Consider the following 112823-nt stretch of genomic DNA (forward strand, 5'->3'; position numbering starts at 1 on the left):
CCCGCCCGCTGGCCGACCTCTGGACGTTGTCCCAGCACATCGACGGGCACTTCCTGCCGTACTACGTGTTCATGCACTTCTGGATGAAGCTCGGGGTGGCCGAGTGGTGGATGCGACTGCCGTCCGCGTTCGCCGTCGCGGTGGCCGCCGGCTTCCTGTGCGATCTGGGCAGGAGGCTGCACGGTCTGCGGACGGGTGTCACGGCCGCGGCGTTGCTGGCCGTACTGCCGGTGGTGTCGTATCACGGGGCCAATGCCCGGTCTTATGCGTTTGCCGCGACTGCGGTGGTGTTGTCGTTCTGGGCGCTGCGGCGGCTCGTCGAGCGGAGGGGCACAGGGGTGCCCTCCGGCAGGCGGTTGCTGGTGTACGGGGTGTCGGTGGCGCTGCTCGGGTGCACGCATCTGTTCTCCGTCCTGGTGCTGCCCGCGCATCTGCTCGCCGTCGCCAGGCTGCCTCGCCGTACCGTGTTGACCAGGGTGTTGCCGGTGATGGCGGCGGGGTTCGTGCCGGCGGCGGCGCTGGGGCTGCTCGGGTTCGGGGAGCGGCACGCGATCAGCTGGATTCCGCAGCGCGGGGTCGAGGTGCTGGCGAAGTTCCCGAAGATGGCCGCGGGGGACGCGGCCACGGGGGCGCTGCTGTTCGTGGTGGCGCTGGGCGGTGCGGCGGCGTTGCTGGCGCTGCGGCGGCGGCCGGTCTCGCGGGTGTGGGTGGCGACCTTGCTGGCCTGGCTGGTGTTCCCGCCGTTGTTGCTGCTGGTGGTCTCGCACACGGTGACACCGGTGTATGTCGACCGCTATCTGTTCGTCACCGCTCCGGCGCTCGCGCTGCTGGCCGCGCTCGCGGTGTCGGCCCCGCTCCCCCGCCTCGGCGCGCTGCCCGGGCTCGTCCTGATCCCGCAGACGACGCTGGTGGTGGCCGCCGGTGTGCTCGCCGTTCCACAACATGCCGAGGTACGCGACTACAACGGGCGTTTCGAGGACTTCCCCGGCGCGGCCCGGCGCATCCTCAACCGGGCGCACCCGAACGACGCGATCATGTACGGCCAGAGCCAGCTGCGCAGAGGGTTCGACTACTACGCGCCCAAGGGCATGCCCGCCGACGTCCTCAGGCTGAAGGCGACACCCGAGCCCCACGGGTTCCGCTTCCTCGAACGCACCGACATCGACGCGGCCCTGCGTACGCGGAGCCGCGTGTGGGTGGTGTGGCGCGGCACCAAGCCGGACGGCCTGGAGGGTAAACGATTCCCGCAGGTGGAGGCGGCCAGGCGCAACGGGTTCATGCTCAGCTGGTCCTGGCATTCGGCCGAGCTGCCCGGCCTGTCGGTCGCCCTGTTCGCCCGCTGACACCCGGCACGCGAACACGGCGAAGGGCGGGCCTCGCCCCGAGGCCCGCCCCGAACGGATGTGTCACGCCGAGGCGCCGACCTCCACCCCGCCGATCGACTTCTTGCCACGGCGCAGCACCAGGAAGCGCCCCTGCAGCAGATCGTCACCGCCGGGCACGTAAGCCTCATCGGTGATCTTCACATTGTTGAGGTAGGCGCCGCCCTCCTTGACCGCACGCCTGGCCTCCGACTTCGACTGCACGATGCCGCTCTCGGCCAGCAGGTCGACGAAGGAGGCGCCGAGCGCGGGCACGTTCGCCCGGGGTACCTCGGCCAGCGCGGCGGCCAGCGTCGAGACGGGCAGCGCCTCCAGCTCGCCCTGGCCGAACAGCGCCTTGGACGCGGCGACCACGGCGGCGAGCTCGTCGGCGCCGTGCACCATCGTGGTGAGGTCGTCGGCCAGCGCGTGCTGCGCCTGCCTGGCGAACGGCCGCTCGGCCACGGCCTTCTCCAGCTCGTCGATCTCCTCACGCCCGCGGAAGGTGAAGACCTTCAGGAAACGCACCACGTCACGGTCGTCGGCATTGAGGAAGTACTGGTAGAAGGCGTAGGGCGAGGTGAGCGCCGGGTCGAGCCAGATCGATCCGCCCGCCGTCTTGCCGAACTTGGTGCCGTCGGCCTTGGTGATCAGCTTGCCGGTCAGCGCGTGCGTGTGGCCGCCCTCGACCCTGCGGATGAGGTCGACCCCGGCGACGATGTTGCCCCACTGGTCGCTGCCGCCGACCTGCAGCGTGCAGCCGTTGCGCCGGTAGAGCTCCAGGTAGTCGTTGGCCTGCAGGATCTGGTAGCTGAACTCGGTGTAGCTGAGCCCGTCGCCGCCGAGCCTGGCCGCGACGGACTCGCGGGCCAGCATGCGGTTGACCGGGAAGTGCTTGCCGACGTCGCGCAGGAAGTCGATGGCCGACATCGGCGCGGTCCAGTCCAGGTTGCTGACCAGTTCGGCCGATGTGGCCGAGTCGTCGAAGGACAGGTAGCGCTCGACCTGTCCCCTGATCCTCGCCACCCATTCGGCGACGACCTCGGCGGAGTTCAGCGAGCGCTCGGTGCTGCGCCCGCTCGGGTCGCCGATCAGGCCGGTGGCCCCGCCGACCAGGCCGATCGGCTTGTGTCCCGCCCGCTGGAACCTGCTCAGGATGAGCAGGGTGGCCAGGTTGCCCATGTGGATGGAGGGTGCAGTCGGGTCGAAGCCGGCATAGACCGTGATCGGACCTTCCGACAGCGCCTTGCGCAGGGCGTCGATGTCGGTGGTCTGCGCGAGGATGTCGCGCCATTCGAGCTCATCGAGGATGTCGGTCACGATTCCGGCTTTCCTAAGTAGACGATGACAGTGGTTACAGCCTGCCCGAACGGCGGACACGGGCGCCACTTGGATAGTGTCGCGGGCATGTGGAAGGTCCGTCGTGAGCTGGTCGTTCTCAAGATCCTAGGGGCTGTGCTGAGCGCCGGTCTCGGGACGTACTGGTGGTCGCAGGGCGACACCCGGGGGCTGATCCTCGCCGTGCCGTCGACGCTGCTGCTCACCGCGATGGCCGTGCGCGACCTGCTGGTCCCCGTACGGCTGGCGGTCGACGAGAGCGGCATCACCGTCGTGCACGGCTACGCGGGCAGGCGGCACGTGCCGTGGGAGGCGATCGAGGACGTCAAGGTCGACGTCCGCACCAGGTGGGGGCTGCGCAGCGAGATGCTGGAGATCGACACCGGCGACCACCTGCACATCTTCAGCCGCAACGACCTCGGCGCCTCCTGCACGGAGGTCGCCGCCGCCCTGCGCGACCGGGGCCGCACCGCCTGAGCCCGGCCTCACCGGCGCCTCGGCACATGCGCACGGTACGGCGAGACGGCCGGGTCGCCGTCGATCCAGAACCGCCACGGGGTGTCGGCGGCGCTGGAGACGCCGGTGCGCGGGCCGCTGCTCACCCGCTCCGGCGGCGGCGGTGAGCCCACCAGGACACGGCCGACGTAGTCCAGGCCGTTGTCGGCACGGCCCAGGCCCATGGCGACCGTGAGTCTGGCGGGGCCTCTGGCCAGGTCGCGGGCCTTGACGGCTGCTCCCCTGCGGGCCGAGGCGTGCTCGGCGCCTTCGATCACCTCTCCGGCGCGCAGCAGCACGCCGTTGCCGTGGCCCTCGGGCATGCAGACGAGGTTGGCGCAGTAGTGCATGCCGTAGGTGAAGTACACGTAGAGGTGTCCCGGTGGGCCGAACATGACGGCGTTGCGCGGGGTGCGGCCCCGGAAGGTGTGCGAGGCGGGGTCCTCGCCCGGCAGGCCGTACGCCTCGACCTCGGTCAGTCTGAGGGCGACGCCTCCGGCGAGCAGGACGCGGCCGAGCAGGTCGGGGGCGACCTCGTGGGAGGGCCGTTCGAAGAACGAGCGCGGCAACGCCTCGGTCCCGGTGAGCGGGTGCCCACCGGGACCTGGTCGTGCGTGGGTCAGGAGCCCGCCGCCCAGGCGGCCTGGGCGTCGACGCTCGCGCGCAGTGCGGCGAGCTGGTCGCGCACGCGGTCGGGTGCGGTGCCGCCGTGTGCCTTGCGCGCGGCGAGCGCGCCGGGCACGTTGAGCACGTCGCGTACGTCGGGCGTCAGGTGCGGCGAGACCTTGGCCATCTCCTCGTCGGTCAGCTCGCCGAGGTCCTTGTCGTTGACCTGGCACCACACGACCAGGTGACCGACGGCCTCGTGGGCGTCGCGGAAGGCCACGCCCTTGCGGACGAGCAGCTCGGCCAGGTCGGTGGCCAGGGCGAAGCCGTCGGGGGCCGACGACTCCAGGCGTGCGGTGTTGACCCGCATGGTGGCCACCAGACCGGCGACGGCGGGCAGGACCAGCAGCAGGGTGTCGACGCTGTCGAACACCGGCTCCTTGTCCTCCTGCAGGTCGCGGTTGTAGGTGAGCGGCAGGCCCTTGAGCGTGGTGAGCAGCGTCATGAGGTTGCCGATGAGCCGCCCGGACTTGCCGCGAGCGAGCTCGGCGACGTCGGGGTTCTTCTTCTGCGGCATGATCGACGAGCCGGTGGAGTAGGCGTCGTCCATCTCGATCCAGCGGAACTCCTGCGAGGCCCACAGCACGATCTCCTCGCCGAGGCGGGAGAGGTGCACGCCGATCAGCGCGGCGTCGAAGAGGAACTCGGCGGCGAAGTCACGGTCGGACACCGCGTCCATCGAGTTGGGCGCGGCGCTGTCGAAGCCGAGCTCGGCGGCCACGGCCTCCGGGTCGAGCGGCAGCGAGGACCCGGCGAGCGCGCCCGAGCCGAGCGGGGAGACGGCGGCGCGCCTGTCCCAGTCGCGCAGCCTGTCGATGTCGCGGGTGAAGGCGTGGACGTGCGCGAGGAGCTGGTGGCCGAACGAGACCGGCTGGGCGTGCTGCAGGTGCGTCATGCCGGGCGCTGCGGTGTCGGCGTGCTCGGCCGCCTGGCTCATCAGCGCGGTCTCCAGCTCCACCAGCCTGGAGACGATCGTGCGCACGTGGTCGCGCAGGTACAGGCGCAGGTCGGTGGCGATCTGGTCGTTGCGCGAGCGTCCGGCGCGCAGCTTGCCGCCGAGGGAGCCGAGCCGTTCCAGCAGACCGCGTTCGAGCGCCGTGTGCACGTCCTCGTCGGCGACCGTGGGACGGAACTCGCCCGACTTGCAGGCCGCCTCCAGGTCGTCGACCGCGTGCAGCATGCGCTCGAGCTCGTCGTCGGTCAGCAGCCCCGCCCTGTGCAGCACCCGGGCGTGCGCCCTGGAGGCCAGCAGGTCGTAGGGCACCAGACGCCAGTCGAAGTGCACGCTCACCGACAGCCGGGTCAGCGCGTCGGCGGGACCTCCTTCGAAGCGTCCGCCCCAGAGCCGCATCGGCTTGCCATCACTCACCGTAGTTTCCCTCCCATTACCCTGCATCCTTGGCCCAGCGACCCTAGCCCACTCAGCCCTGACGGGCGTCCCTCGCCGACGCGATCTTGGACGGCAGACTCCACAACTGCACGAACCCCTTGGCCAGCGACTGGTCGAAGGTGTCGCCGCTGTCGTAGGTGGCCAGCGAGAAGTCGTAGAGCGACTGCTGCGACCTGCGTCCGGTGACGACCGCGCGACCGGCGTGCAGCGTCATCCGCACCTCGCCCGAGACGTGCCGCTGCGCGTCGTCGATGAAGGCGTCGAGGGAGTTCTTCAGCGGCGAGAACCACAGGCCGTCGTAGACGAGCTCGCCCCACCGCTGGTCCACGCCGCGCTTGAACCTGGCCAGGTCGCGCTCGACGGTGACGTTCTCCAGTTCCATGTGCGCCGCGACGAGGGCGACGGCACCCGGCGCCTCGTAGATCTCGCGCGACTTGATGCCGACGAGCCTGTCCTCGACCATGTCGATCCTGCCCACGCCCTGGGCTCCGGCCCGCCGGTTCAGCTCGGCGATGACCTGGTACGGCGTGAGCGGCCTGCCGTCGAGCGCCACGGGGACGCCGCCGGCGAAGGTGATGACGACCTCGTCCGGCTCGCGCGGCACGGCCGGGTCGTCGGTGTAGGAGTAGACGTCTTCGCCGGGGCCGTTCCAGATGTCCTCCAGGTAGCCGGTCTCGACGGCTCTGCCCCAGAGGTTCTGGTCGATGGAGTAGGGGTTCTTGGTGGTGGTCTCGATCGGCAGGCCCTTGTCCTCGGCGAAGGCGATGGCCTTGTCCCTGGTCCAGGCGTAGTCGCGGGCGGGGGCGACGACCTTGAGGTCGGGGGCGAGTGCGGCAAGGCCGGCCTCGAAGCGGACCTGGTCGTTGCCCTTGCCGGTGCAGCCGTGCGAGACCGTGGTGCCGCCGTACTTCTTGGCCGCGGCGACCAGGTGCTTGACGATCAGCGGCCTGGACAGCGCCGAGACCAGCGGGTAGCGGTCCATGTAGAGGGCGTTGGCACGCAGGGCCGGCATGCAGAAGTCGGCGGCGAACTCCTCCTTGGCGTCGACCACGACCGACTCGGCCGCGCCGCAGTCCAGGGCGCGCTTCTGGATGACCTCCATGTCCTCGCCGCCCTGGCCGAGGTCGACGGCGACCGCGATGACCTCGGCGTTCATGCGCTCGGCGAGGAAGGGAATGGCCACGGAGGTGTCCAGGCCGCCGGAGAAGGCGAGAACGACTCTTTCTGACATTGCTTCAGGATCCTTTGGTGCGTGCGTGTGAAGGGCGAACGGGCGGCCCGCGCGGTGGCGGGCTACGTACGTCGGTCCGCGGCCTTCAGCAGGGCCTCGGCGACCGCGGTTCCGCCCTGCGGATCGCGGCTGATGACGAGGATGGTGTCGTCGCCCGCGACGGTGCCGAGAATGGACTCCCAGTCGGCGTGGTCGATGGCGGAGGCGAGGAACTGCGCGGCGCCTGGCGGCGTCCTGACGATCACCAGGTTGGCCGAGGCGTCGGCGGCGACCAGGAGCTCCTCGGCCAGGCGGTGCAGCCGTGCGGCCGGGCTCTCGCCGGTGCCGAGCCTGGCCAGCGGGATGCGTCCGCCGCCTTCGCCGGGCAGGGCGTAGACGAGCGAGCCGTCCTCCGCCCTGAGCTTGAGCGCGCCGAGTTCGTCCAGGTCGCGGGAGAGTGTGGCCTGGGTGACCTCGACGCCGTTCTCGGCCAGCAGCCTGGCCAGGTCCGGCTGGGAGCGCACGGCCTGGCGCTGCAGCAGGTCGGCGATCTTGGCCTGCCGTGCCACCTTGGTCATCGGGATCGTCACGAGGCGCTCACCAGCCAGTGCAGCAGCGCCTTCTGGGCGTGCAACCGGTTCTCGGCCTGGTCCCACACCGCGCTCTGCGGGCCGTCGAGCACCTCCGCGGTGATCTCCAGCTCCCGGTAGGCGGGCAGGCAGTGCAGCACGATCGCGTCGGGCGAGGCGTGCGCCATCAGCGCGGCGTTGACCTGGTACGGCATGAGCGCGGCGATCCGCTCGTCCTTGCCGTCCTGGCCCATCGACACCCAGGTGTCGGTGGTGACGACGTCGGCGCCGTCGGCCGCGGCGACCGGGTCGGCCCCGACGTGGACCGAGCCGCCGGTGGTCGCGGCGATCGCTTCGGCGGCGGCCACGACGGCCGGGTCCGGCGTGTAGCCGCCGGGCGCGCCGATCCTGACGTGCATTCCGGCGGTGGCGCCGCCGAGCAGGTAGGAGTGCGCCATGTTGTTGGCGCCGTCGCCGAGGTAGGTCAGCGTCAGCCCCTCGGTGTAGCCGAACTTCTCGTGCACGGTCTGCAGATCGGCCAGGATCTGGCAGGGGTGGAACTCGTCGGTGAGCGCGTTGACGACCGGCACGCGGGACGCGGCCGCCATGGCCTCGATGCGTTCCTGGCCGGAGGTGCGCCACACGATGGCCGCGACCTGGCGCTCCAGCACCTTGGCGGTGTCCTCGATCGACTCGCCTCTGCCCATCTGCGAGGTGCCGCCGTCCAGCACCAGCGGCAGGCCGCCGAGTTCGCCGATGCCGACGAAGAAGGAGACCCTGGTCCTGGTGGAGGGCTTGTCGAAGAGCACGGCGACGGTCTGCGGCCCGGCGAAGGTGCGGTAGCCGTACCTGTCGCTCTTCATGGCGGCGGCCAGGTCGAGCACCTCGCGCTGCTGGGCGGGGGTGAGGTCGTCGTCGCGCAGGAAGTGCTCAGCCATGGGAGGCCGCCGTGAGGATGCCGGGCAGCGCGTCGACGAACGCCTGGACCTCCTGCGCCGTGATGACCAGCGGCGGCGCGATGCGCAGCGCGTCCGGCTGCAGGGCGTTGAGCAGGAAACCGGCCTGCTGGGCCGCGGCCTGGACCTTGGCCGACGCGTCCTCGGTGAGCACGATGCCCACCCACAGGCCCCTGCCGCGCACGCCCTTGAGCAGCGGGTGCTCGATCGCGCCGAGCCCCTCCCACAGCTGCGCCGCGACCTGCTGGACGTGGTCGAGGTCGACGGTGTCGAGCACGGCGAGCGCGGCGGCGCAGGAGACGGGGTTGCCGCCGAACGTGGAGCCGTGGTCGCCCTTGGCGAACAGCGTTCCCGCCTGGCCGAAGCCGACGCACGCGCCGATCGGCAGGCCGCCGCCCAGGCCCTTGGCCAGGGTGAGGATGTCGGGAAGCACGCCTTCGGCCTGGTGGGCGAACCAGTGACCGGTCCTGCCGATGGCCGACTGGATCTCGTCGGCGACCAGGAGCGCGCCCGCGGCCGTGCAGATGTCGCGTGCGGCGGCGAAGTAGCCGTCCGGCGGTGGCACCACGCCCGCCTCGCCCTGGGTGGGTTCGAGGAAGACGGCGGCGCACTCGTCGGTGACGGCGTTCTTGAGCGCGTCGGCGTCGCCGTAGGGCACGAAGCGCACCTCGACGGGGAAGGGCCCGAACTGCTCGCGGATCGACGGCTTGCCGGTCAGCGAGAGCGAGCCGATCGTGCGGCCGTGGAAGCCGTTCTCGGTGGCGACGAAGTACGGGCGGCCGTTGGCCTTGCCGTACTTGACGGCGAGCTTGTAGGCGGCCTCGTTGGCCTCGGTGCCCGAGTTGCACAGGAAGACCTTGGCGGGCTCGCCCAGCAGGTTCAGCAGCTTCTCGGCGAGCAGCACCTCGGGCTCGTGCAGGTAGAGGTTGGAGGTGTGGGCCAGCGTCGAGACCTGGGTGGTGACGGCCTGGACCAGGGCGGGGTGCGCGTGGCCGAGTGAGGAGACGGCGATGCCGCCGATCATGTCGAGGTAGGCGTTGCCCTCGACGTCCCACACGCGGGCGCCCTCACCGCGGGCCAGGGCCAGGGCGGGCACGCCGTAGTTCGGCATGAAGGCCTTTTCGAACCGCTCGTACAGCGACATCAGGGCATCACCATGGTTCCGATTCCGTGGTCGGTGAAGATCTCCAGCAGAAGGGCGTGCGGCACGCGCCCGTCGAGCACGTGGGCGTGCGGCACACCGCCCTTGACCGCCGACAGGCAGGCCTCCATCTTGGGGACCATGCCGCTGGCCAGGCCGGGCAGCAGCTCTTCGAGCGCTGCGGCGTCGAGCTTGTCGATGACGTCGCTGTCGTGCGGCCAGTTGGCGTACAGGCCTTCGACGTCGGTGAGCACGATGAGTTTCTGGGCGCCGAGCGCCACGGCGAGCGCCGCGGCGGCGGTGTCGGCGTTGACGTTGTACACGGTGCCGTCCTCGGCGCGTGCGACGCTGGAGACGACGGGGATGCGCCCGTCGTCGAGCAGGGCCCTGACCGCGCCCGGCTCGACCTTGACGATCTCGCCGACCTGGCCGATGTCGACGCGTTCGCCGTCGACGAGGGCGTGCTTGCGCTCGGCCGTGAACAGATGGGCGTCCTCGCCGGACATGCCGACGGCGAAGGGCCCGTGCCTGTTGATCAGGCCGACGACGTCGCGGTTGACCTGGCCGGTGAGCACCATCCTGACGACCTGCATGGCTTCGGGCGTGGTGACCCTGAGCCCGGCGGTGAAGGTCGACTCGATGCCGAGCCTGTCGAGGTGGGCGTTGATCTGCGGGCCGCCTCCGTGCACGACGACCGGCTTGAGCCCGGCGTAGCGCAGGAAGACCACGTCCTCGGCGAAACGTTCGCGCAGGGACTCCTCGGTCATGGCGTTGCCGCCGTACTTGACGACGACGGTGGCGCCGTGGAAGCGGGCCAGCCAGGGCAGCGCCTCGATGAGGGTGGCGGCCTTGGCGAGGGCTCCGTTGGCCCTCATGAGCTGTAGGCCGAGTTCTCGTGCACGTAGGCGGCGGTCAGGTCGGTGGTGTGGATGGTGGCCGAGTGCGGGCCCGCCGACAGGTCGACGGTGATGGTGACGTCGCGCGGGCGCATGTCGACCTTGTCGCGGTCGTCGCCGACGGCGCCGCCCCTGCAGATCCAGATGCCGTTGATGGCGACGTTGATGCGGTCGGGCTCGAAGACGGCGTCGGTGGTGCCGACGGCCGACAGCACGCGGCCCCAGTTGGGGTCCTCGCCGTGGATGGCGCACTTGAGCAGGTTCGAGCGGGAGACGGTACGGCCGACGGTGACGGCGTCGGCCTCGCTGGCGGCGCCGACGACCTCGATCGCGATGGCCTTGCTCGCGCCCTCGGCGTCGACGAGCAGTTGCCTGGCCAGGTCGGCGCAGACCTCGGTGATCTTCTTCTCGAACTCCGCGAGGTCGGGCGTCACGCCGCTGGCCGCGCTGGCCAGCAGCAGCACGGTGTCGTTCGTCGACATGCAGCCGTCGGCGTCGAGGCGGTCGAACGTCCTGGCCGTGGCCTTGCGCAGGACGGTGTCGAGCTGCTCGGAGGTGAGGTCGGCGTCGGTGGTGATGACGCACAGCATGGTGGCGAGCGCGGGGGCGAGCATTCCGGCTCCCTTGGCCATGCCGCCGACCATGTAGCCGCCGTCGCCGCGCCTGAAGGAGATCTTGGAGACCGAGTCGGTGGTCCTGATGGCGTCGGCGGCGGCCAGGCCGCCGTCCCTCGACAGCTGTGCGGCGGCCGTCTCGGCGCCGCCGAGCAGGGCGTCCATGGGCAGGCGCTCGCCGATCAGGCCGGTCGAGCACACCGCGATCTCGCCTGCCGAGTCCTGCAGGAGCTCGGCGACCTTCTCGGCGGTGGCGTGGGTGTCCTGGAACCCGGCGGGGCCGGTGCAGGCGTTGGCGCCGCCGGAGTTGAGGATGACCGCGCGCACCCTGCCGCCCGTCAGGACCTGCTGCGACCACACGACGGGGGCCGCCTTCACGCGGTTGGCCGTGAAGACGCCCGCGGCGGCGCGCGAGGGGCCGTCGTTGACGACGAGGGCCAGGTCGCGGGCGCCGCCGGCCTTGATGCCTGCTGCGATGCCCGTGGCCGAGAAGCCGAGGGGGGCGGTAACACTCACGGAGCGACTCCTGTCAGGGGAAGGCCGAGCTCTTCTGGCAGGCCGAGTGCGAGGTTCGCGCTCTGGATCGCGCCTCCGGCCGTGCCCTTGGTGAGGTTGTCGATGGCGATGACGGCGACCACGCGTCCGGCGCGTTCGTCGAGCGTCACCTGCAGGGCGGCGGTGTTGGCGCCGTAGGTCATGGCGGTGGCCGGCCACTGGCCCTGCGGCAGCAGCGTGACGAACGGCTCGTCCTTGAGTGCGGCGTGGTAGGCCTCGCGCAGGCCCTGGGCGGTGAGGCCGGGCTTGGCGGGTGCGGTGCAGGTGGCCAGGATGCCGCGGCTCATGGGGGCGAGCGTCGGGGTGAAGGAGACGGTGACGGCCGTTCCGGCGACGGCCGAGAGGTTCTGCTCCATCTCGGGGGTGTGGCGGTGCACGCCGCCGACGCCGTAGGCGCTGACCGAGCCCATGACCTCGCTGCCCAGCAGGCTGGCCTTGGCGGCCTTGCCCGCTCCGCTGGTGCCGCTCGCGGCGACCACGACGACGTCGGGCTCGGCCAGGCCCGCGGCGAAGGCGGGCAGCAGGGCGAGCGTGACGGCGGTCGGGTAGCAGCCGGGCACGGCGATCCGCCTGGCCCGGCGCAGCACCTCGCGCTGGCCGGGCAGCTCGGGCAGGCCGTAGGGCCAGGTGCCTGCGTGCTCGCCGCCGTAGAACTCCTGCCACGCGGCCGGGTCGGTCAGGCGGTAGTCTGCGCCGCAGTCGACGATGAGGGACTGCTCGCCGAGCTGCTCGGCGATGGCGGCCGACTGGCCGTGCGGCAGGGCGAGGAAGACGACGTCGTGCCCGGCCAGGGTCTGCTCGGTGGTGGGCTCGATGACGCGGCTCGCGAGCTGGGGCAGGTGTGGCTGGTGTGCGCCGAGCGGGTCGCCCGCGCTCGACGCGGCGGTCAGTGCGCCGATCTCCAGGGCCGGGTGGGCCAGGAGCAGGCGCAGCAGCTCGCCTCCCGCGTAGCCGCTCGCTCCGGCAATGGCCGCTTTCATCCCGCCCCCTGCATGTTTATGCACTACATCTCATGTTCTTGCTGAGTGAATGATGCACTCGATCGCAAGAACATGCAAGCCGAATCCAGGCCGTGAGATCGGACAAAACGCCTATCGAATGCATAATCACTCACAGAACATAGATCTAGCGATACCTACCTACCGCTCGGTACTGTGAGGTGGCATGAGTCTCAGTCACGCCCAGGTACAGGCCCAGCTCACGGCGGAAGGCCAGCTCTTCGAGATGGAGGAGCTCGGCTCGGGGACCCGGACCTGGAAACACGCGCCCGGCCACTTCCGGTCGATGCTGGAGATCAGCGGGTTCCACGGTGACAAGGTCTTCATCACCTACGAGGACGAGCAGCTCACCTACACCGAGCACTTCAGGCGGGCGGCCACCCTGGCCAGGCGGCTGATCGACGACTACGGCGTGACCAAGGGCGACCGGGTCGCCATCGCCATGCGCAACTACCCCGAATGGGTGGTGTCCTTCTCCGCGGTGCTGGCCGCCGGCGCCGTCGCCGTACCCCTGAACGCGTGGTGGACCGAGCAGGAGCTGGCCTTCGGGGTGCGTGACTCGGGGGCGACCGTGCTCGTCGCCGACGGCGAGCGGGCCGGGAGGCTGGCGGCGACGGGCGTGCCGATGATCGTGGCCAGGGCGGGCGCCGGCGAGGTGCCGCCGGGGGCGCGGGCGTTCGACGAGGTCATGGGCGAGGTCGAGGACGGGGTGACGCTGCCGCCGGTCGAGCTGTCGCCAGACGACCCGGCGACCATCTTCTACACCTCCGGCACCACCGGCGTGCCGAAGGGCGCGCTCGGCAGCCATCGCAACCTCGGCCAGTCACCGATGACGATCGCCTACGCGCTCATGCGGGCCACCTTGCGCGCGGGCAAGGACCTGGCCGAGTCGGCGGGGCAGCGCAGGGTGACGTTGCTGACCGTGCCGCTGTTCCACGTGACGGGCTGTTTCGCGGTGCTGACCACGACGATGTTCAGCGGCGGCGGGCTGGTGCTGATGTACAAGTGGGACGCGGGCCGCGCGCTTCGACTGATCGAGCGCGAACGGGTCAACACCTTCAACGGCGTGCCGACCAACGCCTGGCAGCTGCTCTCGCACCCCGACTTCGGCTCCTACGACCTGTCCAGCCTCGCCACCGTCAGCTACGGCGGCGCGCCCGCACCGCCCAGACTGCTGGAGCGCATCACCGAACTCCTGCCCGAACGCTCCCCCTCCAACGGGTACGGCATGACCGAGACGACCGCGCTGGCCGTGCTCAACAGCGGCGCCGACTACCTGGCCAGACCGGAGAGCATCGGCCTGCCCGTCGCCGTGGTGGACGTGAAGGTCGTGGGCCCGGCGGGAGACGACCTGGCCACCGGCGAGGTCGGCGAGCTGTGCGTGCGCGGGCCCAACGTCATCCTCGGCTACTGGCAGCGCCCCGAGGCCACCGCCCAGACGTTCGTGAACGGCTGGCTGCACACCGGCGACCTGGCCCGCGTCGACGACGACGGCTTCGTCACCATCGTCGACCGGGCCAAGGACATGGTCATCAGGGGCGGCGAGAACGTCTACTGCGCCGAGGTCGAGGCCGCCCTGTTCGAGCACCCGGACGTGGACGACGCCGCCGTCATCGGGGTGCCGCACGACGAGCTCGGCGAGGAGGTCGGCGCGGTCGTCAGGCTCAGGCCGGGCGCGCGGACGAGCGGTGAGGAGCTGCGCGCCTTCCTCGGTGAGCGGATCGCCAGATTCAAGATCCCGGCGCATGTGTGGTTCCGCGAGACGGAACTCCCCCGCAATCCCGGCGGGAAGATCCTCAAGACACACCTGCGCCGCGAGGTGCTCGACTCCTAGACGGGGACCGGATCCAGGCCGAGGTGTTCGGCGATCACCGCGGTCACCGGGGTGATCGCCGGGAGCCGGTCGGCGGCGAACCAGCCGGGCTTGTGGGTGCGCAGCAGCAGCTCGCCGCTGCGTTCCCACTGGAAGCCCTTGCGGTTGAGCAGCCGGGCGAACACCTGCCCGGCCTTGGCCTCGTCGCGTGCGGCGAGCCTGCGCAGCGGCACCGGTGAGACCGCGTCGCCGCGCAGGTAGGCGGTGAGCACGTCGCGGTAGCGCCTGCGCAGCATCAGCGAGGGATCGGCGAAGGCCGCCTCCAGCAGGGCGAAGTCGGCGTAGTAGCCGAGCCCCTCGTGCTCGTCGAAGATCAGGGCGACCGACTCGGCCGCCGCCACGTGCTCGGGCAGATGGAAGTCGGCGCCCGGCCCGAGGTAGGCGCGCATGCTCTCGGCCACGCGCTCGCCCGGCATGACGACCAGGTCGGCGCCGAAGTGCGCGACGAAGCGCAGCCGCTCCTCCTCCTGACGCCTCCTGGCCCTGGCCAGCGCCTCGGGATTGCGGAAGACGTGGGCCGGGTGGGTGAGCGCGACATGCGCCGCCTCGGCGACCAGGCGCTGCCTGAGCGAGGCGTCGTGCACGGCCGGAGTGCCGCTGATCAGCCAGCTCCCCTCACCGAGCGGCACCAGCCTGCCCACCACGAACATCCCGGGCGAGAGCGGCTCGAAGGCGTCGACGCCCAGGTCGGAGTACGTCGTGTAGGTCAGCTCGTCGATCAGGTTGACCAGCCGCACACCCGCGCCCTCGCGCGCGCCGACCTCGAAGACGCCCTCGACGACGTCCTTCCAGCCCAGCACGAGCCGCCTGTCGTCGTCGCCGAGCCCGGGATGCGCCGCCACGAACCTGTCGACGACCGTGTCGCCGCCCGGCAGCCGGTGCTGCAGGGTGAACTGGTCGACGACCAGCACGGCCGCCGCCTCGTCCGCCGCGGGCCCGTCGGCGTAGTAGCGGGCCAGCACCGCGCGCAGCTCCGTCGCGAACGCGCCCGAGGTGGCGTGGTGCACCAGGGCGGCCTTCAGCTCGCGGGCCCGCTCCAGCAGCGCTTCCATGTCCGACACCTCTCCGTAGTCACCCGAACGCAGACAGACACTAACGGCGCGGGCGTGCCGCCGCGAGCGGTTCGGCGTACTCCACCCGGTCCGGAAGGTGTGCCCGCGCATGACCTGACAGGTAATCGCGCAGGTAAGGGCGCCGATGGCACGGTTGAGCCATCGCAAGGCAAGCACAGCCCGAGGAGCAGAGATGACCGCCATGACCGCCACCGCCGACCGCACGCGATTCCTTCGCCTGGTCCTTCTCGCCGACGCCGTCGTCACCGGTGGCAACGGCCTGGTCTACCTCGTGGCCGCTGGCCCCGTCTCCGGCCTGCTCGGCCCCGACGCCGGCCTGCTGCGCGGCATCGGCGTCTTCCTGATCGTGTACGGCCTGGCCGTCGGCGTGCTGTCCACCAGGCCCGCCCGGACCGCGACCATGGTCGTCGTCGGGCTGAACGTCGTCTGGACCCTGGCCAGCGTCGCCGCGGTCGTGACCGGGGCGCTGGACTTCACCACGGTCGGCGTGGTCTGGGCGCTCATGCAGGCCGTCGTCGTCGGCGCCTTCGCCGAACTGCAGATCGTCGGCCTGCGCAAGTCCGCACGCTGACCTCCCCTCCCCCACGACTCCCTCCCCCATGACTCCCGAAAGGAATCACCCCATGACTCTCATCGACCGCTATCTCGCCGCCTGGAACGAGAAGGACGCCGCCGCCAGGGCCAAGGCCGTGGCCGAGGTGTGGACCGAGGACGCCACCTACACCGACCCGATGGCCGACGTCGCCGGGCACGAGGGCATCGCGGCGGTGATCGAAGGGGCGCAGGGCATGTTCCCGGGGCTCGTCTTCACCGCGGGAGAGGTCTACGACGCCCACGGCGACCTGGTCAGGTTCACCTGGCACCTGGGGCCGGAAGGCGGGGAGCCGCTCGCGGTCGGGTTCGACGTGGCGGTGCTGGCTCCCGACGGGCGCATCCGCCAGGTGCTGGGCTTCCTGGACAAGGTGCCCGGCTGAGGCACCGGCCGCCCGCCACCCCCGGACCGATTCGGTCCGGGGGTAATTAGGTTGCCCTAACTAGATGGCGTGCGCACAATAGGATCTCGTGTCCGGAAAATCGCGCCGATCATGGTTGTCCCTGCTGAGCATGGACCTGCGTCCTCTGCGCGACTCGCGCGACTTCAGGCTGCTGTTCGGCTCCGGCGTGATCGGGATGTTCGGCTCGTTCCTTTCCATGATCACACTGCCGCTGCAGATGAAGGAGCTCACCGGCTCCTATGTCGCGGTCGGTCTGATGAGCCTGGCCGAGTTCGTGCCGATGCTGGTGTGCGGGCTGTGGGGCGGCGCCATCGCCGACGCGCTCGACCGCCGCAAGATCGTGCTCTACACCGAGATCGGCCTGTGCCTGTCGATCGCCGCCCTGCTCGTCAACGCCATGCTGCCGAACCCGCAGATCTGGGTCCTGTACGTCATGGGCGCGCTCACCGCCGGGCTCGGCAGCCTGCAGCGTCCCAGCCTCGAAGCGCTGATGCCGCGCGTGGTCAAGCACGACCAGCTCACCGCCGCCGCCGCACTGAGCAGCTTCCGCTGGAACCTGGGCGCCATCGTCGCACCCGCCCTTTCCGGCGTCATCTTCGCCGTGTACGGCGCCGCCGCGGCCTACGGCATCAATATCGTCACCTACGCGCTGTCGCTGGTGCTGCTGTGGCTCATCCGCTCGGCCCCTCCCTCGGAGGACGCCGAGCCCGCCTCGATCCGCTCCATGATCGAGGGAGTGCGCTACGCGATCGGCAGGCGTGACCTCATGGGCACGTACCTGGTCGACATCGCGGCCATGGTGTTCGCGTTCTCGACCGCGTTGTATCCCTTCATCGCCGACCACTTCGGCGGCGCCGAGGCGGCGGGCCTGCTGTTCTCGGCCAGTGCGGTCGGCTCGCTCATCGCCTCGCTGACCTCGGGCTGGACCACCAGGGTGCACCGGCACGGCATGGGCGTGATCGTCGCCGCCGCCCTGTGGGGGCTCGCCGTGGTGGCCGCCGCGTTCATGCCGACGCTCTGGGGCATCCTGGTCTGCCTGGCGATCGCGGGCGCGGCCGACATGATCAGCGGCATCTTCCGCTCGACGATCTGGAACCAGACCATCCCCGACGAACTACGCGGACGTCTGGCCGGGATCGAGCTGCTGTCGTACATGACGGGGCCGATGCTGGGCAACGCCAGGGCCGGACTGATGGCGCAGATCGGCGGGTTCCGCTTCTCGCTCGGCGCGGGCGGCGTGCTGTGCGTGCTGGCCGTGGCCGGACTGGCGGCCAGGCTGCCCGCCTTCAGGCGTTACGACGCGCGCACCGACGAGCACGCCCTGCGCGAGAAGGCCCGCCGCGAGGCGGCAGCGGCGGCCGCCGCAGGCTGAGAACGCCGAGGGGCGCTCAGGCGGGCTCGCGCCAGCCGTCGTAGCCGTCGAGGAGGGCGTCGATCCTCGGCAGGTCGGCCTCGTCGAGCCTGTCCATCACGACGAGCCACTGGGCGTCCTCCAGGTCGTCCTCGCCCGCGAGCGTCTCACGGACGACGGGCGGCGCCGCGTCGGCGGGATACCACCCGGCGAGCGTCTCGGCCGCCTCCTCGGCGTCCTCGCGGTCGGCGAACACCAGCAGGTGTCTCATCAGGGGCTCTCCATGGTCGTGGGCTCGTGCGGGCTTCGAGACTATCTTCTTGATCATCGATTGCGGTCCCTGCGGATGCCGTGGCCCCGGATCGGCCCGGCCGGTCCGCATGACCGGCACTTCCCCTTCTAACAGGCGCTTTGCCGACGAAAGGCCATTTGACCGGCAGTTGACCGCGTCCGGCGTGTCGCACGCAAGGCGAAGGCCCCGGCGGGAGTGCGCCCGCCGGGGCCTTCGCGATCACCTGAGGACTACGCGCCGCGCAACTGGGCGCCCACGCGGTCGGCGGCCAGCGCCACGGCCGCCTCGCGGGCCGCCGTCGTCTCCTCCGCCGTCAGCGTCCGGTCCGGCGCTCGGAAGCGCAGCGTGTAGGCCAGCGACTTGTTGCCCTCGCCCACCTGCGCACCCGCGTAGACGTCGAACAGCCGCACCGACTCCAGCAGCTCGCCAGCCCCGTCACGCAGCGCCGCCTCGACGTCGGCGACGGACGTCCAGTCGGGCACGATGAGCGCGACGTCCTGCGTGGCGACCGGGTAGGACGACACGGGAGGTGTCTGCACGGGGCCGGGCAGTGTGGCTTCGAGGCGCGACAGCTCCAGCTCCATCGCACACGTGCGCGGGGGCAGGCCGTACGCCTCGATCACCCGGGGGTGCAGCTCGCCCGCGTGGCCGACGAGGGTGTCGGCGACGTACAGGGCGGCCGAGCGGCCGGGGTGCCATGGCTCGTGCGGGTCGGCGCTGATGGCCAGCTCCACCCGCGCCTCCTGGGCGATGAGCCTGGCGGCCTGCACGGCGTCCGACCACGACGCCTGCCTGCCCGGCCCCCACCAGCCGGAACGCTCGAACTCCCCGGCCAGCACCACCGCGACGCGCAGCGGCTGGTCGGGCAGCGCGGCGGCGATCGTGGCCAGCTCGTCGAGCGTCGGCACACGCTCGACGCCGAGCACGGGAGCCGTGGCGGGCGCGCCCTCGCGAGGGCGGTACACCAGGCCCGTCTCGAACAGCGCCACGTCGCCGAAGCCCCTGCCGACATTGCGGACCACGGTCTTGAGCAGACCGGGCAGCAACGTCGTGCGCATGAGCGGCTCGTCCTCCGACAGCGGGTTGGCCAGCCTGGCCGCCCTGCGGCGCTCGTCGTCGGCGGGCAGCTGCAGCTGGTCGAAGTCGCGCTCGCCGATGAACGGATAGGCCAGCACCTCGGTGTAGCCCGCCGCGGCCAGCGCCCTGCCGACCCGCCTGCGCAGCCGCTGCGCCTCGGTCAGCCCGGCGCCCGCGGGGGCCTTGGGCAGCACCGAGGGCAGGTTGGCATAGCCTTCGAGCCTGATGACCTCTTCGGCCAGGTCGTTGGGGTCGGTCAGGTCGGGCCGCCAGGTCGGCGGGACCACGGTGATCATGTCGTCGCCGGTCACGGCCAGCCGTGCGGCCAGCTCCGGCGAGGTCGGCGTCGAGACGCCTCCCGAAGGCTGCGCCGGGTCGTCGCCCGCCCGCACCTCGCACCCGACCTGCTCCAGCCGCGTGACCACGACCTCACGGGAGTAGGGCACGCCCGCGACCTTGGCCGGATGGCCGGTCGGCATCGCGATCCTGGGCCGCGTGACCTCGACCTCGGCATGCGTCACGCCGGGCGCCGCCGTGGCGCCGCCCAGCTCGACCAGCAGCCGCACCGCACGCGCCGATGCCACCAGCGGCAGCTCCCGGTCGACGCCGCGCTCGAACCGCTTGGACGCCTCGGAGACCAGGTTGTGCCGCCTGGACTCGCGGGCGATGCCGGTCGCGGAGAAGTGCGCCGCCTCGATCACGATGTCGGTCGAGGCCGGCGTGATCTCGGTGGCCAGGCCGCCCATCGTGCCCGCCATCGAGATCGGGCCCGAGGCGTCGGTGATGAGGATGTCCTCGGCGTCGAGCTCGCGCACGGCGTGGTCGAGCGTCTCCAGGCGCTCGCCCGGCCGCGCCCTGCGTACGACGATCTCACCCTGCAGCGTGCTCCTGTCGAAGGCGTGCAGCGGCTGGCCGAGCTCCAGCATCACGTAGTTGGTGACGTCGACGGCCAGCGAGACCGGGCGCATGCCCGCCCTGGTCAGCCGGGTGCGCATCCACAGCGGCGAGGTCGCCTCCGGGTCGAACCCGGTGACCTCGCGCAGCACGAACCTGTCGCAGGCGCCCTCGTCGGCGATCGAGGCGGGCCAGGCCTGCCCTTCGGCCTTCGGAAGCGGCGCCAGGGCCGGGTCGTCGAACGGCACGCCGAACGCGGTCGCCGCCTCGCGGGCCACACCGCGCACCGACAGCGCGTAGCCGATGTCGGGGGTGATCTCCATCTCGATCACGTCGTCGCGCAGGCCGAGCAGCTCGACCACGTCGGTGCCGATCGGCGTGCCCTTGGGCAGCACCATGATGCCGTCGTGGTCGTCGCCGAGGCCGAGCTCGCGCTCGGAGCAGATCATGCCCTCCGACAGCCTGCCGTAGGTCTTGCGCGCGCCCACCTCGAACCCGCCGGGCAGCACGCCGCCCGGCAGCACGACCGGCACGCGGTCTCCGGCGGCGAAGTTCGTCGCGCCGCACACGATCTGGCGCGGCTCGGCCTCGCCGACCTCGACCATGCAGTGCCTGATCGGCTTCTTGAAGCCTTCGAGCTCCTCCACCGACAGCACCTCGCCGACGACGACGTTCTTCACGTCGTGGCCGTGCGAGGTGATGCCTTCGAGCTTGAGCCCGGCGGCGGTGAGCTTGTCCGCGACCTCGTGCGCGGTGACCGGCGGGAGGTCGACGAGCTCCCGCAGCCAGGAGAGCGGGACCTTCATCAGATCTCCATTCCGAACGGGAGCGTGAAGCGCACGTCTCCCTCGACCATGTCACGCATGTTCTCGACGCTGTGCCTGAACATCAGCGTGCGCTCGATGCCCATGCCGAAGGCGAAGCCGGAGTAGCGGCTCGGGTCGACGCCGCAGGCCACCAGCACGCGCGGGTTGACCATGCCGCAGCCGCCCCACTCGATCCAGCCCTCGGACCTGCACGTGCGGCACGGCGGGTTGCCGGGCACGGCCGACGCGCCCCTGCACACGAAGCACTTGAGGTCGAGCTCGGCCGACGGCTCGGTGAAGGGGAAGTAGTTGGGCCTGAACCTCGTCGTGATGCCCTCGCCGAACATCACCTCGGCGAAGCGGTCCAGCGTGCCCTTCAGATGCGCCATCGTCAGGCCCTCGTCGACCGCCAGGCCCTCCACCTGGTGGAAGACGGGCGTGTGGGTGGCGTCGAGCTCGTCGGTGCGGAACACCTTGCCCGGCGAGATCACATAGACCGGCAGCCTGCGGGTCAGCAGCGCGCGGATCTGCACCGGCGAGGTCTGCGTGCGCAGCACCTTGCCCGAGTCGGTCGACTCGACGAAGAAGGTGTCGTGGTCGGAGCGCGCCGGGTGGTCGGTGGCGATGTTGAGCGCGTCGAAGTTGAACCACTCGCCTTCGAGCTCGGGTCCCTCGGCCACCTCGTAACCCATGGCCACGAAGGAGTCGGCGACACGCTCCTGCATGGTGGTCAGCGGGTGCCTGGCCCCCTTGGGCAGCCGGTCCCACGGCAGCGTGACGTCGACGGCCTCCTCGACGAGCACACGCGCGTCCCGTTCGGCCTCCAGCTCCGCCTGCCGTACGGCAAGCGCTTCGTTGATCGCCTTGCGGGCCGCGCCCACGCGCTTTCCGGCCTCGGCCTTGGCCGCGGGCGGCAGGGCGCCGATCTCGCGGTTGGCCAGGGCGATCGGCGAGCGGTCGCCCGCGTGGGCGAGGCGGACCTGCTTCAGTGCGTCGAGGCCGTCGGCGGTCTTGATCGCGGCGACGGCTTCCGCCTCCATGCGCGCCAGCTCGTCGGCGTGCAGAGGCGTGACCTCGACGGGGTCGTAGTCAGACAAGAGTGAGCTCCGTATCCAGGGCTTGAGCGGACCCGAGTCTAGTCGGATCGGCATGCGGGCTCGTGCGCTGTGCGCAGCCCACCGGGCGTCAGGCGAAGTCTGGCGTGCCGGTGGGCACGGTAAATCGGAACTCCGCGCCGCCTTCGGGCGCACGCTGCACGGCGATCGCGCCGCCGTGCGCCTCGATCAGGCCCTTGACGATGAACAGGCCGAGACCGGTGCCGCCGCGCCTGCGGCTGTTGCCGCGCCAGAACTGCCGGAAGACGCGCGGAGCCAGCTCGGGCGCGATGCCCTCACCCTGGTCTCGCACGGACACGGCCACTCCCCAGCCTACGGATTCGATGCCTATCGTCACCGTACCCCGTCCGTGGCGCAATGCGTTTTCCACCAGGTTGGCCAGGACCTGGTCCATCTTGTCCTGGTCGAGCCACATCTCGGGGAGGTCGTCGGCCACCTCGACGCGGAAGCGCTCCTCGGCCTCGCCCGCCGCCACCCGGCCCGCGACCACCCGGCGGGTCCTGGCCTCCAGGTCGACGACCTGGCGGTGCACCTCGAGGCGGCCGGACTCGATGCGGGAGACGTCGAGCAGTTCGGTGATCAGCCTGGTCACGCGGTCGGCGTCGTTGTTGACGGTCTCCAGCATGACGCGCTTCTGCTCGTCGGTGAAGCGGCTCCACTTGGCCAGCAGGGTGGCGGTGAAGCCCTTGACACTGGTCAGCGGCGAGCGCAGCTCGTGGGCGACGGTGGAGACCAGATCGGCCCTGCTGCGCTCCAGCCGGGCGCGTGCCCCGCCGTCGCGCAGCGTGATCGTCACCCGCTTGACGTCGCCGCAGCGCTCCGGCTCGCGTACCAGCCTGGCCGCGACGTAGAGCTCCTGGCCGCCGGGCAGGTGCAGCGGCCTTTCCGGTGTCCTGATGCGGGTGCGCAGGCCGGTCTCCAGGTCCAGGCACTTCCACCACTCACGTCCGTCGTGGTCGCGGAAGGGGAAGACGTCGTGCATGTCGCGGCCCAGCGCCTGCCGCTTGGGCACTCCCGTCAGACGCACCGCGGCCTGGTTGACGGCCAGCACGACCCCCAGGTGATCGGCCACGATGAGACCGTCGGGCAGCTCGTCGACGGCCAGCACGGAGGACTGATCGGCATCCCGCTCGTCGCTATCCTCGCCCTGCACGACCCCGCCTCCTCGCGACCTACAAGGCCGACAATAGCGGGTTTCCAGCATCCAAGGGCACCCTCGCCGAGCCGCCCGGCGAGCGGCTCGCACGGCGTTTTCCGAGGGGTTCACAGGGGTTTTCGCAGGCGCGCGACGATGTTCGCGCAGACGGGGCTGAGGGCGGCGCGTGCGGTGGCGTGCGCGAAAGGGACGCCGGGATGCTGGAAACGTAGGGGGCCATAGGGGCGGGTGTGACCGTGAGGGCGCTCGCCCGTGCGAGCGCCCCTCCCTCAGACTCCCCGTTGCGCCCTGGCCGAGGCGTACAGGCACACGGCGGCGGCCGTGGCGAGGTTCAGGCTTTCGGCCTGGCCGTAGATGGGGACGCGGACGACGTCGTCGCACAGGTCGAGGATCTCGGCGGGCAGCCCCCACGCCTCGTTGCCGAACACCCATGCCGTGGGTCCGGCCAGCTCGACGTCGTCCAGCGTGTGCTTGCCCGCGCCGTCGGCGGCCAGCACGCGCAGGCCGCGCTCCTTGAGATGGGCCACCGCCTGGGCGACGGGCACGCCGGTGGTGATCGGCGTGTGGAACAGGCTGCCCGCGCTGGCCCTGACGCACTTGCCGTTGTACGGGTCGACGGAGGCGTCGGTGAAGACCACGGCGTCGGCCCCGGCGGCGTCGGCCGTACGCAGGACCGTTCCCGCGTTGCCGGGATCGCGCACGTGGGCGAGCACGGCGACCAGCACGGCGCCTTCGGGCACCGCCCGGTCGATCGGCACATGGACGAACCTGCACACGGCCACCAGGCCCTGCGGCGTCACGGTCTGGGCCAGTTCGGTCATGACCTCGCCGCTGGCCCGGTGCACGGGCACACCCTGCGCGGTGGCGGCGGTGATGAGCTCGGCATGCCTGAGCTCGGCCTCGGCCGTGCTGTAGAGCTCCGTCGTGACGCCGTCGAGCTTCAACGCCTCGCGTACGGCCTGCGGGCCCTCGGCGAGGAAGGCCTTGTCGCGATCCCTGAAGGCGCGTTTGGTCAGCCGCTTGGCCGCTTTCACCCTCGGCGACCTCACGTTGGTCAGCTCCATGCCCGTCCCCCTGTCGCGAGAAAGCGCCGACCGTACGGCCGGGCCGTACAGGTCGGTGCGTGCCAATGAGCAAGGGGCCCACCGGTGGGTGGACCCCTTGCGTGACGAGCTGGTGCCTCAGCCGGCGACCGGCGCGTTCACGTTCGCGGGCAGCGCCTTCTTGGCGGCCTCGACGAGCGTGGCGAAGGTCTGGGCGTCGTTGACCGCGAGGTCGGCGAGGATCTTGCGGTCGACCTCGATGCTGGCCAGACGCAGACCCTGGATCAGGCGGTTGTACGTGATGCCGTTCTGGCGGGCAGCGGCGTTGATGCGCTGGATCCAGAGGCGGCGGAAAGCGCCCTTGCGGTCCTTGCGGTCGCGGTAGGCGTAGGTCATCGAGTGGAGCATCTGCTCCTTGGCCTTGCGGTACAGACGCGAGCGCTGGCCGCGGTAACCGCTGGCGCGCTCGAGTACGACCTTGCGCTTCTTCTTGGCGTTGAGCGCCCGCTTCACGCGTGCCATGTCAATCTCCCCGGGGGTTCGCGCTACTTAGCGAGCAGCTTCTTGATCTTCTTGGTGTCGGCGTCGGACATGACCACGTCCGGGGCGAGCCGGCGCGTGCGGGTGGACGGCTTGTGCTCAAGCAGGTGCTTGCGGTTCGCCCTGCGGCGAACGACCTTGCCGGTGCCGGTGACCCGGAACCGCTTCTTCGCACCGCTGTGCGTCTTCATCTTCGGCATGTCGCCGTCTCTCCCTATTCGTCCGTGCCGATATCCCGGGCCGGTTCACCCGAGTCAAGGGCATGCCTGACTGCGGAACCGGACCCGGTTCCGGCTTCTTCATCGCGCGGTGGCTGGGGCGCGCCTGTAAGGCTAACCCGAACCGCGAGTCACTCCTGCGCCGCGGCCTCTTCGACCACCTCGGCCGGCGACTCGTCGTCGTCGCGGTGCGCCTTGGCGGCGGCCTTCTCGGCCTTCGCCTCGGCCTTCTTCTTGTGCGGGCCGATCACCATGATCATGTTCCGGCCGTCCTGCTTCGGCTGGGACTCGACGAACCCGAGGTCCGTCACATCCTCTGCGAGCCGCTGCAGGAGCCGGAAGCCAAGCTCGGGCCGCGACTGCTCGCGACCGCGGAACATGATCGTCACCTTGACCTTGTCACCGGCCTTGAGGAACCGCACCACGTGACCCTTTTTGGTCTCGTAGTCGTGCGGGTCGATCTTCGGACGGAGCTTGATCTCCTTGATGATCGTGTGCGCCTGGTTGCGGCGCGCCTCGCGCGCCTTCATCGCGGACTCGTACTTGAACTTGCCGTAGTCCATGAGCTTGCAAACGGGCGGACGTGCCGTGGCCGCGACCTCCACGAGGTCGAGATCGGACTCCTGGGCCAGCTTCAGGGCGTCGTGTATGGACACGATGCCGACCTGCTCGCCGTTGGGGCCGACGAGGCGAACCTCGGGCACACGGATGCGCTCGTTGATGCGGGGCTCAGTGCTGATGGGGCCTCCTAGGTAGCAAATTCCCACTGCGGTCGTCGTGGCCGGAAGCTCTCGCGACAGACGCGAAAAGCCCCGCACGTCGCGCATGCGGGGCCACTGAGCTCGACCGGCCCGATGACCGTAAGCTCCCCGGAGAAGTCCGGCGTGATCCTGGACCCGACCGCCTCGCAGCGAACCAGGTGGGAGGGAGACCTCCGCTTGCGCGTCCAGCAAGCATGCCGGACCGATCAGGGAGTTACGTTACCACAAGCAAAGCAGAGCTCCGAATCATTCCCGCGCCGGGGCGTGGTCGCGCTACCATCTAGACAGACTAGACGGTAAGCCCTGAGTGTGGAGGTGGCGTCATGGCCATGTGGCAGCTGCAGGAAGCCAAACAGCGTTTCAGCGAGGTGGTCCGCCGAGCCCACGACGAGGGCCCGCAGATCGTCACCCGGCACGGCAAGGAGATCGCCGTCATCCTCGACATGTCTGAGTATCTCCATCTGCGCGGCGACGCACCGGACTTCAAGGAATTTCTGCTGTCCGGACCCGATCTCAGCGAGCTCGACCTGACCCGCTCGGACGACATGGGTCGCGAGGTGGACCTCGGATGAGCCACCTGCTCGACACCAATGTCGTCTCCGAGGTCACCCGCCCGACGCCGGACCCGAGCGTGGCCGACTGGCTCGACACCGTGCACGGCCCCAACCTCTACATCAGCACGCTGACGGTCGGCGAGATCCGCAAGGGCGTGGAGCTGATGCGCCGCCGCGACACCCGGCGCGCGCATTCCTTCGACGCCTGGCTGGAGCGGCTGCTGGCGGAGTTCGGCACCCGGGTGGTGCCGGTCAGCACCGAGATCGCCCAGGAGTGGGGCCGGATCCAGGCCCGCAGACCCACGGCCATCACCGACGGCCTGATCGCCGCCACGGCCATCACCCACAACTGGACCCTCGTCACCCGCAACGTCAAGGACATCGAGGCCACGGGCGTGCGCTACGTCAACCCCTTCGAGCCGACCCCCTGACCACCTGACCACCTGACCGTGAGCGCCTGACCGCCCGCCGGGCCGTCAGGCGCTCGCGCGCCGGGCCAGTTCGGCCGCACCCGCGGCCCGCATGACCTCGACGGGCACGTCCAGGCGACCGGTCATCAGCTGGACCTGGCGCACGGCCTGGTGCAACAGCATCGGGAACCCGCCGATGACCGTGCCACCACGCTCCTGTACGGCATGCGCGACCCGAGTGGGCCACGGCGAGTACACCACGTCGAACAGGGCCGGCACCCGGCTCAGCCGATCGGCGAAACGGTCGGCGGCGCCGGAGGGCAGGGTGGAGATGACGAGTTCGACGTCCAGCACGTCGTCCAGCCCGGCGAACGTCGCCAGCGTCAGGTTCACCCGCAGCCGGTCGGCCACCTCGGCCGTCTCCCCCGCCCTGGCCGGATCGCGAACCACCAGGGTGGCCTCGGTCAGGCCGAGATTGCGCAGTGCCGCGAGCGCCGAGGCCGCGGTCGCGCCGCCGCCGAGGATCACGGCCGAGCCCGGCTTGGGCACACCGGCCTCGGCCAGCGCCCGCTCGACGCCGTAGACGTCGGTGTTGTCGCCGTGCCTGGCGCCGACCGAGTCGAAGATCACGGTATTGGCGCCGCCCACCTCGACGGCCAGGTCGGACACCGAGTCGAGCAGCGGCAGCACGGCCCGCTTGAGCGGCATCGTCAGGCTGAGCCCCGACCACGTCTGGGCCACGAAGGCCGGCAGCGAGGCCTCGTCGCACTCGTGCTGCTCGTAGCTCCAGCCGGTCAGGCCCATGGCCTCGTAGGCGGCCCGGTGCAGGAAGGGTGAGAGGGAGTGGGCGATCGGCGAGCCGAGCACGGCGGCCCTTCCCCGAGAACCGCCATCATTGCGCACCACTGCAGCTTCCCTTCCGTCCTGCCGACCACCTCCGGCCGACCGTTCCACGTACACGAGCACTCCCCTGCCGGGAGGGCGCGTCAGGCTTCATGAGGTGAGAGCGGCGCATCGCACATCGCCGTCACCCGGGAATGCCGCAGCACAGCTCGGCGGCACACCCGATGACCGGGAAGCCTAGGCCGCGGCACCCGCATCCCGATAGCCCCCAGCCCGCCCGAGCACCGCCGACTCCCCCGCGGGTCCCCGGGAACGCGCCATCGCCCGGCACACCGCGCGAGAGGCGTCCCGGGCGACGGAGGTGAGCCCCCGGCTCAGCTCCTGTTGCGTTCGAACTCCTGCTTCAGCAGGGCGAACTGGTCCTCGGTCGTGGCGAACTTGGTGATGCGGTTCTTCGGGTCGGTGGTGACGAAGAACAGCCAGTCCCCCTTGGCCGGGTTCAGCGCGGCCTCGATCGCATGGTCGCCCGGGTTGCTGATCGGGCCGGGCGGCAGGCCGAGATAGCGGTAGGTGTTGTACTTGGAGGGCGTCTCCAGGTCCTTGTGCGTGGCCGCGATGCCGTACTTCTTCAGGGCGTAGAAGACCGTGCTGTCCATGGACAGCTTCATCTCCGGGTCGCGGGTCAGGCGGTTGTAGATGACCCTGGCGACCTTCGGCATGTCTTCCGGCTTGCCGGACTCGGCCTGGACGATGCTGGCGATGGTGACGATCTCGTGCGGGGTGCGTCCGAGGTCGCGGGCGGCCGACTCCAGCTTGGCCTCGTCGGCGGCGCGGTTGAAACGCTCCACCATCGCGGTGAGGATGTCGCCGGGCGTCTGCTTCGGGGTGAAGGTGTAGGTCGCCGGGAAGGCGTAGCCCTCCAGCCTGCCCTTGGCGTAGTCCGGCAGGCCGAGCGCGGCGCCGTCCTTGGCCGCCGCCTGGAACTCCTTCAGCGGCTTGCCCGTCGCCTTGGCCAGTACGGCCAGCGTGTCCGACAGGCGCAGCCCCTCCTTGACCAGCACCCGGTCCTGCAGCTTGGCCGCGGGGTCGAGCAGGAGGGTGACGGCGTCGGCGGCCGACATCTGCTTGCGCAGGGAGTACTCGCCCGGGTGCAGGTCGGAGCTCTTGCCCGCCGCCGCGATGGCGTTGGCGAAGGCGCGCGAGCTCTTGACCACGCCCTGCTTCTCCAGGGTCTCGGCCACCTGTGAGGCGGTCTGACCCGCCTTGATCTCGACGATCACCTCGCCGGTTCCGGCGCCGGTGTAGTCGTCGGGGACCATGACGTCGCTGAGCCAGAGGTAGCCGTAGTAGCCGCCGCCGCCGATGATGCCGAGGAGCACGATCAATGCCAGCATCGGGGCCAGGAAGCCGCCCCTGTTGCGGCGTCTGCGTCTGCGCCTGCTGCGGCCGCCGCCGCTGGAGCGCGACCGGCGCCGTGGCTGACCCTCGTCATCCTCGGCGCCGAGCAGAAAGTCCATGTCGAGATCGTTCATAGATGCGCTGGCCAATCTCCCGGTAGGAACGGCCTGGCGTCAAGGGGATGGGCCAAACCGACGGGGGTTACCGAGCCGAACGGGGGAATCCGCCGGTCATGCATCGATGACCAGCGGATATAACTCTGGGTAGCCATGCTAGGGGACGGTCGGAGCGCGAGTGCCCCTTGCCTGATCAGGGGCCTCGGACTCCGCGTCGGGATCGGGTGGATCCCGGGCGGGACGGGGGGTGTCCCGACGAGCATCAATGCGTCCCGAGGTACTCGTTCAACTCTTCCCGGTATCTCACGAACTCGCTCTCTTTGTCGGTGAATTTCGTGATTCTATGCTCCGGATCTGTAGTGACAAACCAGTGCCAGTTTCCCTTGGCAGGGTGGAGAGCAGCCATCAGCGCCTTCTCCCCCGGGTTGCAGATCGGCCCTGGCGGCAGACCCTTGTTGGTATAGGTGTTGTACGGCGAACCGACCCTCGTGTCCTTGTCCGACACCTTCAGCGTCCTGCGCCCCTGGGCGTAGAGCACGGTGGTGTCGAGCTGCAGTGGAGTGCCGGTCCTGAGCCTGTTGTAGATCACTCGGGCGATCTTTGGATAGTCCTCGTCCCTGCCGCCTTCGGCCTGGACGATGCTGGCCACCGTGACCGCTTCGAGCGGCGTCAGATGGACCTGTTCGGCGCGCCCGGCCAGGTCGACCTTCGCCGCCGCGTCGCCGAAGCGCGCCACCATGCTCGCCAGCAGGTCGTGTGGTCCCTGGCCCGGCTCGAGTTCGTAGGTGGCCGGGAACAGGAAGCCCTCCGGGCCCTTCGCATAGCCGGGCAGGCCGAGCTTCTCCTTCGCCGCGGCCTCGAACTGCGCCACCGGGAGTCGCAGGTCCTTGGCCAGGCGGTCGAAGGCCTCGCTCATCCTCATGCCTTCCGGCAGGGTCACCCGCCTGACGACCTTGGCCTCGGGGGCGAGCAGCAGGTCGAGCGCGGCGTCGGCGGCCATGCCCTTGCGCAGGCGGTAGTGGCCCGGCTGCAGGCTGCCCGACTTGTCGCGCTCTTTCGCCACATTCACGAACGAACGCGCACTCGCCACGACCCCCGCATCGGCCAGCACCGCCGCGACGTCACCCGCCGTGCTCCCCTGCGCGATCTTGATCGTCACCGTCCCGTTGCCCGCTCCGTCATAGTCGTCCGGACTGAAGTACGGCTTCGCCACGACATATCCGGCGACCCCGAGCGCAACAACAGAGGCCGCGGCCCCACCCAGCAACACCAGCGCTTTCCGCGCAGCAGGCCGCCGCCCACCATCCTCGGCACCACGGGGATGACCGGAGTCCGCCCCGTCGGCACCGCGGCCGGCCTGGGCCCCGGAGCCGGGCCTCTGGCCGGGGTCGGAGTCGAAGTCCCGGCCGGGGTCGGCCCCCTGGCCCGGGTCGAAGTGCGCTGCGTCCCCCAGGTGCGACTGCGTCTCCGGCCCGGAGGGCGAAGTCGCAACGGGGCCGGAATCCGACCCCTGGGCCTGGCCGGAATCCTGGCCCGCGCTCTCGCCGGAGTCTTCCCCGGACATTCGCCCGCCCGAGGAGTCGCCCGCCGAGGCGAACCGCCCGCCGTCGCCCCCGGGCGAACCGTCCGCCGTCGACGCCCCGGCGCCGAGCGGATCGGCGGCAGACTCCGGCGCGCCGTGCGAGCCCTCAGCCTCCCGAGCACCCTGCGCGTCAGCGGGAGAGCCGGCCTCTCCCCCTTGGAACGTTCCCGCCGCACCCTCGTCCGGCTCCTGGGAGAAGGGGATGATGTCGTCGTCCCGCTCGTCGGCGGGCCCTTCGGTCGGGCCGGTCATCGGGCAGGCCCGTCGTCCGCCGCGGTGGGCGGATCGACGGGTCTGCCTGGTGGCCGATCGGTGGCGCGTTCGGCGTCGAGCGCGGCCTGCAGCAGCACGACGGCCGCCGCCTGGTCGACGATGTTCTTCTGCTTCTTGGCCCGTACGCCGGAGGCGCGCAGCCCCTGCTGTGCGGTGACCGTCGTCAGCCGTTCGTCCCACAGCCGCACGGGCGTGGGCGCGAGCCGTACGGCGAGGTCGAGGGCGAAGGCTCGGGCCAGGCCCGCGGCGGGGCCCTCGCGGCCGGACAGCGAGGTCGGCAGGCCGACGATCACCTCGACCGCCTCGTGCTCGGCGGCCACGGCCGCGATGCGGTCGAGGTCGCCGGGACCTCTGCGCACGGTCTCCACCGGCGTGGCCAGCAGTCCCGAAGGATCACTGCGTGCCACGCCGATGCGTACGGACCCGACGTCGACGCCGAGTCGTGAGCCGAATCTCATGATGTCAGGCGAGCTGCCCGGCGATGGTCTCCTCGACCAGTCGCAGTGCCTCGCCGATCGCCTCTGGACGGGCTCCGCCGCCCTGAGCGACATCGTCCTTGCCGCCACCGCCACCCCCAAGCGCCTTGGCGGCGACGCCGACCAGTTGCCCGGCCTTGAGCCCCCGCTCGCGCCCCGCCTCGTTGACCGCGGCGACCACGACCGGTCGATCGGAGGGGGCACCGGCGATCACGATCACCGCCGCTCGGTCGGTCGGGAATCTGCCGCGCACGTCAAGGGCGAGCTTACGCAGGTCGTCGGCCCCGGTGCCATCAGGCGCGCGGTGCGTCACCACGGAGACTCCGTGCAGGTCACGGGCCTGCGAGGCGAGCTCGCCCGCGATGGCGAGCACCTGGGCCGAGCGCAGCCGCTCAAGATCCTTCTCGGCGGTGCGCAGCTTGGTGACGATCGACTCGACCCGCTCGGGCAGCTCCTCGCGCCGTGCCTTGAGCTGCTCCGACAGCTGCGCGACCAGCAGGCTCTCCTTGGCCAGGAAGCGGAAGGCGTCCATGCCCACGAGCGCCTCCACACGGCGCACACCGGCGCCGACGGAGTTCTCGCCGAGGATCTTGACCAGGCCGAGCTGGCCGGAGCTGTGCACGTGGGTGCCGCCGCAGAGCTCGCGCGAGTAGTCGCCGATCTCCACGACGCGGACCTCGTCGCCGTACTTCTCGCCGAACATCGCCAGCGCCCCCATCGCCCTGGCCTCGGCCTGGCTGGTGTAGAAGGCGTTGACCTGCAGGTCGTTGATGAGGACCGCGTTGACTTCGTCCTCGACGTCGCGCAGCACCGAGGGCGAGACCGCACCGGCCGAGGTGAAGTCGAAGCGGAAGCGGCCGGGAGAGTTCTCCGAGCCCGCCTGGCCCGCCGACTCGCCGAGGAAGTTCTTGAAGCCGCGGTGCACCAGGTGGGTGGCGCTGTGCGAGCGCGAGATGGCCTTGCGGCGCTCCAGGTCGATCTCGGCCTGGGCCTCGTCGCCGACGCGCAGCTCGCCCGAACGCACCTTGCCCCGGTGCACGACGAGCCCGGTGACCGGCGACTGCACGTCGACGATCTCCACCTCGGCGCTCTGGGTCCGGATCAGTCCCTGGTCGGCGAGCTGACCGCCGCCCTCGGCATAGAACGGGGTACGGCCGAGCACGACCTCGACGGTGCTGCCCGCGCCCGCCGAAGGGACCGAGCCGCCGTCGACGATGATGCCGATGATCGTGGACTCGGCGACGGTCTCGTCGTAACCGAGGAACTCGACCTTGCCCGCCTTCTCCAGCAGCGTGCCGAAGACGGAGACGTCGGCATTGCCGGTCTTCTTCGCCTTGGCGTCGGCCTTGGCCCGGTCGCGCTGCTCGTTCATGAGGCGGCGGAAGCCCTCCTCGTCGACCTTCAGGCCCTGCTCGGCCGCCATCTCCAGCGTGAGGTCGATCGGGAAGCCGTAGGTGTCGTGCAGCTGGAAGGCCTGCTCGCCGCCCAGGGCCGCCTTGCCCTTGCGCTTGCTCTCCTCGACGGCCACGTCGAAGATCGCGGTGCCGGTGCGCAGCGTGCCGAGGAAGGAGGCCTCCTCGGCGTCGATGACCGCGTGGATCTGCGGCGCGTCGGCCTTGAGCTCGGGGTACTGCTCGCCCATGACGTCGATGGCGACCGAGGTCAGTTCGTGCATGTAGCGGTCCTCGCCCGAGCCGAGCAGGCGCAGGTTGCGCACCGAGCGGCGCAGGATGCGGCGAAGGACGTAGCCCCTGCCCTCGTTGCCTGGCATGACGCCGTCGGCGACCAGCATGGTGCCGGTGCGGACGTGGTCGGCGACGACGCGCAGGCTGACGTCGTTGCGGGCGTCGCGGCCGTAGCGCGTGCGGGTCAGCTCGGCGGCCCTGTCGAGGATCTTGTAGGTGGTGTCGATCTCGTAGATGTTGTCGACGCCCTGCAGGATCGCCGCCATGCGCTCCAGGCCCATGCCGGTGTCGATGTTCTTGCTCGGCAGTTCGCCGAGGATGGGGAAGCCGTCCTTGTCGCCGCCCGCACCGCGCTCGAACTGCATGAAGACGTTGTTCCACACTTCGAGGTAGCGGTTCTCGTCGGCGATGGGGCCGCCGTCGACGCCGTACTCGGGACCGCGGTCGTAGTAGATCTCCGAGCAGGGACCGCACGGCCCCGGCACGCCCATCGACCAGAAGTTGTCGGCCATGCCGCGGCGCTGGATGCGGTCGAGCGGGACGCCGACCTGCTTGTGCCAGATGTCGGCGGCCTCGTCGTCGTCGTGGTAGACGGTGACCCAGAGCTTGTCCTCGGGGAAGCCGAACCCGCCTTCGGCCTCGGGCTTGGTCAGCAGGTCCCAGGCGAAGGGGATGGCCTGGTCCTTGAAGTAGTCGCCGAAGGAGAAGTTGCCGAGCATCTGGAAGAAGGTGGCATGCCTGGTGGTCTTGCCGACCTCGTCGATGTCGGGGGTGCGCACGCACTTCTGCGCGCTGGCGAGCCGGCTGGCCGGAGGCTTGCGCTGGCCCAGGAAGTAGGGCTTGAACGGCACCATGCCAGCGGGCACCAGCAGCAGAGTGGGGTCCTCTGCGATCAGGCTGGCCGAGGGCACGACCTTGTGCCCACGCTCCTCGAAGAAGCGCAGGAAGCGGCGGGCGATCTCTGCCGAATCCATGTCAGCGGCCGTCCTTTACGTAGTAGGTGTCGTCGGAGGCGACGGGTCAGTCAACGGTGTCGAGCCCGTAACGGGCCCGCAACTCGTTTTCGCGGTCGGCGGCCTCGTCGAGTGCCTCCGACGTAAAGTCTCTCACCTGCGTGAGCATGCCCGCGGCCGAGCCCACGGCCCTGCGGGCAACGTGATCGGGACGAAGTGCCGCAAGCCTGCGCATCGCCCACACCGCGATGAGGGCGCCGAGCGAGATGTAGAACAGCCTGCGGATCATCAGCGCCGCCGTCCCTGCAGTGCGCGTGCCCTGCGCGGGCCCCTGCGGGCCTCGACGGCCCTGCGCACGCCGGTGCCCAGCGCCGACAGCTTGATCAGCGGGCCGGTGACGAGCGTCTGGGTGACGTCGCTGAACTTGGCGGCGTTGCCGCTGACCTGCTTGACGTCCCTGGTGATGGCCTCGACGGCGACGAGTTGCCTGTTGGTCTCGCTCACAGTCATGCTCACGTCGTCGAGCAGGGGCACGACACGCTCGCTGAGGTCGGCGACCATCTTGGTCGTCTGGCCGAGCAGCTTGGCGAGTTTGACGAGGACCACGACGAGAAAGCAGACCAGGATCGCCCAGAACATGGCGACGATCAGGCCGGCGACCTCTCCAGCGGTAAGCATCTGCGGATCCGATCCCCTCGGCGCGTGAATGGAGAAGACCCTATCGTGCCGGATACGGGCGCCTGACGCGGCGAGGTGGCCGTGCCGCCACGCGGTGAAGATCGGCGGAAGTTCAGCCGCCGCCGCGCAGGAACTCGCGGATCCTGGCCCACCGCTCGGCCACGGGCGCCTCGGCCCCGTGCCTGGTCGGCTCGTAGTAGCGCCGCTCGCGCACCTCCTGCGGCGCGTAGTCCTGGCGGACCAGGCCGTGCTCGAAGTCGTGCGGATAGCGGTAGCCGTCGCCGTGGCCGAGCTTCTTGGCCCCCGGGTAGTGACCGTCGCGCAGATGGCCGGGCACCTGGCCGATCAGCCCCTTGCGCACGTCGGCTGCGGCGGCCTGGATGGCCTTGGTCGCGGAGTTGGACTTGGGGGCCAGGGCGCAGTGGATGACGGCCTGCGAGAGGTTGAGGGCGGCCTCGGGCAGCCCGATGAGCTGCACGGCCTGCGCGGCGGCGACGGCGACCTGCAGACAGGTGGGATCGGCCATGCCGACGTCCTCGGAGGCGAAGATGACGATCCTGCGTGCGATGAAGCGGGGATCCTCACCGGCCTCGATCATGCGGGCCAGGTAGTGCAGGGCGGCGTCGGCGTCGGAGCCGCGCATGCTCTTGATGAAGGCGCTGATGACGTCGTAGTGCTGGTCGCCCTGGCGGTCGTAGCGCACGGCCGCCTTGTCGACGGCCTTCTCCACGACGTCGACGCCGATCTCGCCCTGCCCGTCGGTGAGCATCGCCGCCGCCTCCAGGTAGGTCAGCGAGCGGCGCGCGTCGCCTCCGGCCAGGCGGGTGAGGTGATCGAGCGCCTCGGCGGTGAGCGTGGCCCTGCCGCCGAGCCCGCGTTCCTCGCGTACGGCGCGCTCCAGCACCTGACGCACGTCGTCGTCGGTCAGCGACTCCAGCGTGAGCAGCAGCGAGCGTGACAGCAGCGGCGAGATGACGGAGAAGTAGGGGTTCTCGGTCGTGGCGCCGATGAAGGTGACCCAGCGGTTCTCGACGGCGGGCAGCAGGGCGTCCTGCTGTGCCTTGTTGAAGCGGTGGACCTCGTCGACGAACAGGACGGTCTGCCTGCCGTTCATGCCGAGGTCGCGTCTGGCCTGCTCGATGGCGGCGCGCACGTCCTTGACCCCGGCCGAGACGGCGGAGATCTCCACGAAGCGGCGCTTGGTGACGCCTGCGACCACGTAGGCGAGCGTCGTCTTGCCGGTGCCGGGCGGCCCCCACAGGAACAACGACATGGGCGCCTCGCTCTCGACCAGCCGCCGCAGCGGCGTGCCGGGCCCGAGCAGGTGGCGCTGGCCGATCACCTCGTCGAGCGAGCGGGGGCGCATCCGCACGGCCAGAGGCTGTGGGGTGGCCTCTTCGGCCGCCGAGTCGAACAGGCTGTCCACACCGTCGAGGTTACTAGCCCCAGACCGCGGTGGCTCCGGAGTGTCCCGCCTGGAAGACGTAGTACCCGACGACGACGGCCAGCACGACCGTGACGCCCGACAGCACGAGCGAGCCCGCGCGGCCGATCCTGGCCGAGGCGAACACCAGCGCCAGCCCGGCGAGGCCGAGGCCGATCGTGGTCCACAGCAGCGGGGCGGCGAAGCTCTCGTGGGTGGCGATGCGGGCGCCGAGTTCGCCCTCGACGTCGGCGAACGCGGCCTGCTTGAACGCCGATCCGCTGCGCTCGGCCGCGAACACCGAAAGCGGCGCCGCCACCGAGAGCCCGACGAGCGCCCAGGCCATGACGGGCCGCCAGCGGGCCACCAGCGCGTAGACGGCCGCGACAGCGGCCAGCAGAGGCGTGAGCAGGACGGCCGCGTGAATGATCAGCGCGTGGGCCGGCAGGCCGAGTATCTCGTCGAACATGTCACGACTCCCGTTCTCGTACCGACTACGGATCTCATCACGTACGGATCTCATCACGGTCGGGTTCCAGATCTTGTCTACGGCTCGCTCATGAGCGCCACATGAGAACGCGCTTGCTCGGCTAACGTCGTTAGCCTATGGTTGTGGCTAACGCCGTTAGCCACGCCCGGAAGGCCCTCCCATGCGCATCGCCCTCGTCGCCGCCGCCGCCCTCCTGCTCGCCGTCTCCGGCCTGTACGGCTGGACGAGGCTCAGCCCGACCGAGGTACGCGCCGAGATCGAGATCGACGCCTCCCCCGCCCAGGTGTGGAGTGTGCTGACCGACTTCGCCGCCTATCCGCAGTGGAATCCGTTCATCGTCAGCAGCCGGGGCGAGGCCCGGGCCGGAGCCGTGCTGCACAACACGCTGAAGAACGGCGAGGGCGTGATGGAGTTCGCCCCCACCGTCCTGGTCGCCGATCCGGGCCGGGAGCTGCGCTGGGTCGGCAGGTTCGTGCTGCCCGGCGTCGTGGACGGCGAGCACCACTTCACGCTCACGCCGTCGGGCGAGGGCCGCACACGGCTGGTGCAGGGCGAGAGCTTCACCGGGGTGCTGGTGCCGTTCGCGGGGGCGACGCTCGACGTTCAGGACGGATTCGAGGCGATGAACGCGGCGCTGAAGGCCCGCGCTGAGAAGATGGCCGGATGACTCATCCACCCCTGACCACGTCGTCGCCGCGCGTCGCCCAGATCGCGGCCGCAGCCAGGGAGTTGCTTGAGGAGCAGGGGGCCGAGGCCCTGACGATGCGGGCGCTCGCCGAGCGGATCGGCATCCGGGCACCCTCGCTGTACAAGCACATGGCCGACAAGGCCGCCGTCGAGGCGCTGCTCATCGAGCAGGCCCTGCTGGAGCTCGGCACCGCCCTGCACGCCGCGCTCGCCGAGCCCGAGCCCGTGGCCGCGATCCTGCGCGAGTACCGGCGCCTGGCCAAGGCTCATCCCAACCTCTACCGCCTGTCCACATCGGGCGCCCTGGCCCGCGAGCGTCTCGCGCCCGGTCTGGAGGACTGGGCGGGCACGCCGTTCCTCCTGGCCACGGGCGAGCCGTACCTGGCTCAGGCGTTGTGGGCGTTCGCGCACGGGATGGCGATTTTGGAGATCGACGAGAGGTTCACGCCCGGCGGCGACCTCGACCGGACCTGGTCACAGGGGGCACAGGCGTTCACTGTGGTGTGATTTCAGCTCTTACGTGAAGCACATGGCGAGCCCGGTAGCATTCCCCGAGTCAAGTCTCGGCAAACATGCCCGGCAACCATGGAGGACATACCTGTGACCGGCGAGGACCGCCAGAGCCAGCTGGCGCGGGAGCACAAAGAACGGCAGGAACAGCGCGCCGCGCAGTCCGCCAAGGGCAAGCGGAACATCTTCATCGGCGCGGGCGTGGCCGTCGTGGCCGTCGTGGCGGGCATCGTCGCCGCCACCACACTGGTCGGCGGCACCGACACCCAGCCTGCGGGGGCCGCCGAGCAGCCCAGCGCCTCGGCCACGCCGTCGAGCTCGCCCTCCGCCACGGCCGCCATCCCCACGGCGCCGAGCACGGCCAAGCCGAAGACCGGGCCCGTCTCCTGCACCTACAAGCGTGACAAGGTCGAGGGCACGCCGGAGAAGTTCGTCGGCCTGCCGCCCGCCAAGGCGAACCTCAAGTGGTCGACCATGACGCTCGACACCAGCCTGGGCGAGATCGTCATCGACGTCGACCCGAACGTCACGCCGTGCACGGTCAACTCGATGGCCTTCCTGGCCAAGAAGAACTTCTACAACGACACCAAGTGCCACCGCCTGGTCACCCCCGACGTCTCCGGCCTGCACCTGCTGCAGTGCGGCGACCCGCTGGCCAAGGCCGACGGGCTCAACCCCACCGACGGCATGGGCACCGCCGGTTACATCTACGGCGACGAGAACATCGGCATGCCGTACACCAAGGGTGTGGTGTTCATGGCCCAGGGCAGCGGTGAGGCCGGGCAGAACAGCAGCCAGTTCGTCATCTCGCTGTCGGACGACAACTCCCAGCTGCCGGCCGAGTTCACGCCGTTCGGCATGGTGAGCAAGGGCATCGAGCTGATCGAGGGCGTGGCCAAGGACGGCAACGACCTCATCGTCAACGACCACGACGTCACGGGCGAGGGCGGCGCGACCGCGCCCAAGACGCCGATCGTCATCAAGAAGGTCAGCGTCACGGCGAGCTGATCCCAAGCTGCGAAGGGCCCCATGTGATTGTGCTCACATGGGGCCCTTCGGCGTTGACGGAGATCCAGAGTGGAGCCGGTTGCCCATCGGAAGTCAGGAGTCGCGCATGTCCGCAAAACTGCCGTTCGAGTTCCTCTTCTCCCCCGAGTTCGGCCGTGATCCCTACGCCGTGTACGACGCGCTCAGGGCCGAGGGGCCGGTGCACGCCATCGATTTCCCGCCCAACTGCGACGCCTTCCTCGTCCTCGACCACGAGCACGGCCGGGCCGCGCTGGCCGACCAGCGGCTGTCCAAGAGCCTGGACAACGGGCCGCAGTGGTTCCGCGAATCGCTGCTGTCGACCAATCCGGTGCTCGCCGACAACATGCTCATGTCCGACCCTCCCGACCACACACGCCAACGCAGGCTGCTGACCAAGGCGTTCACCGCACGCCGGATCGAGGCGCTGCGGCCCAGGGTGCAGCGCATCACCGACGAGCTCGTCGACGCCTTCGAGTCCAGCGGCGAGACCGAGCTCATCGACGCCTTCGCCTTCCCGCTGCCGATCATCGTGATCTGCGAGCTGCTCGGCGTGCCCGACTCCGACCGCGACCGCTTCCGTGAGTGGTCGGGGCTGCTGGTGACCCCGGCGCTGGACGAGGAGATGGTCGCCAGGCGCAACGCCGCGAGCGGGGAGCTGCGCGCGTACTTCACCGCGCTGATCGGCGAGCGGACCGAGGACCCGCGCGACGACCTGATCAGCGCCCTGGTCGCGGCCAGCGCCGACGAGGGCGTGCTGAGCGGCAAGGAACTGCTCTCGACGCTGGCGCTGCTGCTCATCGCCGGGCACGAGACGACCGTCAACCTCATCGGCAACGGCACGGCCGCGCTGCTGCTCAACCGCGACCAGTTCGACCTGCTGCGCGCCGAGCCCGCCCTGCTGCCGGGCGCCGTCGAGGAGTTCCTGCGCTTCGACGCGCCCGTCGAGCGCGGCACGTTCCGCATCGCGACCGAGGACATGGAGATCGCCGGGACGCCGATCCCGGCGGGCTCGTTCGTGCACGTGTCGATCGGCGCGGCCGGGCGCGACCCCGACGCCCACCGCGACGCTGGCACGCTGGACATCACCCGCGAGGACAACCGGCACTTCGCCTTCGGGCACGGCATCCACCACTGCCTGGGGGCGCCGCTGGCCAGGCTGGAGGGCCAGATCGCCTTCGGCACGCTGCTGCGCAGGCTGCCCGACCTGCAGCTCGCGGTCGCGCCTTCGGAGCTGCGGTGGCGCTTCAGCGGCTCGGTCCTGCGCAGCCTGGCCGCGCTGCCGGTCACGTTCTGACCGGCGGCGCCCGTCCCGCGAAGCTGAGCGCGCCCGTGACGCGCCCGGCCACCGCGGACGCCCGATAACACCCCGGAACGGGTACGGCCGCCGCCAGGGCTGTCCTGGCGGCGGCCGTGAGGACCGCGGGGAGTGCGCTAGAGCTGTTCGGCCTTCGGCTTGGCGTCGACGCCCGCCTCCTTGCGCTGCTCGGCGGTGATCGGCGTCGGCGCGCTGGTCAGCGGGTCGAAGCCGGAGGCCGTCTTCGGGAAGGCGATGACGTCGCGGATCGACTCGCCGCCCGACAGCAGCATGCAGATCCGGTCCCAGCCGTAGGCGATGCCGCCGTGCGGGGGCGGGCCGAACTTGAACGCGTCGAGCAGGAAGCCGAACTTGGCCTCGGCCTCGTCCTTGCCGATGCCGAGCACGTCGAACACGCGCTGCTGCATCTCGGCGCGGTGGATACGGATCGAGCCGCCGCCGATCTCCATGCCGTTGCAGACCATGTCGTAGGCGTAGGCCAGCGCCTCGCCCGGGTGGTCCTGGAAGTTGTCGGCCCACTCCGGCTTCGGCCCGGTGAACGGGTGGTGCACGGCCGTCCAGCCGCCCTCGCCGTCCTCCTCGAACATGGGGGCGTCGACGACCCACAGGAACGCCCACTGCGAGGTGTCGATCAGGCCGCAACGACGGCCGATCTCCAGCCTGGCCGCGCCGAGCAGGTCGCGCGAGGAGGAGCGGGCCCCGGCGGCGAAGAAGATCGCGTCGCCGGGCGCCGCCTTGACGAACTCGGCGAGTCCGGCCGTCTCGCTCTCCGACAGGTTCTTGGCGACGGGGCCGCCGAGCGTGCCGTCCTCCTGCACCAGCACGTAGGCCAGGCCCTTGGCGCCGCGCGCCTTGGCCCAGTCCTGCCAGCCGTCGAGCTCCTTGCGCGTCTGCGAGGCGCCGCCCGGCATGACGACCGCGCCCACGTAGTCGGCCTGGAAGACGCGGAAGGAGGTCTGGGCGAAGTACTCGGTGACCTCGACCAGCTCCTGGCCGAAGCGCAGGTCCGGCTTGTCGGAGCCGTAGCGCGCCATGGCCTCGGCGTAGGTCATGCGCGGCAGCGGCGCGGGCAGCTCGTAGCCGAGCGTCTCCTTCCACACGCGGCCGATCAGCGCCTCGCCGAGCGCGATGACGTCGTCCTGGTCGACGAACGACATCTCCACGTCGATCTGGGTGAACTCCGGCTGCCGGTCGGCGCGCAGGTCCTCGTCGCGGTAGCACTTGGCCAGCTGGTAGTAGCGCTCGAGGCCGCCGACCTGCAGCAGCTGCTTGAACAGCTGCGGCGACTGCGGCAGCGCGTACCAGTTGCCCGGCTGCAGCCGCACCGGCACCAGGAAGTCGCGGGCGCCTTCGGGCGTCGAGCGGGTCAGCGTCGGCGTCTCCACGTACACGAAGCCGTGCTCGTCCATCACCTGGTGCGCCAGGTAGGTGGCCTTGGAGCGCAGGCGCATCGCGTCGGCGAGCTGCTGGCGGCGCATGTCGAGGTAGCGGTACTTCAGCCGCGCCTCCTCGCTCACCCCCGCCGTGCCCTCGATCGGGAACGGCAGCGGCGCCGACTCGCTCAGCACCTCGACCTCGGAGGCGACGACCTCGACCGCGCCGGTCGGCAGGTCGGGGTTCTCGTTGCCCTCGGGCCTGACCCGGACCTCGCCGACGATCTTCACGCAGAACTCGGCCCGCAGGTCGTGCGCGTGATCCTCCTCGCGGAAGACGACCTGCGCCGACCCCGAGGCGTCGCGCAGGTCGATGAAGACCACACCGCCGTGGTCGCGCCGTCGCGCCACCCATCCGGCCAGGGTTACCTGCTGCCCGGCGTGCTCCTTGCGGAGGCTGCCCGCCGTGTGCGTGCGGATCACTGCAATTGTCCCTTCAAGACGTCCACGACCTGGGCCAACGGCACCTCGGTCTGCTCTGCTGTGGTCAGGTCCTTCACTTGTACGGCCTGCGCCTGCAGGTCGCGATCGCCCAGGATCAGCGCGAAACGCGCACCCGAACGATCGGCGCCCTTCATGGCGGCCTTGACGCCCTTGCCGCCGAAGGCCATGTCGGTGGCGACGCCCGCCGTACGCAACTCGTTGACGAGGGCGAACATCCGGCGCCTCGCCTCCTCGCCCAGCGCGACACCGTACACCTGCACGCGGCGCTCGGCGGCCTCGTCGTCGAACAGGCCCTCGGCCTCCATGGCCAGGACCGTGCGGTCGACGCCGATCGCCCAGCCGACGCTCGCCAGCGCGGGGCCGCCGATCAGCTCGCTGAGCCCGTCGTAGCGCCCGCCGCCGCCGACGGCCGACTGCGAGCCGAGGCCGCCGTGCACGAACTCGAACGTGGTGCGCGTGTAGTAGTCGAGGCCGCGCACCAGGCGGGGATCGTCGGTGTAGGCCACGCCCGAGGCGCTCAGCAGGGCGCGGACCTCCTCGTGATAGGCCTTGCACGGGCCGCACAGGTGGTCGACGACGAGCGGGGCGCCTTCGAGCTGCGCCTGCACGTCAGGGCGCTTGTCGTCGAGCACGCGCAGCGGGTTGATCTCGATGCGCGCCCTGGTGGCCTCGTCGAGGTCGAGGCCGCGCAGGAACTCCTGCAGCGATGCCCGGTAGGCGGGGCGGCACTCGGCGTCGCCCAGCGAGTTGAGCAGCAGCGTCACGCCGCTCAGGCCCAGCGAGGCGTAGCCCTCGACGGCCAGCAGGATGGTCTCGGCGTCGAGCGCGGGGTCGGTGGCGCCGATCGCCTCGACGCCGACCTGGGAGAAGTGCCGGTAGCGGCCCTTCTGCGAGCGCTCGTAGCGGAAGTTGTTGCCGGAGTACCACAGCTTCACCGGCAGCGGCCCGTTGTGCAGGCCGTGCTGCAGGACCGCGCGCACGACGGCCGCGGTGCCCTCGGGGCGCAGGGTGATCGAGCGCCCGCCCTTGTCCTCGAAGGTGTACATCTCCTTGGAGACGATGTCGGTCGACTCGCCGACGCCGCGCGAGAACAGCGCGGTGTCCTCGAACGTGGGCGTCTCGATGTAGCCGTAGCCCGCACGGCGTGCGGGAGCCGACATCGCCTCGCGGACCAGCAGCGCGCGCTCCGAGCGCGGCGGCAGCCAGTCGAAGGTGCCCTTGGGTGCCTGGAAACTCATTACATCCCTCGCTTGGGACCGGCGTGCGGCGCGGCCTCCGTGAGATACGGATTGGTGGCGCGCTCGCGGCCGATCGTGGTCTGCGGTCCGTGTCCCGGCAGGACGACCATCTCGTCGGGCAGCGGCAGGACCTTGTCGGCCAGGCTGCGCAGGATGGCCGGGTAGTCGCCGCCGGGCAGGTCGGTGCGGCCGATGGAGCCGGCGAACAGCAGGTCACCGGCGAACAGCACCTGCTCGCCCGGCATCCTGAAGGTCACCGACCCCTTGGTATGGCCGGGCGTGTGGTCGACCACGAGCTCAAGGCCCGCCAGCTTCACCGTCTCCCCGTCGGACAACTCGCGCACGTCGCTGGGCTCGCTGAGCTCGATGCCGCCGAAGAGCGAGGCGGACTGGGGGCTCCATCCGGCGGACGGATCGCTCAGCAGGTGCCTGTCGTCGGGGTGGATCCACGCGGGCACGTCACGCGCGCCGCACACCGGGGCCACCGACCAGACGTGGTCGAGATGCCCATGGGTGAGCAGGACCGCGACCGGCTTCAGCCGATGCTCTCGCAGCAGGTCGTCGAGGTCGGCGACGGCGTCCTGACCCGGATCGACGATCACGCATTCCTCGCCCGCCGAGGGCGCGACGACGTAACAATTTGTCTGAAAGGCCCCAGCGGGGAACCCTGCGATGAGCATCTGCCTCAGGTGATCTCGTCAAGAATGCGGATGGGAATGTAACCGAAGGGTACCGGTGCGGTCCGCCGGGCTGCGAACCATTACCCGTTGGCCGATACCATTTCGCCCACCTCAGTTGATTCGTTAGGGAGGCAAGCGGTGGCCACGGGCAAGGAACGCCAGAAGCAACTGGCGCGTGAGCACTACGAGCGGCAGATGAGCCGTCGCGCCGAGCGCGAAGCCCGGACCAAGCGCGTCGCCGTGATCGGGTCCACGGTGGGCGTCGTGGTGGTCGTCGGCGGCATCGTCGCCGGCATCGCCCTGCTGGGCGGCAACGACTCCACCAGCAACGCGGCGGCCGACCCGACCACGTCGGCGACTCCCGAGGCGTCCGCACCCGCGGTGACGCCCTCGCCGATCGACCTGGCGACGGTCTCCTGCGCCTACAGCGGGGACGCGCAGGGCAAGTCCAAGAAGGTCGGCACGCCGCCGAAGAAGCCCAACCTCAAGGCCGAGACCATGACGGTCAAGACCGGTGAGGGCGACATCGAGATCAAGCTGGAGCCGACCAAGGCGCCCTGCACGGTCAACTCCTTCGACTTCCTCGCCTCGAAGAACTACTTCGACAACACCAAGTGCCACCGCCTGGTCACCCCCGACACCGGCGGCCTCGCGGTCCTGCAGTGCGGCGACCCGCTGGCCAAGGCCGACGGCAAGAGCGCGGGCGGCGACGGCGGCCCCGGCTACCAGTACGCCGACGAGAACCTCGGCGGCATGCAGTACAAGCGCGGTGTGGTCGCCATGGCCAACGCCGGGCCCGGCACCAACGGCAGCCAGTTCTTCATCGTCTACGGCGATGAGACCGCTTCGTTGCCTCCCAGCTACACCCCGTTCGGTACGGTCACCAAGGGAATGGAGATCGTCGACAAGGTCGCCAAGGGCGGCTTCCTGGAGGACAACACCGCGCCGAAGGTCGGCGTGGACATCAAAGACGTGACAATCTCTGGCAAGAGCTGACGTAATACAACTAGGGACGATAGTCCCGAAGGGTCTGATGAAAGTGCGGGAGGACACGGTGAGCACCGACCCGTGGGGCCGGGTAGACGACGACGGCACCGTCTACGTGCGTACGGCTGAGGGAGAGCGGGCCGTCGGGTCCTGGCAGGCGGGCGAGCCCGAGGAGGCGCTCGCCTACTTCCACCGCAAGTACGACGAGCTGGCAGGCCAGGTACAACTCCTGGAGCAGCGGGTCAAGGGCACCGACCTTGCCCCCGCCCAGGCCGAGGCCAGCATCGTCAAGCTGCGCGAGGCCGTGGCCGAGGCACATGCCGTCGGCGACCTCGACTCGCTGGTGGCAAGGCTGGCGGGACTGTCCGAGCTCGTGGCCAAGCGCCGCGAGGAGGTCAAGGCCGCCCGTGACGTGGCGCGCGCGGAGGCCAAGGGCGTCAAGGAACGGATCGTCGACGAGGCCGAGCGCATCGCCGACGAGACGACGCACTGGAAGTCCGGCGGCGAACGGCTGCGCCAGCTGGTGGAGGAGTGGAAGGCCGCCGAGCGCATCGACAGGGTGACCGAGGCCGCCCTGTGGAAGCGGCTCTCGGCGGCCCGCACGGCCTTCGCCAAGCGTCGCAAGTCCTACTTCGCCGGGCTCGACGAGCAGCGTGAGGGCGTTCGCGCCACCAAGGAGCGCATCGTCGCCGAGGCCGAGGCGCTGGCCACCTCGACCGACTGGGGTCAGACCGCGTCGATCTACCGCGATCTGATGCAGCAGTGGAAGAGCGCCGGTCGGGCCTCGCGTGACGCCGAGGACGAGCTCTGGAACCGTTTCAAGGGCGCGCAGGACCAGTTCTTCCAGGCGCGTTCGGCGGTCTTCGCCGAGCGTGACGCCTCGCTCGCGGCCAACGCCGAGGCCAAGGAGGTGCTGCTCGTCGAGGTGGAGAAGATCCTTCCCGTCACCGACGCGCGGGCCGCCCGCGGCGCGCTGCGTGCGCTCCTGGAGCGCTGGGAGGCCGTCGGACCGGTGCCGCGCGAGCAGCGCGACCGGCTCGAAGGCGGGCTGCGCAAGGTGGACGACGCCGTGCGCAAGGCCGAGGAGCAGGAGTGGAAGCGCTCCAACCCCGAGGCCAGGGCCCGCGCCCAGAGCACGGTCGACCAGCTCCGCAAGTCGATCGAGCAGTTGGAGACCAAGCTCGGCAAGGCCCAGGCGGCCGGACGGGCCAAGGACGTCAAGGAGGCGGAGGAGGCGCTGGCCGCCCGCCGCTCCTGGCTGGAGGAGGCCGAGCACACGCTCGCCGAGTTCAGCTGACGCCGCTCGGGCCGGCCTCGCGCCGGTCGTCACCCTGCGGAAGATGGGCCTTCGCCGATGCCGGCGGAGGCCCATTCGCGTGTCCGGAGGCGCTGGACCCCACCTTTGCTGGCAAATAGCAAGAACCATGACACGTCGCGCAAATGACATCACCAACGGTCATTGGGTCTTCCCTTTTCTCTTTCTCTTTCTTTACTCTTCGAAGGCGCCATCTCTGCTGTCGGCCTCTCGGGAGCCTTGCCCATGCCTCGGATTCAGGTGAATCCGGCTTTCCCCCTTTTCCTCGACGATTCGCGGCAACTGGCGCGACTCGGGGACTTCCCACCGACAGGGCGGATCCTGGAGCCCGCTCAGGCGCCGCTGCGGCAGCTGCTGCGGCTGTGCGCCGACACCCCGCGCGAGCGGGCCGAGCTGCGCGAACTCGTCGTCGGCGCGACCTCTCAGGAGATCGACGCGGCGCTCGACCAACTGCTCGACGCCCGCGTGCTGGTGATGGAGTGCGACGTCGCGCTGCTCACCGCCGATGTGCGTCAGTCCAGACAGGCGTTGTTCCTGTCGATGTTCCTGTCTGCAGAAAGGACCGTCAGCGTGCTGCGTGAGCTGTACGGCACGCGTGTCACCGTGCTCGGCATGGGGGCGATCGGCGGCGCCGTCGCCACCCACCTGGTCACCGCCGGAGTGCGTCACCTGCGTATCGTCGACGACGACAGGGTCGAGCTGTCCAACCTGCACCGCCAGCACCTCTACACCGCACAGGACGTCGGCGCGGTGAAGGTGGCGGCGGCGGCCAGGAGGCTGCGCGCCCACCACCCCGACGCCAGGATCGAGCAGCTGGAGCGCCGGCTGCGCGGGCCCGAGGACGTGGCCGACGCCATCGTCGGGGCCGACCTGGTGATCAGCACCGTCGACACCCCGCAGCCGCACATCCGCCGCTGGGTGAACACCGCGTGCATGGCCGCGAGCGTGACGTTCGCGACCGGTGGGTTCAGTCAGCACGTCGGACTGGTCGGACCGCTGGTCGAGCCCGGCAAGACCGGATGCCTGGCCTGTCAGGAACGGCAGCTCGGCGAGCGCATGCGCACCGCGATCATGCCGGAGTGCGACAATGCCGGCCGTACCATTCCGGCGTTCGGGCCGTTGTGCGGTGTGGTGGGGTCCTTACTGGCCTCGGAGGTCATTCGTTATCTGACCGGGCTGGGGGCTTCGGCGATCGAGGGGCGTACGGTCTGGCTGGATCTGCTGAGGTTGAGTACGAAAGTTACGGAATTCAACAAACTCGCCGACTGCCCCACATGTGGATAAGGGGCGCTATCACATAACTTCGGGTTTCTTTTGGGCCCCCTGTGCCGGTCGTTGCTTGATCGTTATGGGATCCGGTCCAACGCATGAGGGGTTTCGGCCGTCTCCTATGGAACGCACCACACCTCTGGGAGCACACCGTGAACACCCTCAAGCGAGCGCTCGCGTTCGCCACGGCGGCCGCCTGCGCCGCCGTACACATGACGAGCGTCCCCGCGGCGGCACAGGTCGCCGCACCGCTCGGCATCGCCGACATCACCCCCATGGGGGAGAAGGTGGAGAAGGTCGGCGTCGGCTTCCCGATCATCGTCCTGTTCGACCGGGCGGTCGCCGACAAGGCGGCGGCCGAGGCCTCGCTGGTCGTCACCGCGGACAAGCCGGTCGAAGGGGCCTGGCGCTGGGTCTCCGACCGCAAGGTGATCTACCGCACCCGGACGTACTGGAAGCCGCACCAGAAGGTGCTCCTGACCGCGAGGCTCAGCCAGATCCCCGGCAACAAGCAGGCCAAGGACGTCACCAGGCGCTTCGCCGTCGGCACGGCCAACATCGCCGTCGTCGACACCAGGAAGCACGTGATGAAGGTCAGCAGGGACGGCAGGCACGCCAAGACCATCCCGATCAGCGCGGGCCGCGGCGGGCTCAGGCGCGGCGGCGTCGATGTGTACCTCACCACCTCGGGCGTGCACCTGGCCATGGGCAAGAAGCCGGTGGAGACCATGACCTCCGGCTGGCTCGGCGTCACCGACCCCAAGGACCCGCTGTACTACAAGCTGGAGATCCCCTGGGCCGTCCGCATCTCCGACAGCGGCGAGTACGTCCACCAGAGCGCGGGCGACTACCAGTACCTCGGCAAGTCCAACCAGAGCCACGGCTGCGTCCGGGCCACCCCGGCGGGCGCCAAGTGGTTCTACGGCATCGCCCAGCGCGGTGACGTCGTCAAGATCACCGGCACCAAGCGCAAGCTCGACTGGCGCAACGGCTGGAGCTACTGGCAGCTGACCTGGAACCAGTGGAAGAAGGGCAGCGCCCTGCCCCCCGGCTACACTCCCACCGCCACCCCGACGCCGACCCCGGTCCCGACGACCGGCGCCTAGCCGCCCGCCTCGGTGCGGCCCGCTCCTGGGGCTGCACCGGTTCAGCTGCCCGCGCCGCTCACCCGGTAGACGTCGTAGACGCCCTGGATGCTGCGCACGGCCTTCAGGACGTGCCCCAGGTGCTTGGGGTCGCCCATCTCGAAGGTGAACTTGCTGACGGCCACACGGTCGCGTGAGGTGGTCACCGAGGCGCTCAGGATGTTGACGTGCTGGTCCGACAGCGTGCGGGTGACGTCGCTGAGCAGACGCGGGCGATCCAGCGCCTCGACCTGGATGGCGACCAGGAAGACCGAGTCGTCGCCCGGCGACCAGCTCACCTCGACCAGGCGGTCCGGCTGCTCCTTCAACTGCTGGACGTTCGTGCAGTCGGCCCTGTGCACCGAGACACCGTGGCCGCGCGTGACGAAGCCGACGATGTCGTCACCGGGCACCGGCGTGCAGCAGCGCGACAGGCGCACCCACACGTCGGCGTCGCCCGCCACCACGACGCCCGCTCCCCCGCCGCCCCTGGGACGGCCGCGCAGGCGCGTGGGCAGCGAGGCCTCGGCGATGTCCTCCTCGGCACTGTCGACGCCGCCTATGGAGGCCACGAGCTTCTGCACGACCGCCTGTGCGGCCACGTGCCCCTCGCCCACGGCGGCATAGAGCGCCGAGACGTCGGGGTAGCGCAGGTCGCGGGCCAGGGCGAGCAGGGACTCCCCCGACATCAGGCGCTGCAGCGGCAGGCCCTGCTTGCGCATCGCCCTGCCGATCGCCTCCTTGCCCGCCTCGATCGCGGTCTCGCGGCGCTCCTTGGAGAACCACTGCCGGATCTTGTTACGGGCCCGGCCCGACTTGACGAACTTCAGCCAGTCGCGCGAGGGACCGGCGTCCGGCGACTTGGAGGTGAAGATCTCCACGGTGTCGCCGTTGCCCAGCCTGGACTCCAGCGGCACCAGCCTGCCGTTGACCCGGGCGCCGATGCAGCGATGGCCCACCTCGGTGTGCACCGCGTAGGCGAAGTCGACCGGCGTGGCGCCCTCGGGCAGCGCGACGACCTGGCCGCGCGGGGTGAAGACGTAGACCTCCGACACCGACAGGTCGAAGCGCAGCGACTCCAGGAACTCGCCCGGGTCTGAGGTCTCCTTCTGCCAGTCGAGCAGCTGGCGCAGCCACGCCATCTCGCCGCCCTGCTTGACCTTGCCGCCCTGGCCGGCGCCCGCGCCGACCTCCTCCTTGTACTTCCAGTGGGCGGCGACGCCGTACTCGGCCCTGTGGTGCATGGCGTGCGTGCGGATCTGCAGCTCGACCGGCTTGCCCTCGGGGCCGATCACCGTGGTGTGCAGCGACTGGTACATGTTGAACTTGGGCATCGCGATGTAGTCCTTGAACCTGCCGGGCACGGGGTTCCATCGCGCGTGGATCGTTCCGAGTGCCGCATAGCAGTCGCGCACCGTGTCGACGAGCACCCGGATGCCCACCAGGTCGTAGATGTCGTCGAACGCGACGTCGCGGGCGATCATCTTCTGGTAGACGGAGTAGTAGTGCTTGGGGCGGCCCTTGACGGTCGCGCGGATCTTGGCGTCGCGCAGGTCGGCCGACACCTTCTCGATCACTTCCTGCAGGAACAGGTCACGCCTGGGCGCGCGCTCCGACACCATGCGCGCGATCTCGTCGTAGCGCTTGGGGTAGAGCATGGCGAAGGCGAGGTCTTCGAGCTCCCACTTGATGGTGTTCATCCCGAGACGGTGGGCCAGCGGGGCGAAGATCTCCAGCGTCTCGCGCGACTTCTGGTGCCGCTTGTGCTCGGGCAGGTAGCGCATCGTGCGCATGTTGTGCAGCCGGTCGGCGAGCTTGATCACCAGCACCCTGATGTCGCGCGACATCGCCACGACCATCTTGCGCACGGTCTCGGCCTGCGCGGCGTCGCCGAACTTCACCTTGTCCAGCTTGGTGACGCCGTCGACGAGCAGGCCGATCTTCTCGCCGAAGTCGGCGCGCAACTCGTCGAGGCTGTAGGCGGTGTCCTCGACGGTGTCGTGCAGCAGCGCCGCGCACAACGTCTCGTCGTCGGTGCCGAGCTCGGCCAGGATGGTGGCGACGGCGAGCGGGTGGGTGATGTACGGGTCGCCGCTCTTGCGCTTCTGGTCGCGGTGGTGGTGCGCGGCCACGTCGTAGGCACGCTCGATCAGCCGCAGGTCGGCCTTGGGGTGAGTGGCCCTGACCGTGCGGAACAGCGGCTCCAGCACAGGATTCATGGTCCCACCCCCAAAACGCCTTCGACGCGTCCCAGGGACGCCGGACACAGCCTCGTTACTGCCGGTGTCGGCTACGTCGGGCGCGACCACATCACGGGGCACACAGACTCCTTGTCTTCGAGTCCAGATCCTTCAGTGTATCCACGTGGTGAAGCGCCGGTCAGCGCACCTGGTGTTCCCGGCCCAGTCAGACGGTGATCAGGGCGTGTACGTCGACGTCGGTGAGGCGGTCCCTGCCCTTGAGGAAGGACAGCTCCATCAGCACCGCCACGCCCGCGACCTCGGCCCCGGCCCTGCGCAGCAGCTCCACCGTGGCCGCCGCCGTACCTCCGGTCGCCAGGACGTCGTCGACGACCAGAACGCGTTCTCCCGGCTCGAAGGCGTCGGCGTGCACCTCTATGACCGCCGAGCCGTACTCCAGGTCGTAGGCGGCCTCCAGGGTCGCCGCGGGCAGCTTGCCCTTCTTGCGTACGGGGACGAAACCGGCACCCGCCTTGTAGGCGACCGGGGCGGCCAGGATGAAGCCTCTCGCCTCGATGCCGACGATCTTGTCGACCTCGTACAGCCCGGCCAGCGTGTCGACGACCTCGGCGAAGGCCTCGGGGGCCGCCAGCAGCGGCGTGATGTCCTTGAACAGCACACCCGGCTGCGGGTAGTCGGGGATGTCACGGATGTGGGCGAGCACCAGCTGCTCGTTCATGGGGGCTCCTCAGCACGTTCGGCGGTACGGCAAGCGCCCCCGGTCCCGCGCCGGGGACCGGGGGCGCTGACAGCGTGGACCTACTTCTTGGCCGCGGCGGCCGGACGGCGTCCGCCCGTGGTCTGGCCGGTGGAGGCCAGACGCTTGGCGATCGCCTTGTACCTCGGCTCGCGCTCCTTCAGCGTCACCAGCAGCGGCGTGGCCACGCACAGCGAGGAGTACGTGCCGACGACCATGCCGACGAACAGAGCCAGGGCCAGGTCCTTCAGCGTTCCGGCGCCGAGCAGCGTGGTGCCGATGAACAGGATCGCCGCCACCGGCAGGATCGCCACCAGCGAGGTGTTCAGCGATCGGATCAGCGTGTGGTTCAGCGCGTTGTTCGCGGCCTGGGTGTAGGTCATCTTGGAGGTCGTGCCGAGCTTGGCGGTGACCTCCTTGATCATGTCGAACACCACGACCGCGTCGTACAGCGAGTAGCCGAGGATGGTGAGGAAGCCCAGCAGGGTCGCGGGGGTCACCTCGAAGCCCGACCACGCGTAGACGCCCGCGGTGATCACCAGGTCGTGGATCAGGGCGACGATGGCGGCCAGGGCCATCTTCGGCTCGAACGCCATGCTCAGGTACAGAATGATGGCGAGCATGAACACGCCGAGGCCGATCCAGGCCTTCTGCGAGACCTCGCCACCCCACGAGGCGCCGATCGACTGGATGTCGATCTGGTTCTCCGGGACCTTGTAGGTGGCGGCGATCGTCTTCTGCACGTTGGTGATGCTGGCGTCGCTGAGCGACTCCGTCGTCACACGCCAGCGCTCACCGGCCGTCTGCACGATGACCTGGTGCGGACCCGCCTCCTTCACCGTCGCGCGTACCTCGGTGACCGAGGCCTGCGGCGCGGCGAAGGAGAACACCGAACCGCCCCTGAACTCGACGCCCAGGTTCAGGCCGTTGAACAGCAGACCGGCGATGGAGATGACCAGCAGGGCTGCCGACAGGCCGTACCAGAGCTTCTGGCGGCCGACGAAGTCGACATCGATCTCACCTCGATAGAGGCGGCGACCCAGTCCCATCTCAGGCCTCCTGGGGGGTGGTCGGGCGGGCGGGCTCGGTCGCCATGCGCTCGGCGTCGAGACCCGACAGCTTGTGCCCCTTGGCGAAGAACTTCATCCGCGCCAGCAGAGCGATGAACGGCTTGGTGAACATGAACACCACCACGATGTCGATCAGCGTGGTCAGGCCCATCGCGAACGCGAAACCGGCCACGCCGCCGACGGCCAGGAAGTACAGCACGAGCGCGGCGATGAACATCACGGCGTCGGCGATCAGGATCGTGCGCCGGGCGCGGACCCAGGCCACCTCGACGGCCGCGCGGAGCGTCCGTCTGCCTTCCTTCATCTCATCACGAATACGTTCGAAGTACACGATGAAGGAGTCGGCTGTGATGCCGATCGAGACCACCAGGCCGATGATGTGCGGCAGCGAGAGCCGGAACCCGGCGTTCTCACCGAGCAGCACGACCGCCTGGTAGGTGATGATCGAGGCCACCAGGAGGCTCAGCACCGCGACGATGCCCAGGCCCCGGTAGTACAGCAGACAGTAGACGACCACCAGGCCGAGGCCGATGGCTCCGGCGATGAGGCCGCCCATGAGCTGGTCCTGGCCGAGCGTCGAGGAGACGGTCTCCACCGAGCTGCGGTTGAACTTCAGCGGCAGTGCGCCGAACTTCAGCTGGTCGGCCAGTTCCGTCGCGGTCTGCTGGGTGAAGCTGCCGGAGATCTCGGCGCGACCGCCGGGGATCGGCTCGGTGATGTTCGGCGCGGTGATGACCACACCGTCGAGGACGACGGCGACCTGGTTGCGCGGCGGCTGGGAGTTGAAGGCGGTGGTGGTGATCTTGCGCCACTCCTCGGGGCCCTTGCCCTTGAAGGAGAGCTGCACGATCCACTCGCCCGTGCCCTGGCGGACGCCCGCGGTGGCCGAGTCGATGTCGGTGCCGACGACCGCGGCCTTGTCGAGGATGTACTTGACCGAGCCGTCGTCCTGGCAGGCCACGAACTGCTTGTTCGGGTCGTCCTGGACGCCGAGGCCCTTGTCCTTGGTGCAGTCCAGGTCGGTGAACTGCTTGAGCAGGGCCGGGTCGATGCCGGTCTTGTCGATTCCGGCGAGCGGGTCCTGCGGCTGCTGCGGCTGCGAAGGCTGGGCGCTCGGCGCGGTCGACGCCTCGCCCGTGGCCTTCGGCTCGGCCGACGCGCTGGGTGCCGCCGATGCGCTCGGGCTGGGCGCGGTCAGCGCCGACGACAGGGCCTTGCCGGTCGGGCTCGCGCTCGGCTTGACGGCCGAGGCCGTCGGGCTCGGCTGCTCGGCCGGGGCCGAGGTGGTGGCCGACGGCGAGGAGCCCGGCGTCGGGGCCTGGGTGGCGAGCTCGCCGGGCGCCTGGTTGACCGCAGCGGCGAGAACCTGGCGGAAACGCATCTCCGCCGTGGTGCCGACCAGCTTGATGACCTCCTCCTGGCCGGCGCCAGGGACGGAGATGACGATGTTGCTGCCGGACTTCGCGACCTCGGCGTCAGAGATGCCGGTGCCGTTGACACGCTCGCGGATGATGGCAACCGCGCGGTTGAGGCTCTCCTCGGAAGGAGGCGAGCCGTTCGGCGTGATCGGCGACAACGTCACCGTCGTTCCGCCTGCGAGGTCGAGTCCGAGCTTCGGCGCGAACGCCTTCTGCAGGAACATCGCCCCGCCCATGGCGAGGATGAGCGCCAGGAGCGCCAGGAGCATGCGCCCCGGTCGGCTCTGGCCGCTGGTCGGTCGGGCCACTGGTCGTCAGTTCTTTCGGGTTAGGGGTTTCACGCAGAGCCTAGTCAGGACTTCTTCGTGCTCTGGTCCTGGTCGTCGTTGAGCTCCGCGATCTCGGGGGTGCTGTCCTGCGCCTCTTCGGCGGCCGTTGCGGAGCCGCCCTTGAGGTCCTCGTCGCCCGCGACCGGAGTGATGACACGGCCGATGGCCGCCTTGACCCAGCGGGTCTCGACTCCGGGCGCGACCTCGAGGATGACGTCCTCGTTGTCGACGCCCACGACCGTGGCGAGAAGACCGGTCGTGGTCATCACCCTGGCGCCGGGCGCCAGGGAGTTCTGCATTTTCACGGCTTCCTGCTGGCGCTTGCGCTGCGGCCTGATCAACAGGAAGTAGAACACCACCACCAGCAGGATCAGTGGGAGGATGTTCATCAAAGTGCCGCTGTTCACGAGGGCCACCTTCCATACAAGAACCGGCCCTGAGAGCCGGACGAACGATGCGTCACGTCACGGGCCGCGCCGCTCAGCACGTCAGCCTACACAGGCAGCCAAGCCACGGAGTTTAGGCGAGCGTCACGAAACCCGGCAACGAACCAGCGATCCGGCGCGCGGGGAAGTTCCCATTTTGCAACGCTTGCAACCTATCTGTGATTCCTCGTGTAGGTCGAACAGAAGTGGTCAAGTTTTAGCGCCGGTTCCCTTTGAGAAGTCACCGGCATCGCGCCGAGGGATGGGAGGGGTACGCGGGGGCGGTGCGACGGGGCCACACGGGACCAGACGGCCACCATGGGGCACCACGACAAGCCCAGGCGAACTGAGCGCGGGCACACGAAGCGCAACGCGAGCCAAGAGTCGGCACACACCCGGACAACGCAGACACAAACAGGCCACAGGCCCAAAGACGAGCACGAGCACGAGCACGAGCACGAGCACGAGCACGAGCACGAGCACGAGCACGAGCACGAGCACGAGCACGAGCACGAGCATCGTCAGCGTAGGCAAGCGCACGCACACCACGAGCGCAAGCACATACGCCCAAGCCCCCACGCACCCCAGGCGCCCAGCCCCTCAGCGCGGCACCCCGCCTACTGCGTCAAATCAAACAACCCCGCCCCAAACGCATCCGGCGGCGGCTGCATCCCCAGGTGCATCCAAGCGGCAGCCGTGGCCACCCGCCCCCGAGGCGTACGCGCCAGCAACCCCTGCCTCACCAGGAACGGCTCCGCGACCACCTCGACGGTCTCAGGCTCCTCCCCCACGGCCACGGCCAGCGTCGACAACCCGACGGGCCCCCCGCCGAACTTCCGCAGCAGCGCGCCGAGCACGGCACGGTCGAGACGGTCCAAGCCCTCGCCGTCCACCTCGTACAGGTTCAACGCGGCGGAGGCGATCTCTCGGGTGATCATGCCGTCGGCCCGGACCTCGGAGAAGTCGCGGACGCGGCGGAGCAGGCGGTTGGCGATGCGGGGTGTGCCCCGGGAGCGTCTGGCGATCTCGTGGGCGCCCTCGACGGGGAGGGTGACGCCGAGCAGGCGGGCCGAGCGGTGCAGGACCTGTTCGAGCTCGGCGGTGTCGTAGAAGTCCATGTGTGCGGTGAAGCCGAAGCGGTCGCGCAGGGGGGCGGGCAGCATGCCTGCCCTGGTCGTGGCGCCCACCAGGGTGAACGGTGCGATCTCCAGCGGGATCGCGGTCGCGCCCGGGCCCTTGCCGACGACGATGTCGACCCGGAAGTCCTCCATCGCCAGATACAGCATCTCCTCGGCGGGTCTGGCCATGCGATGGATCTCGTCGATGAACAGCACCTCGCCCTCGGCCAGCGTCGACAGGATCGCGGCCAGGTCTCCGGCGCGTTCGAGCGCGGGACCCGAGGTGATGCGCAGCGGCGCGGACAGCTCGGCGGCGATGATCATCGCAAGGGTGGTCTTGCCGAGACCGGGCGAACCGCTCATCAGAACGTGGTCGGGCGGCCGGTTACGACGCAGCGCGCTCTCCAGCACCAGCGACAGCTGCTCGCGCACACGTGACTGGCCGATGAACTCCGCCAGCCGCTTGGGCCGCAACGCCGCCTCGAGCTGCTGCTCGTCGCCTTCGGGCTCGGGCGAGACGAGCTCCCTTTCGTAGTTCACCAGGCCCTCCTGGCGGTGGTGCTCATCGGACGCTCAGCGCACGCAGCGCGGCCTTGAGCAGGGCGGCGACCTGGGGCGCACGGCCTTCGACGAGCTCGGACTCGGCCTCGGGCTCGATCACGGCGATGGCCTCGTCGGCGTCCTTGGCCGAGTAGCCCAGGCCGACGAGACCGGAATGCACCTGGTCGCGCCAGACGGGCGCCTTGCTCTTGCCGTTGAGCGCGGCGTTGACCGCCTCCTCCGGCGTGCCGAGCTTGTCCTTGAGCTCCAGCACGATGCGCTGGGCGCCCTTGGTGCCGATGCCGGGAACCCTGGTCAGCGCCTTGAGATCGGCGGCGGCGACGGCCACGCGCAACGCGTTGGGCGTGTGCACCGCGAGCATGGCCAGGGCGAGCTTGGGCCCGACGCCGCTCGCGGTCTGCACGAGCTCGAACACCACGCGCTCGTCGTCGGAGGCGAAGCCGTAGAGGGTGAGCGACTCCTCGCGGACCACGAGCGACGTGGCCAGCCTGGTCTCCTCGCCGACGCGTAGCGTGGCCAGGGTGCCGGGGGTGCAGTGGGCCATGATGCCCACGCCGCCGACCTCGACCACGGCTCCGTCGGGCGCGATCGCCGCGACCCGGCCCGCCACTGACGCGATCACGATGCGCGCCCCTTCCACGTCGTGCGGGCGCCGGCCTTGGCCAGCGCCTCGGCCAGGCGATGTTGGGTACCGCCGCGCCACACATGGCAGATGGCCAGGGCGAGCGCGTCGGCGGCGTCGGCGGGCTTGGGCATCTCGGTGAGGCGGAGCAGCCTGGTCACCATGGTGCCGACCTGCTTCTTGTCGGCGGTGCCGCTGCCGGTGATGGCCGCCTTGACCTCCGACGGCGTGTGCAGGGCGACGGGCAGCCCGCGCCGTGCGGCGCAGAGGATCGCGACGGCCGACGCCTGCGCCGTGCCCATCACGGTGCGGACATTGTGCTGGGCGAACACCCGCTCCACCGCGACCGCGTCGGGCCGCACCTCGTCCAGCCACTGCTCGATGCCCGCCTCGACGGCCACCAGCCGCGCGCCGAGCTCGGCGTCGGGGGGCGTGCGCACCACTCCGACGGCCACCAGCGACAACGCGGCCCCAGGACGGCCTTCGACGGCCCCGACCCCACACCGGGTCAGCCCAGGATCGACCCCCAGCACCCGCACCGCCACCCACTTTCGCCGAACATCTGTTCGGCAGCAGACTCTACCCGCATCCCCCCGCCACCGCACCGCGAACACGCCCCGCTCCCGAAGGATCCCCTTTACGACAGCCCCGCCCCCCTTCACGGCAAGCCCACCCCCGGCCTCCCGCCGTCCATGGCCGCCCTCCCTCACTCACGCGTCCGGAGCAGGACTCCGGCACAGCGCCGCAACGACGCCCGCTACCCCACCACGCCCTTCCCCAGCCGCTTCGCGCGCAGCCGCTCGGCCACCAGCCGGGCGAACCGCAGACTGTCGTACGCCGAGTCGACCACCTCGACCCCGACCATGAGCCGTCCCGAGACGACGAGCACATGGGTCGGCTCGCTCGACATCCCCCGGCTGGGACGCGTGTACAGGCCGCCACCGACGGCACGCATCGTCCCCAACCGACCCGCCCGCTCGGCACGCGCCAGCCGTTCGGCCTCGTCGGGCGAGTCTGCCAGCCATTCGACCTCGACCCGGACCAACGGATACCGATCGTCGACGGGCACCAACTCACACGCCGTCGCCCGTACGGCCGGCAGCCCGAACCCCTCCCGGCCGGGCACGAGCGTGTAGCCGTCCGCCCCGCCCGGCAAAAGCGCCGCGGGCAACACCGAACAGGCGTCGGGCCAGTCCCCGAGCGGCGCGTGCACGACGCTCGGCGCCGCCCCCGCAGCACGCCCCTCCAGCCTGAACGCGCTGACGCCGATCCCCCGCGCCCCGTACCCGCGCACCAGCACCACGTCCCCGTACCCGCCGATGATCTCCGCCTGCGAGGCGTGCAGCGGCAGCGGGAACACTGCCCTCCGCCCGTCGGACAGGGCGACGACGTCGAGCAGCAACGGACCGCTCGGCCCGCTCGCGAGGGCGACGGCGAGATCACCCGCCACCCAGTCATGGCCGGACCGCGCAGTGGTGATCCCCTTGGCGACCGGACGACTCCACAGCTTCTCGCCCGATTCGTCATAGGCGGAAAGAGTCCCCTTCGTGCCCACGTAGTGCGTCAGGAACGCGACATCCCCCATGCCGCCGCGCACCACCCGCTCCACCCGCGCCCCAGACCCGGCCCCCGCCCCGAACGCCCTGACCACCCCTCGACCGCCCGCGAGACGAGGCCCCTTGAGCAGCACGCCGTCCCCCAGGGCCACCGCCTCAAGGAACGGCTCCACCTCCGTCGGATCGGTGGCGTCGGTGTCGACCTCCGGCGAGCCGGTCGCCGCGTCCAGGGCGAGCAGACGGGAGGGCTCTCCGCCCGCACACCGGTCGAACAGCAGCAGCAACCGCCCGGACACCCGCGCGTCACCGGCGCACCGCCCGGCGAAGAGCCGCTCCCAGACCTGCCGGCCGGTACGCGGGTCCAGCGCTCTGATCACGGGGCCGTCGCTCACGAGCACCAGCCCGGCCGCGGCGCGTACCCAGGGCCGCCCTTGCCAGGCAGGCGCCAGGTCTCGCTCCCAGAGGTGCTCCATCGTGGCCGCCTCGTAGCCCAGCACCTGCTCGGGGCCGCCGGGGCCGTACCCGATGTGTGCCACCAGCGTCGGTCCGAACCCGTACAGCCCGGCGGCGGAGGACGGCGGTGTGGGGTCGAGGATCGGGCGTCCGGTGACGATGTCGTGGGCCAGGGTCATACCGGGATCGCTGGGCAGCAGGACCGTCGCGCCCACGACCGCCGTGGGACTGGGCGGGAATCCCATGAGGCGAGGCAGCGGCAGCGACCACAACATCCTGGCCCGCTCGGGCAGCGCCGAAGGCGAAGCAGGCGTGCCGCCGCCGGGTGTGAGCACGGCCGCGACGAGCAGCAGCGTCACGAGCAGAGCGCCCGGCCGCCGGATCGGCGTCAGCACCGGGGGAACCAGTCGAGCTTGAGGCTCTCGGCGTAGGCGCACAGGTTCCCTGGACGCACGGCCCGGTACCCCTGCCCGACCGGCTGGTAGACGACGCCGTAGTCACGTGGGCTCGCGGGCACGCCCGTCACCCTGAAAGGCGTACCGTGGTCGTCCACGAGCTGTTTGCCCGGTTTGCCGTCGACCGTGTAGTCGACCTCCAGGACGAACGTGTAGGAACGGCGTGCGGTCGTGCGTACCGCCAGTTCGAGGGAGACCTGCTCGTTGCGGGCGAGTGCGATGTCCTTGTGCTGGAAGTAGCGTTCGGCCGGGTTCGCGGCGGCGCGGAACTCGGCGGGCTGCCGGTCGAGGTCGGCGACCAGTGTGATCTTCTCGCGCTCCCCCTGCGTCCCGAAGGCCACGAAGGCCCCGGCGACCGGAGGACCTGAGGAGCGTATGACCGGTCTGACGCCGTACACCGTCACGCGATCACGCCCACCGGTCAGCAGCAGGCCGATGCTCGCCACACGCACCTGCGCCGCGCCGAGCGACCCGGCCACCGCGGCGAACCCGCCCGGCGGGGTCCCGGTGAGCAGGGCGACACGGTCGGCCGTTCCGGTCGGCGGGCTCGCGAGGGCGAGGTGATCATCGAGCGGGTCGCGGGGCAGTACCTCGGCGACCAGTACGGGACGCCCCATCAGCGTGTCGGCCGTCTTCGCCGGGTCGGCGACGAACCGCCAGACGTCGCTGAACCAGACCCCCGCCACCACCAGCAGGAGCGCGGTCGCCTTGGCCCACCACGTCTGCCACCACCTCACACGCGCCGGTTCCTCCCGGCTGCCGTCCGCGGCCCCGGCGGTGGCCGAAGACGAGGCGGAGGCGAGCGGCCGCGCCTGAGAGCCCGCTCGGCCCGCGCCCTTCGGCCGCCCCTTCCGACGCGCCACGCCGCCCCCTAGCTTGTCCGCTTCCCCCTCCGCCCCAGCGAACGACCAGCCGGAAGCGATGATCCTTTATCCCCGCATTCCACCCCCAGCACAAGCCCTCAGAAGTAGTCCAGCATGTATGCCTTCGCCGCGAAAGCCGTCTCCAGAGCCTCGTCCCCGTCGGACGGCCCTTCGAGCAACCCGGCCAGCCGCAGAGCCGATGCCGCGACCCCGGCGTACAACGCGGACAGCCCGCCGATGCCCATCCGGGCCACCCCGCCCCGCCCCTCGCCCACCCGCACGGCCGACCCCGCTCCGCCGGACACCTCGACACGCCACACCCCGGCATTGGCCGCCCGTACCGGATCGGTGATCTCCACCTCGGCCGACAGCGACACCCCGGGCGCGTACCCCCGGCGGGACACGGCGTCGGCGACGTCGATCACGCGCAGCATCCAGCGGGTCTGCCTGACGGTGTCCTTCGCCCGTTCGCGCAGCAGCCACAGGACCGGGTCGTCGGGCGAGACGGCGGCCACGACCGTGGGGGCGACGGTGGAGGCGGTGCCGACCAGGGACCACAGGGCCCGGGTGGTGGCCTCGGAGGCGGCGACCAGGTTGTCGACCTCGATGTCGCCGTTCTTCCAGCGATAGACGACATAGCCGTCGTCGGCGAGGTAGAGGAAGTCGTCCTCGTCGGCGAGCCGGCGGCGCCAGGTGCGTTCGTCCCAGGTGATGGGGCCCGACGCCCTGGCGCCCTCGTGCGCCCGGCCCAGTACGGCCGGCAGTTCGGCGGCGTCGCCGGGGCCCATGCGCCGGAGTTTGACCGGCTCGCCGGCCGGGATCGTCCGCAGGTGCTCGGCGGGCAGGGAGGCGACGTACTGGGCTCCGGCGTGTTCCCAGCCGAGCGAGCGGTAGATCGGCGTCGTGGCCGGGTACAGCACGGAGATCGCGTCGCCGACCTCGGCGGCCCGATGCAAGACGGCCTCCATGAGGGCTCGGCCCACGCCCTTGCCCCGCTCCTCCGGCGCGATGGTGACGCCCGCGACCCCGGCCATGGGCTGCGGCCTGCCATGCCACCACTGGGTGAAGGAGCGCAGCCGCGCGGCCCCAACCAGGCGATCGCCGTCGAAGGCGCCGAGGTAGCGCCGTTCGCCCAGCGTCGGCGTCACCAGGTCGCGCCAGCGCTCGACGGCGGCGGCGGACAGCGGCCCGAAGGAACGCTTGCGGATGTCGTAGGCGGCGTCGAGATGCTCGGCGGTCAAGTCGCGAATGTCCACAGTCCACCAATCTACGCAGTCCACCAATCTACGCAGTCCACCAATCTACGCAGTCCACCAATCTACGCAGTCCACCAATCTACGCAGTCCACCAATCTACGCAGTCCACCAATCTACGCAGTCCACCAATCTACGCAGTCCACCAATCTACGCAGGTCACCGATCTACGCAGGTCGCCGACCTCCGGCAGTCACCGACCTCCGCCGGTCAGCGATCCACGCGGGCCTCACGCGGGCCTCACACCGGCTTCACGAAGGCCTCACGCGGGCTCCACCGCCCTGGCCGCCCTCGCGATGTTCCCCGGCATCCTGCCGAAGATCACTCCGTGGAACGGCGCCAGCGCCCACCAGTAGAGGTGCCCGAACAGCCCGCGAGGATGAAAGATCGCCCGCTGCCCGTAGACCGTACGCCCGCGCTCGTCCTGCGACACACGCAGCTCCAGCCAGGCCAGCCCCGGCAGTCGCATCTCCGCGCGCAACCTCAGCAACCGCCCCGGCTCGACCGCCTCCACCCGCCAGAAGTCGACCGAGTCCCCCACCCGCAACCGCACCGGATCACGACGCCCCCGGCGCAGCCCCACCCCTCCGACCAGCCGGTCGAGAAAGCCGCGAAGACGCCAGGCCAGGGGCAGCGAGTACCAGCCGTTCTGGCCGCCGATGCCCTCGACGACCGTCCACAGCGCGCGCGGCGAGACGGGGACGACGCCGCCGCGTTCGTCCTTGTACAGGCTGCCTCCGGCCCAGTCGGGATCGGTCGGCAGCGGGTCGCTGGGCGCGCCGGGCGTCGAGGCCGACGACCAGCGGGTGGCGACGTCGGCCTCCTTGATCCGCTGCAGGGCCAGCTCCACCGCTCGGGCGAACCCGATGAGCCCGCCGGGCGGGTCGGGTACGTATCGTGCGATGTCGTGCTCGCGGCACACGGCCTCGTTGCGCAGCGACTCCACCAGCGGCCTGGCGATCGAGGCGGGCACGGGGGTGACGAGGCCGACCCAGTGGCTGGACAGGCCGGGGGTGAGCAGGGGAAGCACGATGACCAGCCGCCTGGGCAGCCCGGCGACGGCGGCGTAACCGTGCATCATGCCCTCGTAGGTCAGGACGTCGGGGCCGCCGATGTCGAACGCCCTGTTCACCTCGCCGGGCTCGCCCGCCCAGGCGACCAGGTAGCGCAGGACGTCCCTGATGGCGATCGGCTGGGTACGGCTGCGCACCCAGCGGGGCGTGGTCATGACGGGCAGGCGCTCGGTCAGGTGGCGGAGCATCTCGAACGACGCCGAACCCGAGCCGATGATCACCGCGGCCCGCAGGACCACGGTGGGCACGGCGCAGGCCAGCAGGATCTCGGCGACCTCGGCCCGCGAGCGCATGTGCGGGGACAGCCCTTCGCCCGAGGTCAGGCCGCCGAGATAGACGATGCGCCGCACGCCAGCGGACTCGGCGGCCGAGGCGAACGTCTGCGCGGCCTCGTGGTCGGCGGCGGCGAAGTCACGGCCGCCGCCCATGGAGTGGATGAGGTAGTAGGCGACCTCGACGCCCTGGAGTGCGGCGGTGACCTGCTCGGCGTCAAAGACGTCGGCCTGCGCCTCCTCCACCCGCCCGGCCCACGGCTGGTCCCGCAGCCGCCCTTCGCCGCGCACCATGCAGCGCACGTCGTGCCCGGCGTCGAGGAGTTCGGGCACCAGGCGCCCGCCGATGTACCCCGTCGCCCCTGTCACCAGGCAGCGGCTCATACGCGGCCCCCCACGTTCGTCGCTTTCCGTACAGCCAGTCTCGGACACCGCTTCCCCCTGCCCGCCCCCGGCCCCCGTACAAGCGGAACGGCCGCCCGGCGCGAGCCGGACGGCCGTCACACGACGGGACAGGGAACGACGATCACTCGTCGTCGTCCCAGAGCCCCTCCACGCCGGAGGCGTCGAAGTTGGCCCAGACGTTCTGCACGTCGTCGCTGTCCTCAAGGGCGTCGATGAGGCGGAACACCTTGCGCGCGCCGTCGGCGTCGACCGGGACGCTCATCGTGGGCACGAAGCTGGACTCGGCCGAGTCGTAGTCGATCCCGGCCTCCTGCAGCGCCTTGCGTACGGGGACCAGGTCGGTGGACTCCGAGACGACCTCGAACTCGTCGCCCAGGTCGTTGACCTCCTCGGCCCCGGCGTCGAGCACGGCGGTGAGCACGTCGTCCTCCGACAGCCCGGCCTTGGGCACGATGACGACGCCCTTGCGGTTGAACATGTAGGAGACCGAGCCGGGGTCGGCCAGCGAGCCGCCGTTGCGGGTCAGGGCGACGCGCACCTCGGAGGCCGCGCGGTTGCGGTTGTCGGTGAGGCACTCGATGAGCACCGCGACGCCGCCGGGCGCGTAGCCCTCGTACATGATCGTCTGCCAGTCGGCGCCACCGGCCTCGAGGCCGCCGCCGCGCTTGCGCGCCCGCTCGATGTTGTCGTTGGGCACGGAGTTCTTCTTGGCCTTGAAGATGGCGTCGAAGAGGGTCGGGTTGGCGTCCGGGTCAGGGCCACCGGTCCGGGCCGCCACCTCGATGTTCTTGATGAGCTTCGCGAACAGCTTGCCGCGCTTCGCGTCGAGCGCGGCCTTCTTGTGCTTCGTCGTCGCCCATTTGGAGTGGCCGGACATCGCCTAGAGCTCCCTCACCATGTCTACGAAGTATGAATGCACGCGCGTGTCCCCGGTCAGCTCGGGGTGGAAGGACGTCGCGAGCAAAGGTCCCTGCCGGACCGCGACGATCCTACCCCCGGGCTCGGCGGTGGCCAGCACTTCGACCTCGCGTCCGACCGATTCGACCCAGGGAGCCCTGATGAACACCGCGTGCAGGCGCTCACCGGCGAAGTCGAGCCCGGCCTCGAAGGAGTCGACCTGGCGGCCGAACGCGTTGCGCCTGACCACCATGTCGATGCCGCCGATGGTCTGCTGGCCCTGCGCGCCGTCCTCGATCCGGTCGGCGAGCATGATCATGCCCGCGCACGAGCCGTAGGCCGGCATGCCGGACTTCACCCTGGCCCGCAGTGGTTCGAGCAGGTCGAAGATCTCCGCCAGCTTCCACATGGTCGTGGACTCGCCGCCGGGGATGACCAGGGCCTGCACCGCGTCGAGCTCTTCGGGCCTGCGCACGGCGGTGGCCGTGGCGCCCACCGCCTCCAGGGCGCGGACGTGCTCGCGCACGTCACCTTGGAGAGCGAGAACCCCGATGTCTGGCACAGTCTTCCCTTCGATCGATCCCGGCCGCCTACGGGCCACCGGGCCGCGTAAAGCCTAAACCCTGCCGTTCAACGCCAGGAAACCGGCGCTTCATCCGGCTGACGGGCGCAGAGGTCGTTCGCGGGATCGGATGGCCGGCCGGGTGACGCGCTCCGCACAGCCGTGGACGTCGCACCGCGCACGCGAGCGGCGCGACCCGTCGAGCGGCCACCGATCCCGTGAGCGAGCCTGCCCTCGCCGGACGAGAACCGGACGACAAAGGCGACACCCGCGATGGATGTCGCCTTCGAGAAGCTCACGACCCGACGGCTACCAGCCGCGCTCGGCCAGGCGGTGCGGCTGCGGGATCTCCTCGACGTTGATACCGACCATGGCCTCGCCCAGACCGCGCGAGACCTTGGCGATGACGTCGGGGTCGTCGTAGAACGTGGTGGCCTTGACGATCGCGGCGGCGCGCTGGGCCGGGTTGCCCGACTTGAAGATGCCGGAGCCGACGAACACGCCTTCGGCGCCGAGCTGCATCATCATCGCGGCGTCGGCCGGGGTGGCGATGCCGCCCGCGGTGAACAGCACGACGGGCAGCTTGCCGGTCTTGGCGACCTCGGCCACCAGCTCGTACGGCGCCTGCAGCTCCTTGGCCGCGACGTAGAGCTCGTCCTCCGACAGCGAGGTCAGCCGCCGGATCTCGCCCTTGATCGTGCGCATGTGCGTGACGGCGTTGGAGACGTCGCCGGTGCCCGCCTCGCCCTTGGAGCGGATCATGGCCGCGCCCTCGGTGATGCGGCGCAGCGCCTCGCCCAGGTTGGTGGCGCCACAGACGAAGGGCACGGTGAAGCGCCACTTGTCGATGTGGTTGGCGTAGTCGGCGGGCGTGAGCACCTCCGACTCGTCGATGTAGTCGACGCCGAGCGACATGAGCACCTGCGCCTCGGCGAAGTGGCCGATGCGCGCCTTGGCCATGACGGGGATCGAGACGGCGGCGATGATGCCGTCGATCATGTCGGGGTCGCTCATCCTGGAGACGCCGCCTTGGGCGCGGATGTCGGCGGGCACTCGCTCGAGCGCCATGACGGCGACGGCGCCGGCGTCCTCGGCGATCTTGGCCTGGTCGGGCGTGACGACGTCCATGATGACGCCGCCCTTGAGCATCTCGGCCATGCCGCGCTTCACACGGGCGGTTCCGGTCGCGGCGGTCTCGGTGATTTCGGGCGTGCTGGACACGGTCATCCTCACAAGGCGGGGTGGTAAGTTCTCAAACCCATCGTAGGTCCTGCGGTGTCGCTCTTCCGACCCGCCATCCTGTCAGCGCTTGTCGCGAAGTTTGTGCATCATGGCGTAACCGGCTTCCTGCTGGCCAGCACCACCCAGACCTGGCCGGGCGCGAAGTTCATCGGCTCGCCGGTCTCGGTGGTGAACGTGGTGCCCGACGCCTCGTCCTCGCGCGACCACTTGGCCTTGTAGGCCTTGCCTTCGCGCAGCACGAGGGCCGTGCCCTTGCCTGTGGAGTGCACGAGCGGGGTGTAGCTGCCCATGAAGTCGTGGAACTGCGAACGTTCGGTCTTGGTCCACTGCACGACGATCGTCGGGGCGCCGAGCTGGCCGCCTTCGGCCGCCATGTCCTTCTTGCCGTCCTGCCAGATCAGCCACTGCTTCTCCTCCTCGCTCCAGGCGAAGGTGAAGCGGGCGCCGGGGTACTTCACCGTGGCCGACTTCTTGGCCACGCCGCCGCTCTCGGGCGCCGGACCGAAGGTGAAGCCGATGTCCTTGGCCTTGCTCGCCTTGGGCGCCGCCGCCAGCAGCTTCTTGGTGGTGGCGAACAGGTTGTAGGGCGCGTAGCGGCCCGGCTGGCGGAAGTAGGCGCCGGGCGCCCTGCTGTCGGAGGCGTCGTAGAGCGAGGCCTCGGCGATGAGCGGCAGCATCTTGGTCTGGGCGCCCGAGTAGGCGAAAGCGGGCTTGCCGAACTGCGGCACGATGTGCAGGTCGGAGACGCGGGCACTGCGCACGGGGCCGACCTTGGCCGGAATCTTGGAGGAGAAGATCGCCATCAACCGGGTCAGGCCGGCCTCGACCTGCTCGACGTAGACGATGTCGGCGCTCTTCAGGCCGAGCTGCGGCTTGCCCGCGGCGGTGTTCTCGATCTTCACGGCCAGGACGGGCCTGCGCTTGGCGTCTGGCAGGCCGGTGAAGGGGTGGGTGGGCTCTGCGGTGGGGGTCGGCGAGGCCGTGGCCGCCGCCTGCGGGTCCTTGGTCGGCGCGCCGCTGGCTCCGGACGACGAGCAGGCCGCCACCGGGGTCAGAACGGCCAGCGTCAGGGCGATCATTCCTGGAACCCGCACGCGCAAAACAACTCCTCCGCTTGGCCAAGAAATCGGGAGAAGCTTACCCGCGACCGTCAAATCAGCTTATTCAGGTGCCATGGTCGCAGGCGGGTCATCGTCGATCTCAAAGAAGTCCGGATAGTCAGTATGCCCAGCAAGACGCAACCTTCGTGCGAGCCAGCGCCTTTGTGCGGTGCGTGTCACGCCTACGGCGTTGTTGTAGAAACGCCGTGAGTACACGACCTTGGTCACCGCGGCGTCGAGTTCGTCGAGCAGGTCGGGACCGCCGGGCGCCTCGGCCAGTTTCTCCCTGAACCGCTCCTGGTCGAGTGCGGCCCGCAACGCCCTCGACAGGTCGCTCTCGGCGTGCTCGCGCTCGTCGGGGCCCGCCGTACGGGCCTCGTGCGCGGCGGCGGCCAGCAGCAGGGACGTGGCGGGGTCGAGCAGGCGTGAGCCGGCCAGCTCCAGCACCACCGCCGCCCTGCGCACGAGCGTCACGTCCAGGGCCTCTTTGGCCAGTTCGAGGCGGATGTGCAGCCGGTCGAGCCGGCCCGCACGCCAGGAGATGTAGACGGCCGTCAGCACGACCACCACACCGACGAGCAGAATGATCACCGCACTGCTCACGAGCCGCCCTCCCCGCCGTCCGTCGTCTCGCCGCTCACGAGACGTCCTTCCCGCCGTGTGTCGTCGCGCCGCTCACGAGACGTCCTCCATGACCACGCCGCCCGCCACCGTCTCGTAGACGCGGACGACGTCGCGCGCCACCGTCGACCAGTCGTACTTGCGCACCGCCGCCAGCGCCTCGCGCGACAGCTCGGCCCGCAGCCGCGGATCGGCCAGCAGCCTGCGCGCCTGCTCGGCCAGCGCGGCGGCGTCGCCGTTGCTGAACAGCGCGCCCGCCTGGCCGTCGCCCAGCACCTTGCGGAAGGCCGGGATGTCGCTGGCCAGCACGGGCAGCCCGGCCGACATCGCCTCGGCCAGCACGATGCCGAAGCTCTCGCCGCCGGTGTTGGGCGCGCAGAACACGTCGACCGAGTGATACGCGCGGATCTTGTCCTCTTCGCTGACCATGCCGAGCACCGTCACGCGATCGTGCAGACGCTTGGGCACCTTGTCGTAGACGTCCTTCGCCTCGCCAGGCCCGGCGATGAGCAGCTTCAGCCCCGGCCGCTCGTCGGCCAGCAGGACGAACGCCTCCAGCAGGATCGGCAGGCCCTTGCGGGGTTCGTCCATCCGCCCGAGGAAGCCGATCGTGTCGCCGTCGGGGCCCCAGCCGTCCAGCGGCTCGGCCTCGGTGTAGCGGCTGACCGTGACGCCGTTGGGGATCAGCACGGTGTCGCCGCCGAACTGCTCCACCAGGCTCTTGCGCGCCGCGTCCGACACCGCGATCCTGCCGCTGATCTTCTCGATCGCGCTCTGCAGCATCGGCTCGGCCACCGCGATCGCCCGCGATCGCTTCCACGAGGCGTGGAAGGTCGCCACGATCGGCCCCTGCGCCACCCAGCAGGCCAGCACGCCCAGACTCGGCACCAGCGGCTCGTGGATGTGCAGCACGTCGAAGGCGCCCTCCCGCACCCACCTGCGCACCCGGGCCGCCGACAGGAACCCGAACGACATCCGGGCGATGGACCCGTTGTACGGCACGGGCACGGCACGGCCGGCGCCGGTCACATAGGCGGGCAGTGCGGAGTCGTCGAGGGCGGGTGCGATCACCGAGACCTCGTGCTCCTGCTCGATCAGCGCCTCGGCGAGGTCGCGGATGTGCTGCTGCACGCCCCCGGGCACGTCCCACGAATAGGGGCAGACGATGCCGACTTTCATCGCCGCAGGTCCTCCAGCCACAGCCGTTGCAACATGTGCCAGTCCTCGGGGTGCTCGGCGATGCCCTTCTCGAACACCGACACCAGGCTCTGCGCCACCGTGGCGATCCGCTCCCGGCGCTCACCCTCCTGCGGCACCACGATCTCCTCGTGGATGCGCAGGCCCCAGTCCTCGCCCTCGAACCACATGATCGCGGGCAGCAGGGCGGCCCCGGTCTGTACGGCCAGCAGCGGCGGGCCGGCGGGGACCTTGGTCCTGGCGCCGAAGAAGTCCACCTCGATGCCGGAGCTGGTCAGGTCGCGCTCGGCGGGCAGGGCGACGACGCCGCCTCGCCGTACGGTCTGGGCCAGGGTGCCGAAGTTGTGGCCGTCGCCGCCGGTCAGCGGGAGCACGGTCATGCCGAGGTCCTCGCGGAAGCGCTTGTAGGCCAGGTACAGCGACTCGGGCTTGAGCCGTTCGGCCACCGTGGTGAACGGCGCGCCCTTGCCGGTCAGCCAGGCGCCCGACTGGTCCCAGTTGCCCATGTGCGGCAGGGCCAGCACCACACCGCGCCCGGCGGCCAGGTTGTCGAAGATGTGCTCCTCGCCGCTGACGTGGGTACGGGCGACGACCTCGGCCCTCGGCATGCTGCGCAGCCGGAAGACCTCGTGGAAGTAACGCATGTAGGAGCGCATGCCCGCCCGGCTGAGCTCGCGCATCTCCTGGCTGTCGGGGTCGAGCCCGGTCACCCTGGCCAGGTTGTGCTCAAGGCGGCGGACCGAGGGGCCGCGCTTGCGCCACGAGCGGTCGGCCACCATGCGGAACGCCCCGGCCGTGAGGCCGTGCGGCAGCTTCGGGACGAGCTTCCACCCGGCGGCGAAGCCGGTGGCGACCAGCCGGTCCTGCAGCGAGGTCATCGCGCTCCCTGAGTCTGCTCGTAGACGTGCGCCACACGCTGCACCACGGTGATCGTGCTCGCCAGGGCCAGCACCCACATGCCGAGCGGCAGGATGTAGGGCACGCCGAGGCCGCTGATGCCCGCCGCGACCAGCCCGATGACCAGCCGCTCCGGCCGCTCGGCCAGGCCGACGTCGCAGGTCAGGCCGAGCCCTTCGGCCCTGGCCTTGGCGTAGGAGACCACCGCGCCGGTGATCAGGCAGTACAGGGTGACGACGGCCATCAGCGTGTCGCCGACACCGGTGAAGTAGAACAGCAGCCCGGCGAAGATCGCGGCGTCGGCCACCCGGTCGAGCGTGGAGTCGAGGAAGGCGCCCCAAGGGCTGCCCGCTCCCCCGCCGAGCCTGGCCACGACACCGTCGAGCAGGTCGAACAGCACGAAGAAGGTGATCACCAGCGTGCCGCCGAACAGGACGCCGCGCGGGAAGAACCACAGCGCGGCGGCGATCGTGCCGAGCGTGCCGATGGCGGTGACGGTGTTGGGGCCGATCCCCAGGCGGACGAGTGCCCTGCCGATGGGGGTCAGTATCCGGGTCATGGCGGGGCGAAGGAGTTTGAGCATGGCGGTCCGATCGTAGGCCACCGGCGGCACATGCTCACCTTCAACGTGCCGTGACTTCTTTGGCCGCTTCCTCTTGTGATATTCGCCACACGGGTATTTGGTGAACACACCGCGTCCTTGCGGTAAAACCCCGCGGGCGCGGCGCCGGGACTCACCCGACCCCGAACGACGACGCGCGGGAGGCGATGTGGCTGACAAGCACACTATGGGAGCCGCGGGCAGGGCACCAGCGGCCGACAGTGCGGACACGATACGCAATGTCGCACTGGTCGGCCATTCAGGAGCGGGAAAGACGACGCTGGTCGAACATCTCCTGGCCGCGACCGGCGCCATCCAGCGCACGGGCCGGGTCGAGGACGGCACCACCACCACCGACTTCGACGAGGTCGAGGTACGCCAGCAACGCTCGGTCAACCTCACCCCCGCCCCCACGGTGCACAACGGCATCAAGATCAACCTTCTGGACACGCCGGGCTATGCCGACTTCGTCGGCGACCTGCGGGCCGGGCTGCGCGCCGCCGACGCCGCCCTGTTCGTGGTCTCGGCGACCGACGGCGTCGACGGCCTGACGCAGATGCTCTGGGAGGAGTGCGCACTCGTCGGCATGCCGCGAGCCGTCGTGATCACCAAGATCGACCACCAGCGCGCCGAGTACGACGAGGTACTCGCCACCTGCCAGGAGGTGTTCGGCGACGGCGTGGCGCCCCTCTACCTGCCCGTCGTCACCAACGGGCACGTCGCGGGCCTGATCGGGCTGCTGACCCGCAAGTTCTACAACTACGCCACGGGCGCCAGGCTGGAGAAGGAGCCGGGCGCCGAGTACGAGGCGCAGATCGAGGAGCACCGGGGCGTGCTCATCGAGGGCATCATCCAGGAGAGCGAGGACGAATCGCTCATGGAGCGCTACCTGGAGGGCGAGGAGCTCGACGCCAAGGCGCTCATCGACGACCTGGAGAAGGCCGTCGAGCACGGCACGTTCTTCCCCGTCCTGTGCACCGGTATGAACGTCGGCGCCGTCGAGGTGCTCGAACTCATCACCCAGGGCTTCCCCTCGCCCCGCGCGCACCCGCTGCCCGAGATCACCACCATCGACGGCAGGGCCGCGCCGGGCATCGGCTGCGACGCCGAGGGCCCGCTCGTCGCCGAGGTGGTCAAGACGACCAGCGACCCGTACGTCGGCAGGATCAGCCTGGTGCGCGTCTTCTCCGGCACCCTGCGCCCCGACATGACCGTGCACGTCTCGGGGCACGGCCTGGCCGAGCGCGGGCACGAGGACCACGACGTCGACGAGCGCATCGGCGCGCTCAGCTCGCCGCTGGGCAAACAGCAGCGCACGGTGGCCAAGGCCGTGGCCGGTGACATCGTCGCCGTGGCCAAGCTGTCGCGCGCCGAGACCGGCGACACGCTGTCTGAGGTGGAGCGCCCGCTGCTGATGCAGCCGTGGACGATGCCCGAGCCGTTGCTGCCGGTCGCCATCAGGGCCAGGTCGAAGGCCGACGAGGACAAGCTCTCGCAGGCCCTGTCCCGCCTGGTCGCCGAGGACCCGACCCTGCGCCTGGAGAACAACGCCGAGACCAGGCAGCTGGTGCTGTGGTGCATGGGCGAGGCGCACAGCGACGTCCTGCTCGACCGCCTGGCCAAACGGCACGGCGTCGAGGTCGAACGCGTCACGCTGCGGGTGCCGCTGCGCGAGACGTTCGGCGGCAGGTGCCAGGCCATGGGCCGCAACGTCAAGCAGACGGGCGGGCACGGCCAGTTCGCCATCTGCCATCTGGAGGTCGAGCCGCTGCCGTCGGGCGCCGGTTTCGAGTTCGTCGACCGGATCGTCGGCGGCGTGGTGCCCAGGCAGTTCATCCCTTCGGTGGAGAAGGGCGTGCGGGCGCAGATGGAGAGGGGCGTCACCGCCGGGTACCCGATGGTCGACGTCAGGGTCACCCTCTACGACGGCAAGGCGCACTCAGTCGACTCCTCCGACATGGCCTTCCAGATCGCCGGCCAGCTCGCGCTCAAGGAGGCGGCGGCCAAGATCCCGACCCTGCTGCTCGAACCCGTCGACGAGCTGTCGGTGCTGGTGGCCGACGACTTCGTCGGGCCGGTGATGTCGGACCTGTCCTCGCGCAGGGGACGTGTGCTCGGCACCGAGCCCGTGGGCACCGGCCGGACGCTGGTCAGGGCGGAGGTGCCCGAGCTCGAGATCACCAGGTACGCCATCGATCTGCGGTCGATGTCGCACGGCACCGGCACCTTCCAGCGCGCCTTCCTGCGTTACGAACCGCTGCCGCAACATCTGGCGGAGAAGCTGACGGCATCGGCGTGAGCCCGGTGTGAGTTCGGTGTGAGGCTGACGTGAGCTCGGGTGGGGGGCCGGCACGCCCCGGTTCCCCACCCGTCACATCCGTCTCGTTCATCACACGTACATCACGAATCGATTTCTTTTTTTCGACCAAAGCACCTCAGGGGCGATGCCAGACTGAGGAACCATGCGAACCGGACGTCCTCTCCTCGCCGCAGCCGCCCTCGCCGTGGTCTCCACGGGCGCCGCCTACCTTCTGGGCAACGGCGCCCCGGAGGCCAAGTCGGCGACCTCCTCGACCGCGAAGGCGCGCAAGGCGGCCACCGAGCAGACCACGACCGCCGCCGCCTGCGAGACCGACCCGCGCTACCCCAAGCGGCAGCTGCGCGGCGTGTGGATCGCCACCGTCAAGAACATCGACTGGCCCTCGCGCACCGGGCTGAGCGTCGCCAAGCAGAAGGCCGAGTACGTCAAGATCCTCGACAGTGCCGTCAAGCGCAGGCTCAACGCGGTCTTCGTCCAGGTACGCCCGGCCTCCGACGCGCTGTACAAGTCGTCGCTCGAGCCCTGGTCGGCCTTCCTGACCGGCACGGCGGGCAAGGACCCCGGCTACGACCCGCTGACCTTCCTGGTCGCCGAGGCGCACAAGCGCGGCCTGGAGTTCCACGCCTGGTTCAACCCCTACCGCGCCGCCTACGACACGCGTACCTCGACGCTTCCCGCGAGCCACCCGGCGCGCGTGCATCCCGACTGGACGGTCAAGTACGGCGACCGCCTCTACTACAACCCGGGCCTGCCCGCGGTGCGCGAGCACGTCACCAAGGTCATCAAGGATGTCGTCGGCCGCTACGACATCGACGGCGTGCACTTCGACGACTACTTCTACCCCTACCCGGTCAGCGGCGCGACGTTCGACGACAGCGCCGCCTTCGCCAAGCACCGTTCGGGCATGAAGCTCGCCGACTGGCGCCGCGACAACATCAACAAGCTCATCCGCCAGGTCGACGACGCCGTGCACACGCTCAAGCCGCATGTGAAGTTCGGCATCAGCCCGTTCGGCATCTGGCGCAACAAGGGCCAGGACCCCGCCGGCTCGGCGACGGCGGGCATGTCGGCCTACGACGACATCTACGCCGACGCCAAGGCCTGGATCAAGGCGGGCTCGGTCGACTACGTGATGCCGCAGCTGTACTGGCCGCGCGGTCTGAAGGTCGCCGACTACAAGGTGCTGGCCCCCTGGTGGGCCAAGGCCGTCAAGGGCACGGGCGTCGACCTCTACATCGGCCAGGCGCTCTACCGCGTGGGCACGACCGACACACCCGCCTGGACCAAGGCGGGCGAGCTGCCCGCGCACCTGACGCTCAACCGCAAGCATCCGCAGATCACCGGCGATGTCTACTTCAGCGCCAAGCAGCTGCTCAGCAATCCGCTCGGCGTGATGGACCTGCTGGTCAAGGAGCACTACAGCCGTCCGGCGCTGATGCCGCTGATCAAGGAGCGCGGCGGCGCGGCCCCGGCGGCGCCCACGGCGGTCAAGGCGGCCGGCACCGCCGTCACCTGGACCGCCTCGCCCGGCGCGCGTTCCTACGCCGTCTACAAGGTCCCGGCCGACGGCCAGACCTGCGAGCAGAGCGACGCGCGCAACCTGATCGGCGTCGTCGGCACGCCGGGCTTCACGGCGCCGTCGGCGGGCTCCTACCTCGTCACCGCACTCGACCGGCTGCACAACGAGAGCAAGCCGGTCAAGGCGGTGGTCCGGTAAATAACCCCATAGCTTGGCCGGAAAAGCGGGAAATCATATGCTGGCCCTCGTGAAGGTCAACTCCGTGGACTGGCACGACCCCTCGGCACAGACGTTGCGCGAGGCCATGGACGCCGAACTGGGCGCCCGCTACGCCGACAAGATCACCAAGCTGCCCGAAGGCATGTCCGTGGAGCCGGACACCGTCGTGTACACAGGTGTCGCCTACACCGGCGAGGGCGAGCCCGTCGGGCACATCGCACTGCGCAGGCACGAGGGCGAGATCGAGCTCAAGCGCATGTACGTCACGCCGCGACAGCGCGGCAACGGCGTCGCCAGGGCCCTGCTCGCCGCCGCCGAGGAAGCCGGTCGCGAGCTCGGCATACGGCGGATCATCCTGCAGACCGGCGACAGACAGCCCGACGCCGTGCGGATGTACACACGCGAGGGCTATCGGCCGATACCCGTCTATCCGCCCTACCACCTTCTCGAAGGCAGTTTCTGCTTCGAGAAGGTCTTCCCCGGCGAGTAGTCGCATCCGGTGGACCCGAAGGCCGATCTTCCCCTACGGTGCCTGCGACGAGGCTCGACGCGGGAGGTCAAGGGTGAGAAGAACACTGGTCGCACCGGCTGTCACAGCCGGTGCGATCATGCTGTCGCTGGTGGTCCTGCTCATGACATCGGGCGGCGCCCTGGCCTCACCCCAGCAGGCACAGGCTGAGGCACAGCAGGCGCAGGGCGGCAGAGTGGCCCTCATCGGTGTGCCCGGCCTCCAGTGGTCGGACGTGAGCGCCGAGGCCACGCCCAACCTGTGGGAGCTGGCGGGCCACAGTGCGATCGGCTCGCTGTCGGTGCGCACGGTCGGCGGCGTCACCTGCCCCTACGACGGCTGGCTGACGGTCTCGACCGGCAGCAGGGCGGCCGTTGGCTACCGCTGCGGCGCGCCGCCCTTGCCCCAGGCGCGTGGTGAGGGCGCGTTCATCCCCACCTACGACTACCTGCACAAGGTCGCCGAACAGAAGCACGCCGGGCTGCTCGGCGAGACGCTCAAGGCGGCGGGCGAGTGCGGGCTGGCCGTAGGGCCCGGCGCGGTGCTGGCGCTGGCCGACCGCTCGGGCGAGGTGGCGCACTACGCGAGCTCGCCCCTTCAGGTGCGGGCCGACACCGCGACCCGCTGCCGGGTGATCGCACTCGATGTCGACGACCTGGTCAGGCCGTACCTCGACGACGACGACAAGCTGGCGCGCGTGCCCGAGGCGCTGGAGCCCGCGCAGCGGGCCGCGGCGCTCAGGCTCGCCGACGCCAAGGCCGGGGCGCTGCTGGCCGTGCTTCCCGCCGACACGACCGTACTGGTGGCCGGGCTCGGCGACCACGGGTCGGTGCCGCACCTGCGGGTGGCGATGATGCGCACGCCCGAACCCGCCGACGGGCAGGGCAGGGCGCTCGGCTCGGCCTCGACCAGGCGTGCCGACATCACGATCCTGCCCGACCTGACGGCCACCGTACTGGCGGGCGTCGGGCTGGCGATCCCCGACGCGGTGATCGGCGTCCCGGCGAAGGCGGAAGGCGCCGCGAGCGCGGCCGGGCTCGCCGCCGACGACGAGGCCACCCAGACCGTGCGCGCGGTCAAGGGGATCTACTTCTCCGCCGTGGCCGTGCTCCAGGTCGCCTTCTACCTCGTGGCCTTCCTGCTGCTGCGCAGGCGCAAGGGGCTGGCCGGGGTGCGGGTGGCGGCGGTGACGCTGGCGGCGATCCCGGTCTCCAGCTACCTGGTCAACCTGCTGCCCTGGTCGACGGTGCCGCAGCTGGTCGGCGGCGTGCTCGGCTGCACGGCGGCGATCGCACTCGTGGCGTTCGCCGGGCCGTGGCGGCGCGCTCCGCTCGGGCCGCTGCTGGTCGTCTCGGGCGTCACCGCGCTCACCCTGGCCGCCGATCTGCTGACCGGGACGACACTGCAGCTCGGCAGCGTGATGGGGTACACGCCCGAGGTCGGGGCGCGCTACTACGGGCTCGGCAACATCCCGTTCGCGCTGCTGGCGACCGGCACGCTGCTGAGCGCCACCGTGATCGCCCACCGTTTTCCCGGCAGGATCGGCGTGACGGCCGTGGCGGTGCTCGGCACGTTCGCGATGGTGCTGGGCGGGTCCGGCATGGGCAGCGACTTCGGCGGTGTGATCGCATTCGTGCCCGGGATCGCGGTGACCGCACTGCTGCTGCTCGGGCGGCGGGTGTCGCTGGTGAAGCTGGGGCTGTTCTGCGCGGTCGGCGGTGTGGTCGTGATGGGCTTCGCGATCCAGAACTACCTGCGCCCGCCGTCGGAGCAGTCGCATCTGGGCAGGTTCGTCGGGCAGATCGTCACCGGCGAGGCCCTCGACGTGATCGGCCGCAAGCTCGGCGCGATGCTGGGCACCCTGCTCAGCCCCAACCTCATGCCGATCGTCATCGTGTCGGCCGCCTTCCTCGTCTACGCGATCATGCGGCCGGGCCAGGCGACGGCCGGGGTCCTGCCCGCCGCCTTCGGCCACTCCCCCGCGCTGCGGGCCGGGCTGATCGGCACGCTGGTCAGCGGCGTGGTGGGCATGCTGGTCAACGACTCGGGCGCGGCCGTGCTTTCGATGGCGCTGGCCCTGGCGATCCCCCTGGTGCTGTCAGCCGGGATCGCCGCTTTGCCCAATGGCGCGACACAGCCGCAGGAGCCGGTCAGGCCACTGGTCAACACCTGAGGGCGGCCTCGGGTCGGGCTTCCTTCCAGGCGTCGGCCAGCATCGGGGCGGGCCGTCGGGTCAGGCTCATGACGATCACGCTACGCAGCACCCGGCCGGCTGCGGAGCCCGACACGCGAACGACGTGTCCAAGAACCTGTTCGGTAGAGCCTGCCCGCCGCGGCCGCCGGTGAGTACGTCTGGCACTGCTCCCTGTCGCTGCACCCCGACGAGCCCGCCCTGCCCGACGAGACGTGGGCCGCGATCGCCGCGGACATGGTGGCGGCGATGGGATCCGACGCCACCTCCGGCAAGGCGTCCTGCCGGTGGGCGGCCGTCCACCACGGCCCGTCCGGGGGCGGCCGCGACCACATCCACCTGGTGGTCAGCCTCATCCGCGATAACGGCACCCTGGCCTCCGACTGGCGCGGCCGTACCAAGGCCGGCCGCGCCTGCGCCCAGGCCGAAGCCCGCTACGGGCCGCCTACGGTGGAGGGGCGGCCGGGCGGCGGGATGCCCGGCCTGACCCGCGCCGAGATCGAGCGCGCCGCCCGCACCGGCGCCGTCGAGCCCGACCGCACCCGCCTGGCCCGGCTGGTCCGCGGCTGCGCGAGCGCCGCGGCCGAGTTCGGGTGCCGCCTGTCCGCCGCCGGGATCTTGGTGCGTACCCGCGCCGCCGGGCACGCCGCTGGTGCGGTCCTCGGCTACAGCGTCGCCGTCCGCCCGTCTGGTACGGCGGCGCCGCTCTTGGGCGCGATCTGGGTCTGGGCCGTCTGCGCTGGCGCTGGCAGGGCGCGGCCGCCACCTCCATCGCAGACCGGTCGGGCCCGGCATGGGGGCTGACCGGGCCCGCCGGGAGGGAAACGCTGACCTACCTCGGGACCGGGTGGGCGCGGGCCGCCGCCGCGGTGGCCGGTGTTCGTGAGCGCCTGGCCGCGGTCCCCGCCGCCGAAACGTCGCCGAAACGTCGCCGACAAACCTCCCGCACGCACGCCAGCCCATCTAACGTCCACCCGAATCACCCCAAACAGCACAAACAGCCCCTTTCCGAGAACCAAGCTGCCTCGAATGCCGTCGCGCACCTCTCCGGGTCAAGTTCCTTCGCTCCCCGGCATACCGGCAGAACAACGCGGGCGATCACCGGGCAATGGCCTGAGCAGCCGGCCCCACCGGCCCGGACGACTGGGTCAAGGCTCAGGCCATCGCGGCTGGCCTCCTACGGCTGACGGTGGTGGCCGGGGCGATGGGAGGCGAGCGTGGATCGCGAAGGGTGATCGAGGCGTTCGACGTGCCGCAGACGGGTGAGGACCGGGTGTGCGGAGAGGGGTTGGTCTTCGCCGCCAGGGCGGGCGTAGGGTCGCGTCTCTAGGTTCGATCGTGGAAGGCGGTCCCTGGTGCCGATTGAATCGTCGCTCGTCGGGCGAGAGGCCGAACTTCGCGACCTGATGGAGCTGCTGGAGGGCACCAAGCAGGGCTGCGGTGGGGCGCTCGTGCTGAGTGGCACGGCCGGGGTCGGTAAGTCGGCGCTGCTGGAGGCCGCCACGGCCGAGGCTGCGATCGGCGGTGCACGCGTGCTTGCGGTGACCGGCGTGCCCGTCGAGGGGCAGGTCCCCTATGAGGGGCTGCGCAGGCTGCTGGCCGGGACCGATCTCGCGCCCGGTGACCTCGACGGTGGGCCGTTGCGCTCTGCGGTGTCCGTGCTGCACCGGTTGTCGGCGCTGGCGGGCCGGTCGCCCGTGGTGCTCTGCGTCGAGGACGCGCACTGGCTGGATGAGCCCAGCTGGGAGGCGCTCGCGTTCGTCGGCCGCCGGTTGCGCGCCGACCCGATCGTGCTGCTGGCGTCCTCACGCGATGACGACACCGCCTCGCTGGCCAGGCTCACCGCCTCGGGGCTGCCCCTGCTGGGTGTGTCACCGTTGAGCGAGCAGGCGGCGGCCCGGCTGCTGGAGGCGGCCGCTCCCGCTTTGAGTATCGGGTTGCGCGCCCGCGTGCTGGCCGAGGCCGAAGGCAACCCGCTGGCGCTGCTGGAGTTCGCCGCGCAGGCCGCCCGGCACGGCCAGGACATGCTCACCTCCAGCAGGCTGCCGCTGACCGAGAGGCTGGAGCGCGCCTTCGCCCGCGACCTCGCCGCGCTATCCGCCGACACCAGGGCCCTGGTGCTGGTGGCCGCCGTCAACGAGGACGAGGGGATCGAGGAGAACCGGCGAGCCGCGTCCCTGCTGGCGGGTGTGCCCGTCGACGCCACCGCGCTGGCCCCCGCGACTCGGGCGGGCCTGGTCGTGGCCGACGGGGTGCGCGTCAGGTTCCGGCACCCGCTGATCAGGTCGGCGATCGCCCAGGCGGCCGGGGCCGACCTGCTGCGCCAGGCCCACGCCGCGCTCGCCGCCTGCCTGCCTGCTGATGACAGTCGCAGGATCTGGCATCGGGCAGCCGCCACGACCTCCTATGACGACGAGGTCGCCACCGGGCTGGCAACCGCTGCGCTGCACGCTGAGAGCAAGGGGGCGCCGGGGCGTGCGATGGAGGCGCTGGAGCGCGCCGCCTACCTCAGCACCGACCCGGTCCGCCGCGGCGCGCGGCTGGTCGACGCCGCCATCATGGCCTTCGACCTCGGTGACCGGGCCGCCCTGGAACGGCTGGTCGGCCGCGCGCAGGATGCCGATCTCGCCCTGGTGGACCGCTCAAGGCTCACCTATTTCCGCGACATCGCCCTGAACTACGTGTGGACCGGCGTGGATCGGATGTCCGATCTCGCTGAGTTCCTGGATGAGATGCGCGCTCGTGACGGATCGGCGCTCGCGCTGCGCTGGCTGGCCGGGATCAGCATGCGCTGGTTCTTCTCCAACCCCGCACCGCACAGCCGCGCGCCCGTGCTCGACGCGATCGAACGGCTGAGCGTGCCCCAGGACGACCCGCAGATCGTCTCCTCCCTGGCCACGATCGCGCCCGTCGAGCGCGGCCGGCAGGTGCTGGCCCGGCTTGAGGCGCTGAGCACGGCCAGCTGGATCAGCGCGCGTAACCTGGAGCTGCTGGGTATGGCGGCCAACTCCGTCGGCGCGTTCCCCCTGGGCGCACGCCTGTATGCGGAGGCGGTCGCGGGGATGCGGCTGCGAGGCCCGTTCGGGTCGCTGGCGCAAGCGCTGGTCGGGCAGGCGACCTCGGCGGCCCGGCTTGGCGACACCCGGCTCGGGAGCGTGCTCGCCGCTGAGGCCAGGGAGCTGGCACTGGAGACCAGGCAGCCGCAATGGGTGGTCACCGTGGACGCCGTCGCCGCCGAGATCCACGCGCTGCGCGGCGCCACCGACATGGCGCGCGACCTCGCCGCGCAGGCCGAAGGGGCGTTCCTGTCCACGGGCGCCCACCCGATGCTCGCCCTGGTGCAGCTCGCCCGAGGGGCCGCGGACCTGGCCGATGGGAACTTCGGCGCGGCCTGGGAGGCGTTGCGCCCCGTCTTCACCCCCAGCGAGGTCAGCTACAACCAGAACATGCGGGCCTGGGCGCTGCCGCACCTGGCCGAGGCGGCGCTGCTGGGCGGACGCCAGGCCGAACTACGTGCGCTCACCGCCGAGCTCGCCCCGATGCTGCAGGAGAGCGGGGCGCCGGTCGGGCAGATCGCGCTCGCCTACATCGAGGCCGTCACCGCGCCTGAGCAGGACGCCGAGGAGCTGTTCGCCCGCGCGCTCGATGACGATCTGGTCGGCTGGCCGTTCGAACGAGCCCGGCTCCGGCACGCGTGGGGGGCGTGGTTGCGTCGCCGGCGGCGCGCCTCCGAGGCCAGGGCTCCGCTGCGCGCGGCGGCCGAGGCGTTCGACGCGCTCGGCGCGGTGCCCTGGGCCGAGCGGGCGCTGCGGGAGTTGCGTGCCAGCGGCGAGCGGATCCGCCGCAGGCACGACGCCCGCGACCGGCTCACCGCCCAGGAACTCCAGATCGCCCAACTCGTCGCCGACGGGCTGAGCAACCGCGACATCGGCCAGCGGCTGTTCGTCTCACCCCGTACGGTCAGCACGCACCTGTCGCGCATCTTTCCCAAGCTCGGCATCACCACCCGTGGTGAGCTGAGTCATCTCATGGCCGCCCGGCAGGGCGATTACATCATTTGACGTACGCGAGCCGAGTGGCCTGATTCCTAGCGTGGGGGGTGTTTCCCTCCCCTCTACGAAGGAGTGACATGATCCGCAACATCGTGCTCGTCCATGGTGGGTTCGTCGATGGCTCCGGCTGGCAGGCCGTCTACGACCTGCTGGTGGCCGACGGCTTCCGGGTGTCGGTCGTGCAGAACCCGACGCTGTCGCTGGCCGGTGACGTCGCCGCCACCCACCAGGTCCTCGACGCGCTCGACGGATTGGCCGTGCTGGTCGGCCACTCCTACGGCGGGGTGGTCATCAGCGAGGCCGGCACCCACCCGAACGTGGCGGCGCTGGCCTACATCGCCGCGTTCGCCCCCGACAAGGGCGAGTCGGTCAACTCGCTCATCGCCGACCCTCCGCCAGGGGCGCCGGTCCCGCCGATCCTGCCCCCGGTCAACGGGTTCCTCCTGCTGGACCGAGACAAGTTCGCCGCCTCCTTCGCCGGCGACCTGCCCGCCGACCAAGCGGCGTTCATGGCCGACTCCCAGGTGCCCTGGGGCGTGGACGCGCTGGGCGGGACGGTCACCGAACCCGCCTGGCGGGCCAAGCCGGCCTGGTACCTGGTGGCCACCGACGACCGGATGATCCCACCGCCCGCCCAGTACGCCATGGCCCAGCGCGCGGGAGCCAGCGTCGCCGAGACACCGGGCAGCCACTCGCTCTACCTGTCGCAGCCGGCTGCGGTCGCCGACCTCATCCGCCAGGCCGCCGCCTGAGCCAGGGGCTGCGCCGGTCGCTGCTCTTTGATTCTTCCCGTCCCGGGCGGCGCCTGGTGCCGCCCGGGCGACTGCTCTGGTTGGGGCCCCGGCCTTCGCGATCAGCGCGTCATCGCCGCCGATACGCCCCTGCAGGCCGCCGACGGCACCGGCGGCCGGTTCGGGATCAGCGACATCGTCAGCACCGACGACAGCGATCCGGTACGGCGGGGCGAAGCCGAACGGCGGGTGGGCTGCCCGGCCGGAACGCAGCCGGTGGGCGGGTACCGGCGGCTGCTCCAGGAGGCCGGTTTCGTCGGCCTGTCGGTCGAGCTCACCGCCGAGCACGGCGGCGGGGTGTACTCGGCCATCGTGCGGGCGTCCAAGCCGAAGGCCCCTCCCGGCATGCTGATCCGCCCCATGAGCGAGCAGGACGCCGATCAGGTGCTGGCCATCCACCAGGCCGGACTCGACACCGGCAACGCCGGCTTCGAGACCACGGCGCCGACCTGGCCTGCCTTCAGCGACGGCCAGGTCTTGCGCTACGTCGCCGAGGACACCGCGACCGGCCAGGTGCCCGCCGGGGTGGCCGCCTCGCCCGTCTCCAGCCGGAGCGTCCATGCCGGAGTGGTCGAGCACGGCCTCTGCGTCCATCCCGGCTGCCAGGCGCACGGGATCGGCCGTGCGCTGATGACGGCGTTCATCGCGGCCGACGAGGATGCCGGGGTGTGGACGATCCAGTGCGGGATCTTCCCGGAGAACGCGGCCAGCCTGTGCCTGCACCAGGCTCTGGGTTTTCGTCTGGTCGGTACCCGGGAGCGGATCGAGCGGTACCTCGGTCGCCGGCGGGATGTGCTCGTGCTGGAGCGGCGCAGCTTCGTCACCGGGACCTGACCCGCCTGCCCGGTGGTGGGGGCGGGCCGACGATGAGCGGGGCATGGCCCTTCCCACAGCGCGCGGATCTCACGGCCTGGTGCCCAACCGATGCGGTGAACTTACGAGAGGGGCCGCGGCGCCCGACCTCGGATGAAGACGACAAGGATCAGGCCGACGGCGATGATGACCAGGTTGAAGGGCGCGGCCAGCGAGAGCAGGGCATTGTGCGCGGCATCGGCGGCGGCCTCATCGACACCGCCGCTGGCCAGGATGAGCGTGGGGTCGGTCAGGCCGTGCAGCACGATCGCCACCCACAGGCTCCTGGTCACCCGCATTGTCAGGTACATGCACAGGCCGAAGGCGAAGGTGTACAGCAGCGTGACCGCGACCGTCGTGGGCGTCATGCCGCTGAGCAGGTTGACGCTGTGGAGTAGTGCGAAGACCAGCGAGGACAGCGCGGCCACGGCCCATTCCGAGTATCCGGCGTCCCGCAGCATCTTGACCGCGATGCCGCGGGTGAGCACTTCCTCGACGAAGCCGATCAGCAGCCCGGTGGCGAACAAGAGCGCCACGACGGCGATGCCGTATCTGCCGTAGTCGATGCCGAACAGTCGCAGCATGATCGGGATGGCGACGACCAGGGGAGCTAGCCACATCCACCAGGAGCCCTCGACAGGCTGGCGGCCGAAGAGCGCGGGAAACCAGCCTGCGGCACTCAGAAAGACGATCAGAGCCACCGCGCCGACCGCGAGCGGGACGGTGAGACCGAAGAACACGCCTCCGGCGCTGCTGAGCAGGCCGCCTTCGATGGACGAAGCGCCCAATTGTCCGGAGATCCAGCCCGCGCCGAGATAGATCGCCATGTAGAGCAGGATCACGGGCAGCAGGCGGATCAGCCCGCCGGGCCGGAGAAGGGCTTGGAGACCATTCATCTGGGCTCTCTCATGGATTCCAGTCACGATCGTCCAATCACCGGGTTGAGGTTGTCGGCGACCTGATCATCGCCCGATTCATGTCCGTTTCTACACCCAAAGCGAGTATTTGGCTCGTTGATCAGATCGTCGGCGTCTGAAACGGCCTCTTGTCTCGAAGGTGACGCCGGGCCGTCAACCGGCGTAGAGAAGCCGGACCTCCAACGTATGATTTCGAGGGGGTCCGGGCCTGGCGGCCCATGTTGCCGATGCGATCACACGCGCAGCTCGCCACCGTACGGGAGCGGCAGGGCGTCGTTGACACGCGGCGTGCGGCCGGGCCCCTCCTCTCCTGCTCGCGCCGCCGGGCGCACGCCGAGCCGAGCGCATCCCCAAACGGCGCGGCGGCTACGCCGGGCCAGGTCCGTGAGGTGAGGGCCTACCCCGGGCTGAAGATCCAGCGCTCATTCGCCTCCCCCCTGCGCGGTGTGGCGGCCGATGCCGCGCACGTCATGGCACCTCTGTCCGCGCGCGTCCACCATGCCCCGGCCCAGGTGGGCCTGTTGAGCCCGGCCGATGGATCGACCCCCATCTGATTTGACAGATCTCTAATCAGGAGAGCAGGATGACTACTACTTCGACAAACTTCTAAACAGGGGGTGCGGGATGCGCGCTCTGCTGGAGCGCCTCGCCCGGATCCGTCACGCCGAGCCGGGACGGGGATCACTTTCGACGAGTCCCGCGACCTGGTCTGCGAGACCGCCTGCCGCGCGAACGCAACCGTGGAACGCGTCCGCACCTGCGCCCTCTCCTTCCGCTGCCCCCATCCCCCTCCGTCCTCAAGGAGCCTCATCATGAGCGACAGTTGCTGTGACACCACCGTTTCCCTCGATCTTGAGCAGCCTGTCACCGCCGTCACGGCTACGGCTCTGCCGGTCGTCGTCATCGGCGCGGGGCCGGTCGGCCTGGCCGCCGCCGCCCATCTGGCCGAACGTGGCCAGGACTTCCTCGTCCTCGAAGCCGGCGAGCAGGTGGCCGCCTCGGTCGCGCAGTGGGGTCACGTCCGCGTCTTCAGCCCGTGGCGGTTCAACCTCGACGCCGCCGCCCAGCGTGTGCTCGAAGCCGACGGCTGGAGCGCGCCCGACGCTGACTGGCTGCCCACCGGCGCCGAACTCATCAGCGACTACCTGGCCCCGCTGGCCAAGTTGTTCGGCGACCGCGTCCGCCTCGGCGCTCGCGTGAGTGCGATCAGCCGCCTCGGCTACGACCGCGTGCGCACCAACGGCCGGGCCGACATGCCCTTCCTCATCCGCCTCGACGGCGGCGAGGAACTCCAGGCCCGCGCGGTCATAGACGCCTCCGGCTCCTACACCACCCCGAACGTCCTCGGCGCGAGCGGCCTGCCCGCCCACGGCGAAGAGGCCGCCGAGATCGACCACGCCCTGCCCGACGTCCTCGGCGCCGACCGCGACCGCTACGAGGGTAAGCGCGTCCTGGTCGTCGGCGCGGGCCACTCCGCCGCCACCACCCTGCTCGCCCTGGCCGAGCTCTCCACCGACACCCGCATCACCTGGGCCATCCGCGCCGGTGGCGCAGTCCGTACCTACGGCGGTGGGGCCGCCGACGCCCTGCCGGCCCGCGGTGCGCTCGGCACGCGGCTGCGCGCCCACGTCCAGGAAGGCCGGATCGAGCTGGTGACCGGCTTCTACGTCCACCGCATCGAGGGCGACACCGTGATCAGCCGCGCCCCGTCCGGCCACGAACAGGCCGTCGTCGCCGACCGGGTCATCAGCGCCACCGGCTACCGCCCCGACCACACCATCGCCTCCGAGCTGCGCCTCGACCTCGACCCGATCCTCGGCTCCACCCGTGCCCTGGCCCCGCTCGTCGACCCGAACCAGCACTCCTGCGGCACCGTCCCCGGCCACGGCGTGGACGAGCTCACCCACCCCGAGCCCGGCTACTACGCCGTCGGCGTCAAGTCCTACGGCAGAGCGCCCACGTTCCTCATGGCCACCGGGTACGAGCAGGTCCGTTCCGTCGTCGCCGCCCTCGCCGGCGACTGGGAGTCCGCCCGCGAAACCCACCTCGACCTGCCCGAGACCGGCGTCTGTTCCTCCAGCCTGGCCGAGGCCCAAGAGCAGCGGGTCGGCCTGGCCACCGGTATCAGCGGCGGCCTGCTTTCGGCTCCGCTCCCGCTCGCCCCCCTCTCCGCCTCCGCCGAAGGCGGCTGCTGCGGCTGACCACACTTCGTCCCGCCCGAGCACGGAGTCGTTCCCCGAGAAGGAAGCACGGACATGTCCGACGGCCACCCCACCGCCGCGCAGAAGCAAGCGTTGCGCCTGGTGAGCGACCACGCCGGAGTGGGCACCGATCGCTGTCCGGGCGGGCCCGCGTGAGCTCCGGTCCTGCGACCGCCGTACCCGACCCGCGGGGCGGCGGTCCGCCGCACTCGTTGTACGAAGCCGCCTTCGCCGTCGTCGTCGCCTGGTACGACGGCGACGCCCGAGGTCGCGCGGGCGCCATCCTCGCTCTCACCGTCGTCGCAGGGTTCGCCTCCTCGATCTTCATCCCGCTCACCGGCCTGCTCGTCGACGCCTACGGCTGGCGCCACGCCCCGCTGGTCCTCGGCCTCGGCTACGGCCTGGCGGCCGTCCCGCTGCACGCCCTGGTCATCCGCAGCCGCCCGGCCGCCTCCCGCGCCCGCGAAGCGGCCGCAGAACGAGCCGACCTGGTCGAGGCGGCGGTGCGGAGGCGTCCGTTCTGGCTACTGGTGCCCGCCTTCACCGCCAACGGCGGCGCGGTCGCCACCGTGATCTTCGCCCTGCAGGGCGTCGCCGCGCTGCTGCTGCCCGCCTTCGGCTCGACGGCGGGCGGGGCGATCGGCTGCGTGCTGCTGTTCGGCCTCGGCTTCGGCATCGCCTCCACCACCCTGCCACACCTGCTCATCCAGCGGTACGGCACCGCCGCCTACACCACCCTGTCGGGCCGGATCGCCGTCTTCTCCGTCGCCGACAAGGCTCTGGCCCCGCTCGGGGCGCTCGCCCTGGCCCAGGTGGCCGGCCATACCTGGGTGATGAGCGCGGTGGCCGTGCTCAGCGCCGTCGCCGCCTTGGCCCTGGTCGCCTACCACCGCCTATGATTTGAGGAATGTCGAATCAAGGAGGCCGGGATGACCGCCGTGACGATCCAGTGCTGCGCGCCGATCGCGCGCGAGTCGCTGTCGGAGCACGACGCGGCCGGCCTCGCGGTGCTGCTCAAGGCGGTCGCCGACCCGGTGCGGCTGCGGCTGCTGTCGATGATCGGCTCGCATGCGGGCGGCGAGGCGTGCGTGTGCGACCTGACCGGCGCCTTCGACCTGAGCGCGCCCACGATCTCCCACCACCTGAAGATCCTGCGCACCGCCGGGCTCATCGACGGCGAACGCCGCGGCACCTGGGTCTACTACCGCATCATCCCCGAGGCGGTGAACAGGCTCGGCGCCCTGTTCGCCCCCCTGGCCGAAGACCCCGGCCGCCTCGACGTGGTGGCCGCCGATCTGGGGCCCTCCCGCGATTGACGATGTACCAGGCGTTGTTGAGCTTGGTCCTCCACAGCAACGCCAGCGTGAGCACGGCGATCGCGGCGGTGAGCGGGTCGACGATCGCGTCGGCGCCCAGTTCGAAGGACACGCCCGCCATCAGAGCCAGGGCCGCGGCGTTCAACCCGTCCAGCAGCGCCGAGGTCCAGTCGCTGGAGCGCAGCTTGTCGGTGAGCCGGGTGAGCAGCCCGACGAAGACGAACGACGGCAGGAAGATGGCGATGGTCGCCAGGAGCGCGCCGATCGGGCCGGCGATGAGGTGTCCGATGAAGGTGGCGGTGGTGAAGACCGGGCCGGGAGTGACCTGACCGATGGAGACGGCGTCGATGAGCTGCTGGTCGGTGATCCAGCCCAGCCGGTCGGCGAAGTCGCCGCGCAGGAAGGCCAGCAGCACGTAGCCGCTGCCGTACAGCACCGAGCCGATCTTGAGCATGGTCAGGAACAGCTGGTGAGCTCGCCGCCACCCGGGCCGGGCAGGATCGGAGCGGTCATACCCAGCAGAGGAAGGCTCAGCAAACCGTGGTGCCCGCCGCGCAGCGGCCGCGATCACGGCACCGGCGGCGAGCACCAGCAGCTCGTTGACGCCCAGCAGACAGGCGCCCAGAGCGGCGACGGCCAGGACGCCCAGCCACACATTCTTGATCACGGTCGGCAGCAGGCCGAAGGATGAAGCACACGCCCGCGACCAGGAGTCCTTTGCGGCCGGCGCGGTCGTGACCGAGGTGGATGGCCAGTTCGGTGGAGTTGGGGCCGGGAATGAGGTTGGTGGCGCCCATCAGGTCGACGAAGCGCTGGTCTGAGACCCAGCCGCGGCGGCGCACCAGTTCGTCGCGCATCATCGCGGTGTGCGCGGCGGGGCCGCCGAAGGCGATCGTGCCCAGCTTCAGAAACAGCAGGGCCACCTCGCGCGCCGATCCGCCTCGCTGCCGGAAGGAGGACCGGTCCGGCGGTTGCCCGGCGGGGTCGTGATGAGCGTCCACCAAGTCCTCACAAGTATTGCGGGCGGGCTTCGGGTGGCCTGAAGGGGTGTCGTTCGCGGCCTGGCGGACCGATCGTCGCGGCCGAATGCCGGTCGCTGCCGGGCAGGCTCAACCCAGCAACTCGGCCATCAGCTTCTCCACGCGGGCCCTGATCTCCTCACGGATCGCGCGTACGGCCTCGATGCCCTGCCCGGCGGGGTCGTCGAGCTTCCAGTCCTCATACCGCTTGCCGGGGAAGATCGGGCAGGCGTCGCCGCATCCCATGGTGATCACCACGTCGCAGGCCTGGACGGCGTCCGCGGTGAGGACCTTCGGCTGGGCGGCGCCGAGGTCGACGCCGGCCTCGGCCATCGCCTCGACGGTGACCGGGTTGATCGCCTCGGCGGGTTCGGACCCGGCCGAGCGCACCTCGATCCGGTCACCGGCCAGATGGGTGAGCCAGCCAGCGGCCATCTGGGAGCGCCCGGCGTTGTGGACGCAGACGAACAGGACGCTCGGCTTACTGCTGGACATGGGTGAGCTCCTTGCTGAACAGGCGCCGGCCCCACAGGCTGACGTAGACCAGGGCGACCAGGACGGGCACCTCGATGAGCGGGCCGACCACCCCGGCCAGCGCCTGCCCCGAGGTGACACCGAACACGCCGACGGCGACGGCGATGGCGAGTTCGAAGTTGTTGCCCGCCGCGGTGAACGCCAGGGTCGTGGTCTTGCCGTAGCTCAGGCCGATCGCTCGTCCGGCCAGGAACGCGCCGCCCCACATGAGAAGGAAGTAGACCAGCAGCGGCAACGCGATCCGCGCGACGTCGAGCGGCCGCTCGCTGATCGTCTGCCCTTGCAGGGCGAATAGGATCACGACCGTGAACAGCAGCCCGTACAGGGCGATCGGCCCGATCTTCGGCAGGAACCGCTGCTCGTACCAGTCCCGCCCCCTGGCGCGTTCGCCGAGTCGGCGGGAGGTGTGCCCGGCGGCGAGCGGGATGCCGAGGAAGACCAGCACGTAGAAGGCGATGTCCCAGGCCGAGACCGCCAGTGTTTCCTGGGGCAGGCCAAGCCAGCCGGGCAGCAGGTCGAGGTAGAACCAGCCGAGCACCCCGAACGCGAGTACCTGGAAAACCGAGTTCAGGGCGACCAGGACGGCGGCGGCCTCCCGGTCGCCGCAGGCCAGGTCGTTCCAGATGAGGACCATGGCGATGCACCGGGCCAGCCCGACGATGATCAGCCCGGTGCGGTACTCCGGCAGGTCGGGCAGCAGCAGCCAGGCCAGGGCGAACATCAGCGCCGGTCCGAGCACCCAGTTCAGGACCAGCGACGACAGCAGCATGCGCCGGTCGCCGGTGACGGTGCCGAGACGGTCGTAGCGGACCTTGGCCAGCACCGGGTACATCATCAGCAACAACCCGAGGGCGATCGGCAACGAGATCTGCCCGATCTTCACCGCCTCCAAAGCCGTGTCCAGGCCAGGCAGCAGCCGCCCGAGCAGCAGCCCTGCGGCCATCCCCAGGCCGATCCACACCGGCAGGAATCGATCCAGGATGGACAGGCCCGCGACGACCCCGGAGCGAGAAGACGTGACGCGCGGCCCCATGCTCACACCGATGCCGGGGTAGCGAGGATGGCCGACAGTTCGCCCAGCGTTTCGGGAACGAGCCGGTAGTACACCCAGGAGGCCCGCCGCTCCGAGGCCAGCAGCCCGACCTCTTTGAGGACCTTGAGGTGATGGCTGATGGTCGGCTGCGACAGCTCGAAGGCGCCGGTGATGTCGCACACGCACACCTCTCCGCCCTCCCGGCTGGCCACGATCGACAGGATGCGCAGCCGCACCGGATCACCCAGGGCCTTGAACACCCGGGCCACGCCCGCGGCCTGCTCTTCGTCGAGCGGCTCGCGCGCCAGCGGCGGACTGCACTCCAGGATCTGCAGCAGATCCATCCCTACCCCTCCTATATCGATACTCATCGAAATCGAACCCAGTCTATATCGATATCTGTCTATGACCGGGTGGGGACCTGCAGCCCGGCCAGCAGGGCACGCACCCGGCGCTCAATCTCGTCGCGGATCGGCCGCACCTCCTGCACCGCCAGCCCGGCCGGGTCCTCCAGCTCCCAATCGAGGGAGCGCGTGCCAGGAAGGACAGGGCAGGCGTCCCCGCAACCTATGGTCACCACGACGCCGGCGGCCCGGACGATCTCCTCGGTCCACGGCTTGGGGTACTCGCGGGAGATGTCGATACCCCGTTCGGCCATCGAGGCCACCGCCGCCGCCTTGAGCTCGGAGGCGAACTGCGACCCACCCGACCAGCCCACGGCCCCCTCCCCGGCGAGCTCGGCAAAGAAGCCGAGCGCCATCTGCGAACGCCCGGCGTTGTGCACGCACAGGAACAACACGATCGGCCGCCCGTCACCGCGGCCCTCGACGCGGGCCAGGGCGTGCAGCCGCTGGCGGGCGAAACGCTCGGAGATCAGCGGCAGGAAGTGCGGCACCGCAGCCGAGGTCGCGGACTGGTCGTAGCCGGTGTGCGGGAACCGCTCGATCGTCTCGGCGGAGAAGACGCCGATGAACTCCTCACCCAGCCGGCGCGCGGCCGTGCTGAGCGCGAGCCGCTGGTCGATGGACAGGTCGTCGCGCTTGTAGGTGCTGGACATCGGGCTGCCCCTGACTACGCCCAACATATTGACGCATGTCTATTTCGATGAACACCGATATTGGCATGCGCCGGTGAAGCGGTGCGGGAACGGCGGATGAACAACCGGCGCCGGGCTGCCCGGAGCGCCTCGGGCGGGGGCGCCCGCTCGCCGTCCCCGGGTGTGCGGCCGGGCTCAGTGCCGGCGGCGGTAGCTCTGCACCATTTCACCTGCCCATGGCGGCCTGCCGACATCGAGCAACGCGAAGGCCGCATCATCCGCCAGGGCAATCAGAACCCGCAGGTGCGCATCCTGCGCTACGTCACCGAACGCGGCCTGGACGCCTACTCCTGGCAGACCGTGGAGCGCGAACAGCGGTGCATCAGCCAGGTCATCGCCGGAAAAGGCGTCGGCCGTGAAGCCGAGGACGGCTTCGGCCAGGAAGCCCTCACCTACGCCGAGGTCAAAGCCCTGGCCGCCGGTGACCCGCGGCTGCCGGCCAAGGCCACCTGCGACATGGAACTGCCGAGACCGTCCAGACTGGAGCGCGCCTGGCACCGAACCCGGCGGCCACCTCAAGGCTTCCCCGTCGAGCCCCTCCAGCACGCCCCTCACGGCCAAGGGCGCAACGTCAACCCGGGCCGTCGGATCAGGCTTCCTTCCAGGCGTCGGCCAGCATCCGGCGGGTGTCGTGCAGGAGTTGCGGTAGGACCTTGGTGTGGCCGACGACCGGCATGAAGTTGGTGTCGCCGCCCCATCTGGGCACCACGTGCTGGTGCAGGTGGGCGGCGATGCCCGCTCCGGCGACGTGGCCCAGGTTCATGCCCACGTTGAAGCCCTGGGCGCCGCTGGCCTTGCGCAGCGCCCGCAGGGCCTTCCTGGTGAAGTCGCCGAGCTCGGCGACCTCCGCGTCGTCGAGCCCGTCGTAGTCGGACACGTGCCGATACGGACATACGAGGAGATGGCCGGAGTTGTAGGGATACAGGTTCAGCACGGCGAAGACCACCTCGCCCCTGGCGACGATCAGCCCCTCCTCGTCGCCCATGTGCGGAATCTCGCAGAACGGACAGCCGTCGCCGGGCCCCTCGCCGGTCGGTTTGTTCTCGCCCTTGATGTAGGCCATGCGGTGAGGGGTCCACAGACGCTGGAAGTTGTCCGGCGCGCCCGCGCCCACCTGCTCGATCGGCTCGCTCTCCTGCATGCCTAGCAGCATAGGGCGCACCGCCCGCCGCCCCGACGGCTGCCCGCGCGGATGGCAGACTCGGCAGGACGTGTACCACCCCTGGGAGGACCCATGGCCGAACACCTGCAGCCGATGCCCGCCGACTGGACCAGAGCCCTGGCCATCGTCGCCCACCCCGACGACATGGAGTACGGCGCCGCCTCAGCCGTGGCCGTGTGGAGCGACGCGGGCAAGAGCACCGCCTACGTCCTGGCCACACGCGGCGAGGCGGGCATCGACGGCCTCGAACCGGCGAAAGCCGCTCCCCTGCGCGAGCGCGAGCAGCGGGCGAGCGCGGCCGTGGTCGGCGTCACGCGGGTGGACTTCCTCGACCACCCGGACGGCGTCGTCGAGTACGGCACCGCCCTGCGCCGCGACCTCGCCCACGCCATCAGGCGGCATCGGCCCGAGCTGGTGCTGACGCTCAACCACCGCGACACGTGGGGCGGCGTGCTGTGGAACACGCCCGACCACCGCGCGGTCGGCCGGGCGGCGCTCGACGCGGCGGGAGACGCGGGCAACCGCTGGATCTTCCCCGCCGACGGCCTCGACCCGTGGGACGGCGTGCGCTGGGTGGCCGTTGCGGGCACCGACCACCCCACCCACGCCCTGGACGTCACCGACGGCCTGGAACGCGGTGTGCGCTCCCTGCTGGAGCACCGGGCTTACATCGAGGCCCTCACCGACGAGGACCCCGAGACCTACTGCCGCACGCTGCTGACCCAGCTCACCACCCAGCACACCGAGCGCCCGACCGTGACCTTCGAGCTCTTCACGCGCTGACCCGGCCGCCACGGGCCTCAGACCTGGGTACGGTCCTCCACCGCCGCGACGATCTCGGCGACGGCCTCGTCGACGGGGACGCCGTTCTTCTGCTCGCCGTTCCTGAAGCGGAAGGACACCGCCCCGCCCGCGATGTCGTCGTCACCGGCCAGCAGCATGAACGGCACCTTCGACTTCTGCGCATTGCGGATCTTCTTCTGCATGCGGTCGTCGGAGGTGTCGACCTCCACGCGGATCCCGCGCTCGCGCAGTTTCTTGGCCACATCGAGCAGATACGGCGCGTGCGCGTCCGCGATCGGGATGCCGACCACCTGGACGGGCGCCAGCCACGGAGGGAACGCACCCGCGTAGTGCTCGACCAGCACACCGAAGAAGCGCTCGATGGAGCCGAACAGCGCCCTGTGGATCATGATGGGCCGCTGCCTGCTGCCGTCGGCCGCCTGATACTCCAGCTCGAAGCGCTGGGGCAGGTTGAAGTCGAGCTGGATCGTGGACATCTGCCACGAACGCCCGATCGCGTCACGCACCTGCACCGAGATCTTGGGCCCGTAGAAGGCGGCGCCGCCGGGGTCGAGGACGAGCTCCAGCTTCTCCGACTCGGCGACCTCGCGCAGCGTGGCCGTGGCCTCCTCCCAGTCCTCGTCGGTGCCGACGAACTTGACCGGGTCCTTGGTCGACAGCTCCAGGTAGAAGTCGTCGAGGCCGTAGTCGCGCAGCAGGTCGAGCACGAACCGCAGCAGCGAGGTGAGCTCGTCGCGCATCTGCTCGCGGGTGCAGTAGATGTGCGCGTCGTCCTGCGTCAGCCCGCGCACCCTGGTCAGGCCGTGCACCACGCCCGACTTCTCGTAGCGGTAGACGGTGCCGAACTCGAACGTGCGCAGCGGCAGCTCACGATAGGACCGCCCGCGCGCCTTGAAGATCAGGTTGTGCATCGGGCAGTTCATGGGCTTGAGGTAGTACTTGGCGCCTTCGAGCTCCATGGGCGGGAACATGCCGTCGGCATACCACTCCAGGTGGCCCGAGGTCTTGTAGAGCTGGTCCTTGGTGATGTGCGGGGTGTTGACGAAGGAGTAGCCCGCCTCCTCGTGCCTGCGCCGCGAGTAGTCCTCCATCACCCGGCGGATCGTGCCGCCCTTGGGGTGGAAGACCGGCAGGCCGGAGCCCAGCTCGTCAGGGAAGGAGAACAGGTCGAGCTCGGCGCCCAGCTTGCGGTGGTCGCGCTTCTCGGCCTCCTCCAGCATGTGCAGGTAGGCGTCCTGCGCCTCGCGCGTCTCCCAGGCGGTGCCGTAGATGCGCTGCAGCTGCGGGTTCTTCTCACTGCCCCGCCAGTACGCGCCGCCGGTGCGCATCAGCTTGAACGCCGGGATCACCCGGGTCGTCGGCAGGTGCGGCCCCCGGCACAGGTCCTTCCACTTCAGCTCGCCGGTCTTGGCGTCGAGGTTGTCGTAAATGGTCAGCTCGGCGCCGCCCACCTCGACACTGGCCCCGTCGTCGTCGGCCCCGGCGCCGCCCTTGAGCCCGATGAGCTCCAGCTTGTACGGCTCGGCGGCGAGCTCCTCGCGGGCGGCCTCGTCGCTGACCGGCCTGCGCGAGAACAGCTGGCCCTGCTTGACGATCTCACGCATGCGCTTCTCGATGCGCTTGAGGTCGTCGGGCTGGAAGCCGCGCTCGACGTCGAAGTCGTAGTAGAAGCCGTTGTCGACCGGCGGGCCGATGCCCAGCTTGGCCTCGGGGAACAGCTCCTGCACGGCCTGGGCCATGACGTGGGCGGCGGAGTGGCGCAGGATGGCGCGTCCGTCGTCGCTGCCGATCTCGACCGGCTCGACGACGTCGCCTTCGGCCACCTCGGCGGCCAGGTCGCGCAGCTCGCCGCCGACCCTCGCGGCGACGACCGTGCGCCCGTCGGCATCGAGGGCCTGGCCGTACGTCGTGCCCGCCGCGACCACACGCTCGGCTCCGGCGAGGGTGATGCGAAGGTCGGCTGACACGGTGACTCCCTGGGAAGACGGCTGAGTGTGCGGACTCCCGATGTTATCGGACCCGCACACCGCCCCAGGCGCTCAGTTCAGCAGCAGGATGGCCGCGTTGAGCCCGGCCGCGTAGGTCACCCACACGAGGTAGGGCACGAGCAGCAGCGAGGCGGCACGGCTGATCCGCCAGAACATCGACAGCGTCACCGCGATCGACGCCCACAGCAGGCAGATCTCCACCAGCGCCAGGCCGTACTGCCCGGCGGCGAAGAACAACGGCGTCCATCCGGCGTTGAGCGCGAGCTGCACCGTGTAGACGCCGAGCGCCCGGTTCCACCCGCCCGCCCGCCACGCCAGCCAGCCGGACAGCGCGATCATGACGTAGAGCGTGGTCCAGGCGGGGCCGAACAGCCATTGCGGCGGCGCCCACGCGGGCCGGTCGAGCATGAGGTATTCGCCCGTGGCGTCGATCGCACTGATCGAGCCGATCGCGGCGACGGCCACGACCGCCACCACGAAGAGGGGCAGCGCCGCCCAGGGGTGGCGAGGGTGCGTGATGAGCATGGTTCCTCCCTGCCCTTCCCTTCGAAGATCATGGCTGGAAGGTTACAGACCGCAGGTCAGCCGGGCCTGCGGCCGAGCCTGGTGAGGCGCTGGCGCGACCCTCTGAACACGTTGAGGTCCAGTGGGCTGTGGGCGTGCTGGTGGATGGTCCAGTCGCGCCACGGCCCCGGCACCGACGGCTCCCCCTTGGGGCTGTCCGGCGCGGCCAGCCACAGCGGGTAGCCGCCGAGCCCCTCGCACGCGCCCTTGGCCGCGAAGTGCGGGAAGGTGTAGATGAACGGCCTGACCTGGGCGTGCCTGACGAGGTACCTGCACCAGCGCCTGGCGAAGGCGGCCACGGCGTCGGGCCGTCTGCCGTCGTCGGTCTCCAGGTCGAGTGCGACCAGGTCGCCCCTGCGCAGGCCGCCCGCCGCCCTGACCGTGTTCAGGAAGTGCCTGGCCTGTTCGACCGGGTCGCCCTTGGGCCTGGCGAAGTGGTAGGCGCCGCAGACGATCCAGCTCTCCCGCATGCCGTTCCAGTTCCGGGCGAACCATGTGTCGGCCCAGCCGGTCCCCTCGGTGGCCTTGGCGAAGGCGAAGGTGACGCCCGAGCCCGCGTGGCCCGCCCAGTCGACCGCTCCCTGCCAGTTCGACACGTCGATGCCGTTCAGGATTCGCTTCACGCTGCCGGAGTCTAGGAAGGCGATCACCTCACGTACCGTTGCCACGCCGTCACTCATGGTTTCAATTCGCCGCAAAGGAGTAGAGATCAGGATGTGGACCTGATCAATCCGGCTTCCGGCGTATGGGTGGACGACAGTGACGACGACGAGCCCATGCTGATGCATGCCGACGGCACGCCCGTCGACACCTGGCGCGAGCACTACCCCTACGAAGAACGCATGACCAGACCGGAGTACGACAGCTGGAAACGCCTGCTGCAGATCGAGCTGCTCAAACTCCAGTACTGGATGAAAGCCGAGGGCGAGCGGCTCGTGGTGCTGTTCGAGGGGCGTGACGCCGCGGGCAAGGGCGGCACCATCAAACGGTTCACCGAGCACCTCAACCCCCGCGGCGCGACGGTCGTGGCCCTGGAGAAGCCGAGCGAGCGTGAGCGCACGCAGTGGTACTTCCAGCGCTGGATCAAACACCTGCCCGCCGCCGGGGAGATCGTGCTGTTCGACCGGTCCTGGTACAACCGGGCGGGCGTCGAGCGGGTGATGGGCTTCTGCACGCCGCCTGAGTACGACGAGTTCATGCTGCAGGCGCCCCTGTTCGAGCGCATGCTGGTCCGCGACGGGATCCACCTGGTCAAGCTGTGGTTCTCGGTGTCCAGGAGCGAGCAGCGCACGAGGTTCATCATCAGGCAGGTCGACCCGGTGCGGCAGTGGAAGCTGTCGCCGATCGACCTGGCCTCCCTGGACAGGTGGGAGGACTACACCAAGGCCAAGGAGGACATGTTCCTCAACACCGACACGGCGGAGGCGCCGTGGACGGTCATCAAGAGCAACGACAAGAAGCGGGCCAGGATCGAGGCGATGCGGCACGTGCTGAGCCGCTTCGACTACGAGAACAAGGACGCCGCGGTGGTCGGCTCGCCCGACCCGAAGATCGTGACGTCGGCCAGCGACATCCTGGAGGAGGACAAGGGGCCTAGCCGGCCAGCTCCCTGAGCAGGTCGCGGGTGCGCTCGCCGCCGGCGAAGACGGCGGCGGCGAAGTCGGTGACCCCGGCCTCGGCCAGCGCTTCGAGCTGCGCCTTCACCGACCGCTCGTCGCCGACGACCGCCACGTCGCCCGGCCCCTGCGCGCCCTCCCTGTCGAGCATCGCCCGGTAGGAGGGCAGCTGGCCGTAGGTCTCGTAGACCTCGTCGGCGCGAGCCCTGGCCGATGCGGGGTCGTCGGTGACGCAGATCGGCAGCCCGCAGACCACGCGGGGAGCCGGGCGGCCCGCCTGCCCGGCCGCGGCGGTGATCGCGGGCACGACGTGCTCGGCGACGGTCTTCGGGCCGGTCATCCAGAGCACGGTGCCGTCGGCGAGCGCGCCCGCCATGGCCAGCATGCGCGGGGCCAGCGCCGCCAGCAGGAGCGGCATGTCGCCCGAGCCGGGCGTCGACAGGCCGATGTTGGCGCTGATCGTCTCGCCTTCGGCTGTGGCCTGTTCGCCTCGCAGGAGCGGGAGCAGCACGTCGAGGTATTCGCGCATGTGCCTGGCGGGCCGGTCGAAGGGGAGTCCGAAGATCTTTTCGATGATGAACCGGTGGGACAGGCCGATGCCGAGCGCGAGCCGGCCGCCGAGTGCGGCGTTGGCGGTGAGGGCCTGCTGGGCCAGGGCCGCCGGGTGACGCGGGTAGGTGGGCACGACGGCGGTGCCGAGTTCGATGCGCGGGACGCCGCCTCCCGCCACGGCCAGCGCGGTCAGGGCGTCGAGTCCGAAGATGTGCGAGAGCCACGCGGTGGCGAAACCGTCGGCCTCGGCCGAGGCGATGCGGTCGTGCAGGACGTCGAGCGCGTCCGGGCCCTGGGGCTCGTCGAGGAACAGTCCGACTCGCATCAACCGAACTCCGTTCTGGTGGAAGACGCGAGTCAGTCTAGCCCGCCGTACCCTGTCGCGCAGGGGTACGGCGGGCTCGCGACGGGCTCAGTCGAGGAGCTTGGCCAGGTCGGGCAGGACGGCGTCGGCGACCGTCACCTTCCTGTCGATGAGGCCGGCGGCGTGGAAGAGGTCGGCGGCGCGCTGCTGCTCGGCGACGAACTCGTCGGTGACGGGCTCGAGGCCGAACGGGCGGCGGCGCAGCGCGTTCTCCCAGTCGTCGACCGATCCGCCGTCGTCGGCCGCGAACAGCTCGGCCGCCTCACGCGGGTTCTCCTTGATCCAGGCGTCGGACTCGCGCAGCGCGGCGACGATCGCGGCCAGCTTCTCCGGGTGCTCGACGGCGAAGTCACGACGGGTGAACCACAGCGAGCGGTGGCTGAAGAGCCCGTCGGTCTCCACCAGCGTGCGCGTCTGCGACTCCACCCGGCTCAGCGCCGGGTACGAGCCGACCCAGGCGTCGACCTCGCCCGAGACCAGCAGCTCGGCCGCGTTGCCGCCCGCGTCGACGGGGATGATGTCGGACCAGGTCAGGCCCACCTTGTCCAGTGCGAACAGCAGCAGCGTCGTCTGCCACGAGCCGTGCCCGAGCGCGACCTTCCTGCCCTTCAGATCGGCGGGCGAGGTGATGCCGGACCCGGCGAGCGCGACCAGGCGGCCGTTCTCGTGGCGTGAGCCCGACACCGCGACGTACACGATGTCGTGCCCCTTGCCCTGCGCGGTGACCGGCGGGGTCGAGCCGGTGCCGATGAAGTCGTAGCCGCCGTCGAACAGGTGGTCGCCGTGCAGCGAGGGCAGGTCCCTGGTCGGGTCCGGCCGCTCCTGCGACGGCAGCTGACGCAGGTCGACCCATTCGACGTCGGGCAGCGCCCGCTCGAGGACGCCGCGGTGGCGCAGCACCCACAGGGAGTTGTTACTGGGGAAGAAACCGACGCGGACGCTCACAGGGACCGGCCTTTCGCTAGCAAGGGGGATTCGATGGACAAGTCATGACCGCGCAGGAGGGGAAGGACCTCTTCCCCGACCCGATAGGCCTCTTCCAGGTGCGGCACCCCGGCGAGGATGAAGGAGCCGACGCCGAGCGAGATGAGCTCGTCCAGCCGCTCGGCGACCTGGCGGTAGCTGCCGACCAGGCCGAAGGCGGGCCCGCCGCGCAGCAGGTGGAAGCCGCCCCAGACGTTCGGCTGCACCTCCAGGTCGCGGTAGCCGGTCACGGCGCCCGTGACGAAGGACTGGCTGCGCTGCCAGCCGATGGAGTCGCCGGTGGCGCCGCGCAGGACCGAGGGGTCGATGTTGTTCCAGCCCCTCTCGATCTCCGCCCAGGCCTCCTGCTCGCTCTCGCGGGCCACGACGTCGATGCGGACGGCGAACTTCGGCTCGCGGGTCAGGCGGGCGGAGTGCTCGCGCACCTGGGCGAACTTCTCCGCCAGCGGCGCGAACGGCTCCAGCCACGACAGGTAGTGGTCGGCGTGCCTGCCCGCCGCCTCGATCGCGGCCTTGGAGGAGCCGGAGAAGTAGATCTCGGGGAACGGCTGCCCGGCCAGGGCCGCGGGAAGCGCCGCGCCCTCGACCCGGTAGAAGCGGCCCTCGTAGTCGAAGGACTCGCCCCGCCACACGCCCTTGAGCACGTCGAGGAACTCCGAGGTGCGCGCGTAGCGGTCGTCGTGGTCGACCTTGTCGCCCCACCACAGCTGGTCGGGGCCGCCGCCGCCCGAGATCACGTTGTAGACGACGCGCCCGCCGGTGGCCCGCTGCAGGCTGGCCGTCATCCTGGCCGCCTGCACCGGGTGCAGGAAGCCGGGCTGGAAGGCGATCATGAACCGGTACGTCGAGGTCTCGCGGGCCAGCGTCGCCGCCGTCGCCCACGGGTCGTCGGTGTTGGGGAAGGAGGGCAGCAGCCCGCCCACGAATCCGGCGCTCTGCGACGCCCTGGCCACGTCCGCCATGTGCTCGACATAGCTGTAGCCGTCACGCCGCCCGTCGCGCACACCCGGGGCCAGGCTGCCCGGCACGACCGGCGCCCACTCCCCCCTGCTGGCCACGCGCCTGCGCAACGACGGCTGGTCGCCGTGCGTGCCGATGCGCCAGTAGATGTCAATGGACACCGACGCCCTCCTTCGCCAGCAGCGGCAGCAGATGCTCGCCCAGCCGGTAGGTCTCCTCCAGGTACGGCCTGGCCGTCAGATGGAACACGCCGATCCCCCGCTCGGCGTAGTCGCGCAGTTCGCCCGCGACCCGCTCGTAGGAGCCGACCAGCCCGGCGAACCCGCCGAGCGCCGCCGCCGCCCGGAGCGCCTCGTCGTCGTCCTCACGGGCCAGCACGTCCACCCGCAGGCCGTAGGCACGGCCGGGCAGGCTCGCGGCGACGGACTCGATGTCGTCGCCCGGCTCGAAGACGTGCACGTCGGCATGCTCGGCCGACAGGGCGACCGCCTCGGGCGAGGTCCCCGACAGGTGCACACGGGGGAAGGCGCGACCGGCGAGCGGCGACTGGAAGCCTCCGGCCAGCACCTGGTAGTAGCGGCCTTCGTAGGTGTAGCCGGGCTCGTGCCACACGCCCTTGGCGATCGTGAGGAACTCCGCCGCCCGTGCGTAGCGCTCGGCGCCCGTCAGGAAGTCGCCCTGCGACCTGGCCACGGCCGGGTCCAGGTCGACCTCCAGGTGCCAGTCGAGCCGGTCGCCGGAGAAACGCTGCAGCGAGGCCGCGACCTTGGCGGCGTACACGGGGGTGGCGATGCCGGGATGGAACCCGGCCGCGACCCGCAACCACCTGCTCTGGCGCAGCAGCCCGGCCGCCACGACGAGCGACTCCTCCCCTTCGGCGTCGAAGGGCGCCAGCGCCCCGGTGAAGGCGGCCAGCTCGGCCGCCCTGCCGATCTGGGCCAGATGGTCGAAAGGCACCACCTGGCGGGGATCGGTGACGAAGGAGGGGAAGGGCCGGTGCGCGTCGGGATGCCAGGCGCCACGCCTGCCGTCCCCACGCGTGGGCAGGGTGATGTAGAACTCCGCCATCACGCCACCGCCGCTGCCGAGCGGGCCAGCCGCTCGCGCGCCTCGGCCAGCGGCTCGTGCGCCGCCCACGCCTCGATGTCGATGTCGGCGGCCAGGAAGCCGTGCACGCGCAGGAACTCCTTCTGCAGGCCGAGCAGCTCGAGGCGTTCGGCCGACAGGTCCGGGTGCAGCGAGGTGTGGAAGTCGCCCCGGTAGGCGGTCACCACGCCGCCCGCGCCCGAGCGCACCTCGCGGCCGAGTATCGCCCGCACCTCCTCCAGGTTCGCCGCGGCCCACTCAGCCGCGCGCAGCGTCTGGGTGAGGAAGCCGACGACCAGGTCGGGCCGCTCGGCCAGCAGGTCCTCGTGCACGGTGATCGGCCTGGGGGTGCCGTTGTTGACGCGGGTACGCGGGTCGGGATGGGCGTCGAGGTCGACGGCGACGACCGCGCCGATCTCGGCCGCCTGCTCGGCCGCCCTGGCGCCCTTGACGTACACGGCGTCGACGAGGCCCGCGGCCAGTTCGGTGACGCCCGGCCACGCGCCCTTGCCCGCATCGGCGCGCACGTCGACGAAGCGCACGTCGTCGAGGGTGAGGCCGCCCTGGGCGAGTGCGCCCTTGGCGCCGTGCAGCGCCATCGCGCGGGGGAAGCTCTGCCCCCGCGTCTTGGCCCAGCCGGGCAGCGCGAACCTGGCGCCGCGCAGGTCGGCCGCACTCCGGATGCCCGAATCCGGGCGGACGAGCACCGACTGCCACTCCTCGATCCAGGTCAGGCCGATCAGCCTGGTCCTCGCGCCTTCGGAGCGCGCGGCCAGCGCGGGCACGTTGCCGCCCTCGCGGAACAGGCCGAGCAGCTCGTGGTCGTAGTGGCGCTCGGCCAGCTCCGGAGGCGCGTCCTGCAGCACGCCGATCTCGCCGAGTTCCTCGGCCAGCCAGCCCAGGTTGTGCGCCAGGCCGCTGGCCGTGGGCACGGGGCAACGGGTGTACCAAAGCGATGTCATGACACTCCCAGATGTGAAAGGAAAAGCCGTCTGTAGGCGATGAAGGCCGGGTCCCCGGTGTCGCGGGGATGCGGCAGGTCGATGCGCTCGTCGACGGCGAGCCTGCCCTCGCGCAGCACCACGACCCGGTCGGCCAGCCGTACGGCCTCGTCGACGTCGTGGGTGACCAGGACGACGGCGGGCCGGTGGCGTGCGCAGAGCTCGGCGACCAGCTCCTGCATCTGCAGCCTGGTCAGGGCGTCGAGCGCGGCGAACGGCTCGTCGAGCAGCAGCAGTTCGGGCTCGCGTACCAGGGCTCTGGCCAGCGCGACCCGTTGTGCCTCGCCGCCGCTCAGCGTGGCGGGCCAAGCCCTGCCGTACCCTTCGAGGCCGACCTCGGCCAGGGCGCGTTCGGCGGCCTCGCGTGCGGTGCGCGGCAGGCCGATGGTGACGTTGGGCAGCACCCTGCGCGCCTGCACGAGCCGGGGCTCCTGGTAGACGGTGGTCCGCCGTTCGGGGGCGAGCACGGTGCCGGTGTCGGGGCGTTCGAGCCCGGCCAGGATGCGCAGCAGCGTCGTCTTGCCGGTGCCGCTCGGGCCGAGCAGGGCGAAGAACTCCCCCGGTTCGAGCTCCAGGTCGAGGCCGTCCAGGACGGACTTGTCGCCGAACGCCTTGCCGACCCCCGCGAGCGTGACCGCGCTCATCGGGCGGCCACCTGGGCACGCCAGGGCATGGCCAGCCGCTCGACGCCTCTGATCGCCAGGTCGATGGCCAGGCCGAGCACCGCGTAGATCACCACACACAGCACCATGTAGTCGCTGCGGTAGTACTGCTGGGCCAGGGTGACCAGGTAGCCGATGCCCTCGGTCGCGCCGATCTGCTCGGCCGCGATGAGGCCGGTCAGCGACACCGACAGGCAGATGCGCAACGCCATCAGGATGTTGGGCAGCGCGCTCGGGATGATGACGCCGAACGCGAGCGCCGCGCCCCGCAGCCCGAACCCGCGCGCGGCCTCCACGACCTTGCGGTCGACGCCGCGCACCCCGAGATAGGTGTAGGCGTACATCGGCCCGGCGGCCGAGACGGCGATCAGCACGACCTTGAACGTCTCGCCGACCCCGAACCACGAGATGAACAGCGGCACCAGCGCCAGGAACGGCACGGCGCGCTTCATCTGCATGGTCGGATCGACGAGCTCCTCGCCCAGCGCCGACAGCCCGGACACGACGCCGAGCAGCAGCGCCACCCCTCCACCGAGCAGCACGCCGAGCCCGGCCCTGCCCGCCGAGGCGGCCAGATACTCGGCGAGCTGCCCGGTCGAGGCCAGCTCCGCCAGCGCGCCGAGCACGGCGGGCGGCGAGGCCAGCACATCGGAGGCGACGATCCCCGTCCCGGTGCCGTACCACCAGGCGGCCAGCAGCAGGAGAGGGACCGACAGGCGCACGGCGAAGGAGGCCGCGGGCCCGCGCCTCGCCGTGCCGAGATAGCGCGGAGGCCGCAGGACCGGCGGGGCCTTGGAGATCTCCGCGAGCGTCATGACGCCTTTTCCAGCTCGAAGATCACATCGGTCGGGCTCACGTTCGCCGGCAGGACGGCATGCTTCTGGAAGACGCCGAGCACGTCCTTGACGTAGGACTCGTCGGCCTTGGCGGAGTAGCGCGGCACGCCCGCGTAGCGGGCCTTGGCCAGCTCAAGCTCGAGGCGCGGGCCGGACACGGCGGTGGGGCCCTGGGCGAGGAAGACGTTCTGGAACTTGGCCGGGTCCTTCTTGGCCTCGGCGGTGAGCTCGCGCAGCACCTCGAAGTAGACCCGGACCGCCTCGGGGTGCTCGGTGAGCAGTTCGGTGCGCGCGGCCGACATGTTGAGGTCCTGGTCTGGCAGGTCGCGGCTCTTGACGATGACCTTCGCGCCCTTGGCCACGGCCTCGGGGAAGGCTCTGACGATGGCCCACCAGGCGTCGACCTGGCCGGTGGCGAACGCGGATGCGGCCTGGTCGGGGTTGAGGTAGACGCGCTTGACCTGGTCGACGGGAATGCCGGCCTGTTCGAGGGCGAGCAGCAGGAGGTATTCGCCCCTGCCGCCCTTGTTGACGGCGATCTGCTTGCCGACCAGTTCCCTGATGTCCTTGATCGGGCTGTCCTTGGGCACGATCAGGCCGTCGGTCTCGGGGGCCGCCGGGTCGGTCACCCGGTCGGTGAAGGTGAAGATCTTGATGTCCTTGCTGTTGGCCAGGTACCCGAGAACCGGCGAGATGGCGCCGTCGAGGACGTTGACCGAGCCGGAGCGCACGGCGTCGATGGTGGCGGTGAAGGAGGCGTAGGTGCCGCCCCACTCGACCTTCGCCCCGACGGCGGCCAGGCGCTGCTGCAGCAGGCCGCTCTTCTTGGCGTAGGCGATGGGTCCTGCGTTTCCCGGGTCCTTGAGCTTGAGCACGGCACCGGTGGTGTTGGCGGGCTCTCCGGCTGCGGGGGTGGTCGAGCACGCGGCGGACAGGGCGCAGAGGGTGAGCGCGGCGGTGGCGACCGCCAGGCGCCTGAGACGGAGGGTCATATTTCCTATATTTCAGGTAGGTTTAGTCAAAGTCAAGCGCGGAACCGGCCGCGAGATACTGGGTGGTATGACCCATGAGCGCGCGGGCCAGCCCGCACAGCCGACCGACCTCGTGGACGTGGCCCGTCTCGTGACGGCCTACTACGCGTTGCACCCCGACCCGGCCGAGGTGTCACAGCGCGTCGCCTTCGGCACCTCGGGCCACCGGGGATCGGCGTTCGACACCGCGTTCAACGAGGACCACATCGTCGCCACCAGCCAGGCGATCGTCGAATACCGCACGGCCCAGGGCATCACCGGGCCGCTGTTCCTCGGCGCCGACACCCACGCCCTGTCCGAGCCCGCCCGCGTCTCCGCACTGGAGGTCTTCGCGGCCAACGGCGTCAGGGTGCTGGTCGACTCGCGCGACGGGTACACACCGACGCCGTCGGTCTCGCACGCCATCCTCACCCACCCCGGCTCCGACGGCGTCGTCGTCACGCCCTCGCACAACCCGCCGCGTGACGGCGGATTCAAGTACAACCCGCCCAACGGCGGGCCCGCCGACACCGACGCCACCTCCTGGATCCAGGACCGGGCCAACGAACTCATCGCCGACGGGCTCAAGGGCGTGCGCCGGGTGGCCTACCGGGCCTCGCTCGGCGAGCCGTACGACTTCCTCGGCTCCTATGTCGACGACCTGCCCTCGGTGCTCGACATCGACGCGATCAGGGCGGCCGGGGTACGCATCGGCGCCGACCCGCTCGGCGGCGCCAGCGTCGCCTACTGGGGGGAGATCGCCGAACGGCACCGCCTCGACCTCACCGTGGTCAACCCGCTGGTCGACCCCACCTGGCGGTTCATGACGCTCGACTGGGACGGCAAGATCCGCATGGACTGCTCGTCGCCGTACGCCATGGCCTCGCTCATCGAGCGGCGCGACCGCTACGACGTCTCGACCGGCAACGACGCCGACGCCGACAGGCACGGCATCGTCACACCCGACGGCGGGCTGCTCAATCCCAACCACTACCTGGCCGTCGCCATCTCCTACCTGTACGCCCATCGGCCCGGCTGGCCGCAGGGGGCCGGGATCGGCAAGACGCTGGTCAGCAGCAGCATGATCGACAAGGTCGCCGAAGGGCTCGGGCGGCGGCTGGTCGAGGTGCCGGTCGGGTTCAAGTGGTTCGTCTCCGGGCTGCTCGACGGGTCGCTGGCCTTCGGCGGCGAGGAGAGCGCCGGGGCCTCCTTCCTGCGCCGCGACGGCTCGCCCTGGTCCACCGACAAGGACGGCCTCATCCTCGCGCTGCTCGCCGCCGAGATCATCGCCGTCACCGGCCGCACCCCCAGCGAGCACTACACGGACCTGACCGCCAGGTACGGCGAGCCCGCGTACGCCCGGGTCGACGCGCCCGCCACCCGCGAGCAGAAGGCCGTCCTGGCCAGGCTGTCGGCCTCGCAGGTCACGGCGTCCACACTGGCGGGGGCGCCCATCACGTCGATCCTGACCGAGGCGCCGGGCAACGGGGCGGCGCTGGGCGGTGTCAAGGTCGCCACGGCGGACGCCTGGTTCGCGGCGCGGCCTTCGGGGACCGAGGACGTGTACAAGATCTACGCCGAGTCGTTCAAGGGGCCGGAGCACCTGGCCGAGGTCCAGCAGGAGGCCAGGGCGGTGGTGTCGGCGGCCCTGGAGAGCTGAGCGCTTTCCGGAAGGCTCAGCCTCGGGTGAGTGCTTTCCCGGAAGGCTCAGCCTCGGGTGAGTGCTTTCCCGGAAGGCTCAGCCTCGGGTGAGTGCTTTCGGAAGGCTCAGCCTCGGGTGAGGGGGGAGGCGGGTGGGGTGGGGACGCCGGGGCGGCCGAGGTCGGCCCGGCGGCCCGCTCTGACGCCCTCGCCGTAGCCGGTGCCGCTCGTCCTCGGGACGCTGGTGCGGATGCGCGGGTAGTGCTCGGCGACCGCGCGTTCCACCTCGGCGTGCCGGTCGGCCAGCACCAGTTCGGCGCCAGGCGCGCCCGCCTCGGCCTCCTGCTCGGCATGCGCCTCGGCCTCGCTCAGCAGGCGGTGCACCTCGTCGGAGAAGCCCAGCAGCCACGAACGCCGATAGGCCCTCGGGCTCTCGCCTTCGGGCACGCCCGCCTTCGCCAGGCCGGTGGCCATCTGCAGCAGCAGCGACGTGGCCAGCACCTCGGCACGCTCCAGGTCGGAGGCGAACCCGAACACGTGCACGCGCTGCCCCTCCGCGCCCTTGCCGATCAGCAGCGGCCGGCACCGCGAAGCCTGGGCCACCAGGTAGATCAGCCTGGCCTTCTCCCTGGCCCAAGGGTCGCCGACGGCCACCACCCTGTTGGCCGGGCCGCCCCTGCCGCGTCCGCGCAGCATCGCCTGCTCGATGCCGTGCTTGCTCATCAGCGCCGTGGCCGCGCCCATGAACGCGGCGCGCTCGTGCTCGTTGTCGGTGCCCTCGGCCTTGGCCAGGAGCTTGCGTACCCGGTCGAGTGTGCGGCTGTCGATCGCCATCGGGCCCAGGTTAGGATAAAAGAAAGGGGATCCGCGATGCCGCGCCGCACCTCACGCCCGCCGGGCGCACCGTGCTGGATCGAGCTGCACACCTCAGACCCGCACTCCGCCCTCCCGTTCTACGGCGAGCTCTTCGGCTGGACGTTCACCGCCGAGCACGACGCCCGCGTGACGGCCGCACTCGACGGCGAGCCGGTGGCCGCGATCGTCGGCTCGTCCGGGCCGCCGCGCTGGATCACCTTCTTCGCCTCGGACGACCCCGCCGCCACCGCCGCGCTGGCCGTACGGCCGGGCGGGGTCCCGCTCGCGTCCCTCGTGGCCGACCCGGCGGGCGTGGTGCTGGGGCTGCGGCGGCCGGGCGCCTGGCTGACGCACGAGCACGGCGCCTACGTGTGGAGCGAGCTCATGACCGGGGAACGGGAGCGTGCGGCGGCGTACTACCGGCTCGTGCTCGGGCTCGGCACGACGACACTCGACCTCGGCGGATCGCCCTTCACCGCGTTCACGGCGGGCGGCGAGACGGTCGGCGGGCTCATCGCGCCGCCGTCGTCGCAGGTCGAACCGCGCTGGATCGTGTACTTCTCGGTCGCCGACACCGAGACGAGCACCGCCGTCGCCCGCTCGCTCGGCGCCACCGTCGCACACGGCCCCCTGCGCACGCCGGTCGGGCCGCTGGCCGCGCTGCGCGATCCGCAGGGGGCGGCGTTCAGCGTGTGGACGGTCGCGGGGCCCGGCTGAGCCCCGCGGGCACGCCTGCTACGGTGGCTCGCGACGCGGGGTGCTCCGGAACGGCCGGAGCTGAGATCACACCCGTCGAACCTGATCTAGTTCGGACTAGCGAAGGGACGTCATGTTCTGCGACGACGTCTGGGACCGCACGGCCCCACTGCTGCGAGCCATCCACCAGCACCCGTTCAACACCGCGCTCGGCGAAGGCACCCTCGACCGGGAGCGCTTCGCCTTCTACATCGTCCAGGACGCGCGCTACCTGGAGGCGTTCGCCAGGGCGCTGGCCACCGCCGCCGTGCGGGCGGGCGAGCCGGAGGAGGCGGCGTTCTGGGCGTCGAGCGCCCACGGGGCCATCGCCGCCGAGCGCACCCTGCACGAGGGGTACATCGAGGCCTACGGGCTCGGCGCCGCCGACCTCGACGGCATCCGCACCTCGCCCACCTGCCTCGGCTACTCCTCCTACCTGCAGGCCACCGCGCTCGCCGCGCCGTACCCCGTGCTGGTGGCGGCGCTGCTGCCGTGCTTCTGGGTCTACCAGGACGTCGGTACGGCGCTGCTGGAGCGCACCGGAGGCGCCGAAGGGCATCCGTACCGCGCCTGGATCGACACCTACGCCGACCCCGACTTCGCCAAGTCGGTCGAGCGGGCCAAGGAGATCGCCGATCGGCTGGCCGACTCGGCCGACGACGGGGTGCGTGCGGCGATGGCGGAGGCGTTCGTGCAGGCCACCGAGTACGAGTGGCTGTTCTGGGACAGCGCCTGGCGGCGTGAGGGCTGGCCGACCGAGCCGTACCTCGGCGGCTGAGGCGCTCACGGTGGAATGTCGGGGGCGGCGGGTAGGGTCCGAGGCATGTGCCGAAGCATCAAGACGCTGCGCGAGCCCTACACCCCTGAGGTGACGCACGACGACGTGCACGCCGCCGCGCTGCAGTACGTCCGCAAGATCTCCGGCTTCCGCGCCCCCTCGGCGCGCAACGCCGAATCCTTCGACCGCGCCGTCGCCGCCGTCGCCGCCGCCACCCAGGAACTCCTCGACACGCTGGAGGTCCGCCCCGCCCCACGCCAGCAGTCCGCCTGACGGCGAGGCGGCCTTTCGAGGGCGGGGCTTCGGGCTATGGCCCTGGCCATGGGCTTGCGACGCCTGTTGACCACGGGGTGCCTTCTCCGAGGCGCGTGTGCCTCGCCTCTGCGGCCCCGGGCCTCGGGCCGCCGGGCTGCGCGGCCTCGCGGCAGCCCGGCTGGACGCCCTCCCGAGGGCCCGAGAAGACCTCAGCGGTGGTCGGCGGAGGAGCCGTTGACGGTGAGGATGGGGTCGGAGGTGACGATGGCGGGGAAGGTGCCGGTGTCGACGATGCCGTGTTCGTTGTACGCGGCCTCGATCAGGGCGTGGGCGCGTGGCTCCAGCTTCCACAGGGCGCGGTACTCGCGGGCGGTGATGAGCGAGATGCCCGCCTCACGTGCGATGTCGGCCGCCCTCGGCACGAACTTCACATCGATCTGGTGATCCCAGTACTCCCTGGCCTTGCGCATCAGCGCCGCACGCTGTGCGGTGTCGACGACCGGCGCGAAGGACTCGACGACCTCGAACTCCTCCTCCTCGCCCTCGTCGAAGGCGACCGACCGCGACAGGGCGGGACGCCTCGACTCCTCGGGCGCCCACGGCACCGGCGGGGTGAGGTCGATGAGGTTGCTCGTGTTGTACAGCGCGCCGATCTGGGCCAGCAGCGCCTCCTGGCGTGCCTGGTCGACCGCCAGTCCGGCGTGCTCGACCGCCTGGTCCATGGCCTGGTCCAGCTTGAGCAGCGCGGCCCGCATCTTGCGGTCGGAGGCGCCGCCGTCGCGCAGGGCGCGCGCACGCTTGGCGGCGAGCGCCACCCTGGTCAGGCGCCGGTGCGCGTCGACCTCGCTGGCGGTGCGGTCACTGACCTCCGCCAGGCCGACGCGGACGAGGACACGCTCGGGCGTGAGCCGCCAGTTGATGCGGTGGCGACCGGTGATGCGGTGCCGTTCGATGGCCATGCCGCGCTCCCAGAGCCAGGCGGCGACCAGCGGGGCGGCGAGGCGGAAGATGGCCTCGGCCAGGCTACGGGCGTCCATACTGGACAGCACGGCGGTCAGGCAGGTCAGCGCCCATACCGCGATGCCGTCGATGCCGGCCGAGTAGTTCTCGCGCATGTTGCGCCTGGCCCGCACCGCCGAGGTGATGATCGCGACCTCGATGAAGGCGAACAGCAGCAGGCGCAGCGGGCCGTCGAGCCCGAGCACGTCGCCCGAGAAGCGCCACATGCCTTGGGCGGACACACCGGTGGCGATGGAGGCGGCCACGATGGTGAGGACGTCCTCGATGGGGCGCGGGGTGACATAGGTCTGCCACAGCCGAGCGCCCACCTTGAGCCCCGACCGCAGGAAGAACACGGCGACGCCCAGCAGGGCGAGGCCGACGACGCAGATGATCACCGAAAAAACCGGGCGTTCGGCCGCGAAAGTCGTGATGTTATCGATGGGGGGCATCCGTCACTGTCCGTCAGTCTCGATATCCGACAGTACCTCCACGCGATCATTCCAGACTGTTGCCCTTGTTGTGCACGAAACACGCGTTCACGCGTGGGGCTCCAGCGTCACGGGAGGCGTCGTACGCCCCTCCTGGCGGGCGCTGCCGCAGCTCAGACGGCCGCTCCGGCGTCGATGGAACGCCAGGCGTCGGCCAGGGTCGGATAGATGTCAAAAGCCTTGTCGGCTCCCGTCACGCTGAACACCTTCGCCCTCAACCCCCGCAAGCCGGACAGCGTCACCCTGGCTCCCCGATCCCACGCCCGGCTCCTGAGGTCGAGCAGGAGCCGTACGCCCTCGGAGCCGAGGAAGCCCACCTGCTCCATGTCCACCACCATGTGCCGCGTGCCGGGCGTCAGCAGCGGGATGAAGGCCAGGCGCAGCACAGGTTCGGAGGCGATGTCGATATCTCCTCTGACATGGGCGACAACCCGGTCTTCATACCGCCAGACGTCCACTGCTGCATTGTTCGTGTATTCGGCCACCTGAGCATGAAATCAGGACATTTGCTGGAAATACTCAACGCTTACTCCACATTCGGGTAAACCCTTACGCCCCTTGGTAAGGGTCACGCCGCACCGAGACCGCGGCGACCGAGCCGAGCAGCGAGATGACGGCCACGCCGACCACCAGATTGATGCCCGCCGTGGCCAGCGCGGACGGCATCCACCCGCCGCTGGTCAGCGGGAGCAGTACGGCGACCGCGGTGGCCAGTCCGCCGATCCAGCCGAAGAAACTCATCGGCCTGGGCGTCAGCAGCATGAGCAGATGCATCAGCGCCGTGGCCAGCAACGCCGATCCCGCGGCCAGCAGGGCGTACTGGGTGGTCGGCAGCCGACTCGACATGCCGTCGTCGTCGACGGCCAGCAGCGGGATCTCGAAGACCCCGCGCACGACGAGCACGCCGACGACGACCACGAGGGCCGCGACCAGCGCGGTGGCCACACCGCCCGCCCACAGCCTGCCCGCGTTCACCTGCGGGCGTGTGGGCTGCGGGGGCGGCGGCGGATATCCATAGGACGGTCCGGTCAAGGATCTCCCCCTTTGTGGCCTGATGCGGTTATCGCCGTTCTTCGCCTGGTCCAATGCCCGGCAACACCACGACCGGGTTCGCGAATGGCAAAACCGGCGAATGACCGGCAGATGTCGGGAAGGTGATTTTCGGCTTTCGGTACGAAGTCCTGCCGGGATACGGTCGGTTCGCGACCAGTATGCAATATATTTGAGCTGACGTTTCGGCACGGGCCCTATTCGCAGGTAGCTTCTTGCGAAAGCGCTCGCCAAGAGATCAGGATCCCGATATATTGCAGGCCGGGAGGGATCATGCCACTGCCGCAAGTGAAGTCGCTCAGGCGCTACTCCAGCGCGCAGCAGTTCGCCTATGACGAGGTGCGGGCCTGGATTCTCAACGGAGTCCTGCAGCCCGACGAGATCGTGCGCGACATCGAGATCGCCCAGTTCCTCGGCGTCAGCCGCACGCCCGTGCGCGAGGCGCTGATCAGGCTCGGCCAGGAGGGTCTGGTCGAGGCCAGCGCCAGCCGTATGACCAGGGTGGCCAGACTGCCCCTCGACCGGGCGCCGCATCTGTTCGAGGTCGGCTCCACCCTCGACGCCCTGGCCGCAGGCCGCGCCGCGCCGCACATGACCGAGGCCGACCTGCTGCTCATGGAGGGACTGCTGGACTCGCTGGCCCAGACCACGGCTCCCGATCGGCTCAGTGCGATCGACGAGGAGTTCCACCGGGTCTACTACCGGCGGGCGGGCAACCCGGTGCTGATCGAGATGCTCGACTCCATCGACGAGCAGCTGCGCCGCATCGAGCGACATGTGTGGGGCTATGCGCGCATCCACGAGGAGGCGCGCGAGGAGCACGGCATCCTGCTGGACGCCCTGCGCAAGGGCGACTCCGAAGCCGCCGCCGAGGCCGCCCGCAGCAACTGGGTCCGCTCCTGGCGCCGCGACGACTGACCGGAGACGCGGGGTCGGTCGAAAGCGCGGGACGGTCGAAAGCGCGGGTCACGCAGAGCGCGGGTCGCACAAGGCGCGAGAGTGACGCAACCGCGACCACCGCACGCGTGGGCGCGCGGGTGGCAGCGGGTGACAAAGGCGGAGGTTCTAGGCTGGCGCCGTGAGTGTGCTGATCGATCCCCCGAACTGGCCGGGCCCGCGCGGGCTGCTGTGGTCGCACCTGGTCAGCGACCTGTCCCTGGCCGAGCTGCACGAGTTCGCCGCCAGGCTCGGCGTGCCGCCGCGTGCGTTCGACCGCGACCACTACGACGTGCCCGAGACCGTGCACGCCCAGGCGGTCGCACTCGGCGCGGAGCCGGTGGGCTCACGCGAACTGCTGGCCAGACTGATCGCCTCAGGCCTACGCCGACGCAAACGCCGTCAGCCCTGAGCCACCCGCACGACACCGAGGGCATTCGGTCTCGCACCCCAGATCAACCCCATCCCCCGGCCTACCCCTCAAGCTGCGCGATCTCCCGCTCCAGGTTCGCCCTGGCCGCCTCCTCCCACAGCGCCCGCCCGAGCTCGGTCCGGAACAGCGATGCCCCGCCCAGCAACCCCCGCAGCACACTCGCACGCCCCGCCCGGAACAGCTCCTCGGGCACGTGCGCGTACTCCAGCCGCACCGCATGCGCATAAGCCGCGTACTCCCCCGCATCCCCGCCCAGCACCGCAAGATCGGC

At 70.6% G+C, this 112823-nt stretch carries 111 protein-coding genes, 1 pseudogene and 1 riboswitch (2 of these 113 running past the window's edge); of the genes and pseudogenes, 36 read left to right on the forward strand and 76 right to left on the reverse strand.

Features of this window, described 5'->3' with window-relative positions; genetic code table 11:
- Positions 1-1343: the 3' portion of a glycosyltransferase family 39 protein gene (locus ACTWNK_RS27640; protein ID WP_474307461.1), read on the forward strand. 181 nt of this gene lie to the left of the window's left edge; 1343 of the gene's 1524 nt are visible here — the last part of the coding sequence; the start codon falls outside the window, past its left edge; the stop codon is at positions 1341-1343.
- Between the two features lie 63 nt (positions 1344-1406).
- On the opposite strand, the gene tyrS is transcribed toward ACTWNK_RS27640, so the two are convergent.
- A complete protein-coding gene (tyrS, locus tag ACTWNK_RS27645; RefSeq protein WP_474307462.1) occupies positions 1407-2681 on the reverse strand; it encodes a tyrosine--tRNA ligase in 1275 nt (424 codons plus the stop codon).
- Between the two features lie 87 nt (positions 2682-2768).
- Here tyrS and ACTWNK_RS27650 point away from each other — a divergent pair, with 87 nt between their 5' ends.
- The gene (locus tag ACTWNK_RS27650) at positions 2769-3176 is read left to right on the forward strand and encodes a PH domain-containing protein (RefSeq protein WP_474307463.1); all 408 of its coding nucleotides are present in this window, start codon (positions 2769-2771) and stop codon (positions 3174-3176) included.
- A gap of 8 nt (positions 3177-3184) precedes the next feature.
- Here ACTWNK_RS27650 and ACTWNK_RS27655 read toward each other — a convergent pair whose 3' ends face one another.
- The 9 genes from ACTWNK_RS27655 to argC all read right to left on the reverse strand — a co-directional run bounded on the left by ACTWNK_RS27655 (position 3185) and on the right by argC (position 12171).
- Positions 3185-3763 (reverse strand): DNA-3-methyladenine glycosylase, encoded by a 579-nt coding sequence (locus tag ACTWNK_RS27655; protein WP_474307464.1) that lies wholly within the window; start codon positions 3761-3763, stop codon positions 3185-3187.
- A 50-nt stretch (positions 3764-3813) separates the two neighbouring features.
- Positions 3814-5256: an argininosuccinate lyase gene (argH, locus tag ACTWNK_RS27660; protein WP_474307465.1), complete on the reverse strand. Its 1443-nt coding sequence runs from the start codon at positions 5254-5256 to the stop codon at positions 3814-3816.
- Between the two features lie 25 nt (positions 5257-5281).
- Entirely contained in the window at positions 5282-6481 is a 1200-nt protein-coding gene (locus tag ACTWNK_RS27665; protein WP_474307466.1) for an argininosuccinate synthase, read from the reverse strand.
- A gap of 62 nt (positions 6482-6543) precedes the next feature.
- Positions 6544-7038, reverse strand: a complete 495-nt coding sequence (locus tag ACTWNK_RS27670) for an arginine repressor (protein WP_474311003.1) — start codon at positions 7036-7038, stop codon at positions 6544-6546.
- Positions 7039-7046: 8 nt separating this feature from the next.
- On the reverse strand, positions 7047-7967 hold the full coding sequence (gene argF, locus ACTWNK_RS27675) for an ornithine carbamoyltransferase (RefSeq protein WP_474307467.1): 921 nt from the start codon (positions 7965-7967) through the stop codon (positions 7047-7049).
- Positions 7960-9129: an acetylornithine transaminase gene (locus ACTWNK_RS27680; protein ID WP_474307468.1), complete on the reverse strand. Its 1170-nt coding sequence runs from the start codon at positions 9127-9129 to the stop codon at positions 7960-7962. The genes argF and ACTWNK_RS27680 overlap by 8 nt, the downstream gene beginning before the upstream one ends.
- The gene (gene argB, locus ACTWNK_RS27685; protein ID WP_474307469.1) at positions 9129-10001 is read right to left on the reverse strand and encodes an acetylglutamate kinase; all 873 of its coding nucleotides are present in this window, start codon (positions 9999-10001) and stop codon (positions 9129-9131) included. Before argB ends, ACTWNK_RS27680 begins: the two co-directional genes overlap by 1 nt.
- Positions 9998-11152, reverse strand: coding sequence for a bifunctional glutamate N-acetyltransferase/amino-acid acetyltransferase ArgJ (gene argJ, locus ACTWNK_RS27690; RefSeq protein ID WP_474307470.1), 1155 nt, complete (start codon positions 11150-11152; stop codon positions 9998-10000). Before argJ ends, argB begins: the two co-directional genes overlap by 4 nt.
- Positions 11149-12171 (reverse strand): N-acetyl-gamma-glutamyl-phosphate reductase, encoded by a 1023-nt coding sequence (argC, locus tag ACTWNK_RS27695; RefSeq protein ID WP_474307471.1) that lies wholly within the window; start codon positions 12169-12171, stop codon positions 11149-11151. Before argC ends, argJ begins: the two co-directional genes overlap by 4 nt.
- Positions 12172-12355: 184 nt before the next feature.
- On the opposite strand from argC, the gene ACTWNK_RS27700 reads away from it, so the two are divergent.
- Complete coding sequence (locus ACTWNK_RS27700) at positions 12356-14023, forward strand: class I adenylate-forming enzyme family protein (protein WP_474307472.1); 1668 nt, start codon at positions 12356-12358, stop codon at positions 14021-14023.
- Here the strand turns inward: ACTWNK_RS27700 and ACTWNK_RS27705 are convergent.
- Positions 14020-15114, reverse strand: a complete 1095-nt coding sequence (locus ACTWNK_RS27705; protein ID WP_474307473.1) for a hypothetical protein — start codon at positions 15112-15114, stop codon at positions 14020-14022. The genes ACTWNK_RS27700 and ACTWNK_RS27705 overlap by 4 nt on opposite strands.
- Before the next feature lie 193 nt (positions 15115-15307).
- On the opposite strand from ACTWNK_RS27705, the gene ACTWNK_RS27710 reads away from it, so the two are divergent.
- From ACTWNK_RS27710 to ACTWNK_RS27720, 3 genes are all read left to right on the forward strand, one after another.
- On the forward strand, positions 15308-15706 hold the full coding sequence (locus ACTWNK_RS27710) for a hypothetical protein (protein ID WP_474307474.1): 399 nt from the start codon (positions 15308-15310) through the stop codon (positions 15704-15706).
- 52 nt (positions 15707-15758) lie between these two features.
- A complete protein-coding gene (locus ACTWNK_RS27715; RefSeq protein WP_474307475.1) occupies positions 15759-16109 on the forward strand; it encodes a nuclear transport factor 2 family protein in 351 nt (116 codons plus the stop codon).
- A gap of 130 nt (positions 16110-16239) precedes the next feature.
- Positions 16240-17502, forward strand: a complete 1263-nt coding sequence (locus ACTWNK_RS27720) for an MFS transporter (protein WP_474307476.1) — start codon at positions 16240-16242, stop codon at positions 17500-17502.
- A 16-nt stretch (positions 17503-17518) separates the two neighbouring features.
- Here the strand turns inward: ACTWNK_RS27720 and ACTWNK_RS27725 are convergent, their stop codons facing one another.
- The 8 genes from ACTWNK_RS27725 to infC all read right to left on the reverse strand — a co-directional run bounded on the left by ACTWNK_RS27725 (position 17519) and on the right by infC (position 25449).
- Entirely contained in the window at positions 17519-17752 is a 234-nt protein-coding gene (locus tag ACTWNK_RS27725) for a hypothetical protein (protein ID WP_474307477.1), read from the reverse strand.
- A gap of 251 nt (positions 17753-18003) precedes the next feature.
- A complete protein-coding gene (locus ACTWNK_RS27730; protein WP_474307478.1) occupies positions 18004-20550 on the reverse strand; it encodes a phenylalanine--tRNA ligase subunit beta in 2547 nt (848 codons plus the stop codon).
- Positions 20550-21590 carry a phenylalanine--tRNA ligase subunit alpha gene (gene pheS, locus ACTWNK_RS27735; protein ID WP_474311004.1) on the reverse strand — a complete coding sequence of 347 codons (1041 nt, stop codon included), beginning with the start codon at positions 21588-21590 and terminating at the stop codon, positions 20550-20552. Before pheS ends, ACTWNK_RS27730 begins: the two co-directional genes overlap by 1 nt.
- Before the next feature lie 145 nt (positions 21591-21735).
- Positions 21736-22818, reverse strand: coding sequence for a sensor histidine kinase (locus tag ACTWNK_RS27740; protein ID WP_474307479.1), 1083 nt, complete (start codon positions 22816-22818; stop codon positions 21736-21738).
- Between the two features lie 272 nt (positions 22819-23090).
- The gene (locus ACTWNK_RS27745) at positions 23091-23885 is read right to left on the reverse strand and encodes a TrmH family RNA methyltransferase (RefSeq protein WP_474311005.1); all 795 of its coding nucleotides are present in this window, start codon (positions 23883-23885) and stop codon (positions 23091-23093) included.
- A gap of 117 nt (positions 23886-24002) precedes the next feature.
- Positions 24003-24386 (reverse strand): 50S ribosomal protein L20, encoded by a 384-nt coding sequence (gene rplT / locus ACTWNK_RS27750; RefSeq protein ID WP_474307480.1) that lies wholly within the window; start codon positions 24384-24386, stop codon positions 24003-24005.
- Positions 24387-24409: 23 nt separating this feature from the next.
- Positions 24410-24604: a 50S ribosomal protein L35 gene (rpmI, locus tag ACTWNK_RS27755; RefSeq protein ID WP_474307481.1), complete on the reverse strand. Its 195-nt coding sequence runs from the start codon at positions 24602-24604 to the stop codon at positions 24410-24412.
- Positions 24605-24753: 149 nt separating this feature from the next.
- Positions 24754-25449: a translation initiation factor IF-3 gene (gene infC, locus ACTWNK_RS27760; protein ID WP_474307482.1), complete on the reverse strand. Its 696-nt coding sequence runs from the start codon at positions 25447-25449 to the stop codon at positions 24754-24756.
- A gap of 257 nt (positions 25450-25706) precedes the next feature.
- Between infC and ACTWNK_RS27765 the strand changes: the two genes are divergently transcribed.
- Positions 25707-25955, forward strand: a complete 249-nt coding sequence (locus ACTWNK_RS27765) for a type II toxin-antitoxin system Phd/YefM family antitoxin (RefSeq protein ID WP_474307483.1) — start codon at positions 25707-25709, stop codon at positions 25953-25955.
- On the forward strand, positions 25952-26368 hold the full coding sequence (locus tag ACTWNK_RS27770) for a PIN domain-containing protein (protein WP_474307484.1): 417 nt from the start codon (positions 25952-25954) through the stop codon (positions 26366-26368). Before ACTWNK_RS27765 ends, ACTWNK_RS27770 begins: the two co-directional genes overlap by 4 nt.
- A gap of 45 nt (positions 26369-26413) precedes the next feature.
- On the opposite strand, the gene ACTWNK_RS27775 is transcribed toward ACTWNK_RS27770, so the two are convergent.
- From ACTWNK_RS27775 to ACTWNK_RS27815, 9 genes are all read right to left on the reverse strand, one after another.
- The gene (locus tag ACTWNK_RS27775) at positions 26414-27253 is read right to left on the reverse strand and encodes a shikimate dehydrogenase (protein WP_474307485.1); all 840 of its coding nucleotides are present in this window, start codon (positions 27251-27253) and stop codon (positions 26414-26416) included.
- Between the two features lie 311 nt (positions 27254-27564).
- Positions 27565-28707 carry an endolytic transglycosylase MltG gene (gene mltG, locus ACTWNK_RS27780; RefSeq protein WP_474307486.1) on the reverse strand — a complete coding sequence of 381 codons (1143 nt, stop codon included), beginning with the start codon at positions 28705-28707 and terminating at the stop codon, positions 27565-27567.
- A 259-nt stretch (positions 28708-28966) separates the two neighbouring features.
- Positions 28967-30538: an endolytic transglycosylase MltG gene (mltG, locus tag ACTWNK_RS27785; RefSeq protein WP_474307487.1), complete on the reverse strand. Its 1572-nt coding sequence runs from the start codon at positions 30536-30538 to the stop codon at positions 28967-28969.
- Entirely contained in the window at positions 30535-31017 is a 483-nt protein-coding gene (ruvX, locus tag ACTWNK_RS27790) for a Holliday junction resolvase RuvX (RefSeq protein ID WP_474307488.1), read from the reverse strand. Before ruvX ends, mltG (ACTWNK_RS27785) begins: the two co-directional genes overlap by 4 nt.
- A gap of 4 nt (positions 31018-31021) precedes the next feature.
- Complete coding sequence (gene alaS / locus ACTWNK_RS27795) at positions 31022-33694, reverse strand: alanine--tRNA ligase (RefSeq protein WP_474307489.1); 2673 nt, start codon at positions 33692-33694, stop codon at positions 31022-31024.
- A gap of 46 nt (positions 33695-33740) precedes the next feature.
- The gene (locus ACTWNK_RS27800) at positions 33741-33962 is read right to left on the reverse strand and encodes a hypothetical protein (RefSeq protein WP_474307490.1); all 222 of its coding nucleotides are present in this window, start codon (positions 33960-33962) and stop codon (positions 33741-33743) included.
- Positions 33962-34351, reverse strand: a complete 390-nt coding sequence (locus ACTWNK_RS27805) for a DUF948 domain-containing protein (RefSeq protein WP_474307491.1) — start codon at positions 34349-34351, stop codon at positions 33962-33964. Before ACTWNK_RS27805 ends, ACTWNK_RS27800 begins: the two co-directional genes overlap by 1 nt.
- A 112-nt stretch (positions 34352-34463) precedes the next feature.
- Entirely contained in the window at positions 34464-35717 is a 1254-nt protein-coding gene (locus ACTWNK_RS27810; RefSeq protein WP_474311007.1) for a replication-associated recombination protein A, read from the reverse strand.
- Positions 35718-35790: 73 nt separating this feature from the next.
- Positions 35791-36243, reverse strand: a complete 453-nt coding sequence (locus ACTWNK_RS27815) for a hypothetical protein (protein WP_474307492.1) — start codon at positions 36241-36243, stop codon at positions 35791-35793.
- 181 nt (positions 36244-36424) lie between these two features.
- Here ACTWNK_RS27815 and ACTWNK_RS27820 point away from each other — a divergent pair, with 181 nt between their 5' ends.
- The 4 genes from ACTWNK_RS27820 to ACTWNK_RS27835 all read left to right on the forward strand — a co-directional run bounded on the left by ACTWNK_RS27820 (position 36425) and on the right by ACTWNK_RS27835 (position 39784).
- Positions 36425-36931, forward strand: coding sequence for an SRPBCC family protein (locus ACTWNK_RS27820; protein WP_474307493.1), 507 nt, complete (start codon positions 36425-36427; stop codon positions 36929-36931).
- Positions 36928-37458: a TetR/AcrR family transcriptional regulator gene (locus ACTWNK_RS27825; protein WP_474307494.1), complete on the forward strand. Its 531-nt coding sequence runs from the start codon at positions 36928-36930 to the stop codon at positions 37456-37458. The genes ACTWNK_RS27820 and ACTWNK_RS27825 overlap by 4 nt, the downstream gene beginning before the upstream one ends.
- Positions 37459-37551: 93 nt before the next feature.
- Positions 37552-38469, forward strand: coding sequence for a peptidylprolyl isomerase (locus tag ACTWNK_RS27830; protein ID WP_474307495.1), 918 nt, complete (start codon positions 37552-37554; stop codon positions 38467-38469).
- A gap of 106 nt (positions 38470-38575) precedes the next feature.
- Positions 38576-39784, forward strand: coding sequence for a cytochrome P450 family protein (locus ACTWNK_RS27835; RefSeq protein WP_474307496.1), 1209 nt, complete (start codon positions 38576-38578; stop codon positions 39782-39784).
- 137 nt (positions 39785-39921) lie between these two features.
- Here ACTWNK_RS27835 and aspS read toward each other — a convergent pair whose 3' ends face one another.
- Genes aspS through ACTWNK_RS27850 form a run of 3 tightly spaced genes read right to left on the reverse strand, consistent with a single transcriptional unit; the run spans position 39922 to position 43600 of the window.
- On the reverse strand, positions 39922-41661 hold the full coding sequence (gene aspS, locus ACTWNK_RS27840; RefSeq protein WP_474307497.1) for an aspartate--tRNA ligase: 1740 nt from the start codon (positions 41659-41661) through the stop codon (positions 39922-39924).
- Positions 41658-42920 (reverse strand): histidine--tRNA ligase, encoded by a 1263-nt coding sequence (hisS, locus tag ACTWNK_RS27845; protein ID WP_474307498.1) that lies wholly within the window; start codon positions 42918-42920, stop codon positions 41658-41660. Before hisS ends, aspS begins: the two co-directional genes overlap by 4 nt.
- Positions 42920-43600 (reverse strand): MBL fold metallo-hydrolase, encoded by a 681-nt coding sequence (locus ACTWNK_RS27850; protein ID WP_474307499.1) that lies wholly within the window; start codon positions 43598-43600, stop codon positions 42920-42922. The genes hisS and ACTWNK_RS27850 overlap by 1 nt, the downstream gene beginning before the upstream one ends.
- 138 nt (positions 43601-43738) lie before the next feature.
- Here ACTWNK_RS27850 and ACTWNK_RS27855 point away from each other — a divergent pair, with 138 nt between their 5' ends.
- From ACTWNK_RS27855 to ACTWNK_RS27870, 4 genes are all read left to right on the forward strand, one after another.
- Entirely contained in the window at positions 43739-44596 is an 858-nt protein-coding gene (locus ACTWNK_RS27855) for a peptidylprolyl isomerase (RefSeq protein WP_474307500.1), read from the forward strand.
- A gap of 37 nt (positions 44597-44633) precedes the next feature.
- Positions 44634-45884 carry a DUF349 domain-containing protein gene (locus ACTWNK_RS27860; RefSeq protein ID WP_474307501.1) on the forward strand — a complete coding sequence of 417 codons (1251 nt, stop codon included), beginning with the start codon at positions 44634-44636 and terminating at the stop codon, positions 45882-45884.
- Between the two features lie 243 nt (positions 45885-46127).
- Positions 46128-47186, forward strand: coding sequence for a TOMM precursor leader peptide-binding protein (locus ACTWNK_RS27865; RefSeq protein ID WP_474307502.1), 1059 nt, complete (start codon positions 46128-46130; stop codon positions 47184-47186).
- Positions 47187-47323: 137 nt separating this feature from the next.
- Entirely contained in the window at positions 47324-48277 is a 954-nt protein-coding gene (locus ACTWNK_RS27870) for a L,D-transpeptidase (RefSeq protein ID WP_474307503.1), read from the forward strand.
- A 41-nt stretch (positions 48278-48318) separates the two neighbouring features.
- Here ACTWNK_RS27870 and ACTWNK_RS27875 read toward each other — a convergent pair whose 3' ends face one another.
- The 20 genes from ACTWNK_RS27875 to pgsA all read right to left on the reverse strand — a co-directional run bounded on the left by ACTWNK_RS27875 (position 48319) and on the right by pgsA (position 70204).
- Positions 48319-50514: a RelA/SpoT family protein gene (locus ACTWNK_RS27875; protein WP_474307504.1), complete on the reverse strand. Its 2196-nt coding sequence runs from the start codon at positions 50512-50514 to the stop codon at positions 48319-48321.
- 187 nt (positions 50515-50701) lie between these two features.
- On the reverse strand, positions 50702-51214 hold the full coding sequence (locus tag ACTWNK_RS27880; protein WP_474307505.1) for an adenine phosphoribosyltransferase: 513 nt from the start codon (positions 51212-51214) through the stop codon (positions 50702-50704).
- 80 nt (positions 51215-51294) lie between these two features.
- The gene (gene secF, locus ACTWNK_RS27885; protein ID WP_474307506.1) at positions 51295-52281 is read right to left on the reverse strand and encodes a protein translocase subunit SecF; all 987 of its coding nucleotides are present in this window, start codon (positions 52279-52281) and stop codon (positions 51295-51297) included.
- Between the two features lies 1 nt (position 52282).
- Entirely contained in the window at positions 52283-53989 is a 1707-nt protein-coding gene (gene secD / locus ACTWNK_RS27890; RefSeq protein ID WP_474307507.1) for a protein translocase subunit SecD, read from the reverse strand.
- Positions 53990-54072: 83 nt separating this feature from the next.
- Complete coding sequence (gene yajC / locus ACTWNK_RS27895) at positions 54073-54456, reverse strand: preprotein translocase subunit YajC (RefSeq protein WP_474307508.1); 384 nt, start codon at positions 54454-54456, stop codon at positions 54073-54075.
- Between the two features lie 635 nt (positions 54457-55091).
- The gene (gene ruvB / locus ACTWNK_RS27900; RefSeq protein ID WP_474307509.1) at positions 55092-56132 is read right to left on the reverse strand and encodes a Holliday junction branch migration DNA helicase RuvB; all 1041 of its coding nucleotides are present in this window, start codon (positions 56130-56132) and stop codon (positions 55092-55094) included.
- Positions 56133-56154: 22 nt separating this feature from the next.
- Entirely contained in the window at positions 56155-56775 is a 621-nt protein-coding gene (ruvA, locus tag ACTWNK_RS27905; protein WP_474307510.1) for a Holliday junction branch migration protein RuvA, read from the reverse strand.
- A complete protein-coding gene (gene ruvC / locus ACTWNK_RS27910; RefSeq protein ID WP_474307511.1) occupies positions 56772-57314 on the reverse strand; it encodes a crossover junction endodeoxyribonuclease RuvC in 543 nt (180 codons plus the stop codon). Before ruvC ends, ruvA begins: the two co-directional genes overlap by 4 nt.
- 218 nt (positions 57315-57532) lie before the next feature.
- The gene (locus ACTWNK_RS27915) at positions 57533-59179 is read right to left on the reverse strand and encodes an outer membrane protein assembly factor BamB family protein (protein ID WP_474307512.1); all 1647 of its coding nucleotides are present in this window, start codon (positions 59177-59179) and stop codon (positions 57533-57535) included.
- Positions 59173-59976: a hypothetical protein gene (locus ACTWNK_RS27920; protein ID WP_474307513.1), complete on the reverse strand. Its 804-nt coding sequence runs from the start codon at positions 59974-59976 to the stop codon at positions 59173-59175. The genes ACTWNK_RS27915 and ACTWNK_RS27920 overlap by 7 nt, the downstream gene beginning before the upstream one ends.
- A gap of 224 nt (positions 59977-60200) precedes the next feature.
- Positions 60201-61358, reverse strand: a complete 1158-nt coding sequence (locus ACTWNK_RS27925; protein WP_474307514.1) for a GNAT family N-acetyltransferase — start codon at positions 61356-61358, stop codon at positions 60201-60203.
- 259 nt (positions 61359-61617) lie between these two features.
- Complete coding sequence (locus ACTWNK_RS27930; RefSeq protein WP_474307515.1) at positions 61618-63084, reverse strand: SDR family oxidoreductase; 1467 nt, start codon at positions 63082-63084, stop codon at positions 61618-61620.
- 142 nt (positions 63085-63226) lie between these two features.
- Complete coding sequence (locus ACTWNK_RS27935) at positions 63227-63982, reverse strand: YebC/PmpR family DNA-binding transcriptional regulator (protein ID WP_474307516.1); 756 nt, start codon at positions 63980-63982, stop codon at positions 63227-63229.
- Between the two features lie 3 nt (positions 63983-63985).
- Complete coding sequence (gene pdxT, locus ACTWNK_RS27940; protein ID WP_474307517.1) at positions 63986-64564, reverse strand: pyridoxal 5'-phosphate synthase glutaminase subunit PdxT; 579 nt, start codon at positions 64562-64564, stop codon at positions 63986-63988.
- 309 nt (positions 64565-64873) lie between these two features.
- Positions 64874-65791: a pyridoxal 5'-phosphate synthase lyase subunit PdxS gene (pdxS, locus tag ACTWNK_RS27945; protein ID WP_474307518.1), complete on the reverse strand. Its 918-nt coding sequence runs from the start codon at positions 65789-65791 to the stop codon at positions 64874-64876.
- Between the two features lie 101 nt (positions 65792-65892).
- Positions 65893-66900 carry a DUF3048 domain-containing protein gene (locus tag ACTWNK_RS27950; RefSeq protein WP_474307519.1) on the reverse strand — a complete coding sequence of 336 codons (1008 nt, stop codon included), beginning with the start codon at positions 66898-66900 and terminating at the stop codon, positions 65893-65895.
- A gap of 66 nt (positions 66901-66966) precedes the next feature.
- Positions 66967-67509 carry a hypothetical protein gene (locus tag ACTWNK_RS27955; RefSeq protein ID WP_474307520.1) on the reverse strand — a complete coding sequence of 181 codons (543 nt, stop codon included), beginning with the start codon at positions 67507-67509 and terminating at the stop codon, positions 66967-66969.
- 72 nt (positions 67510-67581) lie between these two features.
- Positions 67582-68706 (reverse strand): glycosyltransferase family 4 protein, encoded by a 1125-nt coding sequence (locus ACTWNK_RS27960; protein ID WP_474307521.1) that lies wholly within the window; start codon positions 68704-68706, stop codon positions 67582-67584.
- A complete protein-coding gene (locus tag ACTWNK_RS27965; protein WP_474307522.1) occupies positions 68703-69602 on the reverse strand; it encodes a phosphatidylinositol mannoside acyltransferase in 900 nt (299 codons plus the stop codon). The genes ACTWNK_RS27960 and ACTWNK_RS27965 overlap by 4 nt, the downstream gene beginning before the upstream one ends.
- Positions 69599-70204: a phosphatidylinositol phosphate synthase gene (pgsA, locus tag ACTWNK_RS27970; RefSeq protein ID WP_474311008.1), complete on the reverse strand. Its 606-nt coding sequence runs from the start codon at positions 70202-70204 to the stop codon at positions 69599-69601. The genes ACTWNK_RS27965 and pgsA overlap by 4 nt, the downstream gene beginning before the upstream one ends.
- A 205-nt stretch (positions 70205-70409) precedes the next feature.
- Between pgsA and ACTWNK_RS27975 the strand changes: the two genes are divergently transcribed.
- The 8 genes from ACTWNK_RS27975 (at position 70410) to ACTWNK_RS28010 (ending at position 82656) form a co-directional block, all read left to right on the forward strand.
- Complete coding sequence (locus ACTWNK_RS27975; protein ID WP_474311009.1) at positions 70410-72521, forward strand: elongation factor G-like protein EF-G2; 2112 nt, start codon at positions 70410-70412, stop codon at positions 72519-72521.
- A gap of 163 nt (positions 72522-72684) precedes the next feature.
- Entirely contained in the window at positions 72685-74259 is a 1575-nt protein-coding gene (locus ACTWNK_RS27980) for a glycoside hydrolase family 10-like protein (protein ID WP_474307523.1), read from the forward strand.
- Between the two features lie 49 nt (positions 74260-74308).
- Positions 74309-74770, forward strand: coding sequence for a GNAT family N-acetyltransferase (locus ACTWNK_RS27985; protein ID WP_474307524.1), 462 nt, complete (start codon positions 74309-74311; stop codon positions 74768-74770).
- A gap of 73 nt (positions 74771-74843) precedes the next feature.
- Entirely contained in the window at positions 74844-76961 is a 2118-nt protein-coding gene (locus ACTWNK_RS27990) for a hypothetical protein (protein WP_474307525.1), read from the forward strand.
- A 150-nt stretch (positions 76962-77111) separates the two neighbouring features.
- Positions 77112-77783, forward strand: a complete 672-nt coding sequence (locus ACTWNK_RS27995; RefSeq protein WP_474311010.1) for a relaxase/mobilization nuclease domain-containing protein — start codon at positions 77112-77114, stop codon at positions 77781-77783.
- Positions 77784-78334: 551 nt separating this feature from the next.
- Positions 78335-81040 (forward strand): ATP-binding protein, encoded by a 2706-nt coding sequence (locus ACTWNK_RS28000; RefSeq protein ID WP_474307526.1) that lies wholly within the window; start codon positions 78335-78337, stop codon positions 81038-81040.
- 68 nt (positions 81041-81108) lie between these two features.
- On the forward strand, positions 81109-81783 hold the full coding sequence (locus ACTWNK_RS28005) for an alpha/beta fold hydrolase (protein ID WP_474307527.1): 675 nt from the start codon (positions 81109-81111) through the stop codon (positions 81781-81783).
- A gap of 27 nt (positions 81784-81810) precedes the next feature.
- Positions 81811-82656 (forward strand): N-acetyltransferase family protein, encoded by an 846-nt coding sequence (locus ACTWNK_RS28010; protein WP_474307528.1) that lies wholly within the window; start codon positions 81811-81813, stop codon positions 82654-82656.
- 101 nt (positions 82657-82757) lie between these two features.
- Here the strand turns inward: ACTWNK_RS28010 and ACTWNK_RS28015 are convergent, their stop codons facing one another.
- Complete coding sequence (locus tag ACTWNK_RS28015) at positions 82758-83570, reverse strand: lysostaphin resistance A-like protein (RefSeq protein ID WP_474307529.1); 813 nt, start codon at positions 83568-83570, stop codon at positions 82758-82760.
- An 833-nt stretch (positions 83571-84403) separates the two neighbouring features.
- Between ACTWNK_RS28015 and ACTWNK_RS28020 the strand changes: the two genes are divergently transcribed.
- The 3 genes from ACTWNK_RS28020 to ACTWNK_RS28030 all read left to right on the forward strand — a co-directional run bounded on the left by ACTWNK_RS28020 (position 84404) and on the right by ACTWNK_RS28030 (position 87108).
- Positions 84404-85792 (forward strand): FAD-dependent oxidoreductase, encoded by a 1389-nt coding sequence (locus ACTWNK_RS28020; RefSeq protein WP_474307530.1) that lies wholly within the window; start codon positions 84404-84406, stop codon positions 85790-85792.
- Positions 85793-85944: 152 nt separating this feature from the next.
- Entirely contained in the window at positions 85945-86691 is a 747-nt protein-coding gene (locus tag ACTWNK_RS28025) for an MFS transporter (RefSeq protein ID WP_474307531.1), read from the forward strand.
- Positions 86692-86721: 30 nt separating this feature from the next.
- Positions 86722-87108 (forward strand): metalloregulator ArsR/SmtB family transcription factor, encoded by a 387-nt coding sequence (locus ACTWNK_RS28030; protein ID WP_474307532.1) that lies wholly within the window; start codon positions 86722-86724, stop codon positions 87106-87108.
- Here the strand turns inward: ACTWNK_RS28030 and ACTWNK_RS28035 are convergent.
- Positions 87002-87775: a chromate transporter gene (locus ACTWNK_RS28035; RefSeq protein WP_474307533.1), complete on the reverse strand. Its 774-nt coding sequence runs from the start codon at positions 87773-87775 to the stop codon at positions 87002-87004. The genes ACTWNK_RS28030 and ACTWNK_RS28035 overlap by 107 nt on opposite strands.
- Here ACTWNK_RS28035 and ACTWNK_RS28040 point away from each other — a divergent pair.
- Positions 87768-87929 carry a hypothetical protein gene (locus ACTWNK_RS28040; RefSeq protein ID WP_474311162.1) on the forward strand — a complete coding sequence of 54 codons (162 nt, stop codon included), beginning with the start codon at positions 87768-87770 and terminating at the stop codon, positions 87927-87929. The genes ACTWNK_RS28035 and ACTWNK_RS28040 overlap by 8 nt on opposite strands.
- Here ACTWNK_RS28040 and ACTWNK_RS28045 read toward each other — a convergent pair.
- From ACTWNK_RS28045 to ACTWNK_RS28075, 7 genes and pseudogenes are all read right to left on the reverse strand, one after another.
- Positions 87852-88109 (reverse strand): annotated as a pseudogene (locus tag ACTWNK_RS28045) (chromate transporter); the annotation flags it as partial. The gene ACTWNK_RS28040 and the pseudogene ACTWNK_RS28045 sit on opposite strands and share 78 nt — an antisense overlap.
- A gap of 108 nt (positions 88110-88217) precedes the next feature.
- Positions 88218-88622, reverse strand: coding sequence for an arsenate reductase ArsC (locus tag ACTWNK_RS28050; protein WP_474307534.1), 405 nt, complete (start codon positions 88620-88622; stop codon positions 88218-88220).
- Positions 88609-89694 carry an ACR3 family arsenite efflux transporter gene (gene arsB / locus ACTWNK_RS28055; protein ID WP_474307535.1) on the reverse strand — a complete coding sequence of 362 codons (1086 nt, stop codon included), beginning with the start codon at positions 89692-89694 and terminating at the stop codon, positions 88609-88611. Before arsB ends, ACTWNK_RS28050 begins: the two co-directional genes overlap by 14 nt.
- Before the next feature lie 2 nt (positions 89695-89696).
- On the reverse strand, positions 89697-90038 hold the full coding sequence (locus tag ACTWNK_RS28060) for an ArsR/SmtB family transcription factor (protein WP_474307536.1): 342 nt from the start codon (positions 90036-90038) through the stop codon (positions 89697-89699).
- A 59-nt stretch (positions 90039-90097) separates the two neighbouring features.
- Complete coding sequence (locus ACTWNK_RS28065; RefSeq protein ID WP_474307537.1) at positions 90098-90751, reverse strand: arsenate reductase ArsC; 654 nt, start codon at positions 90749-90751, stop codon at positions 90098-90100.
- Positions 90752-90925: 174 nt separating this feature from the next.
- Positions 90926-91336, reverse strand: coding sequence for a hypothetical protein (locus tag ACTWNK_RS28070; protein WP_474307538.1), 411 nt, complete (start codon positions 91334-91336; stop codon positions 90926-90928).
- Between the two features lie 43 nt (positions 91337-91379).
- The gene (locus ACTWNK_RS28075; RefSeq protein WP_474307539.1) at positions 91380-91931 is read right to left on the reverse strand and encodes an HIT family protein; all 552 of its coding nucleotides are present in this window, start codon (positions 91929-91931) and stop codon (positions 91380-91382) included.
- Positions 91932-92024: 93 nt separating this feature from the next.
- Between ACTWNK_RS28075 and ACTWNK_RS28080 the strand changes: the two genes are divergently transcribed.
- A complete protein-coding gene (locus ACTWNK_RS28080) occupies positions 92025-92735 on the forward strand; it encodes a PIG-L deacetylase family protein (RefSeq protein WP_474307540.1) in 711 nt (236 codons plus the stop codon).
- A 17-nt stretch (positions 92736-92752) separates the two neighbouring features.
- On the opposite strand, the gene thrS is transcribed toward ACTWNK_RS28080, so the two are convergent.
- The 3 genes from thrS to ACTWNK_RS28095 form a co-directional block, all read right to left on the reverse strand.
- The gene (gene thrS, locus ACTWNK_RS28085) at positions 92753-94723 is read right to left on the reverse strand and encodes a threonine--tRNA ligase (RefSeq protein WP_474307541.1); all 1971 of its coding nucleotides are present in this window, start codon (positions 94721-94723) and stop codon (positions 92753-92755) included.
- A gap of 72 nt (positions 94724-94795) precedes the next feature.
- Positions 94796-95269: a TspO/MBR family protein gene (locus tag ACTWNK_RS28090; protein WP_474307542.1), complete on the reverse strand. Its 474-nt coding sequence runs from the start codon at positions 95267-95269 to the stop codon at positions 94796-94798.
- Positions 95270-95325: 56 nt separating this feature from the next.
- Positions 95326-95931, reverse strand: coding sequence for a glycoside hydrolase family 25 protein (locus ACTWNK_RS28095; protein WP_474307543.1), 606 nt, complete (start codon positions 95929-95931; stop codon positions 95326-95328).
- Positions 95932-96024: 93 nt separating this feature from the next.
- On the opposite strand from ACTWNK_RS28095, the gene ppk2 reads away from it, so the two are divergent.
- Complete coding sequence (ppk2, locus tag ACTWNK_RS28100; RefSeq protein WP_474307544.1) at positions 96025-96921, forward strand: polyphosphate kinase 2; 897 nt, start codon at positions 96025-96027, stop codon at positions 96919-96921.
- Here the strand turns inward: ppk2 and ACTWNK_RS28105 are convergent.
- The 8 genes from ACTWNK_RS28105 to ACTWNK_RS28140 form a co-directional block, all read right to left on the reverse strand.
- Entirely contained in the window at positions 96902-97801 is a 900-nt protein-coding gene (locus ACTWNK_RS28105) for a TIGR03564 family F420-dependent LLM class oxidoreductase (RefSeq protein WP_474307545.1), read from the reverse strand. The two genes, ppk2 and ACTWNK_RS28105, sit on opposite strands and share 20 nt — an antisense overlap.
- An 87-nt stretch (positions 97802-97888) precedes the next feature.
- Complete coding sequence (locus ACTWNK_RS28110) at positions 97889-98785, reverse strand: ABC transporter substrate-binding protein (RefSeq protein ID WP_474307546.1); 897 nt, start codon at positions 98783-98785, stop codon at positions 97889-97891.
- A complete protein-coding gene (locus ACTWNK_RS28115) occupies positions 98782-99945 on the reverse strand; it encodes an LLM class flavin-dependent oxidoreductase (protein WP_474307547.1) in 1164 nt (387 codons plus the stop codon). The genes ACTWNK_RS28110 and ACTWNK_RS28115 overlap by 4 nt, the downstream gene beginning before the upstream one ends.
- Positions 99935-100852 (reverse strand): LLM class flavin-dependent oxidoreductase, encoded by a 918-nt coding sequence (locus tag ACTWNK_RS28120; RefSeq protein WP_474307548.1) that lies wholly within the window; start codon positions 100850-100852, stop codon positions 99935-99937. The genes ACTWNK_RS28115 and ACTWNK_RS28120 overlap by 11 nt, the downstream gene beginning before the upstream one ends.
- Positions 100852-101832, reverse strand: coding sequence for an ABC transporter substrate-binding protein (locus ACTWNK_RS28125; RefSeq protein WP_474307549.1), 981 nt, complete (start codon positions 101830-101832; stop codon positions 100852-100854). Before ACTWNK_RS28125 ends, ACTWNK_RS28120 begins: the two co-directional genes overlap by 1 nt.
- Entirely contained in the window at positions 101829-102515 is a 687-nt protein-coding gene (locus ACTWNK_RS28130; protein WP_474307550.1) for an ABC transporter ATP-binding protein, read from the reverse strand. The genes ACTWNK_RS28125 and ACTWNK_RS28130 overlap by 4 nt, the downstream gene beginning before the upstream one ends.
- Positions 102512-103348, reverse strand: a complete 837-nt coding sequence (locus ACTWNK_RS28135; RefSeq protein ID WP_474307551.1) for an ABC transporter permease — start codon at positions 103346-103348, stop codon at positions 102512-102514. Before ACTWNK_RS28135 ends, ACTWNK_RS28130 begins: the two co-directional genes overlap by 4 nt.
- The gene (locus tag ACTWNK_RS28140) at positions 103345-104361 is read right to left on the reverse strand and encodes an ABC transporter substrate-binding protein (protein WP_474307552.1); all 1017 of its coding nucleotides are present in this window, start codon (positions 104359-104361) and stop codon (positions 103345-103347) included. Before ACTWNK_RS28140 ends, ACTWNK_RS28135 begins: the two co-directional genes overlap by 4 nt.
- Before the next feature lie 67 nt (positions 104362-104428).
- On the opposite strand from ACTWNK_RS28140, the gene pgm reads away from it, so the two are divergent.
- A complete protein-coding gene (pgm, locus tag ACTWNK_RS28145; protein ID WP_474307553.1) occupies positions 104429-106039 on the forward strand; it encodes a phosphoglucomutase (alpha-D-glucose-1,6-bisphosphate-dependent) in 1611 nt (536 codons plus the stop codon).
- Between the two features lie 107 nt (positions 106040-106146).
- Here the strand turns inward: pgm and ACTWNK_RS28150 are convergent, their stop codons facing one another.
- Positions 106147-106854 (reverse strand): DUF2786 domain-containing protein, encoded by a 708-nt coding sequence (locus tag ACTWNK_RS28150; protein ID WP_474307554.1) that lies wholly within the window; start codon positions 106852-106854, stop codon positions 106147-106149.
- A 36-nt stretch (positions 106855-106890) separates the two neighbouring features.
- On the opposite strand from ACTWNK_RS28150, the gene ACTWNK_RS28155 reads away from it, so the two are divergent.
- From ACTWNK_RS28155 to ACTWNK_RS28165, 3 genes are all read left to right on the forward strand, one after another.
- Positions 106891-107592 carry a VOC family protein gene (locus ACTWNK_RS28155; RefSeq protein ID WP_474307555.1) on the forward strand — a complete coding sequence of 234 codons (702 nt, stop codon included), beginning with the start codon at positions 106891-106893 and terminating at the stop codon, positions 107590-107592.
- Positions 107593-107618: 26 nt separating this feature from the next.
- Positions 107619-107717: riboswitch (TPP riboswitch) on the forward strand.
- Positions 107705-108388, forward strand: a complete 684-nt coding sequence (gene tenA, locus ACTWNK_RS28160) for a thiaminase II (RefSeq protein ID WP_474307556.1) — start codon at positions 107705-107707, stop codon at positions 108386-108388. It overlaps the preceding riboswitch by 13 nt.
- A 45-nt stretch (positions 108389-108433) precedes the next feature.
- Positions 108434-108661, forward strand: a complete 228-nt coding sequence (locus ACTWNK_RS28165) for a DUF2277 domain-containing protein (protein ID WP_474307557.1) — start codon at positions 108434-108436, stop codon at positions 108659-108661.
- A gap of 191 nt (positions 108662-108852) precedes the next feature.
- Here ACTWNK_RS28165 and ACTWNK_RS28170 read toward each other — a convergent pair whose 3' ends face one another.
- The 3 genes from ACTWNK_RS28170 to ACTWNK_RS28180 all read right to left on the reverse strand — a co-directional run bounded on the left by ACTWNK_RS28170 (position 108853) and on the right by ACTWNK_RS28180 (position 111165).
- Positions 108853-110094 carry a hypothetical protein gene (locus ACTWNK_RS28170; RefSeq protein ID WP_474307558.1) on the reverse strand — a complete coding sequence of 414 codons (1242 nt, stop codon included), beginning with the start codon at positions 110092-110094 and terminating at the stop codon, positions 108853-108855.
- A 152-nt stretch (positions 110095-110246) separates the two neighbouring features.
- Positions 110247-110591: an STAS domain-containing protein gene (locus ACTWNK_RS28175; protein ID WP_474307559.1), complete on the reverse strand. Its 345-nt coding sequence runs from the start codon at positions 110589-110591 to the stop codon at positions 110247-110249.
- A 91-nt stretch (positions 110592-110682) separates the two neighbouring features.
- Positions 110683-111165: a DUF6069 family protein gene (locus tag ACTWNK_RS28180; protein ID WP_474307560.1), complete on the reverse strand. Its 483-nt coding sequence runs from the start codon at positions 111163-111165 to the stop codon at positions 110683-110685.
- Positions 111166-111456: 291 nt separating this feature from the next.
- Between ACTWNK_RS28180 and ACTWNK_RS28185 the strand changes: the two genes are divergently transcribed.
- Together ACTWNK_RS28185 and ACTWNK_RS28190 are read left to right on the forward strand one after the other, a co-directional pair.
- On the forward strand, positions 111457-112101 hold the full coding sequence (locus ACTWNK_RS28185; protein ID WP_474307561.1) for a GntR family transcriptional regulator: 645 nt from the start codon (positions 111457-111459) through the stop codon (positions 112099-112101).
- Positions 112102-112261: 160 nt separating this feature from the next.
- Complete coding sequence (locus ACTWNK_RS28190; protein ID WP_474307562.1) at positions 112262-112531, forward strand: DUF4031 domain-containing protein; 270 nt, start codon at positions 112262-112264, stop codon at positions 112529-112531.
- 61 nt (positions 112532-112592) lie between these two features.
- Here the strand turns inward: ACTWNK_RS28190 and ACTWNK_RS28195 are convergent, their stop codons facing one another.
- Positions 112593-112823: the 3' portion of an HD domain-containing protein gene (locus tag ACTWNK_RS28195; protein WP_474307563.1), read on the reverse strand. It continues 375 nt past the right edge of the window; the window shows 231 of its 606 coding nt (coding positions 376-606); its start codon lies beyond the right edge, outside the window; the stop codon is at positions 112593-112595.

This window comes from Nonomuraea sp. IBHARD001, from assembly GCF_056106265.1.

Bases quoted from the DNA above. Each gene is read 5' to 3' on its own strand.
- ACTWNK_RS27650 (WP_474307463.1), top strand. From the start codon at position 2,769: ATGTGGAAGGTCCGTCGTGAGCTGGTCGTTCTCAAGATCCTAGGGGCT.
- argH (WP_474307465.1), bottom strand. From the start codon at position 5,256: ATGCAGGGTAATGGGAGGGAAACTACGGTGAGTGATGGCAAGCCGATG.
- ACTWNK_RS27665 (WP_474307466.1), bottom strand. From the start codon at position 6,481: ATGTCAGAAAGAGTCGTTCTCGCCTTCTCCGGCGGCCTGGACACCTCC.
- ACTWNK_RS27670 (WP_474311003.1), bottom strand. From the start codon at position 7,038: ATGACCAAGGTGGCACGGCAGGCCAAGATCGCCGACCTGCTGCAGCGC.
- argF (WP_474307467.1), bottom strand. From the start codon at position 7,967: ATGGCTGAGCACTTCCTGCGCGACGACGACCTCACCCCCGCCCAGCAG.
- ACTWNK_RS27680 (WP_474307468.1), bottom strand. From the start codon at position 9,129: ATGTCGCTGTACGAGCGGTTCGAAAAGGCCTTCATGCCGAACTACGGC.
- argB (WP_474307469.1), bottom strand. From the start codon at position 10,001: ATGAGGGCCAACGGAGCCCTCGCCAAGGCCGCCACCCTCATCGAGGCG.
- argC (WP_474307471.1), bottom strand. From the start codon at position 12,171: ATGAAAGCGGCCATTGCCGGAGCGAGCGGCTACGCGGGAGGCGAGCTG.
- ACTWNK_RS27700 (WP_474307472.1), top strand. From the start codon at position 12,356: ATGAGTCTCAGTCACGCCCAGGTACAGGCCCAGCTCACGGCGGAAGGC.
- ACTWNK_RS27705 (WP_474307473.1), bottom strand. From the start codon at position 15,114: ATGGAAGCGCTGCTGGAGCGGGCCCGCGAGCTGAAGGCCGCCCTGGTG.
- ACTWNK_RS27710 (WP_474307474.1), top strand. From the start codon at position 15,308: ATGACCGCCATGACCGCCACCGCCGACCGCACGCGATTCCTTCGCCTG.
- ACTWNK_RS27715 (WP_474307475.1), top strand. From the start codon at position 15,759: ATGACTCTCATCGACCGCTATCTCGCCGCCTGGAACGAGAAGGACGCC.
- ACTWNK_RS27720 (WP_474307476.1), top strand. From the start codon at position 16,240: ATGGACCTGCGTCCTCTGCGCGACTCGCGCGACTTCAGGCTGCTGTTC.
- ACTWNK_RS27725 (WP_474307477.1), bottom strand. From the start codon at position 17,752: ATGAGACACCTGCTGGTGTTCGCCGACCGCGAGGACGCCGAGGAGGCG.
- ACTWNK_RS27730 (WP_474307478.1), bottom strand. From the start codon at position 20,550: ATGAAGGTCCCGCTCTCCTGGCTGCGGGAGCTCGTCGACCTCCCGCCG.
- pheS (WP_474311004.1), bottom strand. From the start codon at position 21,590: ATGGAGGCGGAAGCCGTCGCCGCGATCAAGACCGCCGACGGCCTCGAC.
- ACTWNK_RS27745 (WP_474311005.1), bottom strand. From the start codon at position 23,885: ATGGAGCTGACCAACGTGAGGTCGCCGAGGGTGAAAGCGGCCAAGCGG.
- rplT (WP_474307480.1), bottom strand. From the start codon at position 24,386: ATGGCACGCGTGAAGCGGGCGCTCAACGCCAAGAAGAAGCGCAAGGTC.
- rpmI (WP_474307481.1), bottom strand. From the start codon at position 24,604: ATGCCGAAGATGAAGACGCACAGCGGTGCGAAGAAGCGGTTCCGGGTC.
- infC (WP_474307482.1), bottom strand. From the start codon at position 25,449: ATGCGCGACGTGCGGGGCTTTTCGCGTCTGTCGCGAGAGCTTCCGGCC.
- ACTWNK_RS27765 (WP_474307483.1), top strand. From the start codon at position 25,707: ATGGCCATGTGGCAGCTGCAGGAAGCCAAACAGCGTTTCAGCGAGGTG.
- ACTWNK_RS27770 (WP_474307484.1), top strand. From the start codon at position 25,952: ATGAGCCACCTGCTCGACACCAATGTCGTCTCCGAGGTCACCCGCCCG.
- mltG (WP_474307486.1), bottom strand. From the start codon at position 28,707: ATGGACTTTCTGCTCGGCGCCGAGGATGACGAGGGTCAGCCACGGCGC.
- mltG (WP_474307487.1), bottom strand. From the start codon at position 30,538: ATGACCGGCCCGACCGAAGGGCCCGCCGACGAGCGGGACGACGACATC.
- ruvX (WP_474307488.1), bottom strand. From the start codon at position 31,017: ATGAGATTCGGCTCACGACTCGGCGTCGACGTCGGGTCCGTACGCATC.
- alaS (WP_474307489.1), bottom strand. From the start codon at position 33,694: ATGGATTCGGCAGAGATCGCCCGCCGCTTCCTGCGCTTCTTCGAGGAG.
- ACTWNK_RS27800 (WP_474307490.1), bottom strand. From the start codon at position 33,962: ATGATCCGCAGGCTGTTCTACATCTCGCTCGGCGCCCTCATCGCGGTG.
- ACTWNK_RS27805 (WP_474307491.1), bottom strand. From the start codon at position 34,351: ATGCTTACCGCTGGAGAGGTCGCCGGCCTGATCGTCGCCATGTTCTGG.
- ACTWNK_RS27810 (WP_474311007.1), bottom strand. From the start codon at position 35,717: ATGCGCCCCCGCTCGCTCGACGAGGTGATCGGCCAGCGCCACCTGCTC.
- ACTWNK_RS27815 (WP_474307492.1), bottom strand. From the start codon at position 36,243: ATGTTCGACGAGATACTCGGCCTGCCGGCCCACGCGCTGATCATTCAC.
- ACTWNK_RS27820 (WP_474307493.1), top strand. From the start codon at position 36,425: ATGCGCATCGCCCTCGTCGCCGCCGCCGCCCTCCTGCTCGCCGTCTCC.
- ACTWNK_RS27825 (WP_474307494.1), top strand. From the start codon at position 36,928: ATGACTCATCCACCCCTGACCACGTCGTCGCCGCGCGTCGCCCAGATC.
- ACTWNK_RS27835 (WP_474307496.1), top strand. From the start codon at position 38,576: ATGTCCGCAAAACTGCCGTTCGAGTTCCTCTTCTCCCCCGAGTTCGGC.
- hisS (WP_474307498.1), bottom strand. From the start codon at position 42,920: ATGAGTTTCCAGGCACCCAAGGGCACCTTCGACTGGCTGCCGCCGCGC.
- ACTWNK_RS27850 (WP_474307499.1), bottom strand. From the start codon at position 43,600: ATGCTCATCGCAGGGTTCCCCGCTGGGGCCTTTCAGACAAATTGTTAC.
- ACTWNK_RS27860 (WP_474307501.1), top strand. From the start codon at position 44,634: ATGAAAGTGCGGGAGGACACGGTGAGCACCGACCCGTGGGGCCGGGTA.
- ACTWNK_RS27865 (WP_474307502.1), top strand. From the start codon at position 46,128: ATGCCTCGGATTCAGGTGAATCCGGCTTTCCCCCTTTTCCTCGACGAT.
- ACTWNK_RS27875 (WP_474307504.1), bottom strand. From the start codon at position 50,514: ATGAATCCTGTGCTGGAGCCGCTGTTCCGCACGGTCAGGGCCACTCAC.
- ACTWNK_RS27880 (WP_474307505.1), bottom strand. From the start codon at position 51,214: ATGAACGAGCAGCTGGTGCTCGCCCACATCCGTGACATCCCCGACTAC.
- secF (WP_474307506.1), bottom strand. From the start codon at position 52,281: ATGGGACTGGGTCGCCGCCTCTATCGAGGTGAGATCGATGTCGACTTC.
- secD (WP_474307507.1), bottom strand. From the start codon at position 53,989: ATGCTCCTGGCGCTCCTGGCGCTCATCCTCGCCATGGGCGGGGCGATG.
- ACTWNK_RS27930 (WP_474307515.1), bottom strand. From the start codon at position 63,084: ATGAGCCGCTGCCTGGTGACAGGGGCGACGGGGTACATCGGCGGGCGC.
- ACTWNK_RS27935 (WP_474307516.1), bottom strand. From the start codon at position 63,982: ATGTCCGGCCACTCCAAATGGGCGACGACGAAGCACAAGAAGGCCGCG.
- pdxS (WP_474307518.1), bottom strand. From the start codon at position 65,791: ATGACCGTGTCCAGCACGCCCGAAATCACCGAGACCGCCGCGACCGGA.
- ACTWNK_RS27960 (WP_474307521.1), bottom strand. From the start codon at position 68,706: ATGAAAGTCGGCATCGTCTGCCCCTATTCGTGGGACGTGCCCGGGGGC.
- ACTWNK_RS27965 (WP_474307522.1), bottom strand. From the start codon at position 69,602: ATGACCTCGCTGCAGGACCGGCTGGTCGCCACCGGCTTCGCCGCCGGG.
- pgsA (WP_474311008.1), bottom strand. From the start codon at position 70,204: ATGCTCAAACTCCTTCGCCCCGCCATGACCCGGATACTGACCCCCATC.
- ACTWNK_RS27975 (WP_474311009.1), top strand. From the start codon at position 70,410: ATGGGAGCCGCGGGCAGGGCACCAGCGGCCGACAGTGCGGACACGATA.
- ACTWNK_RS27980 (WP_474307523.1), top strand. From the start codon at position 72,685: ATGCGAACCGGACGTCCTCTCCTCGCCGCAGCCGCCCTCGCCGTGGTC.
- ACTWNK_RS28005 (WP_474307527.1), top strand. From the start codon at position 81,109: ATGATCCGCAACATCGTGCTCGTCCATGGTGGGTTCGTCGATGGCTCC.
- ACTWNK_RS28015 (WP_474307529.1), bottom strand. From the start codon at position 83,570: ATGAATGGTCTCCAAGCCCTTCTCCGGCCCGGCGGGCTGATCCGCCTG.
- ACTWNK_RS28020 (WP_474307530.1), top strand. From the start codon at position 84,404: ATGAGCGACAGTTGCTGTGACACCACCGTTTCCCTCGATCTTGAGCAG.
- ACTWNK_RS28030 (WP_474307532.1), top strand. From the start codon at position 86,722: ATGACCGCCGTGACGATCCAGTGCTGCGCGCCGATCGCGCGCGAGTCG.
- ACTWNK_RS28050 (WP_474307534.1), bottom strand. From the start codon at position 88,622: ATGTCCAGCAGTAAGCCGAGCGTCCTGTTCGTCTGCGTCCACAACGCC.
- arsB (WP_474307535.1), bottom strand. From the start codon at position 89,694: ATGGGGCCGCGCGTCACGTCTTCTCGCTCCGGGGTCGTCGCGGGCCTG.
- ACTWNK_RS28060 (WP_474307536.1), bottom strand. From the start codon at position 90,038: ATGGATCTGCTGCAGATCCTGGAGTGCAGTCCGCCGCTGGCGCGCGAG.
- ACTWNK_RS28065 (WP_474307537.1), bottom strand. From the start codon at position 90,751: ATGTCCAGCACCTACAAGCGCGACGACCTGTCCATCGACCAGCGGCTC.
- ACTWNK_RS28075 (WP_474307539.1), bottom strand. From the start codon at position 91,931: ATGCAGGAGAGCGAGCCGATCGAGCAGGTGGGCGCGGGCGCGCCGGAC.
- ACTWNK_RS28080 (WP_474307540.1), top strand. From the start codon at position 92,025: ATGGCCGAACACCTGCAGCCGATGCCCGCCGACTGGACCAGAGCCCTG.
- ACTWNK_RS28090 (WP_474307542.1), bottom strand. From the start codon at position 95,269: ATGCTCATCACGCACCCTCGCCACCCCTGGGCGGCGCTGCCCCTCTTC.
- ACTWNK_RS28105 (WP_474307545.1), bottom strand. From the start codon at position 97,801: ATGCGAGTCGGACTGTTCCTCGACGAGCCCCAGGGCCCGGACGCGCTC.
- ACTWNK_RS28120 (WP_474307548.1), bottom strand. From the start codon at position 100,852: ATGGCGGAGTTCTACATCACCCTGCCCACGCGTGGGGACGGCAGGCGT.
- ACTWNK_RS28125 (WP_474307549.1), bottom strand. From the start codon at position 101,832: ATGACATCGCTTTGGTACACCCGTTGCCCCGTGCCCACGGCCAGCGGC.
- ACTWNK_RS28130 (WP_474307550.1), bottom strand. From the start codon at position 102,515: ATGAGCGCGGTCACGCTCGCGGGGGTCGGCAAGGCGTTCGGCGACAAG.
- ACTWNK_RS28135 (WP_474307551.1), bottom strand. From the start codon at position 103,348: ATGACGCTCGCGGAGATCTCCAAGGCCCCGCCGGTCCTGCGGCCTCCG.
- ACTWNK_RS28140 (WP_474307552.1), bottom strand. From the start codon at position 104,361: ATGACCCTCCGTCTCAGGCGCCTGGCGGTCGCCACCGCCGCGCTCACC.
- pgm (WP_474307553.1), top strand. From the start codon at position 104,429: ATGACCCATGAGCGCGCGGGCCAGCCCGCACAGCCGACCGACCTCGTG.
- ACTWNK_RS28150 (WP_474307554.1), bottom strand. From the start codon at position 106,854: ATGGCGATCGACAGCCGCACACTCGACCGGGTACGCAAGCTCCTGGCC.
- ACTWNK_RS28155 (WP_474307555.1), top strand. From the start codon at position 106,891: ATGCCGCGCCGCACCTCACGCCCGCCGGGCGCACCGTGCTGGATCGAG.
- tenA (WP_474307556.1), top strand. From the start codon at position 107,705: ATGTTCTGCGACGACGTCTGGGACCGCACGGCCCCACTGCTGCGAGCC.
- ACTWNK_RS28165 (WP_474307557.1), top strand. From the start codon at position 108,434: ATGTGCCGAAGCATCAAGACGCTGCGCGAGCCCTACACCCCTGAGGTG.
- ACTWNK_RS28170 (WP_474307558.1), bottom strand. From the start codon at position 110,094: ATGCCCCCCATCGATAACATCACGACTTTCGCGGCCGAACGCCCGGTT.
- ACTWNK_RS28185 (WP_474307561.1), top strand. From the start codon at position 111,457: ATGCCACTGCCGCAAGTGAAGTCGCTCAGGCGCTACTCCAGCGCGCAG.